Origin of the sequence: Segetibacter sp. 3557_3, assembly GCF_004354985.1 — a bacterium.
Classification (GTDB): Bacteria; Bacteroidota; Bacteroidia; order Chitinophagales; family Chitinophagaceae; genus Segetibacter.
Map to the genome: position 1 here is coordinate 1 of NZ_SMSK01000015.1, position 115,343 is coordinate 115,343.

Sequence of the window (115,343 nt, forward strand, 5' to 3'; positions counted from 1 at the left end):
GATAATAAGTCTTAGTTTATTTGAGAAATCACCTATTAAAGAACTATTTGTGAATCAAGAACCTAAAGAAGTTAGCAATCAGCCGTCATTGTTTGAAAACTTAACGGGACAGTAGTGATGCCCAATCCTTATTCCTCCGCCGGCCACCAAAAAAAATATTTCCGAACTAAACGACATTGATTAATTACAACTGTTCATAAGCTATCGAATTTCTTACTAAACAATAATAATACAAATGCCATGAGCCAGGTGATAACCGGGATTCATCACATAACCGCAATTGCAAGCGCAGCACAAAAGAACCTTGAATTTTACGGAGGTGTGCTGGCCTTGAAATTGATCAAGAAAACCGTGAATTTCGATGCCCCCGAAGTGTACCATTTGTATTACGGCGACGCTGCAGGTAACCCCGGAAGTATCCTGACGTTTTTTCCATATGAAGGCCTTGTTGGTGGCCGGCACGGGAAAGGCATGTTAAATACAACGTCGTTTTCGGTTGCGCTTTCGGCATTGGACTTCTGGCTTAAACGGTTCGATAAATACAACATCAGTTACAAAAAACCACAGCAACGTTTTGATGATGAATTAGTGGTATACTTCGAGGACATGGACGGACTTGGGCTTGAACTCATTTTTAATAGCCGCGATACCCGCCTGGCTGCTAAACCGGGCGTTGTTCCCCCTGAATACGCCATTAAAGGATTTTATAGTGTTGAAATCTGGCTTGAAGGTTATGAGCGCACGGCAGGTTTATTGACTGAACAATTGGACCATAAATTGGTTGCTGAAAAAGGCAACCGGTTCCGCTTTGCGGCCAATGAGCAGCCCGGTAGCTATATCGATCTGCTTTGCTCGCCCGATAGCTTGAAAGGGCTTGCAGGTAGTGGCACAGTTCACCATATTGCTTTTAGCACCCCTAATGCAAATACCCAGGCTGAAGCAAGGTTAAGGATTGTAAAACGTATGCTTAATCCAACCCCGGTATTGGACCGCAATTATTTTACCTCCATATATTTTCGCGAACCCGGCGGGGTGCTGTTTGAAATTGCAACTGCCGGACCCGGGTTTACGATTGATGAAGACTTAGAAACACTTGGTGAAAGGCTGATGTTGCCCGCGCAATTTGAGCCCGACCGGGAGCAACTTGAAAAAGTGCTAGCACCTATTTCCCTTAACAAACACAATTACACCTAATGCATATAAAGAATATTATCTCTGCCGGAAAGCCCTTGCAACAGGGTACAAAAGTGCTCATCATGTTGCATGGTCGTGGCGGAAGCGCCGACGACATTTTATCGATGGCCGATTACCTGAATGTAAAAGACTACACGTTGTTGGCTCCCCAGGCTACAAATAACAGCTGGTATCCTTACTCTTTTTTAGCACCTCAAAAGCAAAATGAGCCATGGTTATCCTCAGCCTTATCGATGATTAAAGATTTACATAATGAGGTAACTTCAATAGGGATTGCACATGAAGACATTTATTTCATGGGCTTTTCGCAGGGCGCATGTTTAACGCTGGAGTATGTTGCACGTAATGCGGCTACTTACGGCGGAATAGCTGCTTTTACCGGAGGCCTGATAGGCGACAAGATTGATCCGGCAAACTACAAGGGCGATTTCAACAAGACACCTGTTTTTATTGGCACCGGGAGTAGCGATCCACATGTACCGGTTGAGCGTGTGTATGCAACTTCAAATATGTTGAAGAATATGAATGCCGTCGTTACCGAAAAAGTTTACACAAACAGGGCGCATACCATTAGCGAAGACGAAATCATCCAGGCTAATATGCTGATCTTTTCTGCCTGATCAGCTAATGGTCATCCTTTGTTAGGAGACAAAATACGAGCGCGTAAGTTTCACTAACGCAAACCCGCGCTCTTCCACCTTTACAGATTCAGCCGTAATGTTTATAGTGCGACTTAAATGACATCAACTCCTGGGGTGTTATATCAACAGGGCATTTCAGATATCCGTTATCGGACAGGGCACAGTTTTTATTAAAGATTAAGTGTATATGAACCTGTATTCATTAGTTAATAGATAAAAACACCCATTATGATAATACCAATTATTGCTGTAATCGTCGTGATCGTTGCCATAGTAGCGTACCTGGTTTCCAACAGCAAAAAAAAGGACCAGGGTAATCCACCAGTGCAATAATTATTGTGGCTTACCAGATTCGAAGTTGATACGCAGCCGTGCTCCGAAGATCAGCCGGCGAAGTTTGCGTGTCGACAGGTGAATATGGCTTCCAATGGCTGCTTACGAATGCCACAACCAACGATTTTACTTATCATACCCGGTAATTAACCCTGTACAACTCACGATTGCATACAAAAGATTTATGGCCAAAAGAAATGATAGTATATGTCCGGTACCAGCGGGTACACTTGTAATTATTGGTGGAAAAGAAAACAAAGGCGAAAACAGCCCTGAAAACAAGGAAAAACCGGACGACTTTATCAGGCTCGAAGTATTGCAAAAATTTGTTGATCTTATTGGAAAGAAGAACGCGGTATTGGAAGTTATTACCACGTCCACCGGCTCACCCGAGGAGTCATTCGAAGAATACCGGAAAGTTTTTACCGAACTGGGATTATCAGCGATCGGTCATATTCATCATAGCGATCGAAAATCCGCGCTACAACCCGAAATATTGGAAAGGGTCAGCAAGGCTGATGCATTTTTCTTTACCGGGGGAGACCAGTTGAAATTAACGTCCATTTACGGCGGTACCCCCTTTCTAACTGAACTAAAACAAAGGTATATCAACGAACCAATCACTGTTGGTGGAACGAGTGCCGGTGCAATGGCGCTTTCCACACCTATGATATATGCAGGCAATGAAGAAGTGCAGGAATTGGGTGGTGAAATAAAAGTTACAACCGGACTGGAATTTCTTAAGGACGTTTGTATCGACACCCACTTTGTACACCGGGGCCGGTTTGTACGAATGGCACAGGTAGTCGTTACTAATCCAACCTGCATCGGTATAGGTATTGAAGAAGATACTGCCTTAATTGTTCGAAACGGACTTGATGTCGAGATCATTGGTACGGGAACCGTTATTATCATCGAAGGCTTCGAGATCGAAGAAGGAAACGTCGACGACTTTACAAGTAAAAAGCCGGTAACGATCCGAAACCTCAGGGTGCACATGCTTGCCAGTGGTAATCACTACCAAATCAGGCAAATTAACCCGCCCCACATTTAAACATTGTAAATAACATAAACTCCTTTTTGCCTGGCGCTTTCGGAAAAAGGGGATTGCTGCTTTTGGCGCACGACATGCCGTAACATTGTTGTAAAGACAATATGACTCGGCTCCCAACTATGTGAAGGCAAGGAACTTGAAACGGCATTATAGTTATGACCAACATACCGTAAATACAACGACCGTTTATAAATAGTAAAACCAGCCTTACAAGCTGGTTTTACTATTTGTGGTTAGCCCGGTTTGCACCGGTTGCTTTTTTTTCCCCTTGTTCATCATCCACTTATAGAACCATGGAAATTGCTGCCGCCATTCACTTTCACTATGCGTGCCCTCGTTTTTTACCACCGTGGTTACATCATATTGCGGGTGTGCTTCCAGCAGCTTGACGATCGGCTGAACATGGTCCACCATTTCAGCTCCTTCTTCTTCGCCATAGTAAAAATAAAACCGCTGCTTGTAATGACCGTTGGCCTTACTTCCGGCATCCTGTGCAAGGTCTGGCGCAATCCAGAAAGCTGGTGAGAATATACCTGCGCCACCAAATACCTCAGGATAGTAAAGACAGGCATAATACGATATCAATGCGCCCAACGAGCTTCCTGCGATATAGGTATGTTCGCGGGTTGGAAGTGTTCTGTAAGTTTGATCGATGTAGGGCTTAAGCGTTTCAACAAGAAAAGACAGGTACTGAGCGCCTTCACCTTTTCCATAACGCTCATGATCGTGAAGTGCATATTCGTTCATCCTTCTCGTACCCGCATTGTCGATGCCGACTACAATACATTTGCCGTTCATCGCATTAAGTGTTTCATCTACCCCCCACTCTTCGCCAAATGCGCTCCACTCCTCGAACAGGTTTTGTCCATCCTGCATATAAATTACAGGATAGCTGTCTTTTGATGTATAATAATCAGGCGGAAGATACAGCCATATCCTTCGGCTGCGATGTAGTTGCGGCATGTAAAAAGCCTTATCAATAATCCAGGTATTTAGCGCGGCCGCTGCTGCAGGCGGCGTATCAACCAGATGTTTTTTATCGCCTGTTGTATACATAGGTCCATTCTTTTAACAGTGACTCGGCATGTTCACTTATTTGTTTGGGTAATAACCTCCAGTTCCAGTTGCCGGATCCGGATGAAGGTGTGTTCATGCGCGCTGTTTCGTCTAACCCAAGCACGTCTTGTAGTGGCAGTATTACCGTATTTGCAACCGAAGCATAAGCCAGTTGTCCCATTACCCGGTGTACGTTTTCGTCTGTCACTTGCTGGCCAACGTACTGCGCAATACGTCTTCGCTCGGGTTCGCCGGCCTCCTGCCTGAACCAACCACGGGTAGTGTTATTATCGTGCGTTCCGGTATAAGCAAAAAAGTTCTCGACGTAATTGTGCGGGATGTAATCAGAAGTTGCAAAGTCTCCGCCAAAAGCAAACTGCAGGATCTTCATGCCTGGAAAATGATACTGGTCGCGTAGTTCAAAAACCGGTTGATCGATCTCGCCCAGGTCTTCTGCAAGAAAGGGCAGCTCGCCTAGTTGCCTGCTTACTTCGTCAAAAAAGTGTGCACCCGGGCCCGGTTTCCATTGGCCATTTCGGGCCGTCTTCTCCCCTGCCGGAACTTCCCAATAATCCGAAAAAGCCCTGAAATGGTCAAGCCTCACCAGGTCGAACATTTCCTTGTTCTTCTGCAGTCTTTTGATCCACCAATCGTAGCCGTTTTCTTTTAGTACATCCCACTTAAAAACAGGCATTCCCCACAGTTGTCCATCATCACTGAAGGCATCAGGTGGTACGCCTGCAATGCCGGTACGTTGCCCTTTATTGTCGATAGCAAATATTTCTTTGTTCGACCACACGTCGGCAGAGTCGTAGCTGATATAAAAAGGAAGGTCTCCAATCAGTTGTATGTTGTGCGAGTTGCAATAATCCCGTAGCGCATGCCATTGCCTGCTAAAAATGAACTGCAACCACTTAACCATCTCGATGCTATCAACGTTTTCTGTAGTGAATGCGTCGAGTGCACCAGGCTCACGTTGCATTAAACCTTCATCCCATTCGTACCATGGTTTACCTGCATTTACCTGTTTGGCTACGGTATATAAGGCAAAGTCGTGCAGCCATTCGTGTTCCACATCACAGAAATCAAGAAAAGCTTGTTGCAGGTGGTGTCCCTCTTCACGCCGGAATACTTTCCAGGCTGTATCAAATATGCGCAGTTTTACCTTTTCTGCTTCAGGGTAGTCGACAAGGCTGCGATGCGGGAGATGGTATTCAGCAAGATCTCTCGCAGGCAATAAACCATCTTTGGCGAGCAGTTCCGGGCTGATCATCCAGGTATTTCCGGCTTTACTCGATGTAGCGCTATATGGCGAATAGCCCTGGCCGGCTTCCACCGGGTTGACCGGTAACAGTTGCCAGTACTTTTGTCTTGTACTATGAAGGAAATCAGCAAAGGTATACGCTTCAGGGCCCAGGTCGCCAATTCCAAATGCCGATGGTAACGAAGTAATGTGCAACAACACGCCCGCGCCGCGTTTGTTTTCAATGCCCTGCATGTGGAGCAGGGCCATCGGAAATGGCTTAAACAATTCTTCAACCGACAGCGCTTTTGTAGCACTGCCCTTGGTTTGCAGCAATTCGTTACGCCACTTACCGGTAACTTCCCGGGGAAGTAAAATTTTCGTGTCCTTCCAATCGAGCCGATGCACCGCTTTCTTTTGATCGGAACACATTTCAGCAACATGTAAAGGCACTGCAACCACTATCCACTCACCATGCTGTCTTCGGGCAAATGCCAACACATTGTCTTTATACGCACCCTCTACTGCCAGTGGAACATAGTCGGATTGATTAAATAGCTCAGGCTGTCGGTTGCGCAGTTTAAGCAAGGTATGCACAAGCCAAAGTTTGATGCGCCCGTCGAAACGATCGCGCCAAAGGTTAGTGATTAGCGAAACTGTATTGTCGGCTTGATCAAGTTCCTCCAATAACTGCTGTAGTTTTTCGAAAGGCACTGGCCGGCGATTGTCCGGGTCTACGAAACTTAGGTCCCACATCTCGCAACCCTGGTACGTGTCTGGTACTCCGGGGCAGGTAAACTTAAGCACTACCTGCACGAGGGAATTCAGTATTCCATAATCAGCAACGGTTTTGTGCAGCTTCGAAAAACTCTTCCAAAAAGCGCCACGCTGGTTAAGCAGCGACATGGCGAAATTTTTACACGCCGACTCATAAGACTCATCGGGAGTGGTCCAGTTTGAATGTCGCTTGGCCTCGCGCAATGCTTTCTGAAGATATTCCTGCAAACGGGTTCCGTAAGCAGGATCTTCATCGCCCGGCATGGGATAGGTACCCATGATCGTCTGGTAAATAAAGTATTCGTCGTTAGGGTCAGGCGCGCCAGTCTCCTTTAATGGAGCATTCAGCTGCTGCCAGCTTTCAACATGTTCAAGCCACTCACCTGGTATAATGGTGAGTACGTTCAATCTTGCACGTGCATCTTCTCCCCTCTTTGTATCGTGTGTTGATGTTGCATTCAGCGATAATGGCCAGCGTTGTTGCCGGTCTTTCATTTTCTCGTGAAAAGTTTCAATACTAAAACCAAACGCATCTGCCGCATCCCCGACTTCGTTGTGCCCGACAAACCGGTTGAAAGTATACATAAGGGTATCTTCTACCCCTTTCGCCATTAAAGGTCCGCTGAACTGCATGCAACGTTTATAAAAGTGCGCTGCACGTTGGTTAATTTCCTCGTTACCATCATGCGGCATATGGAGCCAAATATGCTCAAGCAAGCCTATGGCTGACTCCAATTCAGGCTCCGATTGTTTGATGATGTCCAGGATGTAGCTGATGGCATTGGCTTCCACCGCACCAAATGGAAGACTGTTGCCATAGTACCGGTAAACCGGACAATACACTAGGAATTCGCCAATTGCCTTCTTCAGGTTGCCGACCGGCACCTGTTGCAGCATCTCCGGACTAACCATATTTAAACCCGTAAACAACCGAACGAGGTTTTCGAGTTCACCACCCATATGCTCATACAGTATATGGGCTTTCTTATCGCGCATCTGTTGCGAAACAGTACGCGGTTCCTTAACAAGGCTAAAATAAAATCTTGTAAATGCAGGTGCGCTTTTTTGCTGGGTAAGCACATTATTCACCATCGCCAGGAACTCGTAACCCGACGTACCCTGAACGGGCCAGTTACGCGGAAGGTCTTCTTCGGGAGCAAGTATTTTTTCAACGACCGTATAAGTGTTGTTCCCTGTGGCAGATCGAAGCCGGTGCAGGTATTCAGTTGGATCGTACAATCCATCAATATGATCTATCCTGATGCCCTGGATTACGTCCTCGTCCAATAGCGTTTTTACAAGTTGATGGTGCTGGTGAAAGACCTGTTCATTCTGGATGTTCACACAGATCAATCCATTTACGGTAAAAAACCGGCGGTAATTAATCGCCTGATCCGTTTCCTGCCAGTGGCAAAGCCGGAAATATTGTTCCCCGGCTATCCTGGTAATTATTTCCGGTGAATTATTTATGGCAACCAGGCGTTCCGCGAGCCAGGTTTTTATCTCGCGCTCGCGTTGAATGCTTGCCAGACGAGCCTGCCATTCGCTACACCTTTCTGCAAACAACACAGGGTCTTTCAGCTGATTGAAGTCATGAAATTCACTGATGAGCTCTCTAGCCTTTTCGGGAGCTTCGGCACCTTCCAGGAGAACCAGGTAAGAAGCAGGCTGCAGGGGGTAGGCATTGTCGTAATAACCTATGTGTAGCCGTTGTTTCTTGTAAAGTATTTTTAGTTCCTTGTTCTTGATTACATCGGCAAGTGTGGCGCCTAAAAACGGCACCATTATCTGGCCATGTTGGTCTGAATTATCCCACCCGATATCAAATACAGGCGCGTAAACCGACCGCTGTCCTTTTTCCAGAACATCCATTAACCAATCATTTGTAGGGTCAAACGCCATATGATTGGGTACAATATCCTGTACCCAGTTTATCCCTCTTTCACGTAACTGCCACCTCAACTGTTTCAGTTGTTCAACAACCCCGATTTCGGGGTTGATCATATTGGGGTTTGTCGCATCGTAGCCATGTGTACTGCCCGGAACGGCTTTAAAAACCGGGGACGCATAGATGGTAGATACACCTAATTGATGCAGGTAAGGTATAATGCGTTCAAACCTCGAGAAAGTAAAGCCTGAATGAAACTGAATACGATATGTTGCTTTTGGATCAAACATTAGTTGGTGACATAAATGATGAAAGACTCGGGTTGCAGCAATACGTCAAGCTGCCCGGAGTCCCCGTTAGATTTTGTTTGCCCGGCAGCTCCGGGTCCACCCCATTCTGCATCTGCTGAGTTAAAAACCAGGTTTGCCCTGGTTCCGGGTTTTATTGGCAATTCAATCTGCTGTTGCCGGCCTGAGAAATTCATGCAGCAAACCAGATCATGATTAGAATTGCGCCGATGTAATATGATGATTTGTGTTTTCGTGTCTTCTTTGGCTTCAACACCCTCCCGGTTAAGGTTGTATAGTAGCGGCTGAGATTTTCGTAATTGAATCAACGCTTTATAGAACCTGAACATCGTTTTATGCGGCTCTTGCCCGAGCAATGACCACTGCAGTTTAGACTGCTGAAAAGTATTAACAGAAGCTGGATCAGGAGCTTCGCCCTTGAGATGGAAAGCAGCAAATTCCGCCTTCCGTCCCTTACGCACCGCTTCTACAAGATCCGGGTTTGTGTGGGATATAAAATACAAAAAAGGATTTGGCTCGCTAAACTCCTCACCCATAAATAACATCGGTAGATATGGACTCAACAATACGGCTCCGGCCAGCAACTTTTGAAGCTCAAAACTCAGTAAAGTGCTTGTGCGTTCGCCAAGCATGCGGTTACCCACCTGGTCGTGGTTCTGCGAAAAAACCACGAACTGTTGACCCGCGTTATGTTCAGCCTTGATACCAAATTTCTTTTTACGATGTTCTGAAAATTGACCATCATAAACGTAGGCATCGCGATATGCTTTTGCAAGGTGAGCAATTCCGTTGAAGTCTTCATAGTACCCACTTCTCGGCTCACCTGCAGTTACACGCAGCGCATGGTGGAATTCATCCACCCACTGCCCATCCATTCCGAAACCTCCCTGATCACCCGGGTTTATAAAACGAGTGTCATTCAAGTCAAGTTCGACAATCAAGTAATGTTTTCGCCCGGTAGCTGCCATTAGCTCATCAACACGCTGACGTAATTCATTCAAAATGTGAACAGCACTGAAATCTTTAATGGCATGAACTGCATCAAGACGCAATGCATCAATGTGAAAATCGCGGAACCACATCAAGGCATTCTCGAGGAAATATTCCCGTACCCCATCGCACCAGGCATCGTCGAAGTTTAAGGCCTTTCCCCATGGGGTCTTGTACTTATCAGTGAAGTATGGTCCGTATTCACCTAAGTAGTTTCCTTCAGGTCCAAGGTGATTGTATACCACATCCAGAACCACAGCAATCCCTTTGGCGTGACAGGCATCAACCAGTTTCTGTAAACCATTAACTCCCCCATAAGAGTCCTGAACCGCAAACGGGAAAACTCCGTCATAGCCCCAGTTGCGATCACCTGGAAACTGTGCCACCGGCATAATCTCAATGGCCGTAATGCCAAGATCAACAAGATAGTCCAGCTGATCTTCTATTCCGTTGAAGTTACCGGCCTGCGAAAAGGTGCCGGTATGTAATTCATAAAAGATATAAGAGGATAAATCCGGGTTCTGCCACGTGTTATCGCTCCAGTCGTAGGTGCCGGGGTGAACGGCTTCAGAAGCCCCGTAAACACCTTCTGGTTGCGATAGGGATGCAGGGTCGGGCAACGGGGCTTTCCCATCCAATGAAAAATAGTAACGGTCACCAGGACGTACTTCAGCCGTGGTCAGGGTCCAGTAACCTTCATGAGACCTGGACAACGCTAAGTGTGTATCATTCCGCTGGAGGATGAGTTCAACTGATCCCGACAATGGGGACCAAACCTGAATGTGAGCCTCGCCCGTTTCAATAAAATTAACGCCAATCTTCCGCGGTTCTATCAGAGTAGTTTTCATGTTATTCTTGGGCTTGGAGTACAACAACGGATCGATCTGGCACCATTACCGTGCTCCCGGCATCATACTGCTTACCGTCTACCAGTTGAGGTTCGCTGGTATCCAATACTTTGATCCATCTTTTGCCATATTGCGCCAGGGGCAACTTATAGGGTACCGGTTCATCGTTGGCATTGAAGATGAGGTAGAAATTATCGTCGATGATCAAATCGCCATTGTCGTCTTCCATTCGGATGGCCTTTCCATTCAAGAAGATCCCCAGCGATTTTGCATAATCATGGCTCCAACGCTCCTGTGTCATTTCTATTCCTTCTGGCAGGAACCACGCAATGTCTTCTACATCGTGGCCCCAAATAGGCTTGCCTTTAAACCAACGGCGCCTTGAGAAAACGGGATGTGATTTATAAAAACGAATAAGTGTCTGCGCAAACGTCAGCAAACCCTTGTCGGCCTTTTGCCAATCCAGCCACGATATTTCGTTATCCTGGCAATAGGCGTTATTGTTGCCATGCTGCGTGCGCCCAAACTCATCTCCGGCAACGATCATCGGGACCCCTTGCGAGAGAAACAAGGTTGTCAACATGTTTCTTTTCTGCTTGTCGCGTAACAGTCTAATGCGCACATCGTTGGATGGTCCTTCTACCCCGCAGTTCCATGACCGGTTATGGCTCTCCCCATCGTTGTTGTTTTCACCGTTATCCCAATTGTGTTTTTCGTTGTACGACACAAGGTCATTTAATGTAAATCCATCATGTGCAGTAATAAAATTAATACTGGCAGTTGGCCTGCGGTAATCATTTTTATACAAGTCGGCACTTCCGGTAAAACGCTGGGCAAATTCGCTTAGCATACTGTTTGCGCCACGCCAGTAATCCCGCATACAATCCCGGTATTTACCGTTCCACTCCGCCCAACCTGGCGGAAACTTTCCCACCTGGTAACCACCTTCGCCAATATCCCACGGCTCGGCAATTAGCTTTACCTGCGAGATAACCGGATCCTGGTGAATGATGTCAAAGAATGCACTAAGCCGGTCAACAGCATGCAGTTCACGTGCGAGTGCAGGCGCAAGGTCAAACCTGAACCCATCAACATGCATCTCCAATATCCAGTATCGCAGGCTGTCCATAATCATCCTGAGCACATTGGGCATCCTTGCATTAAGTGTGTTACCGGTACCCGTATAATCCATATAGTACCTGAGGTCAGAAGTAAGCCGGTAGTATGATGCATTGTCTACGCCTTTGTAGGATAACGTCGGACCAAGGTGATTGCCTTCGGCAGTATGATTATAAACCACGTCGAGGATCACTTCTATTCCGGCTTTATGAAGGGCCTTTACCATGTTCTTAAATTCAATCACCTGCTGACCCATGGCGCCAGAGCCCGAATACCTTACGTCAGGTGCAAAAAACCCGATCGTATTATAACCCCAGTAATTCGCAAGACCTTTTTCAACAAGGTTCCTGTCGGACACAAAGTGATGAACCGGCATCAGCTCAATAGTGGTAATGCCAAGTTCTTTCAAATAGTTGATGGTAATGGGGTGACCGATGCCGGCATATGTGCCACGGATGTTTTCAGGCAACTGCGCACTCAAACGGGTAAGCCCTTTTACATGTGCCTCGTAAATGATTGTTTTATGGTAGGGAACACCCGGATGCTGATCGTCCTCCCAGTCGAAGTGTGGATTAATAACTACACTCTTTGGTATAAATGCAGCATTGTCTTCTGTACTATAACTAAGGTCCCCGTCCGGATGGCCGACTTCGTAGCCAAACAGGGTATCGTTCCATTGAATAGTTCCCGAGATTGCTTTAGCATATGGATCAATCAACAGCTTATTAGGATTGAAGCGATGCCCATTCTCAGGTTCATAAGGTCCGAATACCCGGTAGCCATATAATTGGCCGGGCGCAAGACCAGGTACATATACATGCCATATATGGCTGTCCATTTCCTTTACGGGAATTATGGACGACTCTTTTTCGCTATCATTTTCATCAAATAAACACAGATGAATAGATGTTGCATTTTCTGCGTACAAAGCAAAATTTACCCCTTTGCCATCCCAGGTGGCACCAAGGGGAAAGGAAGCTCCAGCTGATACTTTCCTCACTTTATCGGTTGACAGCTCCCGTTTTTGTGGAGCATGTAGCGTCTCACTCATAATTTGAATTTACCCTCGTTTTAAAGTCTCTCTCACCTCATACGAGAGCATATAGTCTTTGTTAAGTTATACTATTATAGTTGTTACCTCAGCCGGCGATGCCTGTCGTTTGTTAGCGTAGGAATTCAGGCGATGTTTTCATTGTCCTGCGAATAGCAGGTGCATCATAGGTGTTTGCATACCGGGCAATGTGACCTTTCACAGTCAGTAGCGGAAACAAAAACCTCCTCAGTAAAAAAACTATTCCAAGGGGGCGGTTGCAGCATTCTAATTCAGCAAGCAAGCAAAACTTCTCCGGCCATAGCTCCGTTATGTTCAATATTCGTAATTGCACGGTCAACCCGTAAAAGGTTGTTTATGCTATGGCAGGCACCCACATCAGGTCACCGCAGCCTTCGCACGCTCCGTTGCCGTTTTTATTTTCGTGTTGTCTATTGCCGCAAGTTCTACAGACTGATGTATTGTGTTGGGGTTGCTCATCAAAAAACTCCCGGTCAAACGCCGGTAATACAGCTAGCCCCGGCTGTGGGTTTTCATCACAAATAAGTGTAAATTCTCTACGGGACTCAAAGTACAGACGCTTAACTTCTCCTAAATGGCGAATACTCTCGCCCCGAAGCTGTGCAAGTAGCCTTTCTACTGTAACGTGTGTCTTCCTCATCTTGCGCCAGTTCATCTTACCGTTTTCAACCAATATTGCATAATCACCCACGGTAAGTTTCTCAAATCTTTGACTTTCATGCGACCATCTTGTAATTGCCCTTCCGATCACAACTACGATTGCCGGAATGATTACTGCGGGAAGCACCCCCGGTCAGGGGTTTGAAAGGGTACACCGATGGCAGCTGCCAGGGAAAATAGTGCAATCAATTCCATCCGGTTTAATTGTCCAGCCATCCTGCGGCCAAGTAATCGCATAGAAACCACCAGGATCAGGAAAATGGCAAACGCACGAATAACGATTTCAATGAGAAATCCGGGAGAAACTTCGCCCAGCACCATCCGGGCCCAGTCTCCCAACCTTATTTCTTCCGGTTTCATTATCTGTCTTGAAATTTTTAATTGTGCCAGGCTTATGCGATAGCCCGGGTAAATTAATCATGACCGCAGTTGCTGCACGCCTTACTATTCTCTGAAGACAATCTTTCAGTTCCACAGTTCACGCATACCTGTTGACTTGTTAAACTGCTCTCCTCTGGAAGCTCAGGGTCATCCGGCGGGTACACCGGCAAGCCGGGTCTGGCATTTTCTTCAGTGTATATACTAAAAACTGCCACATCCTTCGATGTACATTCTTTTAACTTTCCCCAGGTGATAAATGTTCTTCTGACGCAGTACCGAAAACAGCAGCTGTTTGGTGATATTACTACGTTCTAATGTCTTTAACTGCAGCACACTGTCTTTAACCAACAGGGCCACAAACCCCTGCAGCAATCCCCTGTCGGGCGCCTGCATTGGCAAAGCAAGGATGGCGCCCATCGTAACCATTACTGCCAATTCCATGATTGAAATCTGGCCGTTCATGCGCTTGCCAAGCCACTGCATAATTACGATTGCCGCTATGTATATAATCAGGGTTCTGATAAAAACTTCCAGTAAAGACTATGGGGGAGCTTGCCCAAACAATATTCTTTCAATATCCCCAAGGTGAATTCCCTCTTTTTTCATCAACCAGATGTTTCGGATCATCCCGTGCAAATAGCATTCCTCCGCCGTGTCACGTGCTAAGTACAGTTATCATAATATATAAACATTTAATTATATCATTCTCCGATAGTATCAGACCTTTTCTGAGTAATTGTTTGTACGTATTAGATATTTCCACATCTTATTTAAAAGACATCCGCTAGCCTCATATCAGCAATTCAACGTTGTCAACCACCAGGATTGTGTACCCTTGTTGCCTGCATAACACACGTATAGCGCTCAACAGCAGCCGCTGCCTGGCCCTTCTGCGGAAAATGGCACAGATTTAATCTTCCTGTATAAAAGCTTGCATTAAAATTCTCCGGATTAAGGCCCTGCGAGGGCCGAACTACTGGTCAGTAGAAAATCCCCGTTTTGGGGGCAACGTTAGCCGCTTACGTACCCCGGATTAAAATGCCTGCTATCCGGTGTACGTTACGCAACTTTAGGAATACTTCGGTGCTCACCCCAGGCAGAATGAACGAGTATAACTTTGGCGACTTCACGGTGATGGTGGACTATGCCCATAATCCGCTTGGACTAAGCGCACTTGGTGAATATAGTGCTTCGGTACCAGCAACCATGAAGACCGGGGTGATTACGGGTGTCGGCGATCGTAGGGACAAAGACATCGTGGCGTTTGGTGAAGTGGCATCCGGTCTGTTTAACGAAATTGTAACGAATGGACTCCGACCTGCGGGGAAGAACTGAACTGGAGATAGGATCGCTGCTCAAGGAGGGCATACAAAAAGTTGATCCCAGAAAAAAGGTTGACTATGTTGCTAACGAATTCGACGCCGTAGATCGTGTTCTTGCTTCTGCAACAACGAACTCCTTTGCGGTTTTCCTGGTAGACAACGTTTCTGGTATCTGCGACTACCTTGATCAGCGGGTACAGCAATATGAACTTGAAAAAAATCAGATTAAGAAGGCGATGCATTCAAACCTTTTCACCCGGCTGCTTCAGAATAGTCAGTAAAAATCTGATCCTATAGATTATGCTAGTGGGAAATTTTGTGGCATACGTAATGAACCTGGCAGCGGGGTTGATTAACATGAGGTATTATAAAATAAAAACCCGGATGACATTCCGGGGTTTTAATGTTCAAAACAGAATACAACTAGATGGTGGGAGTACCGCCGGTTACCTGTACCGTACTGCCGGTCATATAACTAGAGTCTTCTGACGCAAGCAGTACGTAGATTGGCGCAAGCTCAGCTGGTTGCCCCGCCCTTTTCAACGGCGTATCTTTTCCAAAAGTTGATGACTTTTCAGGTGGAAATGTGGATGGGATGAGTGGTGTCCAGATCGGTCCGGGTGCAACGCAATTCACCCTAATGCCTTTATCTGCTAACATTTGTGCAAGGCTGGATGTGAAATTTTGAATAGCACCTTTTGTTGCGGCATACGCAACCAGTGTAGGATTTGGCTTGTATGCATTTACCGAAGTTGTGTTTACAATCGTGCTGCCTGGCTTCATGTGTGGTTCGGCAGCTTTGCAGAGGTAGAACATAGAATAGATATTAACCCTGAAGGTTTTGTCCCACTCCTCGCTTGGAATGTCCTGAAGGGATTCTCTTGGCATTTGAAAGGCAGCATTATTAACCAGTACGTCGATCTGTCCAAATTCACTTACCGCACGGTCGATAATTTCCTTACAATGTTCCTCATCACTGATATCTCCAGGTACTAACACGGCTTTGCGTCCTTCCTGTTCAACAAGGCGCGCTGATTCCCGGGCATCTTCCTCTTCATTTAAATAAGATATTAATACGTCAGCACCTTCGCGTGCAAAGGCAATTGCAACTGCCCTACCGATACCTGAGTCGCCACCTGTGATGATTGTTTTACGACCGGCCAGCTTCCCTGAGCCACGATAGCTTTCCTCACCGTGATCAGCTTTAGGGGTCATCTGGCTTTCGGTACCCGGCACCTCCTGTTCCTGGTCTGGAAACGGTGGGGCTGGATACTTTTCCTGTGGATTTGTTTGCGAGTAAGTTTCTTTGCTTTCTGAATTTGCCATAAAATACGTTTGAATATGAGAAATATTTAAAATATAACAAAGTCAATTTAAGTGCCAGCTAAACCGGCCAGCTTTCAGTTGATTTAATCCACGCACATCTTCTAACAGTGAGACGAGTGTTGACGAGCATCAACACACTAAAACCGGTATACCCGTCGTTACCTGCGATTTCATGAACCATTAATGCGAGTAGGGCTACTGTTCCTCGTAGTGATAAGTTAAGCCACCATCAACAAAATAGGTTGAACCTGTAACGTAACCTGCATCATCAGACGCCAGGAAGGCAACTACCCCTGCAACATCCTCGGGTTTGCCCATGCGGCGAACGGGAATATTTTTAAGCACATTTTCGAGCAGTTCCGGTGTTTCAAGTAGCTTTTGATTAATAGGAGTCACAATGGCGCCCGGCGCCACATTGTTGATCCTGATATTCAACGGTGCAAGTTCAGTAGCAAGATTTCGCGTAAGCATTTTCAGTCCACCCTTGCTAACGCAGTATGCAGCAAAATGCGGGAAGACAATCTCTTCATGAACAGAACTCATGTTTATGATGATCCCGGGGCGTTTTGCCTGCATGCAATATTTCACAAAGGCTTGTATGCCAAAAAACACACCCTTTAAATTTGTATCCATCACAAAATCGTAGTCTTCTTCTGTTACCTCCCAGAAATTGTGGTTCTTTTCAACACCTGCATTATTTACAAGAATGTCGAGTTGACCAAATGCTTCAGCCCCATCATTGATTAGCCGGGTCACGCTTTCCGCTTTACTTACATCAGCTTCAATGAATACGGCTCTTCTACCAAGTGCCTTTACTTCATCCAGTACCTTTTCTCCACGTTCATCGAGATCGCGCCCGTTTAAGATTACATCGGCCCCTTCCTTTGCAAGCCGCAATGCGCAGGCTGCACCAATTCCCTGGCTGCTCCCGGTTATCAACGCAACTTTTCCTTCAAAACGATTCATTGTTTATGTTTTAGGTGAATAGTATAAGGCTCGATAAAAAAGGTGTACCTGCCGGTTACCAGGTTCAAATGAAATTAAAGACGTTAGTCAATGGGGATAATTATACCTGCAATGACCAAACAAACCCTAAAACTCAAGTTGCCACCAAATAGTCTCTTACCAGTTGCAATTGCTTACCAACCCGGTTACGGAAGTACCGCAACGAGCCCGGTCCAGCCAGTTTGGTGGCCTGCACCAAGACCTTTGCCGGTATCGCCATGAAAGTACTCGTGAAAGGAGATATAATCCCTGAAATGCGGATCATGATTTAGTTTAGGATGACCACCAAAAACCGCCCGTTCACCTTGGTCGTTTTTCAGAAATATGCTCCTTAAGCGTTTGCTTAAGTCATCGGCAATCTCAGCAAGCGAAAAGTAATTGCCTGAGTGTGTTGGATATTCTACACGGAACTCACTGGTATAATAGCCATGAAATGCATGCAGGGACTCAATAAGCAGAAAGTTGATGGGCATCCAGATGGGACCACGCCAATTACTGTTTCCCCCAAACATGTTTGAGTCGCTTTCACCAGGGGTATAGCGGACAGAAAAATCCTGCCCATTGAGCCAGTACTCATAAGGCTTTTCGCTGTAAATTTTCGAAACGGAACGGATGCCATAATCCGACAAAAACTCATCAGGGTCAAGCATCCGCTTAAGAAGGAGTTTCATTCTGTGACCCCTCAGCAGTGATAACAGGTGTTGGTCGTCGCCCTGCGTATCTGTCCAACGGCTAACCAGCTGAGCAAGATCGGGTCGCTCTTTGTTTAACGAGCTTAAACGTTGTTCGAGGTGTGGCAGGTTTGTCCATTTTGCTTCCTCGAAAACAATGGTGGCAAACATCGGGATAAGACCGACAAGTGTGCGCAGCTTCAAGCGGTCGTAACTACAGTCGGGTTTTCGCAAGACGTCGTAATAAAAGCCATCTTCTTCGTCCCACAAACCCAATGCATCTTCCCCGATTGAGGTGATAGAACCCGCGATGTATAAAAAGTGTTCAGCAAACTTTACCGCCATGCTTTCGTAGACAGGATTTTTCAGCGAGAGCTCCATGGATATCTGTACCATGTTCAGCGCATACATAGCCATCCAGCTTGTCCCATCAGCCTGTTCGAGGTGACCGCCACCGGGCACGGGTTCGCTTCGGTTAAAAACTCCGATATTATCAAGTCCCAAAAAGCCGCCTTCAAAAATGTTGTTCCCTTCGCTGTCTTTTCGGTTTACCCACCAGGTAAAGTTGAGCAGCATTTTTTGAAACACCTCTTCAAGAAAGTGATAGTCGGGCTTTCCTTTTAGCTCCCTGTCAATATTAAAAACCCGCCAGGCTGCCAATGCATGCACAGGCGGATTGACGTCGCCAAAATCCCATTCATATGCGGGCAGCTGCCCGCTTGGATGCATGAAATTGGCTTTCACCAGTAACCTTAATTGGTCTTTTGCAAAATCAGGATCAATGGGTGCATACGCAATGCAGTGAAAAGCGAGGTCCCATGCGGCAAACCAGGGATACTCCCACTTATCAGGTACGGATAGAATGTTTTCGCACACAAAGTGCTTCCAGTGATTGTTTCTACTGTGGTCTCGTCTGCTCCCGGCTTCCCCATGCTGATCCGTGTTAAGCCAAACGTTGAGGTTATAGTGGTAATACTGTTTACTCCAGAACATTCCCGCCCATGCCTGCCTCTGTACAAGTTTTTCATCCCCGTTTGTAATATGGCGCTGTTTTGACGCATAAAACTCATCAGCTTCAGCTATCCGGGATTCAAAAACCTGGTCAAACTCTTCGAAGGGTTGCTCCAATTTGCCATTCACAAAGCGGAGCCTCAGAACAGCAGCGCCTTCGGCAGGTACCTCAACCTGGTACCAAACGGCCACCTTTGTTCCTTCCAGTGCCGGGTTTACTGCATCCGTGTGGCCGTGCACAAGCCGGTTGTTGATTGCATCTTTAACGTACGACGAGGGGTTTGCCTGCCGGTATAATCGTTCGTTATTCGTATCATTATTCGTGAATAAAAATTCGGGTTCACCGTCTACGTAGGCGTAGTAATCACCAATTGCTTCTGAGTTAAAAAGCAGGGTATTTTCGCCAGTATAAGTTATTAAGGGCTGCTTATTATTTTTATCGAATGACCATGTATTGCGATACCAGAGTTGCGGCAATACATGAAGATCCGCCTTTTGTTTGCTCCGGTTGTAAATAGTATAACGCACAAGCAGGTCATCCACATCATTTTTGGCATATTCGACAAATACGTCAAAGTACCGGTTGGCATCAAATATCCCGGTGTCAATCAACTCAAATTCCGGCTCTTGTTTGCCGCGCCTTCCATTTTCGGCTATCAATTGCCCGTAAGGAAAAGCGTCCTGCGGGTATTTATACAACATCTTCTGGTAGCTATGTGTCGGGGTACAATCCAGGTAATGATATACCTCTTTCACATCTTCACCATGATTGCCCTCATGATTTGTTAGCCCGTATAAGCGCTCTTTAATAATCGGGTCTTTTCCATTCCATAAGGCAAGGCTAATGCATAAATGCTGTTCATTATCGCTGAAACCCGCGAGCCCATCTTCACCCCATCGGTAAGCCTTACTTCTTGCCATATCGTGGCTGATATAGTTCCATGCGTCTCCGGTTGAACTGTAGTCTTCGCGCACTGTGGCCCATTGCCGTTCCGATAAATAAGGTCCCCACTTCAACCAATTTGTTTTGCATTCGTAGTGGTCACGAAGACGGAGTTCTTCTGCAGTCATATCAGGGTGAGCGGTTTTATTCTGCCCGGTTAAAATTAGGGCAGTAATATCAAAGCGTAGTTGACCATTGAACTAATAGCAAGGATTAGCCCCGTCAAACAACGTGTACTCACGAAAAAGGGGTTTAAAACCGCCGACATGAACCTGAGGGCCAGTTCTGCTTAAATCATCTTCAAATAGAGTAAAGTCAACAGGTTGAATGAACGCCTAAGGCTAGTAAACCCGCCAGAATCAGTGATTGTTCACCTTTGCTGGCATAAACAATGCACGAATTTATCGCGACATGATTTTTGTGTTGACAACTTGTGGCTGCTGCGATCTAAACAATGTTCTTAAGAAGGCTAAACTAGTTTCAGAGCATCAATTTAGTCAGCTCGAAAAGCGGGTAAACATCTTTTTAAGCGTACAATCCGGTTCTACTATAGTGTGGCACGCTGATGGTGTTATAAAGAAAGTAAAAAGATGAAGGTATTTGCGCTGGGACGCGCTTAGAATACAGTTTTTTTCATATATTAACAGTAGGATTTTCGTTCAGTCGAATATGTTTTGTAAGATTGCTTACCGCACAACTTATACTAGCTTTTCACGGATACCACGTATTGTAGTATCTTCACCAACATCTGGTTTTTCAAACATGAAAAATCATCAAAACAAGTAAAAACTTAATCAAAAACCACAATGGGTAAATCACAAGAAACGTTTAACAAAAAAGAAAAAGAAAAGAAAAGATTACAGAAGCGTCAGGAAAAACAGGAAAAGAAAGAAGAGCGCCAGGCAAATTCAAGAAATGGCAACAACCTTGAAACCATGATGGCCTATATCGATGAAAATGGCAACATTTCATCTACACCACCAGATCCGCGGAAGAAAAAAGTTGTCAACGTAGAAGATATTCAGATCGGTGTTGCTAAGCAGGAGCCTGTTGATGCAGCTGAAGCACTCAGAACCGGGGTAGTAACCATGTTTAACGAGTCAAAAGGTTACGGCTTTATCCGTGACAGCAAATCAAACGACAGCCTTTTTGTACACATCAATTCACTTAATGACCGTATCAAAGAAGGTGATAAAGTGAGCTTTGAAGTGGAGATGACGCATAAAGGAAAAAATGCCGTCGACGTAAAGAAGATCGTCTAAGAGATTTCTTGCTATACAGCAAGTACTTCCTTTTTCGTACAGGCACCATTTCTCTAGCGGCTAGGCCGGTACAGTTCAATTGATTGAAAGTCACGCAGGTGTTGATCAGGTTGCAACAGCCCTGACCTTAACTAGGCTTTGTAATCATGCGAACCCTTGGGCCCCAATCCGGTTGTACCTTGCGATAGTTATAGATCGAAAAAAAGACCCATAAAGCACAAGTGTCTGTTTACGGTTACAATAGATCTACGCCGATCACAGCGTTTTATAGAGGTCTCACTATATTTATGACTTGCCCCAAAACGGCAGGTCTTTTTTTTGCTGTAGCCGATTGAGTACCTCAATCCTGAGGAGTGCAGCTTATCTTCAACCTGCTTTCATTTCGGGCTAAAAGTTTCACGTATTTTTAGAGGCTCTCAATCCCAGATCGCCTACTGAATTTACAACAATACCATTGCCTTCGCGTCACCCTTTCTGGTATACCCTTACATAGTCCACTTCGAACCGGTTTGGAAACGGCGTTTTGGATGGGTCGCCACCATTCATTCCGCCAATCGCCAGGTTGAGCAACATATAGTGTGGCTGTTTAAAGGGGTTGAAGCCAGAGTTATCTTTATTAACCAGTTTACTTAATTCCACCTTGTTCAACAGAGTATCATCTACATACAAGGCGATCGCGTTTTCATCCCAGTCCATACGCCAAACGTGAAATTCTGCTGCCCATTTCTTCCCTCCAAGCGAATCGATATTATAGGTTTTACTATACCACTCAGCCTTGTTGGGGGTTGCTGTTCCACAGGCAATGTTGGCAAGTAGCATTTTCTTGTAAAATTCCATAATGTCTATCTCGCCATTTGATGGCCATTGCTTGTTTACCCCCAGGGTCCACCAGGCGGGCCACAATCCATCACCAATGTCTATCTTACCCCGCATAACAAACCTGCCGTAAGTCCAGGCTCGTTTGCCCGAAGTATTGATACTGGAGGCACTGTAGCTTATGTTCGGGCGACTTCTCCTCCAGTCGCGGCTGCCTGCCGTGTAGTTCGGGTTTGGTCTTGCCTCTTTCCTACCCTCAATGATTAATAAACCCTTCTCACACCAGGCATTCTCGCGCTGGTACCACTGCAACTCCTGGTTTCGCACAAACCCGTTTTCAAACTTCCAGACCGATGTGTCTACCTGCCCGGTCTTGTTAAACTCATCCGCCCAAACGAGTTTGTAACCGTCATTGGCAAATGCATTGTGCCGGCCTGGCTTAACAGACTTACATCCTGAAATCGCTACGTATCCGACTAAAAAAATCAGCAGCATTGCCCACTTTCGCGGATCAAGAATTAGGAATTGGTGATGCATAGTACAACTGATAAGGGCAAAGTTTTAAGGTGAAAACGACATGAACAAAACTGGATGGTTATTATACAGGGAACAACCATTCGCAATCAACCAAGCCCTATAACCTAACTACGCATTTTACAGGTTCCCGGCAACTGCACCATCCAGGCTGTATGTAGCAGCGAAAGTATATGAACCTTTTTTTTGGAGCCAGCAGTGACGCCCTGTTTGAACTTTGGTTGCGACGCTCCGTTCCACGGCATATCATTGTTGATCAGTGTTCCCGATACATTGGTATCTACTGCGCGCGAGCAGGCCTAAATCAAGCTTCAACTTTTCCGCGTATTGCTGCCAGGCAGTCAGGGATGATCGTGCGGGGTAAACGAGTCGATGAGGCGCATCACTTCAACTCCGGCTTCAGGCGGACAAGGATTTGTGGTATTCCCTAAGAAGAATTGAACAACCCTTTCAATCATCGGCTGCTGCACATGTTCCAATGGTGCAAACCGGTATTCCTCACTCCTGCCATTCACCGACGTCGTAATCAGCCTGGGATTAAACACGCTAAAACTAAGTTTACCGGTCGAGCCAATGACCTCGCAACGGTCGATTGCATGCTCGGCTGGAACAGTAAAACACCAAACCCCATTAAACAATACTTTGTTCCGGAAGGAGATCCAACCGGTTACGGTATCATCTGCATTATAACAACCGGCCTGGTTTAAACAGGTACCATGGGCGGCTCCTACATCGCCAAAATAATAAACCATAAGGTCAAGTTGGTGTGGAGCAAGGTCGTGGAATAGGCCTCCACCCGATACAGCCGGATCAAGTCGCCAGGGCACATCGGTTTGGGCGATCATGGCTGAGTTATGTGGCTGGAACAACTGCAGGTTTACAAGTTTTACATCACCGATCACTCCTTGCTCAAGCAGTTCTTTTACTTTTAAGAACATAGGCATTTGACGCCGGTAGTGGGCAACAGTAAGCTTCCGGCCCGACTCGGTTGCAGCTTTCTCCATTCGTGAGGCTCCGGCAGCAGACAACGACATTGGCTTCTCTACATATACATCTTTGCCTGCTGCTAAAGCTGCGAGGGTATACGCTTCGTGTTGCAGCGGGGGAGTGGCAATGTATATCGCATTAATGTCGTCGTCTTCAATAAGGGCCTGCGCATTACTGTACCACTTTGGTAGCCCGTGCCTGCTTGCGTAATCTTTGGCTTTCACCGTATCCCGGCGCATAACGGCCACAAGCTTTGAATTTGCTACTTTATTAAATGCCGGACCACTTTTTACTTCGGTAACGTCGCCACAACCTATGATGCCCCAGTTTACTTGTTCCATACTCCTTCGTTTATAATCGGAAGATAGGCATTCAAATGAAACGGAGTGGTTGTGCAGCTTCAACACATAATTGAAGAGCAGCAGGCTCGGGCTTGATTACCGGTTAACGCCTATTTGTAGCATAAAAAAGGGATAACCTGTTGCGTTCAACTGGTTATCCCTTAGCAATGTAAAGTTCATGTGGGGCGAAAATGATTACAGGCTCGATCGTGAGTCTCCATATCGCTTCCCTTAAGCTGTATCCTGTGATCCTTTCACCCGCTTACTAAAATCCAACGATCGAAGCTTTTCATTAAGTTGTTTAAATTGGTACCGCAACTCACTGAACTTCTGAATTGAACAATCTTGCATAGATTTTTCACAAGTTTGCAGATGTTTCAATAGCTCTTCCCTGTTATTCTCCTGCTGTTGCATAAAAACGCTCCTTTCATTTAGTGGGCCGTCACAAAGGCCGAAGTGATGATATATGGTTTATTGGTTTTACAATGTTTACTCATCTTTTCCAAGGCTACTTCCAGCGGCATTGCCCCCAGCATTATCTGACCCCCCGTCTAGCGCACTACTGCCTCGTTTAGATCCATTATCAGCGCCGCCTCCGGTATCTTCTTCCATCACAACCCCGCTCCCGGAATTAGAATGACGATCGGGCTGATTTTTTTCCAAATGCGAGCTTTCATCTATGCCAAGATTTTCTGACTGGCTACCTTTTTTGGTTGTTTCGTTTTTCTCAGACATTTGTTGAAGTTATATGATGAATTTACTAATAAATATTCTAACAGGTATATATCAAATGTTAAAGTTTTATGATATGCGTAAAAACCATTAAAAACATTCTGTCTCCTCATTGTCACTCGTATCCTCCATTTTATCGCCGCTACCGCCTGCCTGGTTATCCCTGCCGCTTAAGGCGCCTGTTTCCTTGATATCGCTGATTTCTTCCGGCTTAACTCCAGCTTGTTCGGCAATGTCACTCCGCTGTTGATCGTTTAACTCAGGTTAGCACTCTTTTGAGCTTCACCTGATTTACCCATATTTTCAGCGCTATCACTACCTTCTACATTTTTGTTATTATCCATTTCCATAATATGTTTTAGCTAACCTACCCCAAGGTTAATGCCAGTAAATGGTCTTTTAGATCCCACTACGCGCGTGTTAAGGCTCACTATCATTGACGTTCGTACTTAAACAAAAAAGAATAAGTAAAAGGGAAGCGTTTGACACCGTTGATCTTCCATTAAAAATCCGGGACTACAAAGGTTATCATACCTAACAGAGGTTCCTCTATTCCGTTGTTTAAGCAGGTTTAAACATTATAGCAACGGTATGCCGTACCTCTCCAGATCGTAACGATGTGCTCAGCAGGAATAATGGGACGGCAAACGGCCTGGGCCAACTGCAACTACGAACAAGAAATGAGTTAAGGCTATGTACCGGGGCGATAAAACTCACATCACATGCTTACTCGTGACCCATGTTGCAGCCGGGAGTTGTACAATTTGTTGCAGTGTATAAGATTCTCCTCAGGTAACGAGCGAGCGATGACGGCTAAACACAAGGGGGGTAAACGGCAAGTACTTTAAGGCATTCAGGAGGGCATCAAAGCCTGTTTCATATGTCACAACCTGGTTGTCCCGGCGAAGGTTAATAGCGGTTTTTGCCTGGTACCGGGAGATCGGATCTTCCAGAGAACGCTTATTCGATGAAGTGTTACCAGCCAAACGCTGGCGAAAAAAAAAGCTTTGCAAGACATAGCGAATGACTTACAAAGCTTAAGATTATAATGGAAAGCCCCGTTGGGGGTACAGTTGCAAAACAAATATGCTCTGCAACAAAACCTTATCCTCGATGCAGTAACGGCATTTGTTAGTAACAAGTACCGCAACTTTCTCCGACAAACAATTGAGTTATGCCTTTACGTGATTGTTCACGATTTTAGCAAGTTCAAACATCGAAACCTGTTCCTTACCGCCAAAAACTTCTTTCAACTTATCGTCTGCATTGATCATTCTTCGGTTGTTCTGATCCTGCAGATCGCTCTTCTTAATATATTCCCAGATTTTCTTGATGATCTCTGTACGAGGAAGCGGTTTCGTACCTACAATTTTGCCCAGTTCAGGACTAACATTTAGCGGAGCCATTAGGCCAACGTTCGCCTTTCCTGATGATGCTTTTGCAGACTTTTTTGCAGCCGCTTTCGGAGCGGCCTTTTTAGGTGCAGGGGCGGATTTTGCCGCGGCTTTTTTGGTTGCTTTTGCCATTTTAGTTATTTACAATTTTAAGGTAAACACCCTTGTACAAATGAGGATTTGTAACTGTTGAAGGATGGATAACAAAAGGTAAATTAATGATTTATATGAATTAAAAGTAAATGTTGAAACGATATAAAAAAAAGCCCGGCGTTAGAAAAGAGAATAAAGCACCCACAAGAACCAAAATCCTGACTACTGACTTACCGCACTATTTAATAATTGTACGGCAAAATGATGCTTCAACCAGGCAAGTGCAAATATTCAGTAGTGAAAATCCAGTTCTGCCAACTTTCATACAACTAATACATAGCTTTGATTTTCAGTTAGTTATGTGTTTAAAAGCGCTTAGATGCCTTATTCTTCATCGCAAATGGGCAACTTGAAAAATAGTGAGGTCTACTTCGAAAATGTTGCTAAAGAACGATACACGAGTTCAATGGCACATCATACGTTACTTAAAACCGCTGTTATCGGTTCTATTTTTTTCTTTTAAGCAAAGCAGATTTATTCGAGAAAACAGGTGAAAAATCTTCATAAAAAGCTGCTCACAGAGTGGGTTGTCCTTATATAAATAATAAAATATCCGTGTTTTCGTCTACGATGGAGCAAAAGAAGACGGCACAAACGCATTTCGCCGACACCCCAAATTAAACGCAATGGAATGCTAAGCCGCTGAAAGATCTGCGGGATCATGGCCCGTTTTGCACATCTGCTCTGGTGTAATGGCCGGTATAGAGAGCGGAATGAATAGCCCTTTGCGGTCTTACAGGCACCCTATAATTGACCTGCCCTGCCGGCGAATAATGGACTCAGGTTAACCAAATAGTCCCCGCTAACATGGTGGCTAATCAACCTCCTGTAATAGGGAACAATTTTGGTCTAACTACCTTGAACAAATTTCGAAGCTTTTTCGATCATCTATCTATGTCAAGAATTCTTATCACTGGTTCAGCAGATGGCCTTGGCCAGATGGCTGCGAAATTACTTGTGCGGCAAGGCAACCAGGTCATTCTTCATGCGCGTAACGAAGCCAGGAGTTTAGCTGCGCAAAAGGCTGTACCCGGCGCGGAAATGGTCATAACTGGTGACCTTTCAAGCATTCGGGAAACCATTGCGGTAGCTGAAGCAGTGAACAAAACAGGTGCGGTTGATTCGATAATCCACAACGCAGGTGTTGGATATCGCGAAGCTAAGCGCGTGAATACTGTTGATGGCTTGCCAGAGGTGTTTGCTGTTAATAGTTTAGCGCCGTATATCCTTACATGTCTTGTCAACCGCTGCAAGCGCCTAGTCTATACCAGCTCCGGCTTACACCACCAGGGCGATGACAGTTTACGGGATCTTGCGTGGACTACCCGGGCCTGGGATGGCTTTGCAGCTTATGCTGACTCGAAGTATCACAATGTTCTGCTTGCCTTTGCTGTCGCAAACCGGTGGTTAAATGTTTTGTCGAATGCAGTTGAGCCAGGCTGGGTAGCTACTAAAATGGGTGGCAAGGGCGCACCAGACTCACTTGAAGAAGGACCAAAAACACAAGCCTGGCTTGCTTCTTCAACCGATAAGGCTGCACTGGTTACGGGAGAGTATTTCTACCATCAAAAACCCCGACCCTGCCTGCCTTCAGCGAAAAATAAGAGCATCCAGGATCAGTTCCTCGCTCTATGCGAGGAATCCTCAGGCATAAGTTTTCCGGGTTAACTGTCTTCGATGGGCATTGCAATAGCCAGCTTACCCGACGACAATAAACCATATCGCTGGCACTTCAGGTAAACACTGGTCGCTGCTTGTCGTATTACGATTCGTGAAAACGCGAAGTACCTGCATCAAGGCTTTGTGTTCACCATTGCCCCATCAGCTTCGCCCTATAATAAACAGGTTGTATATTACCTGGAAAGAATGCTTAAATCCTTTACAGCACGGAGTGTAAGCCCGTAGTTTTGTGTTAACCTTTAGCCTTCCGGTTTTCAAAAGAATCCTGTTTAACATGATCAATCAGGAACAGCAAAAATTAAATAAGCTTTTATAAAATAGTCTAGCAATTCTTGAATAGTTTTGAATAGAAACACCCGGTTGCATTATGCTTAAATTTCACGAGTTCTGTTTGTTAGACGAAGCTGTTAAGTCGGAGTTGGTCCTGAACTATGGTGCCCTTATTGGAGAGAGGTTAAACGAAGGCTTAAAAGTTTACCTATACCAGGTAAATGCATTTTACATTGAGATCTGGCACCGGCCTGATGAAACAAGTACCACTATATTAAAATCATTTGATAATACCCACTCATTAAAGCCATATTTAGACCAAATTTCACTTGACGATTTACCGATCTAGCGGCACGCCGAAGCTGGGTCAGTCGATATGACGATTACTATACGCGGCTTGCTTCTTCATTTCGGTTTCGATCCTTATCTCTGTCTCCTCCCCCAGCCCCTTACGGTACCGAAATCATTGTTCGAAACAGCTAAGCTATCCCCGCCTCCTCAGGAGCAAAAATATGCACGGCGGTTGAGCTTTATAATGGTTAGGTCCCGCAACCGCGTTTACAAAAAGTTACCCGTTCAACCCATACTAACCCGAAACCTGGATCGGCTCTCCTGCTACTATGCTAGAAAGCATATCGCCTCACTCAGAGGCTTTCACAAATACCGGTAAAATCAGCTTATTTTATTAAAGTTTGATGCGTGATACTTTACCTGGATAATACTAGCGGACAAATACATCACGGGATTAGCAACCTGTTTGTATATCAAACGACGATTTGGCTTCCCGGACTACCACAACATGCATGTTCTGCGCACACATGTTATGGCGTTCGCACACCGTCATTGCGACGCCGGAACCAATCCCATGTTTTAGCATCATGAATTATTGTAATGCCGACAGTTCGTAATAAAGTATCTGCTCAGCCCACGTATCTATAACGGAGTTAAGGTCAGCAGTTCCTAATACATCATCAGGCTATCTGCTCTATCGCGCCAGCCATCACCGCACCAAATTATCGGTGTCATACCCTTCCTTTCGTTACTTTCACGATTGAAGCTACCACTTTCAGGAACCCAGCCCTCGCCTGTTGCAGCTTACCTGTGCCTTGGCACATGTCGCTTCTCGCCCTTATTTCCAAATAGCATTATGCTAAATCTTACGGCAGTATCCCTTTTTTGCTACTATTAAAAAAATATTATTAGCCGAATTCTCCTGTTTTTAACACTAAATTTAGCATCACGGATCCTTATTCTTCTAAACCTAAATATTGCCATATGAAACTTCATTCACATTTCGTGAGAAATGTAGTGCTGTCGCAACTTCTGCTTTTTTCTCCCTTTTGCGGATTAGTCTCCGCCCAACAAAAAGATAACCCAGTTACCGTAACACAAAGTGTTCGCATCACCGGTAAGATCACCGATGCTGATGGAAAACCTGTGGCTGGTGTAAGTGTACAAGTAAAGGGTGGTGAGGTAGTCGCCATCTCCAATGATGAGGGATTGTATAGCGCCAATGTACCCGGCAATGCAGTACTTGTTTTTACGTCGCTTGGTTTTGCAGGTAACCAAGTACCGGTAAACAATCAAAGGGTACTAAATACCGTAATGGGTTCTACTCAAAAGTCATTAGAAGAAGTGGTCGTAGTTGGTTATGGTACACAACGAAAAAGAGCAGTTACCGGTTCAGTTGTTTCTGTTGGATACGACCAATTTAAGGACCGCTCTTTTAGTAATGTTGCACAATCACTTGAAGGCACTGTGGCAGGGGTAAATATCACAACTACTCAGGGTGCTCCGGGTTTCGGACCCAGCATCAGGATACGCGGGATCACTTCTATAACTGCCGGCACCACCCCGCTGTATGTTGTCGACGGGATGGCAATGGAAAATTTCGACCTTAACCTGATCAACCCACAGGACATTCAATCCATCGACATTTTAAAAGATGCCGCCTCTTCTGCCATCTATGGTTCGAGGGGAGCAAACGGAGTCATACTGGTTACCACAAAACTTGGTAAAGCAGGCAAAGCACAGGTCAACGTCACTATCGAACATGGCTTACAGGAGGTGACCCGAAGGGTTAAGGTGATGAATGCACAGGAATGGATCCGGTACTATATCGATGCCCGCAATAATGCATGGATCGCGAGGGGTGGAAAAGCAAGTGATCCCAACAGTGCAAGGGTTCAGAGTAAGACCTACCTTATACCACCTGAGTTTCTCACCAACCCCGGACAGTTCGGCAACGGTACCGACTGGCAGGATGTAGTGTTTAGAACTGCACGAACCAACAATGTACAAATGTCGGTAAGCGGCGGCACCGATAAAACACAGTACCTATTCTCAGCCGGGTATCTCGACCAGGATGCCGTAGTAATAGACAACTTTTACAAACGCCTGTCGTTGCGCACCAACATCAGGCAAAAGATTTCCGATAAACTCGCGGTCGGCATGAACTTATCACTGACCGGAACAAATGATCGTACAGATGGTACTACCGGAAAAAGTGATGTGATCAGTCTTGCAATACAAAGCGACCCAATCTTTCCGCTGTACAACGAAAACGGGAACCTTGGCTTTTTGGATCCTAACAGTACCTGGAACAGGTTCTCCAGTTATGGTGTACAACTATGGCACCCTTATTCATTGATCAAGTTTGCCAACAAAATCAATAAGACCTATAATTCAATAGCCAGTGGTTACCTGGAGTACAAACCATTTCAGGACCTAACATTCAGAAGCAGCATCAACGGCACCCTTACCAACAGGAACTACAGTTGGTTTTGGCAAACCAACCAGGGTTATGGCTACTCCAATTTGCTGCCTGCCCAGGCAACTTATAACACCTATACCAACACAAACTGGATGACAGAAAACACGCTTGCGTACGACAAAAAGATAGGTGAACATACTGTAGGCGCTATCGTTGGTTATAGTGCACAGAAACAGCGCGGCGACTCTTCGGTTCAGGGCTCTACGAACTTTCCAAATGACCTTGTAGAAACACTTAATGCCGCAGGCACCTTCACACAAAGCGGTACAACCACAGGACAATGGTCGTTGTTGTCATGGCTGGGCCGGGTAAGCTATAGCTATAAAAACAGGTACTTCGTAAATGGTACCATCAGGCGTGATGGTAGCTCGAGGTTCGGACCAAATACCAGGTGGGGCTACTTTCCTTCGATAGCAGGAGGCTGGCTGATCTCTGATGAGAAGTTTATGGAAAACGCAAGGGTTGTCAACAACCTCAAACTCAGGGTGAGTTACGGCGTAACCGGCAATAACCAGATACCTAATTATGGCCCCGTGAGTTTACTTGGAGGATCGAGGTATGCATATGGCGACAATGTCGTAAATGGGTTAAGGGTTATTACCATACCCAATCCAAACCTCAGGTGGGAGAAAACAAATCAGTTCAACGTTGGTGTGGACCTGGCAATACTCAATAACCGCGTTAATGTTACGGCAGAATACTACAACTCCGTTACACGGGACTTGTTGCTCAACGTACCTGTACCAATTACAACAGGGTTTGGAACCCAGTTAACGAACATTGGTAAAGTAAGGAACAGGGGGGTTGAACTTACGATCTCAACAAAAAACATCCACGGTCCTGCATTCAGGTGGAGCACTGATTTCAATATTTCAGCAAACAGGAACAAAGTTTTACAACTCGGTCCCGGTAATGCACCCGTGATCGCTGAAGACTGGGGTCGTTTTGTAACCGAAGTGGGCCAGCCAATCAGCAACTATGTGGGATACATATTCGACGGAGTTTACAACAATCAAAAGCAAATAGACGAAGGTCCCAGGTATCCATCGGGAATCCTGGTAACCCCGGGTGATCCAATCGTAAGGGATGTAGATGGCAATGGTAAAATCGATGCCAACGACAGGACCTATATTGGGAACGCACAACCGGATTATATTGGCGGATTAACCAACACCTTCTCGTATAAAAACTTCGAGTTTGCTTTTATGTTGCAGGGCACATTTGGCAACGAAATTCTAAACCAACAATCCCGCTTCAGCAAGTTCTGGAACGATAGCCGCAACTCTTATGCGGTGGTAAATAATTATTGGAAGTCGGAGCAGGAACCCGGCGACGGCCAAATATTTAAGCCCAATGCAGAATACAAAGGTCTTCAAACACAATTCTCCAGTTACTGGATAGAAGATGGAAGTTTTGTAAGGATCAAAAACGTCCGTCTGTCGTACGCGATCCCGCAGAAGATCACCGCAAAAACACCGTTTAGAGGGGCAAGGCTTTATGTAAATGCCGAAAATGTTTATGTGTTTAGCGATTACCTGGGCTACGACCCCGAGAACAGTACCTATTCCACAGGAACGGATGCATCTACAAGTAATGGCAGCACCCCCGGGTTGCAGGTGGGAGCGGATTATGGTGGCTATCCCATTCCGTTGACGGTGACCTTTGGTATCAAGCTTGACTTCTAAATTTCTTAACGATCAACGAAAAAAAATGAAACCTTTAAAATATAGCTGTCTCATCTTATTAGCCATAATCGTATCAGCAGGCTGCAAAAAATCCTTCCTCGAACTGGCACCGGTTTCCAACTCAAATGCGAATACGTTCTTCCAGTCCAAAGCCGATTTTGAGCTTGCGGTGAACAATGCTTACAGTACGTTATACACGGTTTACGGTCCAAACGGTATGATGTCTTTTTGCGGGGAATTACTATCAGACAATACCACATTATACCAGGTGGCACAATCGGGCACAATTACCCTGGGAGATAAATGGGCATTCAGGGATTACTCCATCATCTCAAGCAACACTGCGGTAAATCAGTTTTGGAACGACATGTATTCATCGTTATACAGTATAAACATTGTACTCAATAAAATCGATGCGGCGAATGTTGATGCGGGGTTTAAAGCACAGGTTACGGGTGAAATGAAATTCCTGCGAGGACTCTACTACTTTAATATGGTTCAGGCATGGGGCGATGTACCATTAGTGGTAACACCGATACTTGCGGAAGAAGCATTTAAACTTAGCCGCACGCCTAAAGATGAGGTTTACAAGCAGGTTGTAGATGACCTTAGAAGTGCAGCAGCAAGCCTCACCGCTCCAGATAAGGTTCCGGCGCCAGGTAAAGCATCAAACGGCGCAGCAAAAACACTCCTTGGCAAGGTGTATTTGACCATGGGTGATAAAGCAGCCGCAGCACAGGTATTGCGGGAAGTTTATACATCGTATAATGGAACTGCGTACGACCTGTTGCCAAATTACGGTTCTTTATGGGGGCCAACAATTGCCCACAAAAACACCAAAGAGTCGATATTTGAAATTCAATACAAAGCTGGTGCAAACAATCCCAGCAGTACCTACTGGCCTGCATTTTCACCGTTTGAAAATTTCGCGATTACGGCCTATGGTGGAGGCATGAACCTGGTTACAGATGACCTGTATAATGAATATGAGCCAGGCGATAAAAGAAGAGATACGTCGTTTGAACTGGGATACCAGAAAGGCGGACAATTTGTTGCCATCAAGTTCCAGAAAAAATGGAAAGATGCAAATGCGCCATTGGTCAATGCGGCAGAGTCGTGCAACAACAACTTTATGGTTTTGCGTTATGCCGACCTGTTGTTATTATTGACAGAAGCAACTGATGACCCGCAGTATTTAAACCGGGTTAGGTCAAGGGTTGGCTTGCCGCTCTTTGGAACCGCGGGTTATCCAACTGTCAAATACCCTACCCTACAGCTTGCCTTGGAACATGAACGCCGGGTTGAACTGGCGCTTGAGTTTCACCGCTGGTTTGATCTAAAAAGAACAGGAAGGGCGCTACCGGTGTTATCGGCCAAAGGCAAGCCAGTTGACCAAAATAAGCTATTGCTGCCCGTGCCACAAGCTGCCCGTGACCAAAATGCAGCCCTTGCACAAAATCCGGGGTACTAGATTATCGCATTAACGCCAGTCTTTCCCGTCATTGTGGAGGAACGAAGCAATCCCTTGTTGAAGGGCTGTGAACATTTGCTAGTCGAAAAATTTACCAGGCCTTTGTTAAGCAACAGCATCATCCATAGCTGAAATCATAGTCGGAGCACCAAGCGTTCCCGTCATTGCGAGGCACGAAGCAATCCCTTGTTGTAGAGTGGTGAACGTTTGCTAGTCGTGATTTAACTACACGCTTTTTAAGTGAAAGCATCAACCGTAGCTGGAATCATGATCGGCGCACTAAGCGTTCCCGTCATTGCGAGGCACGAAGCAATCCCTTGTTGAAGCGCTGTCATCTCTTTAGAGATCGGAAGTCACCCAAGCATGGTTAAGCATAAGCATCAAGCATAGCTGGAATCATGACCGGCGCACTACGCGTTCCCGTCATTGCGAGGCACGAAGCAATCCCTTGTTGAAGAGTGGTGAACGTTTGCGAGTCGTGAACTACACGATTGTTAAGTGACAGCATCAACCATAGCTGAAATCATGATCGGCGCACTACGCGTTCCCGTCATTGCGAGGCACGAAGCAATCCCTTGTTGAAGCGCTGTCATCTCTTTAGAGATCGGAAGTCACCCAAGCATGGTTAAGCGAAAGCATCAACCATAGCTGAAATCATGATCGATGCACTAAGCGTTCCCGTCATTGCGAGGCACGAAGCAATCCCTTGTTGAAGGGCTGAGATCGCTTAACAGATCGGAAGTCAACCAAGCATGCGTTAAGCGGCAGCATTAACCATAGCTGGAATCATGATCGACGCACTAAGCGTTCCCGTCATTGCGAGGCACGAAGCAATCCCTTGTTGTAGAGTGGTGAACGTTTGCGAGTCGTGAACTACACGATTGTTAAGTGACAGCATCAACCATAGCTGAAATCATGATCGGCGCACTACGCGTTCCCGTCATTGCGAGGCACGAAGCAATCCCTTGTTGAAGCGCTGTCATCTCTTTAGAGATCGGAAGTCACCCAAGCATGGTTAAGCGAAAGCATCAAGCATAGCTGAAATCATGACCGGCGCACTAAGCGTTCCCGTCATTGCGGGTGGTGCTTATTTTCAGGTTACTGCAAGAAAACAGTTCCGATAGCTCTAGAACTCGAGATTGGTCCGACTTCCAAAACATGGGATTGCTTCGTGCATCGCAATGACGGTGGTGCTTGAATAGAGGTTACTGCAAGTAAACAGTTCCGTTGGCATTAGAAGTTAAAACTGGTCCTACTTCCGAAACTTGGGATTGCTTCGTTCCTCGCAATGACGATGGCGCCTAGATTTGCGGGTGGCGCTTATTTGGGGTTTACTCTAGTGAAAAGCTCCCATGACTCCGTAGTGGAACTCGGTTCTACTTTAAACATGGGATTGCTTCGTGCCTCGCAATGACGATAGTGCTTCTTTAGAGGTTAATGCAAGAAAACAATTTCGGTGGCTTTAGAAGTTAAAACTGGTCCTACTTCCGAAACTTGGGATTGCTTCGTTCCTCGCAATGACGGTGGTGCTTCTTTCCAGGTTAATGCAAGGAAACAGTTCCGATAGCTCTAGAACTCGAGATTGGTCCGACTTCCAAAACACGGGATTGCTTCGTGCCTCGCAATGACGATGATGCCTAGGATTGCGGGTCGTGCTTATTTGCAGGTTACTGCAAGTAAACAGTTCCGATAGCTCTAGAACTCGAGATTGGTCCTACTTCCAAAACATGGGATTGCTTCGTGCCTTGCAATGACGGTGGTGCTTCTTTCCAGGTTAATGCAAGGAAACAGTTCCGATAACACTAGAACTCGAGATTGGTCCTACTTCCAAAACATGGGATTGCTTCGTGCCTCGCAATGACGGTGGTGCTTCTTTCCAGGTTAATGCAAGGAAACAGTTCCGATAACACTAGAACTCCATATTGGTCCGACTTCCAAAACATGGGATTGCTTCGTGCCTCGCAATGACGATGGTGCTTATTTAACTTTCAAAACATGGGATTGCTTCGTTCCTCGCAATGACGATGTTTTGCAAGTGGTTTTCTTCTTATTTGAACATCAATTGGATTGCTTCTTTCCGCGAATGACGATGTTATGCAAGTCATTTCGACTTGTCATAAAGCGTTCATCATTCCTACTTCTTCCGTTGATCATGAGCACAGGCCTCCGCTGCTATGAAATACTGGCTTTGAACCGAGCGTGGCAACGATGTCGCCACATTGAACAAATGCCGGCGGCCAAAAAAGAAAACAACATTTCGGGGGTGCATCTTATGTGTAACCAAAACTATCACGTATCAGACCGGTGCTACCAGAAGATGGTATACAATGCAGAAAGTATGCCCACGATGATGATTGAACCAACGACAAACTCGCGGGAGACCCTGAACATTGACGGCTCGATTTCGATAACATGGGTATCGTTCTCCCGTTTGGGCCTGACAAGACTCATTACCACCATAATCACAACAATTAACACGAAGGTTATGCTCATCCTGTCGAGGAACGGGTAATCGGGAAAGGCACCATCTGTCCAATAGGGCAAAAACTTTAAGACAGTTGAGATCGGTATGGTTAACAATGCGCCTGTCATTGCAGCAGCTGCTGTTGTAGGTTTCCAGAATAAACCCAACAGGAATATCGCCAGTACACCCGGTGAGATAAAGCCAACATATTCCTGGATAAATTGGTAGGCCTGGTCGAGAGATCTGAGTGCTGGCGTTACAATAGCTGCGATCAACATAGCAACGATAACTGCCCAGCGTCCAACCTGCACCAACTTTTTTTCTGAAGCTTCGGGGTTGATGTATTTACGATAGATATCAAGCGAGAATATGGTTGAAATACTGTTTGCCTTACCGGCTAATGACGCAACAATCGCTGCAGTTAAGGCCGCAAAAGCAACGCCTTTGAGTCCCGCGGGCAACAGGTTCATCAATGTTGGATAAGCATGGTCGGGCTTAAGTGTACCGGCTGCATCCGTCATTTCCTGTTGGAACAAACCTTTCTGATGCAGCACATACATAGTGATACCGGGCAGCACTGCGATTACCGGTATCAGCAATTTTAGAAAAGCAGCAAACAGGATACCCTTGCGGGCAGTTTTGAGGTCGGCGCCCAATGCCCTTTGAACGATGTACTGGTTACATCCCCAATAGGCCAGGTTGTTGATTAACATGCCCCCGACGAGGACTGACAAACCGGGCAACTCTTTGTAGTATTTATCGGACTTATCAAAGATCATGTGAAAATGGGTGGGCGCTTCCTTACGCAAGACAGATAATCCTTTCCAGATATTGCCACCAAATCCAAATTGTTCTGAAAGAAGGGTGAGCGCAAGATAGGTGGTTACAAGGCCCCCGAGTATCAGCACAAAAACCTGAACAACGTCGGTATAACCAATCACTTTCATACCGCCAAGTGTAACCAACACCGAAAAGAAACTGAGGCCAACGATGCACCATGCAAAACTGATGTTGGAGATGGCTGAGATGGCCAATGCCCCGAGGTATATGATGGAGGTAAGGTTAACAAAGACATATACCAGCAACCAAAACACTGCCATGATCGTGCTCACCTTATCGCTATAGCGTTTGGATAAGAACTGAGGCATTGTATAGATCTTGTTCTTAAGATAGATCGGGATAAAAAAGATGGCCACAATAATGAGTGTTGCAGCTGCCATCCACTCGTAGGTAGATATCGCGAGACCAAGCGCAAAACCTGAGCCCGACATGCCAATGAAGTGTTCGGCGGAAATGTTTGACGCAATGAGTGATGCGCCAATTGCCCACCACGTTAATGAACCTTCCGCCAGGAAGTAGTCGTTTGAACTAAGTGAGGCAGACTTCCTTTTATGATAGATGAAGTATCCATAAGCAGATACACCGATAAAGTAGATGAAGAAGACAATGATGTCTGCCGTTTGCAGTGTATTCATCTGGCAGCGTTATAGATTTTCATATGTTGAAGGAATTGTAAACAGGGTCTTACCCGTAAATAACAACAGGTTTAAACGCTTTAAAGCTACAATCTATGCCTTAAATAAAGAACCCGTGCAATGCGCAAGCTAGACTTTGAAAAACAACCGGTGCTTGTGCAGGAAGTACAACAATGCAAGCTGGATAAATGCCACGGCTGACCATAAAATTACCGGTTGCCATAATTGCGGAGCATACTTTGCAAGACCTCCAACAAGGAACTCAGCGGTAAACATAAAATTGACCATGCCATGCGAGGCGATGTAAATCAGTATGGCATTCATCCCGATCCAAACAAATGGCAGCGACCATTTTTTATAACCGGCAACATCGATAAGCAAATAAAAGACGGCAAAAAGAAGCATGCTTAATCCTCCCGCATAAAGGACAAATGAACTTGTCCAAAGGATTTTATTGATTGGGAATACGGTGTTCCACAACAGTCCGGATAACAACAACGCCAATCCTGCTCCAAGCAAGGTTATGCCTTTTTTTAGGCTGGTGAAATGAATGGCTTGTAATCGCAGGAATTGCCCGGTAAAGATCCCAAGCATGGCAGTGCCAACTGCCGGTATAGTCGACAACAATCCTTCGGGATCATAGATAACCCGGTGTAGTCTTCCGGGCAGCAATAACCTGTCGATATAAGCGGCGAGATTTCCTTCAGGGGTTAGTACACCAGCACCAATACCGGGCACCGGAAAAAGGGTCATAGCCGCCCAATAACCAAACAACAAAACAACAAACCAGACGAGTTGTTTTTTTTGGGAGCAATTGAGGTAGATGAGTGCCGCAAAAAAGCAGGACAATCCTATACGGCCAAGTACACTGGCAAAACGGGTTTGATCATAACCTTTCCAGGCTAACAATCCATTAACCACCATTCCCAACACCATCAAAATAACTGTACGCTGTAACAAGCTCCTATACAATTGGTGTTTAATGCTGTTGCGGCTGATGCCCTTTTCGGCTGACAAACACTTTGCAAAAGAATAAGGCATGGAGACACCGGATATAAATATAAACAGCGGAAAGATGAGGTCGTAAAAGGTAAAGCCATGCCATTTCGAGTGGTGCAGTTGTTCGCTAATGGTGGTAAATGGTTGTGAACCCGTTGCCTTTCCAAGGGCGTGAAATATTCCTTCGCCTGCGATAATCCAGAACATATCAAAACCACGTAGGGCATCGAGTGAGAACAACCGCTCTTGCCTGATCGTATACCCGTTATCCCCAACCGTAGTAGTAGATGGGACTGGCACAACAACCGGCCTTTCTGAAGTGTAGGTACTCATAAGCGAACTACAAGGTATGGTTACTGAACTTATTTTTTGATGCTGGTTCTGTAAAACACCCGCCCGGTGTGGTCGACTACCTGCACCATCATCTCTTTTGCTGTAGCAGAAAATACCATAAACCCATATTGTGAAGCAGCCATCCTGCTATCGTTGACCAATATTGCGGGAGTTTTTTCTGAACCTGCACCAGAGATAAAGTGCTCGGCTTTATTCGTTGGTGTAAGGTGTTGCAGACTGTGCTCATGCCCGGACAAGTAAATATCGACTTTATGCCGGGTTAACAAAGCATCAAGCGACGCATATGTTGCCCTGGTATCATAGCCGTTGGTTCTACTTCCACCTGTATACATCGGGTGATGCCCTACAACAATTTTCCAGGCAATATTTGGCGAGGGATCGCTGAGCGTTTTTTCGAGCCAAAGCTTTTGTGCGGCAGTATCCTGTGTCCGCACGTTTGGACCATATTCAGGGTTGGCATAAAACTGCGGGATGAGGGGATTGGTGTCGATAAAAGCGATCAACACCTGCTTTGTTGTATCCCCGTTGATGGCGAACTTTTTCGCATAATACCTCGCCGGCATCTTCCAACGCCTGCTGATTTTGGAATAAGCTACCTGTGCATCGGGATTGGACTTATAATCGTGGTTGCCTAATATAACGTACCAGTCCCACTGTAGTGAAAATGCAGTGTAGATATCTTCGTAAGAATATTTAAATAGTGGATCATGTTCGCTGATAACTCCGCTTGGGTAGAAGTTATCGCCGGTTGATATGATAAACTGCGCCCCTGTTTCTGCCGCAGTTTTGCCCAGTTGATCTGCCACCTGCCTTTGATGATCTGCGCCGTTCCTACCCCAATCACCAATGGCCAGGAAATTAAGTGAACCGGTTAGCGCTGTCAGCCTGGAGCCTTGTTTTACCACCCGCGAGCTATCGCGGATATATACCTGGGCGGAAAGCTGGGGTATGGTAAACAAGAACAGCAGGATAAGGAAACACTTCATAATGTGATCTGGCAGATAAAGAAAGTACCGGAGTGCAAGGTATGTGTAAACCCTGTTGTGCCGGAAATGAAATCCGTGTGGTTGCGTGTTTAACCGCTAACGTTTTGTGCTCATGTTCAGCAAAGATTTAAGTTCCTTAAACGTAACGAGATTAATGGTAATAAGCAAGTTTCCCCGATTCGAACAACTTACAAACGAAATATCAGGGCGCGCTGGCCCTGATACTTTCGAAATGATACAGTGATTGGTATCCGGGGGTTTTTCGTAACCGATTTGATGTGAGTAATACAGGGACGACATTTGCTCATGCTAACATGAGTTTCTTTAAAGGCCGCTTTATTATGTCGACCATTATACAAACCTGATTACCGTTCATGTTTGGTCTGCCTTAGCTTGTGCTTACAGGATTAAATTACTAAAGCACCTATTCGCGTTAAGGTTAAAATTTCAGCTTCGCAGGCAAATATTTTTTCACTAGGTTTTCGTAATAAGGTTGAAGTGTATTCCAATCCGGTGGTGTCGGGCTTTTTGAGTAGAGATCATATGGATTAAACAACTGAACCCATTTCAGCATATCCCGGTCGTGGCTGTCCAGCAGGTAGTCGTATTGATTTTCCCTGTGCCATGAATAAAACGAGTGATACCGCAACATGTACAATGCCGGTTCCGGTAAGTAATCCTTCATCATCTGGTAAACATATTCGTCGTGTCCCCAAGACATGGTTACGTTTCGCAGACCGCAATTGGGCTCGTAAACTCCCAGCCTGGTGTTGTATTGCGCATTACTGTAATCAGGATTATTGACAAAGTATTCGGGATATACAATTTTTTCGGAATAGGCACATCCAACCGGGAAGGTATCACCCACCACGGCCCATTGCGGCTCCCCAAAAAGGCAAAGTACCTTACCCATATCGTGCATCAAACCTGCAAGTACCATCCAGTCCGGGTGACCATCTGCCCGAAGGGCTTCCGAAGTTTGTAAAAGGTGTTGCATCTGGCTGAGATCGGTATCCGGATCTGAGTCATCGACGAGCTCGTTTAAAAAATCAAACGCTTCCCATATTGTCATCTCCCGTTTATTAAAGCCCAGAAACTCCTCCCTTTTTTCCAGCACGAAATCACGGGTCTGGTATTTATGGTTCAGGCGGTAGAATTCCCTTACAGAGTCTCTTTCAGGGTTGTCGTAATTCCTAAACTCGTCGGTCTTTTTTGCCGTTGCTATCGTTCCTGGCTCGGGGTAACGCTCCAATAAATCATCTTCCCACTCGTCAAGACTTTTCAGTGGGGTTGGATTTTCGGGGTAGGCAGATATCATGATATAGAATTTATTGTTTTGGTAAACTGGTGTCAGTACACAAACAGTTGGCCACTATGAAAAATGAAAAAGCGGTATGGTGAGCAGGTAAGTGAAGGGCAGAAAAAACCATGGCAAACTGTTTAAGCGGAAACAAGCACAATCGTAAGGCTAATTTGGTCTTTTTCGATTGTAAAAGAGAAAAGAAGGCAAACTAAATTCACGAAACCGTTTTCGTTAACTTGCTTTGATTTTACTTTTAAACCTGCTGTCTACAGTAAGCAGTTACCCGGTACCCATGCCTGACGTTAACATTCGATTGCTGGCAAAAGAACTTAATCTTTCCATCGGAACGGTGTCGAAGGCGTTAAAGGACAGCTACGAAATCAGTGCGGGTACCAAAAGCAGGGTTCTTGAACTTGCCAACAAACTTCACTACAAGCCAAACCTCCATGCAAGCAGCCTGCGCCAAAAGAAAAGTAAAACCATTGCAGTGGTGTTGCCAGAAGTTGCAGATAGTTTCTTCGCCGTTGCGATAAACGGAATTGAAGCAATGGCACACCAGGCCGGCTTCCATGTGCTGATCTATTTAACAAACGAGAGTGTTTCCAAGGAAGCTGCCATATTAAAGGACTTTCAAACCGGCAGAGTAGATGGGGTACTGATGTCAATTACTGCAGAAACCTCTGCCGGTGGTCACCTTCAGGAACTTTACGACTCAGGCATGCCAATCGTGTTTTTCGACCGGGTTTGCGAGGAGATTGAAACGGCAAAAATTACGACGGACGATTTTGACGGCGGCTACAAAGCAACCCAACACCTTATTGATTGCGGCTGTAAAAGAATTGCTTTGGTCTCTATTTCTGCAACGTTATCGATTATCAATCACCGGGTAGAGGGTTATAAAAAAGCCTTGGCGGATCAGGGCCTGGATTTTTGCGCCAATTACGTTTTAAGCTGCTCTGACGACATCGATAAAAATACCGCACTGGTGAAAGGGTTGTTGCAGACCCCGGCAGCACCGGATGGGATCATTGCCTCTGTTGAAAAACTAACATCCCCGGTTTACCTGGCTTGCCGCGAACTTGGGCTCGAGATACCAACGGATGTAAAGGTGCTCAGTTTTTCGAACCTGCCGACAGCGGCGATACTTAATCCCTCACTCACCACCATCACCCAACCCGCTTTCGAAATGGGGAAAGTCGCTTCAACCATTTTGCTTAAGGCCTTGAGCAAACCCGGCTATGTGTTGAAAAGGGAAAGCGTGGTTATTCCATCAACCTTAATCGTGCGCGACTCAACACGACGCGGAGGCGGATAGTTTTCTCCAGGGCCATGGTATGTTCAAACCTGTAAGTGATTATCCTTAGGATCCTGCACGACGGCGACAGCTACGGGTGGGCAGTCAGTTTGGCGGAACGGTTTCCCCCCGATCATACGGCAAGGGTCCCTTGAACCCCATCTTTCCGGAAGGTCGAATATCCTTTTAGCCAGGATACTAGCTGGCGACAGACGATCCCTCCTGGTTGAAGTCCATCCAAACTAACCTGCAAACGCTTGTTAAAACCCATATTGTTATGCTCTATTTTACCGTTACTTTTTAGTTTTGCTATTGGTTTGCACGAGGGCTAAAGCAAGGATTCAATACGGGGCTCGTGCTTTTGTTGTTCAATTGGAATAATGCCGCTGAACAGTAGCCAATCCACAAAGCAGCATACCGGATTAGTTTAAGATTGCGGAAAAGGATACTTACAAGTAAAACAGCATGGAAAGAATTGTAAACAGTATTGGCGTTATGTTCGGGATAACCCTTGTCCGGTATTTTCTTGTTGCCGGACTCTTTTTTATTGTGTTTTATAAGCTTTTTGCGTCCCGGATGAAGCGTGCAAAGATCCAGGGCAGGATTGCCGGGAATCCAGACTTTGCCAGGGAGATAAGTTATTCCCTGGTGTCCTGTTTGATTTTCGCGATTATTGGCGCGGTTATCCTTTACACCCCGATTGTCGACCATACCCTCATCTACCAAAGGATTGACGACTACCCTTTGTGGTACTTTCCCGTAAGTGTCGCCCTAAGTCTGGTTATCCATGACACTTATTTTTATTGGATCCACCGTTTGCTGCACCATAAGAGGCTATTCCGCCTGGCTCATCTTGTACATCATAAGTCCGTAAATCCTTCACCATGGACCTCGTACTCCTTTCACTTCGCCGAGTCTGTTCTTGAGGGTGGGATCATGGTGGTGCTCGCGTTTGTTTTACCTATGCACCCGCTGGCAATTTTCCTGTTTGTCCTGATTGGCTTCATCATCAATGTTTATGGCCACCTTGGTTACGAGATCATGCCAAAAGGCCTGAGGCACAGCTGGCTGTTCCAGGTCCTAAATACTTCCGTTCACCATAACCTGCACCACAGCAAATTCAAGGGCAACTACGGACTCTACTTCAGGATTTGGGACCGGGTATGTGGCACCGAACATCCCGATTATGTAAAAGAGTACGACAAAATTCAACAGCAGCGGTTTGGCGAGTTACAGACCTCGGTCCGCAAGATTGACGAAAACAGGATGACAGCATAGCCATACCGGCTTTGCCCTTAATATTCCCTCGCTGACCCTAGATTACCGTTTTACCCACACCTCTAATTGCTTATCAACCGATCACCTCCCCGGCACTACCCAATACCTTAATACCCAACCCCCCTGCACCCTCCTCCATTACTAAGATGTAGTACCCCGGAGCGGCCAACAACTTACCAAACCGGTTAACCTTGACGGCTTTTCGAGTACCCGTTCATTTTTTAAGTTTGCTGTCCGCTGAAGTATATAAAATCAAACTTCAATATGAACGGCGGGGCAAGTTTTAATAAGTTACCCGTTATTATCAAAAACGAACTCAATAAATGCAAAGATTACCACCCATGCTTTAGGCAGTGTGATTGCCAGTAACGTCAGCGAGTATGTTGATTTTACCGCATCGTATTCAGCAAATTTCAACACGGTAGAAGACGAGTTGAGGGCTGCGTTATCCGGACGGTTAGGGAGAACTATATCGAAGATCAGCAGAGCCAGGTGTTGCAACAATATTTCATGTTGATTTTTTCGTACAACCTCAGAAACTTCGGACAACAGCGCAACAAAACAGAAGGCAATAATGAAGGGTTGTGATAAACCGACACCCTCAAACAGTTATTTTACCGTTCGCTAGCAATCACAATTATCGTTGTCAGGTAAGAATTATGAGTCAAATGAGACATGTAATACAGCGTGTTAAACATTGATTGTTCTATAGCGTTAAACTATATTTGACGTGATCATCTTCCAACTCCCAAAATACGGCTCGCCAAGGGGTGACACCTGCGGAGGTTAACTGCATACGTACGCTGCCAATAACCATGAACTCTTTGCAGCAAACCGTGATGATCACCTTAAAATTCAGTCTATGGACATGCTTCAGCAACTGCTAGTGGACATCGAGCTCCATTCCGTTGAAGGACTCAGGCATTGTTTTGTAAATGGTGTTGATCCAAACGAGTCATACAACAACCACCCACTCGTTTTCGAACTGGTTAGCGAATACACCAGGTCGCCCCGATTTAAGGAATGCATGAAAGTTTTTGTTGATTACGGGTTAAGGCTTGACGACCCTGCTCTATTAGCAGTCTTGCTTGATGACGAACAAATGCTCGAAAAATCATTGTCAACAAACCCTGCTGCAATTTACAACACCTATGATTTACGTTGTGCCTATACACCCTTACTCGAAGCTTCTCTCCTGCACATTGCGGCCGAATACAACCACCTGTCTTGCGCTAAATTGCTTGTGCAAGAGGGAGTAAATGTTAATGTCAGGGCGGGAGTTGACCAATACGGCTTCGGTGGACAAACACCGATCTTTCATACGGTAAATCAAAATGGCAATCAGTCGAAGGATGTCATGGAGTTTCTGATTGCCCAAGGGGCCAACCTCGAAATAACGGTAAAAGGTTTGATCTGGGGGGAAGGTTATGAATGGGAAACGTTGATCGCGGCTGTAAACCCGATCAGCTATGCAATGATGGGTCTGCTGCCCCAAATGCATAGAAGTGAAGTAGTAATTGCCGGCGTGGTGTCAACGCTGTTGAAAGCGGCTTACCAGCTTGATTATACCTCTAAAAATGTACCGTGTGCTTACCTGCGAAGATGAATAAAGCAGGGAACAAACACTAAAGTTTAGCTAATGGCTCAATCATCAAACATTTCCAGGAAAACAGGTGACATGCCGTTAATGCTGTTTATAGGTTGCAGTAGATCGCTCAACCCACTTCATACCAACAAGTATAGAAAAACCTGGAAATAAGGTGCAACAGCAAGCCGGATGTTGCATGCCCTACGTCGAATACAGCCATCCTAAAACTTGTATCCGTAACCCATCCGAAATACCTGCGTTTCGTAATAGTCAACAGTCTCATAGCGGAAGCCAGTACCCGTAATTTCCTTCTTTATGTTAAGCGTATTCAAGATATCCGTACCGTTAAAAAACAACTCCCCTCTACCCTTTTGTACCTGCTTTTTTACTCCGATGTCAACAGATGTTCGCGCGCCAATTTTACCCTGCGGTATGATGTCGGGTGCCAGGTAGATTGCGGTAACCTGTAGCTCCACCTGCTTAGAAAAATGGAACATCCCATTGACTTTTATGTTTCCCGAAGTTGCGAGGTCCCGCCCGGATGAATAAACTATAGGAACCGGGTACTTGTTGGTAACTGAAAAAGCGTTTATGGTATTCCGGTAAACATTGCTGCTGATGTTATAGGAAAACACCGGTGACAACTGTTGCTGGAGCACCAGCTCCAAACCGGTATTGTAACTGCGTCCGGCATTTTGAAACACGTTGTAAAGGATGGTACTTCCGGGTACTTGGGTTGCAATCCGGGTTATGGTACCGTTGGTCATCCGGTGATACACGGCTGCATAGAAGGTGCCTTTGCTTCTACCCCTTTTGTATCCGAGTTCAATGCTGTTGGTAAACTGCGGACGCAATGCAGGATTTCCGACCTTCAGTAGCTCTGGTTCATCATACTTCGGGAATATCCGAATGTCCACTTCATTTGGCCGATCGACCCGCCTGTTGAAGAAAACCGAAAATTTGTTATTGTCATTAATCTTATATGCAAATCGAAGGTTTGGAAACGGTTGGTTGTAAGTGTAACCATCACTTTTGTAAGTGTTATGATTTGGGTTTACTTCATAATCTACCCTCACGTGTTCAAGCCTCAGACCTGCTTCCACTTCGATCTTTTTACTTTCATAAATGTAGTTGCCATACAAGGCCGGGATAGTTTCCTTGTAGTTGGCATAGCCACCGGCACTACTGTCAATTGGTGAGTTGATCCCCGGGTAGAATTGCATATTGATCGGGATCGTCCGGTATCGAAGCTTCATACCGGCTTCAAGCCGTCCATGCTTTAACGGCCTTTGATAGTCTAGCGCAAAATCATTCACATGTTCGTCTGAAAGCAGCTTAAATGCATCTTCCCCGGTAAACAACGGCAATATGTTTGTAAAAAAATATTTCTCATCTTCCCGGTGCCAGGTGTAATTATAATTCGCATTTAGCAGATGCCCCGGTCGGCTGAATTTATGCTGGTAGGCGGCCGATGCAGTAGCCGTATACTTGACCTCATCTTCCACGAAAAGCCATAGGCGGTTGCGCTTCGTAAGATCATTGTTGAAATACGGAATATCCCCATGGTCAATGATCTTTTCTCGGTTAAAAAGCCCGGAGATACTCAAAGTATTTTGATTATTGATCGTATAGTCAAATCCTGTTTTAACAGTTGCGTAGCTGGTGTTTCGATTTCGCTTTACCTGCTGTTGGATGATCTCTCCAGTATCGTAAAAACGGGTGGTAAATTCGTTTCGGTTGAGCGTCTCCGTGTAGAGCCAGTCTGCATTGACAAAGGTGTTCACCTTGTTTTTACGGTAGTTTAGCAGTACGGAAGGGTTTATTTTTGGTGTTCCCTGGTATTGTGGTCTAACGTCAGGCAGGTTTGCACGTTTTTGCCAAAGAGCTCCTAGTCCGGTGGTAAGTGCAAGCTTACCGTTTAAGCCCTGCTGCTTATTGGTCTTGTAGATGATGTTAATGATCCCTGCGTTGCCATTGGCATCGTACCTGGCAGAAGGATTGTTGATGATTTCAATTTTTTCAATTGCAGAAGCAGGAATATTGTCCAGGCCTTCCTGGCCGCCAAAACCTGTAAGCGCTGTCTGCTTCCCATCGATTAACACTGAAACTTTATCACTGCCGCGAAGTTGAAGTTTTCCATCCTGCGAAATGGTTACACCAGGCAAATTATTCATCGCCTGCAATACCGAACCACCAGCCTGGCTGATGTTGCCAGCTATGGAAAATGTTTTTTTATCCATTTTGTCCGACACCCCGCTTTGTTGGGTTGCCTTAACCATCACAGAGTCTAAACGGCCGGGGGTTTTAACCAGGTAGATTTCGCCAAGGTCCAGAAAAGCGCTAAGGGTTCCCACGAGGACAGCCTGCTTTTTAGCTTCGAAGCCAACATAAGTGAGCTCCAGGATATAGTTTCCGCTGTTCACATTTCCAAACGAGAATATTCCCTTCTCATTGCTTATCGTCCCAAGAACGAAAGTGCTGTCGGCTGCTTGTTTGAGCACGACATTTACATATGCCAACACCGTTTTTGACTCATCTTTAACCGTACCGGAAACTGTTACTTTGGAAAACTGGGAATAAATATCGACCGGAGAAAATAATAGGATAGCAACGAATGTGCTGAAAATAAAATGGGTCATAACAATATAATACACTAAAATAGCACTAATCGTCTCGTTCGAAACCAACATTCTGTTATAAAGCAATTACATAGTAATTTAACCACTTCATAATTAGCGGGCAAGTCAGATACAGACTTTGGCCCGGAACATGGTAAGTTTGCTGGATCGCCGGCTTTTCACTTCCGCCCCGGAATAAAAGCTGCCAAAAGGTTTGCCGTACAAGTGAGTGACACAACAATGCTAAATCCTTGTACTTCGGCTAAGTACAAAAACTCCTGTGCAAGCACATCATCGGGGGACGACATGCGACTTCCATCGAGTCGCCTTAAACAAGTAATGTATTCAATGCCCAACGGTAGCAGAGGGGTAGTGCGAATATCCGCCTAATTTAAGTTTAAGCCCACCGTAAATCCTGTCCACAATTTTGACTGATAGAGCCATTGCCGTCGATATTGATCAGCCAGGTGATCAATGCCGACAGCAAGACCAAAAGTAAGGTTACCTATACCAATCAAACTCGCAAGCCCTTTTGTGATAACCAACCCATCGTATTCAGGAGCTTGAGGATCTCGCGTAACAAAGGGGTTGATTGCAGTGGAACCGAGCCCACCAAAAAAACCGAGGCTGTATGCAAAATGCGCTATCCTCCTGTCATACATACCCACGGGGTTTCTTTCATAAGAAAATACAGAAAGGTCCCTCCGGTGACCAATATAACCGGCAGCATTAAAGTTTGTGTTTAGCTGGCCGGGAAAACCGGATCTGGACGGACGATATTTGAAAACGATACTGATCACGTCGAGGTCAAGGCTTTTTTGACTAAAAATCGTAGTGCGCTTTGCTGCATTTTGAATAGAAGGAAAGATCATCGCCGGCATAGTATCATTTACTTTTATTATCCCATTACTACTCCGCGACACCGGCTGGAAATTGATGGATGTTTCACCAACAGAAGCATAATAACGTTGCTTGCCTTTCTCCGTGATCTTATACAATCCCCCCTTCAAACGATAATCGGAAGTTTCCTTTACGGCGCTACAAGAAGTCAACATTATTAGGGTAAATAACAGGATTGCGGCAGCTACATTCATAAGAAATTTGAGCTTTGATGTTTATATTTAAACAGCTGGGTACAACAATTGAAAGGATGAACTTATTGGCTGACTTTGTACAACAAAGGTTCTATAGTCACTCACCAGTGGACGTTTGGATTACAAAGTACAAAAGTTAACATTCACAGTTGGCTGGCTTCTATATTTTTGAACCATAACCCTTCTCATGAACAAATTAAAAATCATTGCGCGAGATATCAGCTGGCTAAGTTTTAACGCCAGGGTGTTGCAGGAGGCCAACGACCCCAAAGTTCCGCTAAGGGAAAGGATCCGGTTTCTGGGTATCTTCTCAAATAACCTCGATGAATTTTTCAGGGTTCGCGTAGCTACGTTAAACCGGATGATGCAGCTGGGCGGCAAGAAGAACATGCACCTTGAAAAAAATCCCCAACAGATTTTAGATGATATACAGCTGACCGTACTGCAGCAGCAAAACGAATTCCACCGGATATGGGATGGCATTATGGAAGAGCTGAAAGGTGAAAAGATTTACCTGGTGAACGAAAATGAATTGAATTTCGAACAACAGCAATTTGTAAAAAATTATTTCGATGAAGAGGTAAGAAGCAATGTTATTCCACTGCTGGTCGAAAGCATTCCACAGTTTCCGTACCTGCGCGAAAAATCATTGTATCTCGGGGTGGTTATGCGCAGGAAAGATACGGCATACGATAAAAAATTTGCGCTAATCGAAATCCCTTCAAAAACATTGGGGCGGTTTACCCTGCTTCCATCACAACCCGGCGAACACCACATTATGCTATTGGAAGATGTCATTCGTTTTAACCTGCCGGAAATCTTCTCTTACTTTAGTTATGACCATTTTACTTCAAACGTTTTTAAAGTAACAAAAGATGCGGAAATGGATATTGATAACGACATTTCCACTTCGTTGATACAAAAAATAGAAAAAGGATTAAAGAACAGGCGAAAAGGCAAAACCGTTCGATTTGTTTACGACAAAGACATGGATGCGAGCCTCGTGGAATACCTAACCAGGAAGCTAAATCTATCAAGAAAAGACAATATTATACCAGGGGGACGTATTCACAACTACCGGCACTTTATGGACTTTCCGGATGTATTTCAAAATAAGAGTGAAAGACTAAAGCCGTTTACCCACCCTTCTTTTTTAAACACCCATATGGTTACGGACGTGATCATGGAGAAAGATGTCATGTTGCATTTTCCCTATCATTCTTTTAATCCCATCATCGATCTTTTACGAGAGGCAGCCATGGATCCTGAAGTAACAATGATCAGGATTACAGCTTACCGGCTTGCTTCAAATTCAAAAATCATTAATGCTCTTATTAATGCGGTACGCAATGGTAAAGAAGTAATTGTTATGCTTGAATTAAAGGCCAGGTTCGACGAAGAAGCTAACCTGGAGTGGAAGGAAAGACTGGAGGATGAAGGGGTAAAAGTTCTTGTTGGTGTAGAAAATTTGAAAGTTCATGCAAAGCTTGGAATCATCCGGAAAAAGAAAGGTGAACGGATCATGCAATATGGATTTATCAGCACGGGTAACTTCAATGAAAAAACAGCCAAGATATATAGTGACCATTGCCTGATGACAAGCAACCCCAAGGTAATGGCCGATATCAATCGCGTGTTCAGGTACCTTGAAAATCCTAAGCTCGAAAACAATCCGCTGAAAACCTGCCAAACCCTTTTGGTATGTCCCACCAATATGCGTCGCGAACTAATCGCAATGATTGATAAAGAAATCAGGAATGCAAAAACAAAAAAGAAAGCGGGAATAACGGTAAAGTTAAATTCTTTAAGCGATGGTTTTTTAATTGAGAAACTTTATGAAGCCGCACAGGCTGGGGTAAATGTAAAAATGATTGTAAGGGGCATTTTTTGTGCATTAACCGAACATGATAAATTCAAAAAACCCATTAATGCAATCAGTATTGTTGATGAATATCTTGAACACTCAAGGGTCTTAATATTTAGAAATGATGGCAAACACCGTGTATTTATTTCGTCTGCGGATTGGATGGTGAGAAACCTTGATCACCGGGTGGAAGTTGCCGTACCTATATTCGATAAGAAAATAAAAAGGGAAATTATTGAATTGATCGATATCCAATTACGCGACAATGTAAAAGCCCGTTTGCTCGACAACGAATTATCCAACACGTACGTTGCAGCAAACGGAAATAAAGAAGTAAGATCACAGGTAGAAACGTACCATTTTCTTTTTAAAAAGCAGGCAGAGAAGTTGAGGCCCACAACTGTAGAATAACCAACTGCTACGGCAAAAAAAGCTCCGAGTTAACCATACATAGCTCGTAAACAGAGGGAATTGTTTGGGCGTGCCCCCGCCCAAAAGCGGGGTCGGGCTTTTCGTTCCAAGCCCGGGCGCTTTTGGGGCTTACGCGCTGCCTGGCATCAATCATATCTTTTTTCCCCGGGGCTTTCCACTTCAATCCCTCACGCATTGGTGCGCACCAACAGGTTTACGAATATAATCACGATATGCACGATTGGCGCCAAAACCCCATACCAATTTGGATGTAAGCGGCCAGGTACATAATGATATTGATAAATCGATAGATTCCTGGTTTATGCACTTGCGCAACCGGAAGGTTGCGCTTATATTTGCAACCGAAGAGTTGCTAATCAACTTTGTACTACCATGAGAAGAGATGTGTTCCAGGCGATAGCCGACCCTACCAGGCGGGCTATTTTGAGTTTGATCGCGCTGCAGGCCATGACGCCAAATGCTGTAGCTGAACATTTCGACAGTAGCAGGCAAGCCGTTTCCAAACACATGAAGATACTCACGGAGTGCCAGCTCATACGGCAGGAACAATCCGGCCGCGAAATCTATTATCACTTTAATGCCCAAAAGATGAAAGAAGTTGATGCCTGGCTCACACAATTTCGCATCATGTGGGAAGACAGGTTTAGTCGTTTGGATGAGGTCTTAAAAAACTCGAAAAACAATAAATCATGACAACTATCAAGCAAACTGAAATCACCAAAGATTTAGGTGAAAAAAAACTTACGATCATTAGGGAATTCAATGCACCGGTTGAAGACGTTTGGAATGCATGGACGGATAGCAGTATACTGGATTTATGGTGGGCACCAAAGCCATGGAAAGCCATTACAAAAAAGATGGATTTTCGAGAAGGTGGATTTTGGTTGTATTGCATGGAAGGGCCCGATGGAACACAAACCTGGGCACGTGAAGACTATGAAACCATCAATCCTCATCAAGGCTTTACCGCGTACGACGCCTTCTGCGATGAGGACGGCAACATAGATGAAACATTTCCGCGTATGCATTGGACCAACACCTTTGTTGAAACAGGCTCAGGAACAACAGTCCAAGTAGTAATTACCTTATCAAGTGAGGAGGACCTGGCGAAGATCTTAGAAATGGGCTTTGAGGAAGGCTTTACATCTGCACACAGCAACCTTGATGAAGTGCTTGCAAGCCAGACGATGAATAGTTAATGCGGACTTACTAATCCGTAACCCTGCATGTACGGGAAGTAAGGATTATGTAAGTGATCCTTACTTTCTTTGTTCGTTCATGTGGGGCGTGCAATGCTTAGATCCATTCCCAAGCAAGCCGCTCAGCAATGCCAAGGGGATGGTATTTCTGCAACGGAACGCCGCACCAATACTTAGGGGCAACAACCTGTTTTACTTTCGTATTCAAAAAAGCCCCCCACCACGAAAACGAGCTGTTGGAAATAACGAGGTAGTCAGCGTTCATGATCAATTGTAAATCTACCACGAATGCATTTTGCAGGTATTTCACCTCGTGAGGTATGTCTAAAAATTCTTGTTTTACCAAATTGATATCATCGCTGATTACATATATTTTGTAATTGGACTTTATCGATGCAGTAAGATGGTCTAGCCCTTTGTAGAAGTATTCTTTCGAAAGTGCAACATTGGTTGTATTCAGCTCCTTAAAATAAATGTTGAGGTAATCAGTTCTTCTTACGTGAACCAGGATGGAAGCATAGCCTTGCTCAAAATGAGCAGCCGGGTTGATCCGGAAAGGTTTTTTAATTTGAAACCTTGCAATTATTTCCTGCTCATACTCGCGGAAGAATGTTCTTGATTGAAAAAAGCCTTCGTAAAAAGTATCGTCCTCCACCTGGCCTAACAGCTCTCTGGGATCACCGGCGTCGGGGAAAGTAACTGTTTTAAACCGTTTTTGAAAAGCCCTGAGTATGGCCAATCGTACTTTGTGTCCACCCCTGAATTCAAGTAATTTCAAAAAGCGATTAAACAGTGGTAGCGGTACATCAAAATACCGGTCAATTAGAATTTGCTCCTGCGTATCTAAATAAAACGGGGTATTTAGCTTTTTCGCTATGCTATAGGCAAAGGCGTACTGGAATAATTGATTTCCCAGTCGCCCATTGAGCTTAACACCGATCATATTAACTCACCTTTTTAAGCCAAAAACATCCGCAGCTCCAATACTGGTTCGCGGCCATTTCAAGAGAAGCGCCCTTGTGGTAGGATGCGTCGTCGAGCACAATAGAAAAGTCGATCAATTCGAAATTTGTAAAGTACGAGAGCACCTGTTTTGGCTCGTATATTCTATGTGCGTTATACTGTATTCGTGCCTTACCCACCGGAACAACAATCAACAGGTTCCCGCCTATTGCCGTAACCCTGTTTAACTCCTTAAAAGCTTTGATGTCCCCTGTCGCATCTAGTGGATCGCCATACCTGCCAAGACCTATATGTTCGACAGTATGCATACAGGATAGCGAGGCAATGCTATTGCTTTCAAATGCTATATTCGTCAGGTCGATGGCACCTGTTTTCAGGTTATCCAGGTTGATCTCGGCAGGCCGGTAATCGTAAAATTCGATTGGAATGAATGCTGAAGCAACCGCGTTGAAATTTACGATTGACGAGATGTCAACGTGTTTTTCGGGCCTTGTTTGTGCCAGTATCCTTGCCGCCCATGCGGGGTGGTATAAGTAATGAGGCTCAAAAGGCGTTGTAACGGTTGCGTCGTATAAACAGGGTTGGCGGTCCGACCATTTGATGGTAAACCGTCCGGTGTTATCCAATGCCGAAAACTCCCGGTACTGATCCTTGAACTTTTTATAGAGGCGCCTACGTTCGAATCGCGAAACGATAGCTGTTTTATAACGGTTCAGGCGAAAGTTTATCTTGGTGCTTAGGTCTTTTAACATCAACCGTTTATTTTTTGGTAATTCAAAACCGGGGCAAGTATTCCCGGACGTTTATCGTTCCAGATAATTGAGTCACTTAAACCGCCCCGAATACTAAACCTGATCGCTGCTGCGGTTGGCACCGGATCTATCAGCCAGGAGATAAAATGAAGGCTCACCATTGCTTTCACGGTATATTCCCCTTCATTGAGTACGCGCTCCGGCAGCCATATGACCAACTTGTTTTTGCCTGTTTCGAACTCTACCCAGTTTTCCTGCGGCATATCGGTTTGGTACGACCAGAATAAGAGATCTTCACTGCTTGAGAAAACCGCAATTCCAACACATAGCGACTTATTCAATTCGGTTAATTCAAAGTCAAGCATGATGCCTGCACGATCATTGTTTTTGACCGTACCGGTTTCTATGGGTTTGAGGCTACCATTAACAAGTGCCATTTGTGTAAGCGTAAAAAACGAATTCCGTATGTTGCCTTGCCAAAGAAAGTTAATGGCCAGTTCGCTCGACAGGTATTGTGATATAATGGCATCGGAAGTGCCCATACCCTGAACTTTACCATTACTTAAAAGAATAGCCGTTCTGCACAGGGTTGATATCGAGTTCATGTTGTGGCTCACGAACAGGATTGTTCTCCCTTCACCTTTACTCACCTCTCCCATTTTACCAAGACACTTCTGCTGAAAATCGGCATCGCCAACCGCCAGCACTTCATCGACCACCAGGATTTCCGAATCCAGGTGTGCGGCAACTGCAAAGGCAAGTCGAACATACATCCCGGAAGAGTAGCGTTTAACGGGGGTATCGATATAACGTTCCACACCGGCAAAATCGACGATTTCGTCAAACTTCGAGGCAATTTCCCGCTTGCGCATCCCAAGGATGGCCCCATTCAGAAAAATGTTTTCACGCCCCGTAAGCTCAGGATGAAACCCGGTTCCTACTTCGAGTAAGCTGGCAATTCTCCCTTTAACTTTTATGAATCCGGTAGTTGGGCTTGTTACCCTGCTGAGTACTTTCAATAAGGTGCTTTTACCTGCACCATTCCGGCCGATGATACCAACCGCATCACCCTGCGAAATTTCAAAATCAATATCTTTAAGGCTCCAGACAATGTTGCTTTTCCCTTTGATGGTTCTATCATTGGTCTCTCCAATTTTTAGAAAGGGATCTTCCTTTCCTCGCACCCTGGAAAACCATCTTTCCAGGTCCCTTGATATGGTGCCTGTTCCGAATTCGCCAAGTTGATATGCTTTTGAGAGATTTTCAGCCTTAATAGATACCATCTTATTTGTTATCCTACGGTTTTTAGAATCGCGGTGAACCTGTTTGTTGCACATGCAGTTGCTGGATCCCCAACCTTTCCTGCAGTTCCGGCAACATGAGCATTTAAAGCTTTTCAGCTATAATATTGAATTCACAAGCTTTCTGTGAACAAAGGCCATTGCATGATACGGCCGGATTTTCAGCGTGCGAAGATAGCGGAACTTCTTAATCCATGTTTCAAAATTCAGCTTCAATAACTATAATATGTATAGCTGTTGAAGGTGAAGGAAATAGGCAATGATATTGATCAACCATCCTACGAGAGTACCGAAACGTATCACGGCAGTAACACAGTCCTAAAGTTTAACCAGATAAGCAGACAACTAACCGTCACCCGCTTTGCAGAAGTCGACACCATATCGAAATTGAAAGCAATCTCATGTTCCCGCAAAAATTATTTATGGGCGGTGTTGTGGTTCATAGGAACTCACGGCGAATTGTAGTAGCTTAGTAAGAAAGTAAGGCTGTTGAAAAGACTACTTTTCTCATTGTACCTGGTGTCGATATCCCTTTCCGGCATGTCGCAAATAGCAAACTGCACATTTAAGCCCCCACAGATTACAATCAACTTTGGTAGCGGTTACGTTTCCGACTTTAATACCGCTGAGCTAGCCAGCTACCGGCGTGTATCGAGGTATTGCCCCAGCGATGGTTACTATACCTATACTCCATATACCAGCGATTGCTTTCGTGGAGACTGGCTTACACTATGGGAAGATCACACCCCGGGCGATGACCAGGGTAATATGCTGCTGGTAAATGCATCTCATGAAAGCGGAACATTTTTCAACACCAGCGCAAATGGATTGCATCCCGGGAAAACCTATGAATTTGGGGTTTGGATGATGAATGTTTGCCGGATTAGCGAAAAGTGCCCATTTCCTTTACTCCCGGAAATTACAATCCGGCTGCAAACCGCTTCCGGAAAACTGGTTGCCCAATTTGGAACGGGTGAATTGATTCGCCGGCACACACCGGAATGGACCCAATACAGGGCACAGTTTACTGCTCCAGCCGAGCAGGCTCTTACGATAACCATGATTAACAACTCCCCTGGCGGGTGTGGAAATGATTTTGCACTGGACGACATAACCTTTCGGGAATGTGTCAGACAATCGCCACCACCAGTGATTACACGAGCCAAACCGCCGGTTGTGGTAAAGAAAACACCAGCGCCTGCAAAGCCTTCACCCCGAAAACCAGCACCTGTTGCAGCAACAAGCCGCCCCGTAAAAGCTACTGAGATTCCGAAGCCACCAGTAGATACCATATCCCGGGCAATCCCAACTGCACCTCCAAAGCCCCAGCCTCTTCCGCCACCGCCTGCCGTGCTAACCAGGCGTGCTAATCCATTGATCAAACAATTTGAGATCGAACCAGGTGAAATAAAACTTGAACTGTACGATAATGGAGAGATCGACGGAGATACCGTGACCATCTACCATAATAATAAGCTGCTGGTTTCAAACGCAAGACTCTCTCAACGCCCAATTTCATTTAAGCTTCAGATAGATCCCGACCACCCACATCATGAATTGGTCATGGTCGCTGAAAACCTTGGATCTATTCCGCCAAACACTTCCCTTATGGTGGTTACAACCCCCGAAAAACGATATGAAGTGTTTATTTCTTCCACAGATCAAAAAAATGCCAAGGTTGTATTTAATCTTAAGCAGTAGCGGCAACTCAAGCGTCGCACTAGAACGACACTTACGCCTCTTCTAGACTTTTATAAGTAATAGGATTGTCCCGATCGGTTCAGCCTTAATCAGCGAACCGTTTGTTGTTGGCTATCCGTGTGTGTACGACGGTCGGGCTGTAGGCAGCTTCTGGTCATATCCGGAACAGATCATCCTTCTGCAGGAGAAGTTGCACCAGCCGTGCCGGGAATCTAAATGAAAGTACTGCTATGTGGCCCTGCTTTCACATGGCTACGTAAAATGAAAAAAGGACCACATTGCTGTAGTCCTTTTCGGAGGTCCCGAGCGGATTCGAACCGCTGTACGAGCTTTTGCAGAGCTCTGCCTAGCCACTCGGCCACAGGACCGTTTTGCCGGCTGCGAAAATAGGGCAAACGCGTTAAATCAAAAACTCAAAATTCAAAATTGGTATCTTCACACCCCTAAATACCTTCAAGCGCAGGCAGCATGCAAAGGATTTCCGAAAGCGAACTCATCTTAAATGACCGTGGTGCCATCTACCACCTCGACCTGCTGCCTGAAGAACTTGCACCAACAATCATTACCGTTGACGATCCGAACAGGCTACAGGACGTAACGAAATACCTCAACAGTATCGAACACAAAAGCGCCAACCGCGGTTTTGTTACGACCACCGGCATGTTAGGTAATCAAAGGGTTTCCGTGATTTCTACCGGCATCGGGCCTGATAATATCGACATTGTGCTTAACGAACTCGATGCACTTGCTAACATCGATTTCAAAACCCGAACAGAAAAACAAAGTGTCAAACAACTTACCATTATACGTATTGGAACTGCCATTTCCTTACAGGATGACATCCCTATAGATAGTGCAGTGGTATCTACGCATGGGTTGGGTATGGATAACCTTCTTACCTTTTACCGGACCGAAAACAGTGAATTAGAACAGCAGATCCTACAACAATTTGTTGCGCATACCCAGTTGAACGCCAACTTTTCACCGCCATACATCAACCCGGCAAACACCTCGTTGCTCAAGCATTTTGTTGAAGGTTTCCACCCGGGAATAACCGTAACCTGTCCCGGGTTTTACGGACCGCAGGGTCGGGTGCTTCGGCTCGGGCTTAGCAATCCAGAGCTCATCAACCACTTCAGCAGTTTTCAATTTGGGCAGCATAGAATCGCGAACTTCGAAATGGAAACGAGTGCATTATATGGCCTGGGGAAACTACTGGGCCACCAATGCCTCAGCATTAGCGCCATAGTTGCAAACCGAATACATAAAACCTTTTCAAAAGATAGCAGCAGAGCAGTAGAACTACTCATTCAGAAATGCCTGAACATAATCTCCAAAATATCGTCATGAATATTCCATTTTACAAATACCAGGGCACAGGAAACGACTTTGTAGTTATCGACAATAGAAAAAAGAATTATGCCCTCACCAATGAACAGGTCAGCCGGTTATGCAACCGCCGATTCGGTATCGGGGCAGATGGGCTAATGTTGTTGAACGATGTGGAGGGTTACGATTTCAGGATGGTGTACTATAATGCAGACGGAAAGGAAGGTTCAATGTGTGGCAATGGTGGCCGGTGCCTTGTGCAGTTTGCGTTTGACCTGGGCATCAAAAAGAAGGAATATCACTTTATCGCTGTAGATGGTCCACATTACGCAAGTTTCAGCTCAAAAGGCTGGGTTAAACTCAAGATGAAGGATGTAAGTATTGCAGAAACAGGCGACGACTATGCGGTTCTCGACACGGGGTCGCCCCACTATGTAAAACTCGTACCCGAAGTGATGTCGTTCCCCGTATTCGATAGCGGGCGTGCAATCCGGAATAATGATCAATTTCGAGGCAACGGGATCAATGTAAACTTCGTAGAACAGCGAAACGATCACATTCTTGTACGCACTTATGAACGCGGCGTTGAAGATGAAACGCTGAGCTGTGGCACGGGTGTTACCGCAAGTGCCCTGGTAACAGGACCGAAGCAAACAGGCTTCAACCTGGTAAACGTAACTACCCCAGGTGGGAACCTTGCGGTGGAATTTGAAAGAGTAAATGACCGACAGTTCAAAAATATTTGGCTGTGTGGTCCGGCTACTTTTGTGTTTAAAGGCAAAATTGAAGTTTAGAAGCAGATGCATCATCGGACAACAGCAATGCAGGAATTCTTCGCTGAATGAAGGGATTTTATGACCGCGAAGAACTAATCAAAGTAAAAAGGAACTATATGAAGACAATTGGTTTAATAGGTGGAATAACCTGGCACTCTACCCTGGACTATTATCGGATGATTAACGAAATGATCAATGATAATCTTGGTGGGGTTGCTTCGGCTAAGCTCATATTACATTCGGTAAACTTTGCCGAAATAAAAACATTGACCGAAGACAATCGCTGGGATCTCCTGGCAGAATGCATCACCGATATTGGGTTAGGACTTGAAGAAGCTGGTGCCGACTGTATACTGATCTGCGCCAACACGATGCACAAAGTTGCAGATCAGGTGCAGCAAGCTTTAGCTATCCCGCTAATTAACATCGCAACAGAAACAGCAAAGGCGATTCGAAAACAAGACCAACGTAAAGTAGCACTGCTCGGAACCAAATACGTGATGCAAATGGAATTTTATAGAAACAAGTTAGCTGCGCACGGTATTGAAGCAATTATCCCTGGTGAAGAAGATATCGAATACATCAATAGCGCGATCTATAACGAAATGGGAAAAGGGATTTTCTTGAGAGAAACCGGGGCAAGGCTTTTGGAGATAACGGATGGCCTGGTGGCAAGGGGTGCACAAGGCGTGATATTAGGATGCACAGAAATTCCTATCCTGCTGAAGGACACACCAGCTTCTGTTCCGATGTTCGACACGGCCCGGATTCATGCAATGGCGGCAGTGGAGTTTGCCTTGAGTCATAAATTGAACTAAGCAGAAAAATTTAGGACGAAGTTTTCTTTACCCCTGCCCTGCTGTTGTTCTTTCCATTCAACAGAAAAAATTTGTTTGACCATTTGAAGAATCTGGTCGAAAGTTTCAGGCTTCACGATATAGCCATTTGCCCCATATTGATAACATGCATCAGTATGGCTCTTTATGTCGGAGGTTGAAAATATTAAAACCGGTAAATCACTATACCGCTTATTGGAGCGAATTTCCTTTAGTGTTTCTACCCCATCTTTATGGGGCATATTGAGATCGAGAAATACCAGATCGGGAAGTGGTTCTTTTTCTGAGGATAGTATCTTCATCAGGTCATTTCCATCCTGCGCTTTCGAGATGGTAACGGGAAGGCCTAACTGTTCAATGGCTTCATTAAACAGGTAAGCTTCGTCTGTATCGTCATCTACAAAAAGAACGTGTATATTTTGATTTTCAGGTTTTTCCATCATCATACCGGGGCGAATATTAGAACAAAGAAAAGCTAAAATTCAGATTAAAAAAGCGGAGTATTCAAGGTTAATAATCTTTTGTTGATATTGTGCATAAGCTGAGGACAATAAAAGGCTCAAATGATAGCCCGATGTGTTGCAATACCTAATTCGATTAAATCAGTCCTAGTTTTAAAATTCAACAAACAATTTTATAGAGTATATTACCTGGAGAGTTGGAACTTAAACAAGTAAAACTGACTTCATCTCGTTTACAGTTCGAAAGCTTCAATTATAACCAGGAACTTTGGTGTACTATTCGGAGCAGCCTAGGTTGCCTAAAGCCGGTAAGCAAGAAGAATGTAGCATTTAAACAGGGGTAATCTTTAGTTGTAACCACGTAACAATACGATCAACTGGATGTAAAAAAAGATATTACGGGTTATAATTACAGAGCCTTTACCTTGTCGGCGTTCGGACCGAAAAGTTCTATAATTTACAACTAACCATGATTTCGCAGTCCACCATACAACAGATAACAAGCCGCATCGACATCGTGGAGGTGGTAGGCGAATACGTAAAGCTCAAGAAGCGTGGTGCGAATTACCTTGGCAATTGCCCTTTCCACAACGAAAAAACACCATCTTTCACCGTTTCACCATCCAAGGAAATATATAAATGTTTTGGATGTGGTAAAAGTGGTAATACGATTGGCTTCATCATGGAGCACGAGAAGTTCACCTATGTTGAAGCTTTGAAATGGTTAGCTGCCCGTTATAATATATCGATCGAAGAAACAGCAGTAAGCCCAGAGGTTAAACAACAACAACAAACTTCAGACAGCTTATATGTAATCAACAATTTTGCACAGCAACATTTCAGCAAAAACCTATTTGAAACTGAGGAGGGCAGAGATATCGCGTTGAGTTATTTGAAACAGCGTGGTTTTAGGGAAGAGATCATCCACAAGTTCCAGCTTGGGTACAACCTGGAGCAGAGAGACGATTTTACAAAGGCTGCACTAGCTCACCAATTCAACCCGGAGCTGCTGGTAAAAACAGGTTTGGTAGTATTACGCAACGAACTGCCCGTAGATAACTATAGGGGACGTATTATTTTCCCTATACATAATCCCACAGGCAAGGTCACAGGCTTTGGTGCACGCGTAATTAAGTCTACTGAAAAGGCACCGAAATATATCAATACGCCTGAAAACGAGATTTACGTTAAAAGCCGGCTTTTATACGGAACCTATTTCGCACGCCAGGCCATCGACAAGCTGGATGAGTGCCTGCTTGTTGAAGGTTATACCGATGTTGTTAGCCTCCACCAATCTGGTATAGAGAACGTAGTAGCAAGTGGAGGAACTTCCCTGACCGTAGACCAGCTGAGATTAATACGCAAGTACACCAGCAATCTTACGATCATTTATGATGGTGATAGTGCCGGGGTAAAAGCTGCGCTTCGCGGTTTGGATATGGCGATCGAAGAAAGCCTGAATGTGCGCCTGGTGCTTATCCCCGACAATGAAGACCCGGATAGCTATGTAAATAAAGTTGGTGTTTCGGCTTTTCGAAGTTTTATCGACACAAACAAAAAGGACTTTATTCTCTTTCAACTTGAGGTAATGTTGAAAGATGCTGGGAATGACACGATAAAAAAAGCTGAAGTCGTGAACCAGGTTGCGGAAACTTTAAGTAAAATCCATCGTCCCGAAGACTTTACAAAATTACAGGACTATATAAGGCAATGCTCGGGCATCCTGAAAATTGAAGAAGGTGGCCTCACTACCCTCGTAAATAAACTCAAACGCGATAAGGTAACAAAAGAAGAAAAGAGGAATGCTTCGCATTCTCCGTTGGACGCTCCAACAGATGACCTACAAAATGCAGAGCCGGACATTAACGCACTCCTGAACAATGATGAGGCACAGGAACGCAGCGTTATCCGGGTTTTGCTTGAATATGGGTTAAAGCCGTGGGACGATGAAAAAACAATGGCGGAGTACATCTTTGAAGAGTTGCAGGAGTTCCATTTCGAAAATCCCGGGATGGAAAAGCTCTACGAGATTTATAGGAACCAGTATGAAGAAGGCTTTCAGCCGACAGCTAAAAGCCTGCTGTACCACGACGATGAAGAAGTGAGAAAAATCGTTGTAAATATCAATATTGTTCCCTTTGAACTTAGTTTGAATTGGGATAAGATTATGGAAGGGATGAACATCAACAACCGCGATGTTAGCCGCCAGGATGTCCTAATGAGTGTCAATTATTTTAAATTGAGAAAACTGAAAAAGATGTTTGAAGAAAATCAACGTGACATGGAGAAATCGGTATCGTTTGAAGAACAAATCAACCTGATGAAGATTCATAAGGTGTTGAAAGAAGAAGAACAAAAAATTACCAGCCAACTCGGTACAGTTATATTAAAATAAAAATGCATCCACGTTATCGTGAATGCCTTTTTATAAACTCAGTGTTTAGCGAAAAATTTTACTTTTCAGAAGGGTTCTTTTTTCCTGCAAGTAATTTCTCAACAGTAGCTTCAAGTCTGCGCGCTTTTGTCTCCTCGCGTTTTGCACCTTCAATCCAGCTTACATACTCTTTCTGGTTAGTAATTGAGAGCGCCTGAAATACTTCACGAGCGTTTTTGTGCCTGCTAAAAATCTTCTCAAGATCAGCCAGCGGAACAATCAGATTTTTGTCGAAGTCAATTCCTTTAATGTCGACAGATTTCACTTCCTGGCATTCACTGAGCCTCGCCGTGATTTCTGATGACTTCTTAAAACGGAATGCACTCCACACATGATCTAAAGGTACCTGAACCACTCCTTCAAAACCATTAGCAGTAAGCACTTCCCAACTGCAATCCCTGTTCAGGTCGCTGGAGATTTTACTTGTTGATTTTGGATAGGCGATCCAGAGCTTAGCTTCTGGTTGCAAGGCGGGCAATACTTCGGAGAGAATACCATTAAGCTGGTTAACATTAATGGCAAAAACGAGTGCAAAATCAATTCGTTTTGTGCGAAGAAGCGGTGTTACATTTTTAGAATAAGACAGCTTCACAAACTGTTTTTCAATGGAAGATGGCAACCCTTGAATTAACAGATTTTTTTCATCTTTTAGTAGCAACTTGTCAAACAAACTTTCGTGCGACATACCTCAAACTTGTTTTAAGGGTTATCGAAAATAGGAATGCAAAAGTAAAAAAATTAAGTCGCACTAAAAAATAAGTCTCCCGTTATGAGGAGACTTTTGTGATATAACAGATTCTAATAATGTTACTTACCCATAGGCTGATAGTACTTTAACGCTTCAGGCATTTGCTGCTGGAGCTTCGCTATCCTGCTTTGTTCGCTTGGGTGAGTACTCAAAAACTCCGGTGGCTTAGAACCATTTGCCATAGCTTCCATTCTCTGCCATAAAGGAATTGCTTCACGTGGGTTATAACCGGCAAGCGCGGCGTATATCAATCCAAGTTTATCAGCTTCAAGTTCCTGGCTTCTGCTGTGTGGCAGCATTACACCTACCTGACTGCCGATGCCATATGCTTGCATAAATAAGTTCTGTGTTTCTGCAGGTTTGCTGGACAAAGCAACACTAAGCGCAGTTCCACCCAGTTGTTGCAGTAAACCCTGGCTCATGCGCTCACTACCGTGTTTTGCAACAGCATGTGCAACTTCATGACCAACCACAACTGCAAGCGCAGCTTCATTTTGTGTGACAGGTAGCAACCCGGTATATACAACAATTTTACCCCCGGGCATACACCACGCATTCACATCTTTACTATCCACAAGATTATACTCCCATTGGTAATTCTGTAGCTCATTGGCAAGTCCTTTACCCTTATAATATGTTGTTATGGCAGTAGCAATCCTGCTTCCAACACGTCTTACCATTTCAGCGTCCTTGTTTTGTGAAGAACTGACTACCTTATTCTGCGATAAAAACTGTTGGTATTCCGACTTCGCCATCGACTGCAATTCATTTTCCGGAACAAGCGATAGCTGCCTTCTGCCGGTAATGGCATTTGTAGCACAAGCTATCGCAAGCATTGAAACTGCGATGGTTACAAGTGTTAATGACCTCTTCATAGTTTACATTTTGCTACACATAAACAAGAATGATACCAAGCACCCAGGCCGGCTGGCAGCAGCGAATACTTTAAGAAATCGACAATGCCTATGCTATAATAAGAACACTTGATGATACTAAGCTATGCTTACATAAGATGGAAGATGATCAGCGGGAAGAACGTCTAATCGCTGCCGTTTTTTAATACCAGCTATCATTACATGGGTGATCAAGTTATCTACTATACATGGCACCCTTCAGGGTAATGCAATCAAAAAGATAGTACGATTTACTAGCTGGTGCTCAACGCTGTTTTACTGCTATTTACAGACATGCCAAATTAGACGGGTACATGGTAACTGTAGTTGTTGTTTGCAGTGATGTTCCCATTCTGATGAACATCTTTAGGTTTATCCCGCTGATGCAGGTATTTCCTGCATTCGAACCTGCCTTTTTTGAAACGCTATGTTGAAGAAGATGTCTGTTCTCATCTTTTATGATGGGGATAGTTAAGCTGTTTGTACAGGTGATCTTCAGCTTAGGGGCAAGCTGTTGACCGAAAATAGATCCGGGTGGTTTACCCATTATGCTCAACTAAACAGCAATGCATTAAAGCTGCGTATAGTAACTATAGTACAAGAGTGCGACGCCCGTCCGACTGGCGCAGCCGGGCGGGCAACGATGCTCAATTGAAACACTCCAATTGGGCCCAAAAAAATGTACCTAAATAAACGGTGTCGACTTACAATGGTGATCGCAAGGGAATACCACTTAGATAAACATAGTTCTACCAAAGTATGGATGGTGTTTGTAGTTCCCGAAAAGATGAAGCATTGGTGAACAACCAAAAGAAGAGCTAGTGAATAGAAAGCGGCTAAAACATATTCCTGCGGCGATTGCGCTTGCGATCACGATGTTTTAAAATCGGGATCTTGCTCTCGGTACCTTTTAATAACCTGTTGATGTTTTTCTGGTGAGTAAAGATCACCATGAGGGCTACTGTTACCGCAAATACACGGTAAAGAGTTTCTTTTTCGTTGAAGATAAACAGTATGAATACCGCAAAAGAAATGCTTGCAAGAATAGAGCTTAACGATACAAATCGCGTTAGGAAAAGCACGCTAAGAAAAACGGCGACACAACAAACTGCAACAGTGGGTTGAATGGCTACTACCATTCCAAAGAGCGTTGCTACACCTTTTCCTCCTTTGAACTCTGCCCATATGGGAAAGATATGCCCCAACACCGCCGCTAAGCCAAGACCAACCATAAAGTTTGTTCGGTCCCATTCGTCCTGCATATAATATGGAATGAGCAAAAACAGTGAGGTTGCAAGAATGCCCTTAACCATGTCGGCGATCATCACCAGGGTACCCCACTTTGAACCAAGCACACGATAGCAATTCGTCGCGCCTGCATTACCGCTGCCATAGTCACGGATGTCAACACCAAAGAAGTATCGGCTAACCCATACAGCTGTTGGTATAGACCCAATAAAGTAGGCAAGAATTATTAGTAAAAACTCGTTCATTCAGTACTTGGTTAAAGTCAGGATAACAAATTTAAGGGATATGTATCCAATTTATGAACATTACCTGGTGTACAGAACCTATTTAACTTTCAGCAATAAACTGATCCAGTTGTTCCTGTACAGGACCTTTTCAACAACCAGATCACGTTGCTCGCAAGCTTGTTTTATGTCGGCTTCATCTTGTTGTAACAAGCCACTAAGCAGAAGCGAACCATCTTTTTTTAAGGCTCGCGTCAAGGGTGTAAGGTTATCAAGAATGACGTTCCGGTTAATATTCGCCAGGATAATATCAAAGGTTTCTTCTGTTCGAAAGGCATCAGACTTTACCAGGCTTATCTTGTTGCAATCATTTCTTGCGAAGTTCTCCCTGGCATTTTCAATGCTCCAGTCATCTTCATCTATTGCATAAATAGGACCGGCGCCCATCTTTTCAGCTAATATTGCAAGAATGCCCGTCCCAGTCCCAAAGTCAGCAACCTGCTTATCAATAAAGTTCAACTGCCGCATCTGTGCAATCATCATAAAGGTGGTTGCATGATGACCCGTTCCGAAACTCATCTTAGGGGTAATCACAATATCAAAGTCCACATTGGGAAATGGATCATGAAAGTGTGCCCTTATGCCACAAAAATCTTCTACTAAAACAGGCTCAAAGTTGCTTTCCCAAACTGCATTCCAATTTTGATCTTCAATTGTTGCTGAGGAATATTCTACCTGGTATTGGGTTAGCAATGCCGAGGTAGCTTCGTAGTCGTAATTGGCTTCACCTACTGAACAAATTAATTCTCCATCCCGTTCTTCAAAACCATCAAAGCCAAGATCAGAAAGCCTGGCCACAAGGATATCGTTTACTTCAGCAGAAACCCCAGGTACGGTGATTTGTATAAAGTTCATGGTTATATCAGCATTTATAACATTCGGATAAAAAGGAAAGGCCTGTTTTCACAGGCCTTCCAGGCTAAACTCTTTAACCTGTAACAGGTATTAGTAAGGTTATTGTTGAGGCGCTCTTCCACCTTGTTCAGGGGCACGGCCATCACCTCCGCGAGCATTGGTTAACTCGGGTTTCGGCATCAGTATTTTCCGGCTCAGTTTGAACTTACCGGTTTTTGGATCAAGGCCAATCAATTTCACTTTAACAACATCGCCTTCTTTTAAGACCCCTTCCATTGTCTCCAGTCTCTTCCAGCTGATCTCGCTTATGTGAAGCAAGCCTTGCTTACCTGGCATAAATTCAACGAAAGCACCAAACTCTTTTATGCCTTTTACAGTTGCCTCGTATACGTCGCCTACCTGTGGCACGGCAACAATACTTTTGATCCATGCAACAGCTTTATCAAGACCTTCCCTGGCAGGTGAGAATATGCTCACTTCACCAACGTTCCCGATCTCTTCAAGGTTAATGGTTGTGCCGGTTTCACGTTGGATCTCCTGGATAACTTTACCACCGGGTCCGATAATGGCACCAATAAATTCTTTATCAACAAACAACTTCTCCATGCGCGGCGCATGTGGCTTCACCTCAGGACGCGGAGCAGGAATACATTCGTACATGGCATCAAGAATATGTAAGCGACCTTCTTTTGCCTGGGCTAGTGCCTCGCGCATAACGGTCATGCTTAATCCATCTACTTTGATATCCATCTGTACACCACAGATGCCATCACGTGTTCCGGTCACTTTAAAGTCCATATCACCCAGGTGATCCTCATCACCAAGGATATCAGTAAGAATTGCATGTTTACCATCTTCGGCACGTGTGATCAGACCCATAGCAACTCCACTTACGTGTTTTGGAACAGGAACACCTGCATCCATAAGAGCAAGAGAGCCGGCACATACCGTTGCCATTGACGAAGAACCATTACTTTCCAGGATGTCGCTGACGATACGAACCGTGTAAGCATAGTCTTTACCAGGCATCATTTGCTTAAGGCTGCGCATTGCAAGATTACCATGACCAACCTCACGGCGGCCAACACCACGCATCATCTTAACCTCACCAGTGGAAAAAGGCGGAAAGTTGTAGTGCAGGATGAATTTTGAGTAATCAGACTTCGCAGCACTTTCAATCAACAATTCATCGAGAGGAGTACCAAACGTAACGGTGGTAAGCGATTGGGTTTCGCCACGTGTAAACAACGCTGAACCGTGCGGGGTAGGCAGAGGATCAACTTCCATCTGTAGTGAACGAACTTCAGCAAGTCCGCGACCATCAAGACGGGTGCGATCGTCAATAATCATACTTCTTACCACCTCCCATTTCAGATCCTCGTAATATTTCTTTGCAAGTCTTTTTTGCAGGTCGGTAATTTCTTCGCCAAGGTGAGCGATGACTTCGTCGCGTAAACTTTTATATTGTTCAGAACGGTCGTGTTTCGCGCTGCCGCTTTTCGAAATTGCATATACCCTGTCTTTGGCAAATTCGTAAACACTATTTCTGATGTTGTCGTCGGTTTCCGGTTTGGTATAATCGCGCTTGCCGGTAACACCAGCCTTGTCGCGAAGTTCGCCCTGGGCCTTGATCTGGCGACGTATAGCTTCGTGCGCAATTTCAAGTGCCTCGATAAGGTCTTCTTCCGAACACTCTTTTGCTTCACCTTCTACCATCATCAGATTCTTCTCAGTGGCAGCAATGATGAACTCGTAGTCGCTTTCAGTCAGTTGGCTTCTGGTTGGATTAATAACAATCTCGCCTTTCACGCGGGCAATCCTTACCTCGCTGAGCATTTCCTTAATGGGTATATCAGAAACAGCCAATGCAGCTGAGGCAGCAAGGCATGCAAGTGAATCGGGCATAATCTCAGTATCACTCGAAACCAGCGATATCAATACCTGGACATCGCAAACGTAATCCTCGGGAAATAATGGACGTAATGCGCGGTCAATTAAACGGCTGGTTAGTATCTCGTAATCGTTTAATCTTGCTTCTCTTTTGAAAAATGAACCTGGAATTCTACCAGCTGAAGCAAACTTCTCCTGGTAGTCCACCGAAAGCGGAAAGAAGTCTTGTCCTTCGCGTGGCTCGCGATTGGCAACTACAGTAGCCAGAAGAATACAATTTCCCTGGCGAACAGTAACTGCCCCATCTGCCTGCCGGGCGAGTTTACCGGTTTCGATAGAAACCTCGCGACCATCGCCCTGGTCGAACGTTACACTAATTGGTTGGGCTAACATAAAATCGTTTTTTGTCCCGATAGCTCGGGGTGAAACGGCGTAGATTAAGGAGGGAAAAGAATGTACGCCGTTAAGGTTAATTATTTACCTGGCAATGACACCAAAAAATTATTCCCAACAGACAATGTCGGTTGGGAATAATCAATATCATGGAGGAGAGGTTATTTTCTTAGGCCAAGTTTCTCGATCAGCGCACGGTAACCGGTAAGGTTGTGCTTTTGCAGATAAGTTAAAAGACGCTTACGCTGACCTACCATTTTCATAAGACCACGATGGGTAGAAAAATCTTTTTTGTTGGCTTGCAAATGTTTTGAAATCTGGCTGATCCGCTCAGTAAGAAGGGCTATTTGTCCTTCAATTGAACCTGTATTGCTGGCTTGTCCGCCAAACTCAGTAAATATTGCTGCTCTTTTTTCTGTTGTTAAATACGACATCTCAATTTTTTTAAATAGACACCAAAGGTTTTACATCTTTTTTATCGCGGGCAAAAGTAGGAATAATAATGTTAAGGGTAAAAAAAACAAATTCCTTTTTACATGCTTTACCTGTCCGGTCACGCCTGACCTAAAGTTTGCTCCAAAGCTGCCCACCAGGCATCTTATGCTTTTGCAGGAGACCTGCACAACTATACTAAATTTTCTGCTTTTATAGGTATTGCCTATTTTCCACCATCCTGCAGTCGTAAAAAACGGCCCATCTAATCGCCGGGCATACCATCGCTTACAACAATGAAAGCTTCTAAAATAACCTTAACGGTTACCAACGACCTTACCTACGACCAACGAATGCAGCGTATTTGTAGTAGCCTGTCGAGGTGTGGCTACAGGGTTACACTTGTGGGGAGGGGTATTCGCAGTTCTCAACCGCTGAAGAAAGCTGCCTATGAACAACGCCGGCTTTACATACCATTTACGAAGGGTAAAAGCATGTACCTTTTATTTAATATTCGTTTGCTGATTCACCTGTTCTTGAATCGCACGGATATCATTTGTGCCATTGATCTTGACACCATTTTACCCTGTTACATTGTATCAAGGCTCTACGGCATAAAACGCGTTTACGACGCGCATGAACTTTTTACAGAGCAAAAAGAAATTGTAACACGACCCCTGATACACGCAGCATGGTTGAAAATTGAGCAATTTGCTGTTCCCCGATTTCCGAATGGATATACCGTAAACCAGTTCATCAAAGCCGAACTTGAAAGGCGTTACCAAGTGTACTACAAGGTTGTTCGTAATCTTCCGGTATTGGAGCCATTGACCGCCCCGCAGCAGGATGAACCTTTTATCATTTACCAGGGAGCCGTAAACAAAGGGCGCAGTTTTGAAACGCTGATACCAGCGATGCGGCATGTGCCCGCCAGACTGGTCATCTGTGGTGATGGGAATTTTTTACAGAAAGTAGAGGAACTTGTAAAACTACATAAGGTCGATAATAAGGTAACGTTAAGCGGATCGGTGTTGCCTGCTGAGTTAAGATTACTTACCCCCCGGGCGTTTATCGGGTTAACCCTATTTGAAAATATGGGGCTTAATCAATACCAGTCACTGGCCAACAGATTTTTCGATTATATCATGGCCGGTATTCCGCAGGTTTGTGTTGGATATCCCGAGTACAAACGAATAAACGACGATTATGAGGTGGCCTTGCTCATTGATGATACAAACCCGGTGACGATCGCCGATGCCATCAACAGGCTCTTGAACGATACGGTCCTTTATGCCAGGTTGAAGCATAACTGTTTGCTGGCCAGGAAAGTGTTATGCTGGAACCGAGAAGAAATAACACTGCTGAGCTTTTATAAAAACCTCCTGACTTAAATTAGTTATCAAGCATTCGAAAACTTTAAAGATCAATTGGTTGCGTTGATGAAGCATAAGTGCACTTGTCCCAAACAAAACAGGAGATGTGACTTTAGCTTAAGCAATCGCCCGACAGAGTTGGTAGTTATTGTACGTCAGAAACCATATGTCCAACAATATTGATTGTTGCGGTACGCTCCGGAACAAGATCGTAACACTACAACGGGGTGCCAAAAGGGGATTATGGAATAGCAACCCTTGAAACACTAAATGGTAGAACAGGATTCCCGGTAGCTCTCCGGTTCAGCTGGCCGTTCACAACAAGGAAAAAGTCGCCTGCCTTTGCCATTGTAGTATTAAACAAAAGGTTGGTACCGAACCCATTACCAACAACACCGGCAGTAAAATCTTCGTTTAAGGTCACCGGGAAGATCAGGTTGGTTGCATTACGGGAAACATACAGCTTGGTTCCTTCAATATACAAGCCGTCTCCAGAGTTAACGGGTGTAGTCAGAGTGATTTCGGTAATGGCTTTTGAAGCTTTATCGATGCGGTAAAGCTTACCGGAAGAAGAAACAACAATTATGAGGTATTTATTATCGGGGGTATTCACAATTCCATTGGCGTTTGTGCCCGGACTAATATAGGGAATTTGGGCGTCGGTAAACGTAAGCCATTCTTCAGCATTGCCGGGTATACTTTCTACGGTACTAATCCGGTAGATCTTACGCTGCTGCGAGTCAGTAAAATAGATGTGCGTATCATCGGTAATACAATCATTGATAAACCCGGAGTTGAATAAGGCTTTGGTATCCCAGGTTTTAATCAGGGAACCATCAAGATCGAAAACGTGAATTTTGTTGTCGGCTCCACCACATGCCCACAACCGGTATAGCTGATCGATCTTCAAACCCGTAACAGCCCTTCTACCCTGCAGCGGTCCGGGAGCAAACAGCTTTACCGCACCTGTTTCCACGTCTACCTGGTAAATGTCGCCATTGTTTGTACTGCCGGTGTAAAACAGCCCGGATCGGGAATTGTAAGCTATGCCTTCCGGGTAAAGCGTATCTCCTGGCAGTGCATAGGTTTCTTTCGCAATGTCTATTGCCAAATCATCCTTTTCGCAAGAAACAAGAAAGGTGAACAATACAGCAACCAACAAAATCCTATTAAACATAGCTAGCGTTTAAGAGCAAAACGTCTAAAAACTATGCCATCTGAAAACGCCGTAAATACATATGAACACGTACTCAATTGTAAACCAATGGAAAGACGGATCTCGCTCAGCGAAGGCATTACAAGCACAACTGAGTGACCCCAGTCCCACTGGGGCAGCCGGGCGGGCAACAATGTCGAATAAAGCCATGCTGCTAGTCCCCAAAAAATCGTTGTAATCGAAGTTTATAATAAGCCGGTCGCAAATAGCCATGCAACCGAAATTAAACAAGTACATTACTTCATCATCATTATTAATGTATGCTGATCCTTCTGCAAGGGTAATTAATAATTAATTAAAATATTCACTCTGCCAGCATGTTACGTCTCTGTTCCCATTGACTAGGCTGAAAGCTGCTCTCAGTATCACCGGTTCTGATTTTCGAAAAGGGAAGACGAAGCAGGAATTGCACGGTCAACTCGGTATGATCCAGATAATTTGCTGAACCGGTTACGATGGATTGTTGCGGAACGTTGAGCAAAGCAGTCTTATGCAAACGATCCCAAAATGAAAAGATCACCGAATAGTTACTATCTGCCTGGTGCTTTTCCACCGAATGGTGAATACCGTGCATCCGCGGAGTTACAATCACCTTGTTGAGCCGCTTTTCAAGTTGATAAGTTAACCGCAGGTTGCTGTGATGGAACTGGGTAGCGGTTTCAAACAGGATTTCGTATAGCAAAACGGTGAACGGGCTCGCACCGATCGCGAATACACAAAAGCCGCGGTAAAAAACAGACCCGATCAGCTCGCCAAAATGAAACCTTAATGCGGTGCTTACATCAAGATCCGGATCGGTATGATGAACGAGGTGAAATCGCCAAAGTATTGGCAGTTTATGGTTTAGAATATGCCAGAGATAGTTGGTATAGTCTAGCAATAAAAACGCAATCAACCCCTTTACTGATCGGGGTGCCTGGTAGCGGTGGTTCAAGCCAATACCTGTCCCGGCGCTTTTGCGGGCAAGTTGAACAAGCACGGGTAAGAGGATAAACCGCAATAGCGTAAACGCAGGAACGGAGACAAGTGCATTCACAACAACCCTGGAGGCACGGGATAGTTTTCGTTTTCGGAGTGCTCTGTTGCCCTCCAGTAAAAACAAGGTTACAAAAACAACGGTTAAAACGGGGGTTCCTTTACGGTCAAATATGCGGTGAATAAGTTTCATAGCATTGTTTTACAGACCATGCCAGTAAACAACTGTGCACTTATGGTTCAGGCCAGGGCTGATATTTAACTTGACTACAATATTATTTTCGCAGCTTTTCGCCCTCGCTTTTCCCGGGCTGCAAAGTAACATCCTGGTTAAGGCCTAGCTCCTTCTGCTTTTCGGGGGATGAATTTTCAGGCGTGATGCCAAACCGCAACATCCACGAACGAATACCGGTCTTGGCCTCCTTCCACAAGTTTGTCTTCCGCTTAAAGCCATACGCCCGGTATTTACCGGGGCTTACTTTGCCTTTAGCATTAACAAAATTCGCGAAATCACCTACCCATCTTTCGAACGATTGCATAAATTCCTGTTCGGCAATCATATGTTCTGCCTGGTTTTCGCTGTATTTGCGTCCTTTGCCACTAGTACAATGTTGCCAAAGCTGGTCGGGCACCTCTACCCCACCATAACGGCATTGCCACACGAGTGGTGCGTAGGCATCCCTTTCATTTTCAAACGGTTCCTGCTCTGGAGTAAAATATTGCTTGTGTTTCAGCACCTTCGGCCTGCCCTGCTCATCCATTTCATCCCCACCCTCATCACCATAACAGAAAAAGCCGGCGGTTCTACCTTCAAGGTGATTTACGCTAAGTTCGTTCCAGAGTGCTGTCTTTTCCAGCGCAATCGCTTTCTCTGGATCCTTATGGTCAATAAGGCTTTCATCGGGATTTCCGCCGTTCATACAAACAAGCCGGTCAAACATCAACTTCAGATTGCTGCTTGGTGAATACCAATTGATGGGACCAATGATCGCCCATGCATCGGCCATATCAAGGCGGGCATACAGGTCCATCTCCCACATCAGGTCTTTCTCCATCAGGCTGCCTTTTTCGTAACAATTACACGGCCATACACACAGCGCCATGGAAGTAGACACACAGGCGTTACAACTCCTGATCTGGGCGCGGCTATAAACATTACCAAGATCCTCATAGTCGATTTCCCAATCCTGTGGCAGCATCTCCGCCATCTTCAGCATCAGGGTTCTGGATTTACCATCCACTCCCGGGCAGTTGTATTGCCTTCTTTGCGAGCCGGAAATGATCAGTACCCGGAAGGGTCGTTGTTCGGGTGGAAGTTTCGCATTATCGTCGTTTGGCTTCATGGTTATAGTTTGTGCTTTCGGATAAGTGATTTGTAAACCTTTACAAGGTGTTCCTGGGAATAGCCCAGGTAATACAACAACCATATCCTGAAAAAGATTAGCTGCATATTATAGATCCCGTTATCGTGGTATTTTCGGGCAGAGGTGGTCATCGCTGCATTCATTACCTTGAACCGGCCAAACCGTTTGATGCGACCGATGATCTCCTGGTCTTCCATAACCACGAGTTCTTCGCGGTAACCACCAGCGTTCCCGAATACCTCTTTTGTTACAAAAAGACTCTGATCACCAAACCGCACCGCATCTACATTGAAGCGGGTGAACCAACAATTTGCTTTTAAAAACCAGTGTGCATAGTCGAACTGCAGCCTGAAACAACCGCTAATGGCACCATTCTCCAGCGCCTTGTTAATGTATACCGTAAAATTTGGTGGCGGAATACTATCTGCATGCAAAAAATATAGCACTTCTCCCCTTGCCATAGCCGCACCAGCATTCATTTGTGCTCCCCTGCCCTTTTTATGGCTAATCAGGGTTTTGGCACCGCATCGTTGCGCAATGTCGAAGGTTGCATCGGAACTTCCACCATCCACCACGATTAATTCCAAAGGTTGGTCGCCCTTTTCAGCCAGTACCCTATGGATAGTGGTTGCTATCTGGTCGGCCTCGTTATAAGTTGGTATGATTATGCTGATCATAGGTGGCTAATGCTGATAATAGCAGCTCCTGTAAGTCGTTGAGCGTGCGACATTCATTTATTTGGTTGTTGCTGACAAAAAGGGTTAATGAGTCGTCAGAACGTATGAAAACCGCCGGAAGAGCAACGCCTGAGGTGTTCAGCCGGGCGAACTCATCTTTATGAAGAAAGCTCACCTTTATAGGTAATTGGCTGATAAAGTCTTTCCATTGCTGCTTAACGGTGAAGTTGCCATAAGTCAGGGCACATAAACGGCATTGGTAGGTGGAAGGTGCAATAATCTTGTGAGCGAAGTCGGTAAGGGAGTCAAATAGTCCGCTCCCGGCGTTGTACACAAATATGAGCTCAGATCTGGACATGTTCTTTCTTTTGGCGACCAGCCCCGGTGCTTCGGGGAACATCGTTGCCCGCCCGGCTGCGCCAGTCGGACGGGTGCCACTCACTTATACTTTCTGTTCGCTATGGAGCAGGTTGGGTTTTGATGAATGTAAAAGTTTAGGTTCAGACTAAAAATTATATGTTCAACACTAACCTAAATTAATTGATAATGAACAGCGTAGGCATAAAATAAAGTATCTTGACTCCCCTGAATTTTCGTTTAACCATTGATAGTCACCAATCGATTTATATCCGCTTGAGGTCATTTTCTTCATCTATATCGTTCAGCACAGGCAAAAGAAAATACGAAAGATCCAGTTCCGTGATGGCGTTGATAGTTGAACTAAAAACGGAACTACTACTCCATTGCACATTTTCAAACAGGGGTTCCCAGAGACGCTTCATACCAAGCAAGTAATAGCCGCCGTCATTTGCCGGACCAATTACCACATCATGACTGTCCAATTGATCGAATGCAGCCCCGATGATTTCTGGAGTAATCTCCAAACAATCGCTGCCTATGATCACAGCCTTAGCATACCCAGACTGAAACGCATGACGGAAAGCATGCTTCATTTTCTCGCCCAGGTCTCCCTTTGTTTGCAGTAGCTTCTGGTACCCGCTCCACTGATCCTCCTGTTCAATATAATCTGAATAGCATATGATCTTTTCGCTCGCGACGCTTTTCGCCACCAGGCTGGTATAATTCAGCAGGGCACTGTAAATACGAAATGCGGCTTCATCGCCCATGGTTGCGGCAAGCCGTGTTTTTACCTTGCCATACACCGGGTTGCGAATAAAAACGAGCAAAACATCTTTGCTCATCATATGGCCAGGATAACTTGTTCAAACAGTTTACTTAGTTTCCCATCAGCCTTACCTGCAACCTCAATGATCTCGCTGATGTTTACCGGCTTTAAATTGTCAGGGTCACATTCATCTGTAACCACTGAAATTGCCGCACAGGGCAACTGCATGTGATTGGCCGCAATTACCTCCGGAACAGTCGACATGCCAACCAGGTCGGCACCAATTACCTTAAGATATCGATATTCGGCACGGGTTTCCAGGTTCGGCCCGTTTACGGCAGCATAAACCCCTTTTTGTAAGGTGATACCCATCGTTTGGGCGTTCGACAAAAGCAAATCATTGAGTACAGGACTGTATGGCGCACTCATATCCGGGAAACGTTCACCCAATTGATCCAGGTTTTTACCCGTGAGCGGGTTACCTGATTGCAGGTTGATGTGATCATCGATCAGGACCAGGTCACCTTGCTTATAATTAAGATTTATTCCACCGGCTGCATTCGATAACAGCAGGTACTGTACACCCAATAATTTCATCACCCGCACCGGGAATACAATCTCAGGCATTGAGTAGCCTTCATATGCATGAAAACGTCCCTGCATGATCAACACCGACTTGTTCCCTATGGTGCCATACACCAGGTTACCCTTATGAAACTCTACCGTGGCAACGGGAAAACCCGGAATATCCGCATAAGGGATGGTCTGTTGAATATTTACGTAGTTAAGCAAATGGTGTAAACCGGTTCCTAAAACAATTCCGATGTCAGCAAGGGTAACTTGGTGTTCTACTAAATATTGATGCGCCGTTGTAATTGCTTGCATATCGATGTGGTTCGGAGATTTAATCTGAAAGGTATTTTCGGCAGATAATCCATCCGGCTTTTTGATTTATTAATCGGTACCGGTGTTTAACCCTTTTGCCGCTGCGAGCTCAACTATGACCAGGATCATACAACAGCTCCACCACAACTTGAGCCTGCACCGGCCGTACATCCATAACAATGTTGCCCGATGATGATGTTGCGGTCGTTTAGCATGCCGGTATCGAAGTCCGAGATGTGCTGCGATGAACAACTCACTTTTAGATCCAGCATCTGGTTGAAATCGCAATCATACAGATACCCATCCCAACCAATGGAGATGGTGTTCCTGCACATTACATTAGCTGCAGCAGCGGGATTATAAGCTGCGACGAGCTTTTCCATGTACCGCTCATAGTTTCCACTCTGTAACAGGTAATCGAGAAATCTGCTTATTGGCAAATTGGTAATTGCAAACAGATTATTGAACCGAATACCGAAGTCTTTCATCAGCGCCTGTTTGTACTCACTTTCCAATGCTTCCTGTGCTGCAGGTAAAAACGAACCTGCCGGGTTATAAACCAGGTTTAGGATCAAATTCGTACCATCCATACCATAGCCTGCCTGGTTTAGCCACCTGAGCGCCTGGATGCTATCATCAAATACCCCATCACCACGCTGCCGGTCTGTTCTATCGCGGGTATAAAAGGGAAGCGAGGATACAACTTCAACCCGGTGCATTTTGTAAAAATCCGGCAGATCGTGGTACTTTTTATTGGCAAGCAAGATAGTAAGGTTGCAACGAACAATGATGTGCTTTCCTAAGTCGCTGATTTCTTCAACAAACCACCGGAAATCGGGGTTCATCTCGGGTGCACCACCAGTCAGGTCAACAGTGGTCAACTGCGGGTGTGCTCGGAGGACTTCCAGGCACTGCTGCATGGTAGACCTAGTCATGATCTCTTTGCGATCGGGACCAGCATCTACATGACAGTGTTTGCAAACCTGGTTACACATCTTGCCCAGGTTCACCTGGAATACTTGTAGGTCGGTAGGCCTCAGTGGAAACAGCCCGCTTTGCTCAAGTTTTTGTTGAAATGGAACTAATGGAAATTCATTACGCTGCCGGTCTTCCAGTATGTGTATTTGTTCCGAAACATCTGCCAGTACACTTTTACGCGCTTTTAAAGACTTGATCATGCTCACATTGCTATTTCTTTTACCTTATTCATCATCTGTACCCCGTGCACAAGTGAGGCGCCACCACGGATTGCACACGCAACGTGTACGGCTTCCATCATCTGGGCCTCACTCCACCCTTTTTCATAAGCATCACTGCTGTAAGCATCAATACAGTAGGGACATTGTACCGCATGGGAAACGGCTAATGCAATCAACGACTTTTCACGTGCCGTAAGCGCACTGTCTTTAAAGACTTCGCCATAGTAACTGAAGAACTTCTCTCCCATTTCCTTCTGAAAATCGGCTACGTTTCCAAACTTCTTTAAATCATCCGAATTGTAATAGCTGTTCATAGTTTTCAATTATAAATTTCATGCCCTTCTGCGGGCAAAACAATCAGGATACCTTTTCATAAACATGACTCAACGGTGGCAGAATTACCATTATCCTGCTGGCTGGCCCTATCATCATTGAACTTAACAATTTCGTTTGGTTTTGGTTAACCATCATCTAAAAAAGTCGAATTGGTTGGGGTAGGTAAACTGAGCCTGTTCATTCCATGCATAAAGCGCTGACCGGACCGTTATCGAGGTGAACACATGCAGGCTACATGGCGTTCGCCCGAAAGTCATTGGTTTGAAAAGACCACTGCCGGTTCACTTTCACCTACCCCAACCTTTTGTCTATCTTCGCCGCGGTTATTGCTGAAAGCTTTCAACACGCTTAGCCAGCTTGAATGTAAGCACCCGGTGAAATCAAGCGACGCATCGCAGTCCTACGGCAATTGCTTAAGTGCTCTGAGGTGTTCAAGCTGGTGACGGAGACCTGAACAAAGACATGTAAATGACAAATGAACAGAAAGCGATTAAGGCAACCTACTTCAGCATAGTGGGAAACACCATTATGGCAATTGTAAAAGCACTTGCCGGGTTTTTCGGCAGTTCTTATGCATTGATCGCAGATGCTATTGAGTCTACCACTGATATTCTAGCCTCTTTCCTGGTGTTGTTCGGAATTAAATATGCGAGTCGGCCCGCAGACAAAAATCATCCTTATGGTCATGGCCGCATAGAACCACTCATTACTTTCCTTGTTGTTGGCTTTCTGATCACCTCTGCGATAGTCATTGCCTACGAAAGTATCCAGAACATCCGTACGGTGCATGAACTTCCAAAATCGTGGACCTTGTTGGTGCTTGGGGTCATTATCATATGGAAAGAAACTTCTTTTCGCCTTGTTATGAAGCGAAGCATCGAAACAAACAGTTCTTCGCTAAAGGCTGATGCCTGGCACCACCGCAGCGATGCACTTACCTCCGTTGCTGCATTTATCGGGATCTCCATTGCCTTATTGTGTGGTAAGGGTTATGAAACAGCCGATGATTGGGCGGCGCTCTTTGCTTCGGGTTTCATACTCTATAATAGCTACCTGATATTCAGACCAGCTTTGGCTGAAATCATGGATGAACATCGTTATGATGACCTGATTGTCCTGATCCGGGATATTTCACTAAAGGTTGATGGTGTAATTGGTACTGAGAAATGTTTCATCCGAAAGACAGGGATGAAATACCAGGTAGATTTACACGCGACCGTTGACGCAGATATCAGTGTTAAGCATGGTCATGAGATTGCGCATGACCTCCAGGATACGTTGAAAAAGCAGCTCCCCGAGTTGGGCAATGTGCTCATCCATATCGAACCCAGTTCCTAAAACTGGAAGGTCGGGGTTTCCCTTATTGTTATCAACAAGGGCTGAACCTGATGGGACCGGGGCTGATACTACTCCCGAAGAATTACAGGGATTGCAGGTGGCAACACCCGCAATGGCAGCAGTGCGATGGTGCAGGTGACAACACCTGCACGGGCAGTGCGATGAATGCAGGTGACAACACCTGCACAGGCAGTGCTATGGTGGCAAGTGACAACACCTGCACAGGCAGTGCTATGCTAGCAAGTGACAACACCTGCACAGGCAGTGCTATGGTGGCAAGTGACAACACCTGCAATGGCGAAAAGTGCGATTGGTGCAGGTGACAACACCTGGACGGGCAGTGCTATGATGGCAAGTGACAATACCTGCAACGGCGACCAGTGCGATGATTGCAGGTGACATCACGTGGACGGGCAGTGCTATGGTGGCAAGTGACAACACCTGCACGGGCGAATGCAAAAAAGGTGAAATAAATTTTGCAAAACCAAATTAATGTCGATATTTGTACTGTACTATTAAAGTAGTACACTAAAACACTCGACATGATCAAGATCAAAAACCTTCATTTTGCTTACAAAAAAAGGAAAATCTTCAACGGCTTAAGCCTGTCGTTAAAAGCTGGCCACATCTATGGCCTGCTTGGAAAAAACGGAACGGGTAAGTCCACCTTATTACGCTGCATTATTGGCTTATTATTTCCTGACGAAGGAACCATCGAGGTCATGGGTATGACTCCCGGTAAAAGACATCCTGATTTTTTACATAATGTATTCATCGTTGCGGAAGAGTTTTACCTGCCGGATGTTTCGGTTGAACGCTTTGTAAAGCTAAATGCCCCTTTTTATCCCAACTTTAGCCAGGAACAATTCATGCAATACCTGGATGAATTTGAAATACCCCAGGAAAACACGCTCCAAAACATGAGTTATGGTCAAAAGAAAAAAGTATTGATCAGCTTTGGCCTTGCTTGTAACACTGCACTCCTGCTGATGGATGAACCAACCAACGGGCTGGACATTATGAGTAAAAGCAAGTTCAGGAAAGTCATCGCCGGAGCCGTTGATGAAAACAAATGTATTGTCATCAGCACCCACCAGGTAAAAGACCTGGAGAGCCTAATTGACCGGATCACCATCATCGATGAAGGAAAGATATTGTTTGATCAAACCATCGACTCTATAAACAGGCAAATTCAATTCAAAATATCCTTTGATCAGCAGGAAATAGCTGAGTCGTTGTATAAAGAGCCTTCACTTCAGGGACTTGCAATAGTCACCGCCAATACCGAAGTCGAGGATACCCGCCTGGATCTTGAGTTGCTATACAAAGCCGTAGTGACGAATGGCGATGCGGTACGAGCAGTATTCAATCATCAATACGCCGGTCAGTAAACCCCTATTAACACGCTTAAAAACTTTCTTATGTCCGATACTTTCAGCTTTTCCAGGCTTGGCAAACTCATCAACAAGCAGTTTTTTGAAAATGCCCGGCTCTACGCCTTTTCCACTCTCGCCATCGTTGGTCTTCTTGCAATAAGTTTTGCTTTTTGGTTTGAAATGGCCGGACCTAATTACAATGAGGATGGTACTTATATGATGTTTTTCCTGGGATTATTTCTTGGGGGAGGGGTATTTGCAGCAATGTCGTTTAACATGCTTGGCAACCGGGATAAGGGCATTTACTGGTTAACACTTCCGGCAACCCACCTTGAAAAACTTGTTTGCACGATACTATTTACAACAGTTGCGTTTACAATCATTTATTGCCTTAGTTTTTTCCTGGTGAAATCCGTAACTATTATGTTGTTAACCGAGTATATTAAAAGTAATCCCGGCAGTTCATACGTTAAGGCCAATAACCTAGGCAATGAGGGCTCCTTAGTGATGAGGTACTTCATGTGTGCATTTATTGCTATCCAGGCATTTTACATCCTCGGTTCAGTTTACTTTTCCCGCTACGCTTTTGTAATAACCAGCGTTGTTACTGCAGCATTAATCTTTTCCTTTGCTTACTATGTGCACCTATTAGAGGACATCTTGCCAGACAATTCATCCTGGAACTTGGTATCATTAAGGGAGTATAACGAAAATCGTGAAGATGGTTATCGGCTATATTCGATCTCACCCGCAATAACCAGTTTCCTTAAATACCTGCTTCAATTTGCGTGGGCCCCTATATTCTGGTTTATTACATGGGTTCGACTAAGGGAAAAGGAAATCTAGTAAAGGCCCGAAATCAAACCCCATTAGTCACACACAACAAGTAATCATGCAATTTCAAAATAACGGGCCGGCGATTTACCTGCAGATAGCTGATTATATCTGCGAGAAAATCCTGCTCAAAGAATGGAAAACTGAAGATAAGGTGCCCAGTGTACGGGAATTGGCCATTCAGCTTGAAGTAAACCCGAATACGGTGATGCGTACTTACGAGTTCTTGAAGCAACAGGAAATCATCAACGATAAAAGAGGAGTTGGATATTTTATTACTCCCCTGGCTTATAAAAATGCCGTCGCATACCGAAAAACGGAATTCCTCGAAAAGGAACTACCATCCGTATTTCGCACGATGAATATGCTCGGACTTGAAACCGAGGACCTTGCCATCAGATTTGAAAAATTTAAAAAGCAATACACTGCTGCCACCAACTAATACTACCGTCATGAAAACCAGTAATAAATTACTTCTCGGTGTCATTGCAACTTGTTTTATCGTACCCCTGGTGCTAGCCATGTCGCTAAAGCACAAAGTGGATAAAAACGAGTTTACACAGCATAAGAGCAACAGCAACGCAGCCGGCAGCATACGAACCGGAACATTCAGCGCTTTCAAGGTGGTAAAGGTCACCGCGCCTCACCCTGAATTGCTGCGTTGCAACCTAAAGCTTTCAGAAACCATGCAGTATAAATACCATAAAGGAGGAAGCAAGGATAGCGTTGCGGTATTTACCACCAACGATACTTTGTTTGTCAACTATATCGTGCACAACAACGGCAGTACCGGAAATACAAACAACGACGGCGAAAATTTCCAGGTTACCGTAAGTGTGCCATCCGTAAGTAGCATTGTGATCGACGGAGCTGTTGTAATCCTTGACTCACTGCCCGTAACTGCAGAACCGTTGTCAATAAGCGTCAGAAACAATGGCATTCTCCGTGATGGCACGAAAGTAAAAAAGGACCATGCTAAAGTAGTAGCGCCAACGCCGCAACAACAAGTAAAGAACATCCAGGTAGCTCAATATACTACCATGACCACTAATGCAAATACCTCTGCTAACAAAGCCGTTCAAAAGACACAAGGTAGCAGCCAGGAGATAAGTATGAAGTATTTTGTAATCTCAGGCATCGTTTTGTAAAACCAATTGGTCCCGGTCTGAAAACTTAGGATTTACTAATAATAACCAACAACCCATCCGCATACCTGGCACACATGCGGATGGCAATCATCCGGGGTAAGTCGCTACAGATAATACCGTGAAAACTGGTTGTGTCGGTAAGCTTTGATGATTAGACACCACGGTGCCCGTTCCCTTCCCATACATTAGCTCAGCCCTCGCTGGTAAATCTTCATGTAACCGGCGTTTGGTATCACCAAATATTGAGATTACTTCTTCCGTTTTACCGACTTATCGTAAAACTCAGGCTCCTTTTTCGCGACCCACCTGATAAACTTTTGTATTTCCTCATGCTCTTTTATCAGGGCAATTGTAGCATAATGTCGCTTTAGTTCCATTTCGGAAAATACAGCGTGTATCTTATCATGACAGATCTTATGCAGCAAAATGGTAGGTGTGTTTTTCCCGCCCTTACTTAAAGGCACAAGATGATGCCGGTTGCACAGTCCGGCCAGTTCGCGCCCGCATAGCGGACATACATTTTCTAATTCCGTTGGCATCATCAAAAAAGTTCGACTTTCCACTACTGCAAAGGTTTTGCCGGCCTTGTGCTGCCCACCTGCGTTTATTTATCTTAGAACAATCATCCCTTCTTCCTGCGGCTTAACGCCTACACTATTGCACCTGATGGTAAAACATATCCTTGGCTCGGCAAAAATACCCAACGCATCGTTGCAACAGCACTGGCCTATTCAGGATGGTATTGTTAAGTTAAAAGTGGAAAGAGAAAAGCTGATTTACATATTTTTGACGCATCAGTAAATCACTGCAGTTACTAACCCGGATTTCCCAAGTGCTATGAAAATATTAATATCCGCTTTTGCTATGCTGGCCTTTATCTCCTCAAGTGGCCAATATGCCTATACTGCGGTGTCCCCAACTGAAAGCGGGGTATCTGTGACACCTGATTACATTCACAACTTTCCCGCGCCTTTAAAAAGAAAAACCTTGTATCAGCGCAATGTCGGGGTCATACTTGGTCTGCAGAAAGGTCGATATACCGCTATCGAACTTGGTGGCGAGGCACATTGGCGAAAGATCAGCATTTTACGAAAGCCACACATCATTGGAGCCACTGCAAACATGTCGTACAACTTCTCTAATCACGTTGTAGGTTACCATGCAGGCATGTGGATGAAACGTGGAAGGATAAACTTCACCTATGGCGGAAACTTAAGCTACTTCACCGACTTCAAAGATGGCAATAGGTTTGGTTTTGGTCCTGCCATTGGATTCCGGTTACTCGGCTTTCACCTGGTTAACGGATATACTTTCGTAACCAAAGACAAAAAGGCTACGACAAAAACTCCTATGGAGGTTAACAAACTATATATGTCGCTCCGCTATTACTTTCCTGTGGAGAATAAGTTTACCTGGGACAGGCAAACCATGAAGAAAAAGCGGGAACGCCGACGGGAGAAAGAAGACCGCAAAGAAGAACGGCAGGAACGACGTGAAAACAACAAAGGGAAAGGTATCAATGGATTCTTTAACAACTTATTCCCTCCAAAAAAAGTACGTAGCTAACTGTTGCACTGCGCGTGAGACAATAGGCTTAGTTTAAAGATAACTGGTATTACCACAATTGGCCCTGACGGATTCTTTTTTGGGACGCGCCAGGAGAATCCCCATTAACATCGTTCCCTTCCGGATGCACTCCAATCAGCCGGGTGCCAATCACTTGAACGGCACATTGCTTAGTAACAATTTTTGATTGTCAACCTGGTACAAACCGCCGATTATGTGCCGACCCCCGTGGCACTAAGTGCCTGCCTGAATATAGGGTACCTTTTCAAATAATTTTCGTTCTTCACCACGGGGATCTTTTTCCAAACGGCTTGGCACATCAAAGACCATTGTCTCGCGGTCCCGCAAGGTGTAGGGCCGCCACTTTGGTATAAGCTTATTATCAGGTTTTCCGTTTTTTGCAAAGGCGATAAAGGTTTCGCTCATGATGTCCGCCATTGCCTGGGCCTGCTCACCAATTGCTGTTGCTCCAGGCTTATCAATATTATCGAATACCATTTGAATATCGGAGGCATGAGGTGCACCTAATCTCCCGTTGTCTTTTGGTGTTGCCCAATTCAGTTGGTAAGCATACGAAGGCGATCCTGATTTTGCCCGCTCTTCTGCTTCGATAATTGCCCCCCGCCACGACCTTGAGGCAGTCGTAATTTTAAAAAGCAGGTCACTTGCAGAAAGATTGGGGTACAATTTCCGGTAATGCGCAATAACAACTTCCGGCTGAATATCCACCCGCATGTTCGGTATCAACTTATCCGGCAACTCTTCCCAACCAACAGTGAAGTTTGTGGGATCACCACCAAGGAAAGCCCTTGTTTCATCATGCGTGTTGCCGATAATCATCGGGATATCCGCAGACTGAGCTGGTGCATCCGGGTAAAAAGGATGGCGGGTCAAAGAGCGCTCATCCAGTACCGGCCCGAAGTAAACACTACCAAACGGCAGCACCGGGTCCTTTGTACCAAGTGCCTCCATAATCCTTTGATAAGGAATAGTTCTAACCTCGCCAGCCCGCTCAGGCGAAATTTTCAATGCCTCCAGCATTGCGCGGGTACGCAGTGTTGCATTCAAGGGTCCACTTGCTGTTACCTGTTGACCGCTCATGGTTGCAGCCTTATGGAACAAACCTTTGGCGGCGGGCATTGCCATCATGGTGGCAATTTTAGCTCCCCCACCCGACTGACCGAAGACCAAAACGTTTGCCGGATCACCGCCAAATTCAGCGATGTTTACCCGTACCCATTTAAGTGCAAGCAGTATATCCAGCTGCCCGGCATTACCTGAATCGGCGAACTCTGTTCCGCCGAATCGTGCCAGGTACAGGTAACCAAAAGCATTGAGCCGGTGATTAATTGAAACCACGATAACGTTTCCACGCTTACAAAGCCGGACACCATCATACAATGGGCTCGACCCGGATCCGCCGGAATAGGCGCCGCCGTGAATGTAAAACATAACAGGTCGTTTTCCCTGGTCGCGCAGTGCCGGTGTGAACACGTTAAGGAATAAACAATCTTCACTCATATTGTCGCCGCCACGTGATCCCTGTGGTGACGACGCGCCATATGCTGTCGCCTCATGTATCCCCGTCCAACTTTCCGGAGGCAGCGGCGCCATGAACCTGCGCGCTGCAGTGTCGGCCCCATATCGAACACCCTTAAATACATTTATGCCGTCATCAACATAACCACGAACCTGCCCGTGTATGGTGCTAGCAACAGGCGATGCTTTCTTCGGCGCCGACCCAAAAACAGGTTGGTTTAGCAAAGCCGATAAGGTGACTCCCGAAGCAATAGCTGCTGATTGTTTAAGAAACTTGCGACGTTGAAGGTTCGACATGTTGTTATTTTGTAAGAGGTGATCGTTGGTTTTGATCCCCCAAGATGATTAAAGTAAGGGCAGGCCTACCCTGGTCGGGTTGTACGCAGCCGCTACGATTAAAACGCTACTCCTCTTCCACCCTTATTCTTGCTTGCGTTGAAGATTGATTTTCATCGGGGGTCACTTTCACCCGTGGGCCGATGATTGAAGATGTAAAACAGGTAGCCCCCGGCTGCATAACAAAGAACATCCCTCCAGTCTGCAGTAAAACGATTGGAAACCGATGGAAAAACAACTTCAGAAATGATGATGATATAAGTGGTTGCCCCAACAACATCCATCCTGCTCAATTTGAACGCTTGCGACTTACGAAACAACCCAATTCGTTCTGCCTGCAGAAGTGGTAAAATCACGGGCATTGCTACAAGGTTATCCAGATAATTATCTACGAGAGAAAATTGCAAACCCCATAACTTCTGAGCGCATTGATGCAGTAAAAAAAGTATCAGGCTTACCAGGAAAAGGGGTGAACGTAAGACTACCATAGTTAAGATTAGAAAGCAGCGGCAAAAGCCAGAAAAAGAACAAACAGGATCACAGGAGAAAAAGCAACAAGCAGGATAACCGCTATGGCTTTGTAAATCATTTTTAAGGATTGAACAAGCAAACTATCTACCGGATTTGGTTTAAGCCATTCCCTTAACTGCTTAAGCCGGTTTACCAGTAACTCTGAAAAGGTTTCGCCTTCGAGCTCTTCCATAACAATTGTTTAGTTGCAGGCAGTGCAACAGTATTGTGACAGTCAGCATTACTGGTGCGTGAATGCTCCATATCAAGGCGAACATTCACATGCCTTTTAAGGCAATCAAGATAATACAATTGAACAATTACAGAATGAGCCTTTCACATTTTTGACTGATGTTGTACCGGCATTACCCGCCGGCAAATGCCACCAGCTAAATATGATGTTCGGATCAGTACAATAAGTTCGGAAGTTAGTTTCGTGATCGCAACCTGCGGATTACCGTGCAGATCCCTCCTAAACACGTTTCGAGCTCTTGTCGGATGCAATTCCGCTCATCGCAACTGCCCAGAGCTGTTCTGGTTTGCAACCTTCAAGTCCCGTACACGGGTTATGAACTGAAGGCCAAAAAAAAGATAGTCAACAGAACCTGGTGACTATCTTTTTCAATGAATTCAAGCCCTTTACTTATTGAAAGCCGTAGCCATTTTTTATCAACCCATTCGACTTGGCAATTGTTTCAGACGATAATGGCAACAAGTATCTTGGCGGAACACCCGCTGCGTAATATGCGTCACTATAGCCCTTAAAAACATTGGTGGTAAATTGGCCTTCATAAGTAACGATATTAATTCCCCAGTTTGTTTTTTTGTAACCCTGCGCAACCAGTGCTGCTGCTTCAGCACCATTAGGATCGATATAATTGAACAGTCCTTTAATTGCAAGATTGCGGTTGCCGGAGGTTGGTGTATAGGCCGACCAAACATCGGCATTCCCACGCCAGCTTGGAAATCGTACAGGGTAAGACGGATCGGTCTCCGGAACGGTGTTTTGCGTAGTCAGCATCTTCGTCATACCAAATTCTGACACGTTTACTGCTTTGGTATAGATGTAATTCGATATGGTGTTCCCGTTTGGAAAGGTATAATAACCCCTTGCCTTGAGGCCCGCAACCATAGCCATTTGTGCGTCGCGAAGCTCCTTGATTTTGGCTGGCAACTTCCCGGTTCTGATCAGGTCATCACGGCGAAAGCCCTCACCAGCTAATTCAAGTTTGCGCTCCTGCTGTATGGCTTCTTTAAGCGCATCTCCGGCTAAGTTGTTTATGTAGTTGGTTACTTTTTCTGTTTGATCCGCAGCGGCAAAAGCCCGGCTCCGAACTTTTCTTAATTCAACCTTGGCGGCACCCTCGTCGCCGAGTTCCGCATATGCTTCGGCAAGCATTAGTATAACGTCGGCCATGCGCATTTGCACCCAGTTAACACCAGCCTGGCGTTGAGATGCAATGAATGGGTTTGGCATACGGCTTTCATCCCATTTATTGTTGGCCAGACCACCTGAAGAGCGCGAACCCGGTATAAAGTCGATGAGGGTTTCCGATGCAGTTCCTGAGTTGGCGCTAACTGTTACAGTCACATCCCTACGCAGATCTTTCGGATCATAATCACCATAATAAAAAGCAGGGTGCATACGACTTTGTCCATATGCCTTATTAGGGTAAGAATTTGCACTACCGCCATTTGATGGCCGTCCAAAAGCATAAGGGCGTTCAGAACTCGTTCCTTTACTGTCTCCCGTTTCATATAACGACTCGGGACTTGTAATAAGGTTCATGTTATGTTGAAAGTTCAGTTGAAAAGGATTGCCAAAGCCGGCACCGCGGGGATCGGCGGTAATCAGGTAAGCGGAACCCTGGTTCTCTAGGCAGGCTTTAAAGTTTGCTTTTGCAATATCATAATACTTTTTGTAGTCGGATCGACGAACATATTTAGCGTTCCATTTCTCGCTTCCCAGCTGCGTAAAGGTGACATTGCCATAATCAAAATCAGTACGACGGGTACTGTAACCGCCCGCATACATGGCCATCTTTCCGGCAAGTCCGAGCGCAAACGTCCTGGAAAATCGCTCTGCATTGATGCCACCCTCGCCCAAACGATACATCAGCGCCTGTACTTTGGAAAGGTTTTCGATTTCGCCATCGTAGATCACATCGCGTGAAATAAGTTTTGCACTATCGGTTTGACTCGTTTTAAATATCGTAGTCTGGAAGTATGGCACATCGCCAAAATAGCGCACCAGGTTGTGATAGCTGAAAGCCCGGAATATTGCAGCTTCACCGTAGAGTTGACTCCATTCGTTTGGCTTACCGGCAGTAATTGCAGCCTGGTATTCAGGTTTTGCAGCTATGGCTTCCATAATAATGTTCGCCCTGTTGGCCACACGATAAAGGTTCGCCCACACGCCTACTGCATCTGCAAAGTCAATCGAAATTTCGCTTGCATAAAGGCCTTCCGGAACATGCCTGAGCTGGGCATCATAGCTCTCAGGATGTGTTTCCGCATCTGATCCTACTACATCAATGTCGTAATACAGGGAGCCATAAGCTCCACGCCACTGATCGTAACAACCTGCCAGCACTTTAAATGTTTCACTGGGGGAAGAGAACACAAAATCCTGGTCAACTGAAGAAGGTGATTGCACATCCAAAAAACCTTTTTTGCAGGAGATCCCGGAAAGTATCAATGCGACTAATGTGGTATATAAAAGCTTTTTCATTTTGATAGTTTGAAGTGTTTTAAAATTCAACATTTACCCCAACGGTGAATGATCTTGCACGTGGATATGCACCCCAGTCGAGGCCGGTTGTAGGGTATTGAGCGCCACCCTGGCTGGTATTGGTGTTTACTTCAGGATCGAGGCCGGCGTAATTAGTTATGGTTAACGCGTTATAGATCGAACCAAACAAACGTAACCGGGTTATGTGTACAAGTTTAGTTAGGTTTTCAGGTAAGCTGTAACCGAGTGTAACTGTGTTCAACCGTAAGAATGATCCATCCTGTATGCCCAGTGTTGACACTATCGGGTTTTCATGAAAAGGCAGAAAGGTTGTGGCATTGGCATTTAATTTATTCAACTCTGCGGGGTCGGTAACCTTAACCACGTTGTCGTTTACGATATCGTAGATCTTATAAGATGTGGTCAGGTAATCCAGCCTGTTTTTGTATAAACCATCTTCTTTACTGCCGTAGAAAGCCGCGAGATAATTGGCATTGTAAACTTTATTGCCGTAACTCCAGTTGAAGTTTGCGGCAAAGTCGATGTTTTTGTAAGACGCGTTCAGGCTAAAGCCACCGGTGTGTTTCGGGTTCATGTCGCCGATGACAGATACGTCTTTTTCATCGATCACCCCGTCGCCATTGAGATCTTTGAATTTGATGACACCCGGATAGGCCACCTGTCCCGCAGGCTTATTGGCCGTGGTACCGAATACCGTACCGATGATGCCTGAGCCAATATCGGGAATCCCCTTAGCCTTATTCAACGTATATATGCCATTGGCATAACTGAAATCATCCGTAGTATACCAGCCGTCATAGGTGTATCCGCGAACCTGGCCAACCGGTTTACCCACCTGCAATATGTAGTCACCGGTATTGGGTTGTGTGCCCGTAGATCCCCAGTTTGACCGATACAATCCATTTACACCGGGCGCTAGTTCGTTGATCTTACCCCTGTTGAAATTGATATTAAAATTTGCACCCAGGTTAAAGTCTTTGCCACGAACGATGTCTCCACCGAGCGAAAATTCAATACCCTTGTTACTGGTACTGCCCACATTTTCATAGGTGGAAGAGAACCCGCTGATTGCAGAGATGGATGTTAACATCAGGAGGTCTTTCGTGGTGTTTTTGTATACATCTATGGTACCGGAAAGTCTCTTATCAAACAGGGAGAAGTCCAGTCCGAGGTTACGGGTTACGGTAGTTTCCCATTTCAGGTTAGGGTTAGCAATTGTGCCGGCGGGTGAATATGCACCCTGCCGAACTTCATTTATAGAGTATCCGGTTAAGCCTGTTGAGGTCCATTGTGTTTTCCACACATTGGCGCTAATACCATCATTACCAACTGCGCCATACGAGAAGCGAAGCTTGAGGTTATCAACCAGGGTTACGTTTTTCATAAAGCTTTCGTCGGTAATTCTCCAGCCGATTGCTGCTGCAGGAAAATACGCCCAACGATTGGAAGGCGCAAACCGCGAAGAACCATCTGCTCTTAAGGTTGCGGTGAAAAGGTACCTGTCGAACAACGTATAATTGGCGCGACCAAAATAAGAGTTTAACCTGTTGGGTGTACCTGCCTCTGAACTTATGCTAAAGTAGTTTACGCGCGAAGTATCGGTGAAATACTGGTTCATCATTCCAAATGCGCGCTCCTTACTAAAAGAAACAGGATACTGCCTGCCAGACATGCTTGAACTTTCCGAATTGGAATTGTTGACTTCCTGCCCGGCTACGAAACTGAGGTTGTGATTTTTATTCAGCCCGGCTACCTGGTAATTGAGGGTATTAACCCACCGGTACTGCCAACCTTCACTACTGGAAACGGAGGCGTTACCGGAGAAAGTTTTATTACCGGCAGCATCCAGGAAATTATTGTAAACTGCTCCTGACCAGGTTCTACCCCTGTTGAAAAACATGTTGTAACCAAACTCCGACCTTGCCGTAAGTCCTTTGATGATGTTCCACGATAATGAAGCATTGGAACGCAATGATCTTTCTTTTGCTAACGGATAAAAATCTTTCATGAGTTCTACCGGGTTGTAGATATCCTGTAATACATTATCGTACAAACCAAGTTGAGTATTCTTGCGATCGTCCAATACGCCCAGTACATCGGCGGTTGCAATCGGTCTGAATTGATAAGCAGAAGACAAAATGGAGCCTCTGCCGTTGGTAGTGCCCTCGTTACTCATACGCTGGATATCGGTATACCGGGTATCGAAGGAAAAGTTCAGTTTATCGGTTAGTTTCTGATCTAGTTTAAAAGATGCATTGGCGCGCTTAAACCAGGAATTTATTTTCATGCCCTGGTTGTCGGTAAGGCTTGCAGAAAACATGTACTTGGTTTTTGCGTTGCCATTACTAATGCTCACATTATGGTTATGCGAAACCGAACTTCCATAAGCTTCTTTTGAATAATTGGTTGCAGCCACATTTTTATAATGGTTTATCCCATCAGGATTGTTTGACGTTGCAGCAAAGCTGCCGATACCCCAAAGCATTGCCCAGGCATTCGCATAGTTGTCACTGATGGCTTTTGCATAGGTCCAGTTGTAAGCCACATAGTCGTAAGCACTCATTGTTTCCAGGTACTTTGTCGGCTGGTTAAACTGTACGTAGTTGTCATAACTCACGGTCAACTTGCCGCTTTTTCCGCTTTTGGTAGTAACGATGATAACTCCATTGGCACCGCGGGCACCATATATTGCAGTTGATGAGGCATCTTTTAAAACGTCAATACTTTCGATCTGGTTTGGGGGAACATCATTGAGGTTACCGACCGGAAATCCATCAACAATATAAAGGGGTTCATTGCTCTGGGAAATGGATCCGCCACCCCGGACACGAACGGAAACCGAAGCGTCCGGGCGACCATCCTGGGTAGTTACATTTACACCCGGAATCTTGCCCTGCAGCGCCTGCGCTGCATTTGCTACAGGAACTGCAGCCAACTGTTTGCCGGACACAGAAGCGACGGAACCCGTAAGGTCTTTTCGACGCGATGTACCATACCCAATAACGACAACTTCATCCAGTTTGGACGTATTTTCTTTTAAAGTAAAAGCGATGGCTCTCTGGTCCTGTATACTTACTTCGTGTGTTTCGTAACCCGCGAAAGAAATTACCAGCACGTCGCCCTTTTTTGCACGGATGACAAACTCGCCATTTGCCCCGGTTTTTGTACCTGTGCCGCTGCCTTTAATCACAACATTTACGTCCGGCATCGGCGTATTGGTTCGGCCATCGGTTATCGTACCCGTAATCGGAGATAGTGCTTGTGCGAATATGGTGTTTGTGTTTAGTAGCAGGATTGCCAAAAGCAATCCCAAAGTTGTGCGCAGGAAGGCGCGCGCACGCGAAGGAGCGTCAATTTTCATACAGCTTGCAAAATTTAAATCGTGAGAGAGACTGGAGTAATTGAATACAAGCTAACAAATCCTTAACAATACTTTACTTAAAGCCGAATTAAACCTACGCAATCGTTCCCGATGATCTCGTGTAAAAATGCCTAAAGCCATGAGGGATGTGGTATTCGGGTATCCATTATTTGACAAAGACTCATTAATGGATCATCATTGGGAAACCCGGATGTACTGCACAGTAGCAGTATTTCGAAGGATACGTTTAGAGACAATAATGAAGTGAACTGCTACTGCATGATTACTGAAACCGGAATGATTACAGCAAAGGCAACCCCTTCGTGAAGCCAACCAGTCTAACCCAATATAACTTGCCCTGGCAGCCAAATCGACATCTACCATGCAATACAAGTGTCAGCCTTAGTACCAGGGAAGACATTCGAATTGGTGTATTGTTCAACAAAGAACAAAAAGACAAACGGAGCGTCGCAAGCGAAGCTTCATCAGGGTACAACAGCCGGCGACCAAAAAATTGAAGTAGCTCGAAACTTTCGTCGATCTAATTACCACCCCTGTAAAGCCATTTGATCAAGGGCAGCGGGATGAAAACGAATTTCTTTGAGTTGCCCTTTAAACCAGTTCACTTTATTTAACCGGACACCAAGCGCAAGCCTTCCCACCAACATCGGCACAAGTTCTACTTCTCCTTCCAGTTCTTTTTGTCCATTTACATAACTGGTCATTTTTCTTCCGTCGTAAACCATGGCGGCCCAATACCACTTGCCGGCTGGGTGCAGAATGGTGGAGTCAATCAAGGTAAGTCCCTTGTTCAATTTGCCGTTTTTCAAAAAAGCATCGAGGTACCATTCGCCCATTGGCGTGATGCGAAGTTCAAACGTTCCCCTGTTCCCGTCGGCGTCTTCGAAATGCATAAAGCGTGGAGCAGAAGGCCCATCTACATCAGGTTTAAACAACACTTCAATCGTAAAACGAGTCCAACCGGTAATGGGTATCGTTGGCACAACAAGCCCATCATTGATCCCGTTAAAAGCAACGGTAGAACCTGTTTTATCCTTTATTACTACAGGCTTACCAATAACCTCAGGTTTAAATTCACCAATTTGTCGGGTGCTGTTTATTTTCCAGGTGATTGTTTGTGCGGGTTCAGGAATGTGTTTACCGGAGATAAACAGGACTGCCAAAATGCAAACCGTTAGCAGGAAAATACACCTGGTTAAATACCCTTTTAAGTTTAATTGCATCGGCAGGTTCATGTAGTACTATTAATTGTAAAAAAGATCACATAAAAATGTAAGTAAAATCCGACGAGCCTGGATCGTAGTGACTGGCCGGATCAACGTTTAGGTTAACGGATTGCACCTATGATTTACATTAACCAAATAGGGGTTGTCGTCAGCCAACGTGCACAGCAAACCATTAGCTATTGAAACCACCGAGGCAAATGTTGCCGGCCTTCCTTTGCAGCACTACATTCACCTGGTAAATACAACCTGCAATCCCGCCATTGAAAGCAGTAGTTTTCACCCGCAACTTACCGCTCAACCCGAGGCTGTGAACAACGACAGCACCGCATTTACTTGGCCGTTTGCTGCTGGCGTGCAGAACGAATATAAGCTGCAAGTATCCGCATATTTTTAATGTATTCCGGTGTCGATAAGTATAACTGATCCGATGCATCAGGATAAGGCGACGTATCGGTGATATCCCCGACCCTGGTAGATGCAAATGCGTCGGTCGCCTCCTTATTTTTGCCATCACCAACATAAGGATTACTGATCATGGCGTGTTTAACCAACCAGCGGTTATCGCTGAGCTGGCTGATCACCTGCGCCACCTTTTCAGCTGAAGGCGACTCATTTTCAGCAGCCCCGTTTTGACTGATTGTCGCGTACCTCTGCAATACCTGGTCGCGATTGAACTCCGATATTTTTAGTGGCGAGTTTTTCGTGGCCTCTTCAGGTGACAACTTACTTACCCTGGTATATTCGTCTTTGAGCCGTTGAATATTGATGTTACCCTTACCTTGCATATGTCCCAACAGTTTGCCATCGTTATAGTCTACATAATAACGACCATATGTTACGTTCGAGCCTCTCCGATGTACAAAAATGGGTTTGTCGGTTCCAACCTCAACAAAAAGTGAGTGGGTGTAATAACCGTTTTGCGACATGCTATCGGGTAGCCTCACTTTTTCAAGCCATGCAATTGCATCAGGAACACGGGTAAGGTATTTACGATCGCCGGTATATTGATAAAATTTAAGTAACAACATGGCGTTGGCAAATGTTGCACGGGGCAGGTAAGCCGCGGGTTCATAGGTGCGGGCGCCTGCAGGTTCCAGTTTCATATTATACTGCTGGCCCCATGCACCATTCGCTTGCTGCGACAACAGGTAGAAGTTCATTCCCCGTTCAATTGGCTCACGCAATTTTTGGTCGCCCAGTGTATAGTAACATTGAATAAGAAAATTGACGTTTTCCCAGATTACGTCATCGTTAAAAGTATAGTAACCCGTGTAGTCCGGGTGGCCGGCCTTGCTGAAATCGTTTTTAAGCGGAAACCGCTGGGGCCAGCCACCGGCAGGATACTGGCTGCTCAACAAAAACCTGATTGCTTTATCGAGTGCAACTTTATACTTCGGATTAAATCTCTCGATATACATCCTCAGCATAAATCTGGCTGCACTGGAGGTTACGTCGTCATCATAGGTATCGTTGCCATAGTAATGTTGAAACTCTTCCAGGCGCCATCCATTTTTACCAATGGTATTGTACCACTTTTTCAGTGACTGCTCGCCGGCAAAATCAATCATATAGTTCCATCCGCCGGCTTTGCTCTGCCCGCGGATCATTGCACCTGCAGCCTTCTCAGCCGCTTCGTAAAGATATTCGTTACCTGTTGCATGATAAGCATCAAGCAACATCTGGCCAACCGTCACTGTTCCACCATCCTGCACCCACACCATGGATTTATACGCTTCCATTTCTCCCCATCTGCGTGAAAGGTCAGGAAGGTAATACCATACATATCCGCCATTGGTGCTTACGTTTTCAACCATGTACCGGGTTGCTTTCAGCATTGTTTCCTCTGCCTGTGCTTCAAGGGTTGGAGTTTGCGCGCAAAGCTTTTCCGCGCTGAGCAGGTAGCAAAAAACAACAGCATAAAGTAGTTTTGAAAGGTGCATTGTTGCCGTTGATAAAGGGTGAATAAGGAGATTTGCAAATCAGCGTTGGTCATGCAAGAGGTATCCACAACACTCAGGTTGGGCATGAGCTGGAACAACAAGGTAAGTATACTCAGCAGGTTGGTAATCGCACAGGAGTACGTTTGCAGCAATGTGCGTTTTTGCATTTGGCAAGCAGGTTTTCATGCAATCGTTTTACGGGAAGGAAGGTAAAGAAAGCCAGCGAAATTGGTTAAACTAATCTGGGTTATTCGGACCAGGCAACGTGCACCAGCATGCAGTTCTTCTTAAACGAATTGGTTTAGGTTAGTTGACCGGATGGTGATCAATCGATTCGTTCATCATGTGCCATTACGGAAAAGCGCCTGCGTGCACAATAACCTGTTTGCAGCCAGCCATGTAAAAAAGTGAGCAGGAACAGCTGGTATTCAACATAGCTTATTCCTTCCTATCTTTATTATTCTTCAAATCCTGCATTATGAAAATGTATGTAAAATGCTTGTCGGCTTGCATTGCAATAGCGCTTGTTTTTGGTTTGTCTGCGTTTAGGGGAAAACCAATCGATACAAAAGATATGCTGGGAGCCTGGGGGTTTGGCTCGCCTGAAAACCGAACGGTAATGATTATGACCGATAAAGTTTTTTCGGTTGCAACTTACGACCTGCCCGGTAAAAAGTTCATCAGCTCGTACGGTGGCAGCTACCGCATCAATGGAAATAAGCTGGTCAAAATAATTGAATGGAATTCTAAAGACAGCAGCCAGGTGGGAAAAGAAATGAGTGAAGACATACAAATTAGCGGGAATAAGTTGTCTGCGAAAACAAGTGGTGAAACCTGGGATCGCCTGGATAATGGCAAGCCTGGCGAACTGATGGGTGCCTGGATCATCACGGGCAACTTTACTGATGACAAGGCGGTTAAAAGAGCAAACCCGTTTTATCCAAGGCGAACCATGAAGATCCTTTCAGGAAAGTACTTCCAGTGGATCGCATACAACGTAGGTACCAAATCTTTTATGAACGCAGGTGGTGGCACCTATACGACTGCTAACGGCAAGTACACTGAAAACGTCGAATTCTTTACGAAGACTGCAGAAAGCGTTGGTAAAACCCTCCAGTTCGATTACTCCTTTGTGAACGGCGACTGGCGTCATCGGGGTCAAAAGTCGACCGGCGGCGCGATGGATGAGTGCTGGTCGAAAAGGGAGACATTGGAGAAGTGAAACAATTAGCGGATTACGGATTAGCGGATTACGGATTGGGGTATGTTAGAATGATATCGGGTATTGAGAAAGAAAGTTGATTGTTTGATAAGTGGTTTGGTTGGGGTGGTGTGTATTGGGTTGTTTGTTTGCGGTAACACGGTTAGCGCTAAGCTTTGCAGGTTTACCGTTACCTGAAGCTGACCGTAGCAGATCCAAGCCTGGTGAACTGATGGTGCGTGCACCAGTTCGCAGCGGTAGTTTGGTGCTAGCCAAATTCAGGCAGCCATGCAAGAGGTCTTATGCGGAAAGCTCACACGGAATGCAAATCTGGGGCAGGCTTGCTATACCAAAACAATGGCCCGGAAAACGAGGTCAGAGCTGGAATATCTTATCCATTAACACCCATTTTTCACCGGGTTTTCCGGATGGCAATGCCTGCTGAAATTTCCACATCAGTGCTTCCCATTGCTGCACCTTTGGATTGGCTGCGTCCATAGCGCCTTTAGTTTCGAAACTAAAATCATCGGTGGTTTGCATGATCATAAACAGCCGGTTACCGGTATGGTAAATTTCCATGTTGGTGATTCCACAATCGGTGATGCTCCTTTTTATCTCGGGCCAAACGTGTTCACTTTTATGCCAATGAATGTATTCCGCAATCAATGCAGGATCATCAACCAGGTCAAGTGCTAAGCAGTACTGTTTCATGTGTATCAGGTGAGGTTTCGTGGAATAAGCAAATCAGCCCTGAAGATCGGTTTTAATCTTTGTCCAGGTGCAAACATTACCTCATTTTAAAGCCGCATTATGTTGTTAAGTTCAGCGGTAAGTCTTTCGCAAAACAGGTTATATTTTCTCTTATCGATCACCTGATAAAGTTTAGGCTGATTGCCGGTGACAGAATCATCTGCTCACCAATTCAATGCTGTGCAACAACGAACGTTTTTTGGTGACCAGCAATGGATCAATGGGCAACTTAGGTTGTGTCACTCACTTTTACCACATCTTTTCATGGCAGCAATCCGCGTACCCGAAAATGAAAACGATGGATGTATGCTGCAGTGAATGCAACTCATCTGCTCTCTCCTTTCTGCGTGCATCTCTTGCTGCCTTAAAGTATGCTCCTGAAGTGTGTGCCCCCAACCACGTTTATTATCGCACCATGTTGAGGGTTAAGGTACCGAATTTAAAAGCTGCCACAACCGACGAAAACTGAAGCCCAGGAAAGTTCAACAGCTTTAGCGTACCGCACAAGCGAGTTTCAGGAAGTTGTGGTTGCTAAGATTGCTCAAATGGTTGTGTGCCTTACAAAGTACAAGCATGCGTTAACGTTGTACCCGCACGCAGGATTATGCTGCAGACAAAAATGGTCGGCTTGCAGAGCAGCACACCCACCGAATCCAATCCTAATTAATGCATTTTATTCCTTTGAATTTTACCAATAAAGGTTCAGCAAATAAGGCCCAATTAAATCGAAACTGCTATTGTAAGATTAAAAGAACTTCTGTACATTAGATGAAATTCGACGTCTATTCAAACGTTAACCATAAACAAGCGGGCGTCAGCGAACCATCCTGGTTTCGAATTTCCATTTCTTAAGCAAGTTTCCTCATTATTATTTACAAGCCGGCAAGTTACCGGGTTACATAAAGCGTGTGTCAAATATGCGATGTGGTTAAATATTTTATTAGTAGGTTGGTTTAAATACAAGCGCCTGGCTATTGCAATTAAAAGAATGAAGTCGCTGGCTAAGATGAAGGATGCCTATCGTGGTGAAAACAAGCTAATCAAATATTCGCTTGCGGGCAACCGGTATTACTTTAGCTACAATGCACCCGGCTGGCCCTCCAAATCTTTCAACCGGTATATCCAATATCAATTAGCGCAATTTGACCTAAACAAGCCTGTTGCAATACACACCCTGATATTCGGAATAACAAAGAAGTGTGGTTATAAATGTGAGCATTGCTTTGAGTGGGAAAACCTGAACAAACCTGAAACACTGACCAAAGAAGACATCACTGAAGTAATTGCCAGTTTCCGGTCGCTGGGCGCTACAACCGTGCAGGTTAGTGGCGGCGAACCACTTAATCGTTTGGCGGATATCAATGCAATCGTTCCGAAATTCAAAGACGTGGATTTCTGGATTTATACATCAGGCTACCAATTGACCGATGAAAAAGCAAAACAATTCAAGAAGGCCGGGGTAACAGGAATTACGGTCAGCCTTGATCATTGGACCCCATCACTGCACGACACATTCAGGGGTAAAAACGGTGCATTTGATTGGGTTGAAAAAGCTGCAGTAAACACCGTAAATAACGGACTTGTTCTGTGCCTGTCACTATGCGCTACAAACGACTTTATTTCTGATGAAAACCTGGATGGTTATATCAGGCTTGCAAAAAAGCTCAAAGCTTCATTCGTGCAGATATTAGAGCCAAAAGCAGTTGGGCACTATGCCGGCAAAGGTGTTTTGTTGTCACAAGAAAATATTGCCCTGCTGGAAGCATTTTATAAACGGGTAAACTTTGATCCGCTATATAAACACTACCCTTCTGTTATGTACCATGGCTTTTATAGCCGGCTGCTGGGTTGTTCAGGAGCTGGAAAAGACTATCTCTATGTTGATATGGATGGCAATGTGCACGATTGCCCCTTTTGCCAGCGGAAAGTTTTTAACGTGCTTACTGATGACATTGCAGCAAATGTTGAAAACATGAAAACCGGAACATGTACATTTTATAATTGATAACCTGATGAACCCCTATCGCTACCTGATATTACTGCTTGTACCGGCTACAGTAATCGCAGGTTACTGGGGTGGCGGTTATTTCAATTTTCTTACCCCAATTATCTGCTTTGTATTTCTTCCGGTTATTGATCTGATCCCTTTTTCAAGGCGGGAAAAAACAGGTAACAGGGCAGCAAAAGAAAACAAGGCTTTTAGAACAGTTCCTTTGCTATTTGTACCGGTAATTCTCTGTCTTGTATTTGGAGGAAGTGCGCTCGTTACCCAACAGTACTTACCCTTGCATGCCTTTATAGGTTTTATGATTTCAGTTGGTGTGGTTAACGGAACAATGGGTTTTGCCCTGGCGCACGAATTCATTCATAAGTTTTCACCCCGGGAAAAGCTTGCGGGTTACCTTTTGTTGTCGTGCTCCGGCTACCTGCACTATAGCATAGAACATGTGCACGGCCACCATGTATATGCCTGCACACCCCTCGACCCCAACTCCGCACAAAAAGGCGAGTCGTTTTACGCCTTTCTTGGGAGGAGCATTCCTGGAAGCTTCCTTAATGCATGGAAGATTGAAAGAAAGCTGCTGCAAAAAGAACATCATGCCTTTTTAACGATACACAACCGGATGCTGGTATTTTCTTTCATTCAACTATTGGTATTGAGTGTAGTTTATTTTAGTTGTGGCAGCCTTGCTTTATTGTTTTTTGTTGGCCAGGGTATGGTAGCGGTGATCCTTCATCAACAGGTAAATTACCTGCAACACTATGGCTTAATACGATCAGGGGATCCCGACTGCCGGGAGAAAATGCATGCACACCATACCTGGGAAATCCCCGGAAACTGCAGGATCATCGACCTTTTCCAGGTGCATAATCATGCAGATCATCACCTGCATGCTGCGACGCCATACGAGAAGCTGGTAACAACCGGGGAGTCGCCTCGTTTACCGGCAAATTACGCAACAATGATGTTGGTTTCACTGCTTCCGCCGTTGTGGTTTAGCCTTATTCATAAACGCTTACCGGTTACCCCCTAAACTAACCCAATGCTCATGACACCATTTCAATTTACCCGCAGGGATTTGTTTACCATTCTGTTCGCTCCGGTTCTCTTTTTATTTATCAAAGGAAAAAGGTTGAAAGGATTGATCATTCTTTTAGCAATAGGAATAATATTTACCGGGTGTTTTAAAAACTACTACCGGGTAGTCTCAAGACCCATTACGGACACAACAAACCTTCCGGCCTTAAAAAACAGTGATAAGTATTTTATCGTGCACCTGCGCAATGGATTTTACCACCTGAAAAATATAAGGGTCAACGGGTCGAACCTTGAAGCGGATATGCAAACGCTTCCACCCGAAAGAGAAACGTTTATTATGGCAAGCCAGGCACCATCTAAAACGTATAAAAGCCGTCAACGGTCATTGCTGTTTTCCGAAGTTCATTTATATGCCCAGGATGTAAGTATCATTGATACAACACATCTTTCCATACCTATGTCTTCCATCAGTAAAGTAAACATCTATGAAAAAGACTCCGGCAAAACAATCGGTTCTTACGCGCTGGGATTCCTGGGCGTATACCTGGGCGCTAATCTCCTGCTTGGCCTTATTATTCTAGCAACGTGTAATTGCCCGCAGGTTTACACTTATGATGGCAACCAGTACAATTTTAAGAGTGGTGTGTTTAGTGGTGCCATCTATTCTTCGCTGGAGAAAACGGATTACCTGCCCCTGGATGGCTTACAAAGCGTAAACAACAAATACCTTTTTAAGCTTGCGAACAATCAAAAAGAGGAGCAATTTATCAACCAGGTACAATTGATTAAGGTAGCGCATGGAGCAGGTAAAAAAGTTCTGCTCGACCGGCACGGCACCCCACATACTTATACTAAGCCAATAAATGCAACAGCAGTTGACAACCTTTCCCGTGAAGTCGCAGGATCGCTCGGGAACACTGATGGAAACGTTTACCTGTTTGATCAGCAAAGCGATTTAAGGTCGAAGTTTGGCAGTGTAGTTCTAACGTTCGACATGGCGGGTAGCAAGACTGATGGCAAACTGGTGATCCATGCTAAAAACAGTTTATGGTCGGGTTATGTATTTGAAGAATTTTCTTCCTTATTTGGTAGCAATTATAGTAGCTGGGTTGCAAAACAAGACAAAGCCGACCGGAGGACAATTGAGCAATGGCAGCAGGACCAGGCGCTGCCCCTAATGGTTTATGTAGAGACGGATAAGGGCTGGGTCTTCGCCGACTATTTTCCTTTCACGGGAAATACTGCGGGACGGGATATGATCATGAAGCTAGACCTACCTGCCAACAAAACCAACGTAAGGATCAAAATAGAAAGCGCCTATATGTTTTGGGAACTTGACTATGCAGGGCTTGACCTTTCACCCGACGAGCCTGTTACCTTAAGCTACCTCGACGCCTCGGCCGTTACCCGCGAAAACTATGAGCCAATGCCAGGCAAGGTATCTGCCAGGGATGATGCCTATGTACAGTTGAAGGAAGATCAGTGGGTAAATGTGGTATTTGAAGAGACCAGCACCGACAAAAACAAAACACATTCACTGTTTCTATCAACTACCGGCTACTACCATAATACCCGAAGATACACGGGAAAAACGCAGACAGCGGCTTTATACAAGTTTAGAAAAGAAGGCACCTTCAACAACTTTTCGAAATCGAAGTACAAAACTGCACGTGAAGCGCTGGCAAAAGGCATCACTTTCCCGTATTAAATAACTACAATTAACTTATCCTACTCCGCTGAACCAGTTCAAGCCGCCTGGCTAAATACTCCCCTGGCGGATACCCAAGCCGACTCCTTTTTTCTGAACGATTCGCCTTTAGCAATTACCTTTTCGCAGGACGTAAGCAAACATTTTGTATCATGCCCCCTGTTGTGCTAAAAGCCATTAAGGAGGTAAACCATGAAGATCATCGTTGCGCCCGACAAGTTTAAGGAAAACCTTACTTCGTTTGAACTGTGCGCTGCTATTGCAGAAGGCATCTCCATCGTGGATGATACCATTGACATTGTGCAATTGCCGCTGGCCGACGGTGGTGATGGCTTTGTAAACGTACTTGGCCATTATCTGAAAACAACCTCGGTTGGGTGCGACACCGTTGACGCACTTGGCAGGCCGATCGTTGTCCACTATGGATGGTCGGCCAGCGCGAAAACGGCCCTTATCGAATTGGCTTCGGCCTCAGGACTAGCAGGAATTCAACCACACGAAAGAAATCCAATGCTAACGTCCACTTATGGTACCGGTCTGCTTATGAAAGATGCGATTGCGCGTGGTGCTAAGGAGATCATCATTGGTATAGGCGGAAGTGCTACCAACGACGGAGGTACCGGTTTACTGGCGGCATTGGGTTATACGTTCAGAAATCACCGGCAAGAAGTGGTTCCACCTATGGGTAAGAACCTCGGCGAAATTGCCGAAATCATTGCCCCGGATCAGGCTGTTGCTATCCCGATTATTGTTGCCTGTGATGTTGACAACCCGCTCCTGGGTGTCAACGGTGCAACCCATACTTATGGTGCACAAAAAGGGGCAGATCGCTTGCAGATAGATGAACTGGAAAAAGGAATGAAGCAGTTCGCGGAATTACTGGAGACCTTTATGGGGAAACCGGTTTCCGAAATGCCGGGTGCGGGTGCCGCGGGTGGAACAGGTGCAGGGCTGATGTTGCTTGCCGATGTAAGCCTGCAAAAAGGTATCGAGATCGTATTTAAACATTCAGATATTAGAACCCACTTGAAGAACACCGATCTTGTAATTACTGCAGAGGGCACATTCGACAAACAGACAATGCATGGCAAGGCGCTGCATGCCTTGGCAAACGAAGCAGCTAAAATGGATGTTCCTGTAATGGCGGTATGCGGGGCTGTTGCCATTGAACCCGCCTGCTATACCAGTTCAGGATTTTCTTTCGTAGCAAGTATAACTGACGGACCAATGAGCCTTGAAGAAAGTAAAGCAAGAGCCTATGAATTGGTCAGGAATAAAGTAATCGCCCTGGTTTACTTGTTCAAGACAATGAAGCAAGTCTAACCTGCCTCTGAAATTATTGACTCAATTTTGTTTAAGTGGCGTTTGACGCAGCTCTGCATTATGTGTTTTCAGCTCCCGTTCAAGAAAATAGTTGAGTGCGGTTCTTAATACCGCAATTGCAGCCAGCTTACCGATGTCGTCCCATGTTGGCGCAATTGCAGTTGCGAGAATATCTGCGGCGAGCAACAACTCCAAAGCAACCGTAAGTGCACTTCCAAAGTGTATCCGGATTTCCTGGTTATTTGAGCCGTCACCGGGTACAAAAAGGTGGCGAAAGTACCTGTATAAAAACTTAAGCAATGCTACGCCAATTACAAAAGCTGCAACAACTTCCACCGCACTGCTCAGGTATTTTGTAAGTATTTCAGCTAGTTCTTTCATAAGCTTTGTTGAAAGTAAACTTATCGGTATACAATAGTTATACCTACACTTAAAATAACTAACCGGAACAGATTTGACCCCTCGCTTACTGGTGGCAACACAACGTGCCGCTTCCAAGCCGCGAAGCTGTTGGACAGAAGACCCCTGTGTTGGCTGATTTTTTAGTTCTAATCTTCCCCCAGTCATCGTTGATTTAAGCAGGTTGTGTTTCGCGCTCCGTCCTCTTCCAACCCTATGCTACGGCGGGCAAAGGTCGGCCAGCAGAAGAGATTGCTTCCAGGAAAACTTTGATTACCAGGGGAATGCTTCAGAGGAAAGAAAAGCTTGTTTAAGTCTGCAAACAAAACCGGATTGGTGATTAATTTAGCCGGACGATTCAACAGACATCACAAGATTTTTAATTTGAAAACCTTGCTGAATGCTTCCGGTTCCTGCATATATCATTATCACGTTTGTTTTAACCACGTTACTAACGGTAATAATATTTGCTATTGCAAGCTCAAATGCCAGAATAACCCTGTTCATCCTTACCGGTTGGGTAGTCCTCCAGGCAATTGCAGGTTTTTCCGGTTTTTACCTAACAACGGATACCCTACCTCCAAGATTTGTTCTACTTGTTTTTCCCCCTTTGCTGCTCATCAGCCTGCTTTTTGTAACCCCGGGTGGCAAAAGGTTTATCGACAAAATGGATCCGGGATTGCTAACCTTGCTTCATAGTTGCCGGATACCGGTAGAGCTGGTGCTGTTCTGGCTATCTCTGCAAAAGGCTGTTCCGGGGTTGATGACGTTTGAGGGCAGGAACTTTGATATCGTCTCGGGGCTGACGGCACCAGCGGTTTACTATTTTGGCTACGTAAAAAAGCTGATGAGCAGTAAGATCCTTATCGTATGGCATTTAGCCTGTCTCGTGTTGTTGTTTAACATCGTAATACATGCGATACTTTCCGCGCCTTCGCCATTGCAACAATTTGCTTTTGAACAGCCGAATATTGCCGTGTTGTACTTTCCTTTTGTGTGGCTACCCTGTTGCGTTGTTCCACTTGTTTTATTGTCGCACCTTGCTGTATTGCGGCAGCTGAAAACGGCCAACAAAAGCGTGCAGAAAACAGGGAAGTCGGGCAACAATTACTGAATGGTAACCGGCATTGTAAAAAACATCTTCCAAGCAGCATGATAAATGAATTGGATAACATGGAACAAGGTCATAAATCCGGGTTTGATGATTCGCCTATTGTTGATGAAGTCACACCTGCAACTATGCAAGTACAGAGGAAATTGATCGTTTACATCGCGGCAAGCGTAGACGGCTATATCGCGAAACCAAACGACGACTTAAGTTTTTTAGCTCCTGTTGAAAGGGAGGGTGAAGACTACGGGTACCTTGACTTCATATCAACAGTAGACACCGTGCTTGTAGGCAGAAAAACTTATGAATGGGTGATGAAACAAGTAAGCGAGTTTCCCCATTCAGGGAAGCAAACGTTTGTTATTACACGGACTGCACGAGCAAAGGAGGGCAACATCGAATTTTATACCGGCGACATAAGAGAGCTTGTAACCAAACTCAAGCATGCACCGGGTAACAATATCTTCTGCGACGGCGGTGCGGATTTGGTGAATAGCCTGTTGCAAGATGATCTGGTGGATGAATTTATTCTCTCAATTATACCTGTACTCGTTGGTGCTGGAACCCGGCTTTTCGGAGACGATCGCCCGGAACACACTTTAAAGCTTGTTTCCATCAAACAGTTTGAAAGCGGACTGGTACAAATACATTATAAGCGTGCGACCAATTGAAACCGGTTTTGGTCTTCTCACTTTATGGTCAGCTAAACCAAAGGGTTCGTTGAAGGAAAAACTTATCATGTAGCAGCGCAAAACCAACAACGCTCAATCTAAAGGCTTAGCGGAAACAATAACCATCATCCGCATCGAGCCTGCAGAGCCGGCTCCTTCCCCCATTGGTTGCGAACCTTTTTGCTCCACAACTGTAATGTGTGCGCTTGCAGCCGCCACGTTGCCTCTAAATGGCTCTGTGGAAAGCCGCAAAAAATCAGCACAGCATACCATGGGCAGCATTTTAAACACGCAACATACAAGCACCACCATTGGCGCCGGCAAAACAATTACCCTCGCGGGTGCCACCGGGGAACTCGGGCGCCGGATAGCAACGCACTTACGGAACAACGGTGCCACGGTAAGAGCGTTGGTCCGGAAAGGCAGCAATGGGGCCAACATAGAAGTGCTCCGGTCGATTGGAGCGTCAATAATTGAAGTTGATTACAACAATACCGGGGAACTTATCAATGCTTGTATGGGCAGCACCTGTGTTGTTTCAGCATTGTCTGGATTGAGGGAAGTGATTGTTGACACACAAACACGCTTGCTGGATGCTGCGGTAAAAGCAAAAGTGCCCAGGTTTATTCCTTCGGACTACTCAATTGACTTCACCCGGTTAAAGCCCGGATCAAACCGCAACCTGGATCTTCGGCGGGAGTTCGCGCAAAGACTTGATGCGGCACCTATTGCTGCCACCTCAATCCTAAATGGCATGTTTACCGACCTGCTTAGTGGGGACGCTCCTTTGGTACTTTCAAAGATCAGCCGTGTGCTTTATTGGGGTAATCCCAACCAGTTGCTTGACTTCACTACCACCGATGATACCGCCGCATTTACTGCTGCAGCAGCCTTGGACAATGAAACCCCACGTTATCTTCGGATTGCCGGCGAAGTTGCCAGTATAAGGGGTTTGCAACGGGCTGCAAGCGCAGCTTTGGGTAAACCATTTAAGTTGTTCCGGGCCGGAGGACTAGGGCTCCTGGGTGCAATGATCAAAATCACACGAACGGTAGCGCCCAACAAAGACGATGTTTTTCCACCATGGCAGGGCATGCAGTACATGCACAATATGTTTACCGGGCTGCCTAAGCTTAACCCGCTTGATAATGACCGTTACCCGCACATTCAATGGGTTACCATTCAGCAGGTGCTGGAGCGGGAAAGCAAGAGCTAGTGCTGACTGGTAATAGGATTGCGGCCGCTTGGTTATGCAGCTTGTATGGGCCAGGTTGATTTCGCATAATCTAAGATCCTTACCCGCCAGCTGGACTGGCCGGAGTGCAGAACCAATCTTATCCAGCTGGCACTTTTAGAAAGGCGAGTTTGTTGCTAACGTTAACTGAACGTCATAAGTCAAACTATACTGAACGGAACAAGAAATTGAACGTCACAAATGTTGAGCAACCAGTTTGAATGAATATTGGGTTACAACTAAGTGCTGCGTAGTATTGCTTTCTTTTAGAGAGATGCGAAAGACATTAAGCATTGTAAGGGTTAGATGTCTAGCTTAGCATAGGAGCACACAAGCATATCAACAACATCTTATGCCATCCATTCCCGAACGTTTCAGCTGGGCGGCAGCCCAATTACATATCAACCCTGATGATCATATCGTGGAAATCGGCTGCGGTGCCGGTCTCTTTGCTGAAGTTATCGCGGCGCAGCTCCACGGGGGCAGCTTGCTCGCCATTGACAAGTCTCCGGCAATGTTGGAGAAAGCGCGTAAACGAAACCAGGCATTTATAAACAGCGGTGTGTCGGCGTTTGTAAGTGCAGAATTTGCCAAGGCCAACTTACCCGCGGCTTATTTTGATTGTATCCTTGCCTTCAACGTAAACTTCTTTTGGAAAGATCCGGTGGTTGAGTTGGCAAGTATCCGGAGCGCACTAAAACCACGGGGCAAACTATCTATCTTTCTTCAGGCACCTTATGAAATTACGTTAGATGCAGCAGAGCCGGTAAAGCACAGGCTAAGGGAAAATGGTTTTAAAGTTTTGGATGTGGTATTACAACCAATGCAGCCCACAGCCGTATTGTGCATTGTTGCGCAACCCAACGGTTAACTAAAACAAGGGGCAGGACACCTGCAAAGCATACTTCGTTTCGGCAGAATTTTACTCTTAATTGTTCGGCCAAATGACTGTTTGAGGAGCCAGTTATTGGCCTAAAGCATTTGGATCTGCAGGTTTCTATGCATTTGCTGTGGGTGGACCTGGTTACCCGGTCGTGAGCCCGCGTGAGGGATTGCGTGGAAAGCCCGCAACCCCGCCGTAGGTGGGGTGAGGACTTGGAACAAAAGCCCGACCCCCAACCCAAGTTGGGGGGCACGCCCAAAAAATCTCATACACGGCATTTGGCGATTCGCCGCATCCATTTCTTATTCTTCTGTAAATACCTGGAGTGAAAAGCCCGCAATACGTCCACATCTTTAAGTTAGTGTAAGTTATGCCGCGAAATGGAGCCCTTCAAGGCGGCGTCATTTTTTTGTAGATAGGGCTATGATCTTAAACCATCAAACATGAGAATAGCAACCTATAACGTTAACGGCATAAACGGTCGACTACCTGTTTTACTTCGTTGGCTCAGTGAAACAACCCCTGATATTGTCTGCCTGCAGGAACTTAAGGCGCCGCAGGAAAAGTTTCCTGAACAGGCCATTGCCGACCTGGGTTACGAGGCACTATGGCATGGTCAAAAGAGCTGGAACGGGGTTGCCATCCTCTCACGTGTAGGTTCGATTAGTGAAGTTCGGCGCGGATTGCCCGGAGATCCCGAAGATGAGCATAGTCGTTACCTGGAGGCCGACGTTGCCGGCATCCGCGTCTGCTGCCTGTACCTGCCCAATGGAAATCCCGCCCCGGGACCAAAATTCGAATATAAGTTGCGATGGTTTGACCGGCTGAATGATCATGCGGCTGAATTGCTAAGAATAGACATGCCGGTAATACTTGCAGGGGATTTTAATGTAATGCCTACCGATAAAGATGTTTACAAACCCGAGCGATGGCAGGAAGATGCCCTGTTCAGGCCCGAAGTTCGCGAGGCATTTAAATCGCTTGTTGAACAAGGTTGGACAGACGCGATACGGACTTTTTATCCCGACGAAATCATTTACACCTTCTGGGATTATTTTAGAAACGCATACGGCCGCAATGCAGGTTTGCGTATCGACCATTTTCTGCTGAGTCCGCAATTTGATGGACGCCTCGTTGCTGCAGGAGTAGACCGCGAGGTACGTGGGTGGGAAAAAACGAGCGATCATGCGCCGGTGTGGATTGATGTACTGGATAATCTTTAATATATTTTGCACCTGGCACCCGACAATTCCGACCCATAACCGGGGCTGTATTTACCGCTAAAACCTGACCGTATATGGAGCCTCATTTTACCGGCGGAGTGAACATAGCCATCAAGATCCCGAAAGCAAAATATGAGCAAACGGTAGCATTTTACCGCGACATCTTGAAACTATCGGTAGCCGAAAAGCCGATCAGCAATCCTACGGTGAGCAGAACAAATGAAGTAAAATTTGGGAGCAATATCGTGTGGCTCGACTGTGTTGATAATTATACTCATTCGGAAGTATGGCTGGACCTGAAGACAAATGATGTAGAAGCAGCGACTGAATACCTGAAAGCAAAAGGGGTTGAGACCTGTGATGAATTAGAGGAGATTCCTGCCGGTATGCATTGGATAATGGATCCATCGGGAACCCCGTTTATTTTAAACCAGCAAGATTGAAAACGACACATACAACAAACTACTACAACACCTTTATTGCTGTTGCCGAAGATTGCCCGGCAACAATGGGAGAAGTTCCTCAATTAAAGGCAGGTACCAAATCGATCGCCAATCTTGAATTTGAGCTGATGAGTCGTCATCCCTATGCATTTACCTCGGATGATATTTTGTTCCAGGTGTTTGCAGAACGTAATCAGTTGGATCAAGCAGGGTTTACAGAAGCAAGAGCGGTGCTATTTTCCAAAGGGCAGGCATGTTTGCGTTCATCAGCGTTGGGTAAAAGGTATGGTTGGGGTATCCACTTTAATGAAGAAGGTAAGGTTGCTTTGTTTGGCAGGGAGCAGCCTGAATATCAACAACTGGCCAGGGATACGAACCTCAAACAATTGAAAGCTATGCGTTCGAAGCGCAGCAAGTAATTCTAAGCAAACAGCGGATGTAAATCGTACAAAGCATCTAACTGAAACAGGGTGTTCTGTGCAGATCTGAACGAGGGTGTGTGCATATAAATACTCGGCGGCTAACATTCAAACGGATTCTGCAGAAGAGCTATTTTCGGACATGAGAATGTTGAAAATAGCCGGCCGTGTTTTCCTTTTATTGTTTGTGGTATTGAATATTGTTGCCGCATTTCATGCCTACCGCTTCACCCATTTTTCGGATACCAACAGCAAGAAGACGAACGCATCAAAACTTAGCCCTGTGGCAAAGTTAAAGACCATTGTATTTGGGATATCAAACCCGCGGCCCGTAAATGGCAGGTTGCCAACGCAGAACTATCGGGTCCTTCACCTCCAGAGCAATAAGAAAATAAGTTGCTGGTACATGACACAGCATAACAGCAGGGGTACGGTCATCCTCTTTCATGGTTATGGCGGCAATAAATCTTCGATGCTTGACAAGTCAGACGTGTTTTATGCAATGGGTTATAATACTTTGTTGGTTGACTTTATGGGTAGCGGTGACTCCGAAGGTAACCAAACCACAATAGGGTTTAAGGAAGCGGAGCAGGTGAAGACATGCTTTGATTTTATCACCAGAATGGGCGAAAACCACATCTTCTTATTTGGAACTTCCCTGGGTGCGGTCGCGATATTAAAAGCAGTGAAGGACCATAACATACAGCCTGGCGGCATCATGCTCGAATGCCCGTTTGGCACCATGTATGAGACAACTGTGGCGAGGTTTCGCACAATGAATATTCCCCCTTTTCCTATGGCTGGTTTATTGGTTTTTTGGGGTGGACTTGAAAACGGCTTTTGGGGTTTTGGGCACAACCCTATTGATTACGCAAAAGCGGTTAAATGCCCTACCCTGCTGCTTTATGGTGAGCAAGATGAAAAGGTAAGCCGGGCAGAAATCGACAATATCTACAAAAACCTAGATGGCAGCAAGCAGTTGAAGACATACCCGCTTGCCGGGCATGAAAATTATCTTGTGCAATATCGCACGGAATGGATAGCCGACGTGCAGGCGTTTACGGGCGGAACAAATGGTAAATAGTTGAAGCGCTGCCCTGCTTATGCGGTAAGTAGCCGCACCACCTAACTGTTGCGGAATGCTCCAGTTGGAACACATTTTTAGATATACCATGAAGGAGGAGTAGTGCAACATTCGCGTATAGTTCATCACCTGTTTGGCGGGAAAACATGTTCTGTTGTATGCGGAATACTGCTAATAAGCCTGTTTGTTGTAAATGACTGCAGGTTGATTGATGTCATTCTTGAAGGCCGGAACGAGCGACCCATGCTCGTGGTATTCGCCTATGCTGCAGCATTTTGCTCGATTATAACTATGATGTTGAACAGGAACATCTGGGTAAAAAAATTTGCCGAGGTATTGGTGTTTTCTGCGATTTACACCGACCTTCTTTACCTGATGCTCAGCGGCTACCCGTTTTCATACCCCGATGCAATCAACCTCTTTAATAATCCGGAATACGCCTCAGCTGCCTTTGCGACCTTTAAAATACCTTTTCTGCTTGCCTTCGTTGGTACCGGGATCGCTTTTGCACTGTTACAGTTTTCGCTAAAACCTGTTCAGCGCAGGTTTGCACCGGGTTGGCTTATGCTTTTTCTTGTCATTCAGGGAATACTTTATTTATCGTCTGCAAGAGCTGCGGGTTGGCCTGACCTGATGCCTGCTGTTTACCGGGTTTCTGGCAACCTGCTTACGTCGAATATTGTGCGACCCGAAACACGGTGGCGACGGGATAAGGTAAGGGCTATACCTCTCGGCAACAAAGTTGATCATGTATTTATCATCGTGGATGAAAGTGTAACCGCAACTGCCCTAAGCATCAACGGTTCACGCTTTTCCACAACACCTTTTCTGCAGGCAAATACAAACAGGCTTATCAATTTTGGTGTTGCCACTTCATTCACCAACTTTAGTGCGGGTTCCAATCTTTCTCTTATGGCAGGAATGCAAATGCGCGAGTTGCCTGATACCGGCTATGAGGCCTTTGCAAAGCCAGGCATTTTCCGGTATGCCAGGCAAGCGGGTTATCAAACCTATTTACTTGACGCGCAAACCCCGGGTGACAAATTGCAGAACTACACGACCAGTCAGGACCTGGCGTTTATTGATAGTATTTATAAGCCTTCACATTCCGAAGATGTTCCATTATTTCACCGGGACTCGTTGATTGCCGAAAAAATTGCAGCTATCGCCAGCTTAAACGTTCCCACGTTTACCTATGTCAACAAGTTTGGTGCACACTGGCCTTACAACACCAACTATCCACCAACGGCCCTGGCAAAAACATTCAGTTCGGTTGAGCAAAAAAGAGAGACAGCAAAACATTATTTCAGGTCGCTGCAATGGAACGTTGACCAGTTCTGGCACACCTTAATGAACAGGCTGCCTGCAAACAGCAAACTGCTGATACTTTACACCGCCGACCATGGCGAACACTTTAATGCAAAACCGCTGAACATTAAACATGCATCAATTTACCGGGCAAACTCAATTGAAGGTCTCGTTCCTTTGCTTGCAGTTGACCGGGCAGGATTCTTTCCCCCTGGTTACGCTCCGGAACGGGATCGCTATTCGCATGAATACATCTTCCCAACCCTGCTTGTTGCTATGGGGTATGACCCAGGCTTTGTTGCAGCGCAATACGGACGTACATTATTGCAGCCGGCTTGTGAAAAGCCACGCTGGTTTCAAACGGGGGATCTCTTTGGAAGAGGAACCAACAAGCGGGTTGTTGTAGATACGGGTCGCTTACGCCATCCTTAAGCCGCAATATGGGATCAACGTCATCAGCAAGAGCAATAGTAATAACCTAGGTGTATACATCATCCGACCCGGAGGACCCTATCCCAAAATCAACAAAAAGTATAAGCGGCCGGTCAAACGGCTGCACGCCCGCAGTTCGCAAAAAAGATTTAGGTGTTATGCCGTCTGCATGCAAGTGACCGCCCTTAAACGGGTTTATTTTGCTTATTAACAAATGAATGTGGTTAAATGCATTGCTGCCCCGGTTAATAGTGATACTTTTATCGAATATTAATATCAACGTTATGACAGAAAAAGGAACCGTAAAGTTTTTCAACGTATTGAAAGGCTTTGGCTTTATCACCAGCAATGAAGGAAAAGATTATTTTATACATACTTCAGGGCTTAATGGTGGCTCACTGAAAGATGGTGCCAGTGTTGAGTTTGAAACAAGACAGGGACAGAAAGGCCTCGAGGCTTACAATGTTGAAGTACTTGATTAAGTTTGCTAAACATCTTGCAAAAATGCCACCCCAGCGGGTGGCATTTTCATTTACGCTATATTAATATCGGAAGGTCACATTATGCTGCTGATGACTTTGCAACCATGAACGCTGTGGGAGCAAATGCCTGGCTTGATCCTGCGCCAATATAGCCCGGTTTCGAACTACTCGAACTCTCCCGGAGCCAGGCATACCTGCCAATATTCAATTATTTTCCTGATGGTGTTTTCGATGTCGTTAAACGATGTTGGTTTTACAAAAAATCCCTGGACCGATAATGAATAGGCATCAAGGACGGCTTTTTTTGTTGCGCCGGTTGTAAAAAACAGGTAGGGAATACACTTTCTCTGCAG

94 protein-coding genes and 1 tRNA gene (1 of these 95 running past the window's edge) are annotated in these 115,343 nt (G+C 45.3%); 44 read left to right on the forward strand and 51 right to left on the reverse strand.

All coding sequences use genetic code 11. The annotated features are described in order from the left end of the window. The first annotated feature begins 240 nt into the window (after nt 1-240). The 3 genes from EXU57_RS18790 to EXU57_RS18800 all read left to right on the forward strand — a co-directional run bounded on the left by EXU57_RS18790 (nt 241) and on the right by EXU57_RS18800 (nt 3,222). A complete protein-coding gene (locus EXU57_RS18790) occupies nt 241-1,194 on the forward strand; it encodes a ring-cleaving dioxygenase (protein WP_133269794.1) in 954 nt (317 codons plus the stop codon). After that, complete coding sequence (locus EXU57_RS18795; RefSeq protein WP_133269795.1) at nt 1,194-1,814, forward strand: alpha/beta hydrolase; 621 nt, start codon at nt 1,194-1,196, stop codon at nt 1,812-1,814. The genes EXU57_RS18790 and EXU57_RS18795 overlap by 1 nt, the downstream gene beginning before the upstream one ends. A gap of 448 nt (nt 1,815-2,262) precedes the next feature. Beyond that, nucleotides 2,263-3,222 (forward strand): cyanophycinase, encoded by a 960-nt coding sequence (locus EXU57_RS18800; RefSeq protein ID WP_133269796.1) that lies wholly within the window; start codon nt 2,263-2,265, stop codon nt 3,220-3,222. Nucleotides 3,223-3,429: 207 nt separating this feature from the next. Here EXU57_RS18800 and EXU57_RS18805 read toward each other — a convergent pair whose 3' ends face one another. From EXU57_RS18805 to EXU57_RS18835, 7 genes are all read right to left on the reverse strand, one after another. Then, nucleotides 3,430-4,278 (reverse strand): alpha/beta hydrolase, encoded by an 849-nt coding sequence (locus EXU57_RS18805; protein ID WP_133269797.1) that lies wholly within the window; start codon nt 4,276-4,278, stop codon nt 3,430-3,432. Next, nucleotides 4,259-8,476 carry a malto-oligosyltrehalose synthase gene (gene treY / locus EXU57_RS25680; protein WP_133269798.1) on the reverse strand — a complete coding sequence of 1,406 codons (4,218 nt, stop codon included), beginning with the start codon at nt 8,474-8,476 and terminating at the stop codon, nt 4,259-4,261. The genes EXU57_RS18805 and treY overlap by 20 nt, the downstream gene beginning before the upstream one ends. Further along, complete coding sequence (treZ, locus tag EXU57_RS18815; RefSeq protein ID WP_133269799.1) at nt 8,476-10,332, reverse strand: malto-oligosyltrehalose trehalohydrolase; 1,857 nt, start codon at nt 10,330-10,332, stop codon at nt 8,476-8,478. The genes treY and treZ overlap by 1 nt, the downstream gene beginning before the upstream one ends. Before the next feature lies 1 nt (nt 10,333). Continuing rightward, the gene (glgX, locus tag EXU57_RS18820; protein ID WP_133269800.1) at nt 10,334-12,502 is read right to left on the reverse strand and encodes a glycogen debranching protein GlgX; all 2,169 of its coding nucleotides are present in this window, start codon (nt 12,500-12,502) and stop codon (nt 10,334-10,336) included. A 355-nt stretch (nt 12,503-12,857) separates the two neighbouring features. Further along, the gene (locus EXU57_RS25935; protein WP_133269801.1) at nt 12,858-13,310 is read right to left on the reverse strand and encodes a YetF domain-containing protein; all 453 of its coding nucleotides are present in this window, start codon (nt 13,308-13,310) and stop codon (nt 12,858-12,860) included. Further along, nucleotides 13,295-13,543, reverse strand: a complete 249-nt coding sequence (locus tag EXU57_RS18830) for a hypothetical protein (RefSeq protein ID WP_133269802.1) — start codon at nt 13,541-13,543, stop codon at nt 13,295-13,297. Before EXU57_RS18830 ends, EXU57_RS25935 begins: the two co-directional genes overlap by 16 nt. 222 nt (nt 13,544-13,765) lie before the next feature. Then, complete coding sequence (locus EXU57_RS18835; protein ID WP_133269803.1) at nt 13,766-14,047, reverse strand: YetF domain-containing protein; 282 nt, start codon at nt 14,045-14,047, stop codon at nt 13,766-13,768. Between the two features lie 516 nt (nt 14,048-14,563). Between EXU57_RS18835 and EXU57_RS18840 the strand changes: the two genes are divergently transcribed. Next, the gene (locus EXU57_RS18840) at nt 14,564-14,899 is read left to right on the forward strand and encodes a glutamate ligase domain-containing protein (RefSeq protein WP_133269804.1); all 336 of its coding nucleotides are present in this window, start codon (nt 14,564-14,566) and stop codon (nt 14,897-14,899) included. Further along, nucleotides 14,871-15,167 carry a hypothetical protein gene (locus tag EXU57_RS18845; RefSeq protein ID WP_133269805.1) on the forward strand — a complete coding sequence of 99 codons (297 nt, stop codon included), beginning with the start codon at nt 14,871-14,873 and terminating at the stop codon, nt 15,165-15,167. The genes EXU57_RS18840 and EXU57_RS18845 overlap by 29 nt, the downstream gene beginning before the upstream one ends. A 142-nt stretch (nt 15,168-15,309) precedes the next feature. On the opposite strand, the gene EXU57_RS18850 is transcribed toward EXU57_RS18845, so the two are convergent. The 3 genes from EXU57_RS18850 to EXU57_RS18860 all read right to left on the reverse strand — a co-directional run bounded on the left by EXU57_RS18850 (nt 15,310) and on the right by EXU57_RS18860 (nt 19,970). Next, on the reverse strand, nt 15,310-16,212 hold the full coding sequence (locus tag EXU57_RS18850; protein ID WP_133269806.1) for an SDR family oxidoreductase: 903 nt from the start codon (nt 16,210-16,212) through the stop codon (nt 15,310-15,312). Between the two features lie 195 nt (nt 16,213-16,407). Then, a complete protein-coding gene (locus tag EXU57_RS18855; RefSeq protein WP_133269807.1) occupies nt 16,408-17,178 on the reverse strand; it encodes an SDR family NAD(P)-dependent oxidoreductase in 771 nt (256 codons plus the stop codon). A gap of 185 nt (nt 17,179-17,363) precedes the next feature. After that, a complete protein-coding gene (locus EXU57_RS18860; RefSeq protein WP_133269808.1) occupies nt 17,364-19,970 on the reverse strand; it encodes an MGH1-like glycoside hydrolase domain-containing protein in 2,607 nt (868 codons plus the stop codon). A gap of 678 nt (nt 19,971-20,648) precedes the next feature. Between EXU57_RS18860 and EXU57_RS18865 the strand changes: the two genes are divergently transcribed. Next, a complete protein-coding gene (locus EXU57_RS18865; protein WP_133269809.1) occupies nt 20,649-21,104 on the forward strand; it encodes a cold-shock protein in 456 nt (151 codons plus the stop codon). A 465-nt stretch (nt 21,105-21,569) separates the two neighbouring features. Here EXU57_RS18865 and EXU57_RS18870 read toward each other — a convergent pair whose 3' ends face one another. The 4 genes from EXU57_RS18870 to EXU57_RS18885 form a co-directional block, all read right to left on the reverse strand. Further along, nucleotides 21,570-22,457: a family 16 glycosylhydrolase gene (locus tag EXU57_RS18870; RefSeq protein WP_243745659.1), complete on the reverse strand. Its 888-nt coding sequence runs from the start codon at nt 22,455-22,457 to the stop codon at nt 21,570-21,572. 338 nt (nt 22,458-22,795) lie between these two features. Continuing rightward, on the reverse strand, nt 22,796-23,782 hold the full coding sequence (locus tag EXU57_RS18875) for a Gfo/Idh/MocA family protein (RefSeq protein WP_133269810.1): 987 nt from the start codon (nt 23,780-23,782) through the stop codon (nt 22,796-22,798). A gap of 489 nt (nt 23,783-24,271) precedes the next feature. Then, the gene (locus EXU57_RS18880) at nt 24,272-24,517 is read right to left on the reverse strand and encodes a hypothetical protein (protein WP_133269811.1); all 246 of its coding nucleotides are present in this window, start codon (nt 24,515-24,517) and stop codon (nt 24,272-24,274) included. Between the two features lie 1,169 nt (nt 24,518-25,686). Continuing rightward, nucleotides 25,687-26,040, reverse strand: a complete 354-nt coding sequence (locus EXU57_RS18885) for an SWIB/MDM2 domain-containing protein (protein WP_133269812.1) — start codon at nt 26,038-26,040, stop codon at nt 25,687-25,689. A gap of 915 nt (nt 26,041-26,955) precedes the next feature. On the opposite strand from EXU57_RS18885, the gene EXU57_RS18890 reads away from it, so the two are divergent. From EXU57_RS18890 to EXU57_RS18905, 4 genes are all read left to right on the forward strand, one after another. Then, nucleotides 26,956-27,729, forward strand: a complete 774-nt coding sequence (locus EXU57_RS18890) for an SDR family NAD(P)-dependent oxidoreductase (protein WP_133269813.1) — start codon at nt 26,956-26,958, stop codon at nt 27,727-27,729. A gap of 379 nt (nt 27,730-28,108) precedes the next feature. Continuing rightward, on the forward strand, nt 28,109-28,360 hold the full coding sequence (locus tag EXU57_RS18895; RefSeq protein WP_133269814.1) for a hypothetical protein: 252 nt from the start codon (nt 28,109-28,111) through the stop codon (nt 28,358-28,360). A gap of 926 nt (nt 28,361-29,286) precedes the next feature. After that, the gene (locus EXU57_RS18900; RefSeq protein WP_133269815.1) at nt 29,287-32,469 is read left to right on the forward strand and encodes a SusC/RagA family TonB-linked outer membrane protein; all 3,183 of its coding nucleotides are present in this window, start codon (nt 29,287-29,289) and stop codon (nt 32,467-32,469) included. A 25-nt stretch (nt 32,470-32,494) separates the two neighbouring features. Beyond that, a complete protein-coding gene (locus EXU57_RS18905; RefSeq protein WP_133269816.1) occupies nt 32,495-33,940 on the forward strand; it encodes a RagB/SusD family nutrient uptake outer membrane protein in 1,446 nt (481 codons plus the stop codon). Between the two features lie 2,307 nt (nt 33,941-36,247). Here the strand turns inward: EXU57_RS18905 and EXU57_RS18910 are convergent. The 4 genes from EXU57_RS18910 to EXU57_RS18925 form a co-directional block, all read right to left on the reverse strand. Beyond that, entirely contained in the window at nt 36,248-37,879 is a 1,632-nt protein-coding gene (locus tag EXU57_RS18910; protein ID WP_133269817.1) for a sodium/sugar symporter, read from the reverse strand. A gap of 129 nt (nt 37,880-38,008) precedes the next feature. Beyond that, the gene (locus EXU57_RS18915; RefSeq protein ID WP_133269818.1) at nt 38,009-39,211 is read right to left on the reverse strand and encodes an acyltransferase family protein; all 1,203 of its coding nucleotides are present in this window, start codon (nt 39,209-39,211) and stop codon (nt 38,009-38,011) included. A 29-nt stretch (nt 39,212-39,240) separates the two neighbouring features. Further along, nucleotides 39,241-40,218 (reverse strand): purple acid phosphatase family protein, encoded by a 978-nt coding sequence (locus EXU57_RS18920; RefSeq protein WP_133269819.1) that lies wholly within the window; start codon nt 40,216-40,218, stop codon nt 39,241-39,243. Between the two features lie 439 nt (nt 40,219-40,657). Next, nucleotides 40,658-41,536: an inositol oxygenase family protein gene (locus tag EXU57_RS18925; protein ID WP_133269820.1), complete on the reverse strand. Its 879-nt coding sequence runs from the start codon at nt 41,534-41,536 to the stop codon at nt 40,658-40,660. Between the two features lie 226 nt (nt 41,537-41,762). Between EXU57_RS18925 and EXU57_RS18930 the strand changes: the two genes are divergently transcribed. From EXU57_RS18930 to EXU57_RS18940, 3 genes are all read left to right on the forward strand, one after another. After that, nucleotides 41,763-42,836, forward strand: coding sequence for a LacI family DNA-binding transcriptional regulator (locus tag EXU57_RS18930; RefSeq protein WP_243745660.1), 1,074 nt, complete (start codon nt 41,763-41,765; stop codon nt 42,834-42,836). Between the two features lie 444 nt (nt 42,837-43,280). Next, a complete protein-coding gene (locus EXU57_RS18935; protein ID WP_207955533.1) occupies nt 43,281-44,093 on the forward strand; it encodes a sterol desaturase family protein in 813 nt (270 codons plus the stop codon). 862 nt (nt 44,094-44,955) lie between these two features. After that, nucleotides 44,956-45,699, forward strand: a complete 744-nt coding sequence (locus EXU57_RS18940) for an ankyrin repeat domain-containing protein (protein ID WP_133269821.1) — start codon at nt 44,956-44,958, stop codon at nt 45,697-45,699. A gap of 203 nt (nt 45,700-45,902) precedes the next feature. On the opposite strand, the gene EXU57_RS18945 is transcribed toward EXU57_RS18940, so the two are convergent. Together EXU57_RS18945 and EXU57_RS18950 are read right to left on the reverse strand one after the other, a co-directional pair. After that, nucleotides 45,903-48,320 carry a TonB-dependent receptor domain-containing protein gene (locus tag EXU57_RS18945; RefSeq protein ID WP_133269822.1) on the reverse strand — a complete coding sequence of 806 codons (2,418 nt, stop codon included), beginning with the start codon at nt 48,318-48,320 and terminating at the stop codon, nt 45,903-45,905. A 365-nt stretch (nt 48,321-48,685) separates the two neighbouring features. Continuing rightward, entirely contained in the window at nt 48,686-49,393 is a 708-nt protein-coding gene (locus tag EXU57_RS18950) for a hypothetical protein (RefSeq protein ID WP_133269823.1), read from the reverse strand. 187 nt (nt 49,394-49,580) lie between these two features. Between EXU57_RS18950 and ppk1 the strand changes: the two genes are divergently transcribed. From ppk1 to EXU57_RS18965, 3 genes are all read left to right on the forward strand, one after another. Continuing rightward, on the forward strand, nt 49,581-51,668 hold the full coding sequence (gene ppk1, locus EXU57_RS18955) for a polyphosphate kinase 1 (RefSeq protein WP_133269824.1): 2,088 nt from the start codon (nt 49,581-49,583) through the stop codon (nt 51,666-51,668). A gap of 393 nt (nt 51,669-52,061) precedes the next feature. Next, complete coding sequence (locus tag EXU57_RS18960) at nt 52,062-52,382, forward strand: ArsR/SmtB family transcription factor (RefSeq protein ID WP_133269825.1); 321 nt, start codon at nt 52,062-52,064, stop codon at nt 52,380-52,382. Then, entirely contained in the window at nt 52,379-52,888 is a 510-nt protein-coding gene (locus EXU57_RS18965) for an SRPBCC domain-containing protein (RefSeq protein ID WP_133269826.1), read from the forward strand. Before EXU57_RS18960 ends, EXU57_RS18965 begins: the two co-directional genes overlap by 4 nt. A 97-nt stretch (nt 52,889-52,985) precedes the next feature. Here the strand turns inward: EXU57_RS18965 and EXU57_RS18970 are convergent, their stop codons facing one another. Genes EXU57_RS18970 through EXU57_RS25685 form a run of 3 tightly spaced genes read right to left on the reverse strand, consistent with a single transcriptional unit; the run spans nt 52,986 to nt 55,886 of the window. Further along, nucleotides 52,986-53,831, reverse strand: coding sequence for an alpha-1,2-fucosyltransferase (locus EXU57_RS18970; protein WP_133269827.1), 846 nt, complete (start codon nt 53,829-53,831; stop codon nt 52,986-52,988). A gap of 1 nt (nt 53,832) precedes the next feature. Then, on the reverse strand, nt 53,833-54,603 hold the full coding sequence (locus tag EXU57_RS18975; protein WP_133269828.1) for a DUF268 domain-containing protein: 771 nt from the start codon (nt 54,601-54,603) through the stop codon (nt 53,833-53,835). Beyond that, nucleotides 54,603-55,886: an ABC transporter ATP-binding protein gene (locus EXU57_RS25685; RefSeq protein ID WP_165958203.1), complete on the reverse strand. Its 1,284-nt coding sequence runs from the start codon at nt 55,884-55,886 to the stop codon at nt 54,603-54,605. The genes EXU57_RS18975 and EXU57_RS25685 overlap by 1 nt, the downstream gene beginning before the upstream one ends. Nucleotides 55,887-56,393: 507 nt before the next feature. On the opposite strand from EXU57_RS25685, the gene EXU57_RS18985 reads away from it, so the two are divergent. Next, entirely contained in the window at nt 56,394-57,605 is a 1,212-nt protein-coding gene (locus tag EXU57_RS18985) for a hypothetical protein (protein WP_133269830.1), read from the forward strand. A 297-nt stretch (nt 57,606-57,902) separates the two neighbouring features. On the opposite strand, the gene EXU57_RS18990 is transcribed toward EXU57_RS18985, so the two are convergent. Continuing rightward, nucleotides 57,903-57,973 (reverse strand) — tRNA-Cys (locus tag EXU57_RS18990). 100 nt (nt 57,974-58,073) lie between these two features. Here EXU57_RS18990 and EXU57_RS18995 point away from each other — a divergent pair. The 3 genes from EXU57_RS18995 to EXU57_RS19005 are packed head-to-tail and all read left to right on the forward strand — an operon-like array spanning nt 58,074 to nt 60,528. Beyond that, nucleotides 58,074-58,955 carry a nucleoside phosphorylase gene (locus tag EXU57_RS18995; protein WP_133269831.1) on the forward strand — a complete coding sequence of 294 codons (882 nt, stop codon included), beginning with the start codon at nt 58,074-58,076 and terminating at the stop codon, nt 58,953-58,955. Further along, a complete protein-coding gene (gene dapF / locus EXU57_RS19000) occupies nt 58,952-59,728 on the forward strand; it encodes a diaminopimelate epimerase (protein WP_133269832.1) in 777 nt (258 codons plus the stop codon). The genes EXU57_RS18995 and dapF overlap by 4 nt, the downstream gene beginning before the upstream one ends. 47 nt (nt 59,729-59,775) lie before the next feature. Continuing rightward, the gene (locus EXU57_RS19005; RefSeq protein ID WP_243745661.1) at nt 59,776-60,528 is read left to right on the forward strand and encodes an aspartate/glutamate racemase family protein; all 753 of its coding nucleotides are present in this window, start codon (nt 59,776-59,778) and stop codon (nt 60,526-60,528) included. On the opposite strand, the gene EXU57_RS19010 is transcribed toward EXU57_RS19005, so the two are convergent. Beyond that, nucleotides 60,525-60,992: a response regulator gene (locus tag EXU57_RS19010; protein ID WP_133269833.1), complete on the reverse strand. Its 468-nt coding sequence runs from the start codon at nt 60,990-60,992 to the stop codon at nt 60,525-60,527. The genes EXU57_RS19005 and EXU57_RS19010 overlap by 4 nt on opposite strands. Before the next feature lie 484 nt (nt 60,993-61,476). Between EXU57_RS19010 and dnaG the strand changes: the two genes are divergently transcribed. After that, nucleotides 61,477-63,402, forward strand: a complete 1,926-nt coding sequence (gene dnaG / locus EXU57_RS19015) for a DNA primase (protein ID WP_133269834.1) — start codon at nt 61,477-61,479, stop codon at nt 63,400-63,402. A gap of 58 nt (nt 63,403-63,460) precedes the next feature. Here the strand turns inward: dnaG and EXU57_RS19020 are convergent, their stop codons facing one another. The 6 genes from EXU57_RS19020 to rpsO form a co-directional block, all read right to left on the reverse strand. Then, complete coding sequence (locus tag EXU57_RS19020) at nt 63,461-64,126, reverse strand: YdeI/OmpD-associated family protein (RefSeq protein WP_133269835.1); 666 nt, start codon at nt 64,124-64,126, stop codon at nt 63,461-63,463. Nucleotides 64,127-64,248: 122 nt separating this feature from the next. After that, complete coding sequence (locus EXU57_RS19025; RefSeq protein WP_133269836.1) at nt 64,249-65,064, reverse strand: M48 family metallopeptidase; 816 nt, start codon at nt 65,062-65,064, stop codon at nt 64,249-64,251. Nucleotides 65,065-65,918: 854 nt separating this feature from the next. Then, nucleotides 65,919-66,575: a glycerol-3-phosphate 1-O-acyltransferase PlsY gene (gene plsY, locus EXU57_RS19030; protein ID WP_133269837.1), complete on the reverse strand. Its 657-nt coding sequence runs from the start codon at nt 66,573-66,575 to the stop codon at nt 65,919-65,921. Nucleotides 66,576-66,653: 78 nt separating this feature from the next. Continuing rightward, nucleotides 66,654-67,469, reverse strand: coding sequence for a 50S ribosomal protein L11 methyltransferase (gene prmA / locus EXU57_RS19035; RefSeq protein ID WP_133269838.1), 816 nt, complete (start codon nt 67,467-67,469; stop codon nt 66,654-66,656). A 99-nt stretch (nt 67,470-67,568) separates the two neighbouring features. After that, nucleotides 67,569-69,752, reverse strand: coding sequence for a polyribonucleotide nucleotidyltransferase (locus EXU57_RS19040; RefSeq protein WP_133269839.1), 2,184 nt, complete (start codon nt 69,750-69,752; stop codon nt 67,569-67,571). 161 nt (nt 69,753-69,913) lie between these two features. Further along, on the reverse strand, nt 69,914-70,186 hold the full coding sequence (gene rpsO / locus EXU57_RS19045) for a 30S ribosomal protein S15 (RefSeq protein ID WP_133269840.1): 273 nt from the start codon (nt 70,184-70,186) through the stop codon (nt 69,914-69,916). A gap of 294 nt (nt 70,187-70,480) precedes the next feature. Between rpsO and EXU57_RS19050 the strand changes: the two genes are divergently transcribed. Further along, nucleotides 70,481-71,575, forward strand: coding sequence for a glycosyltransferase (locus EXU57_RS19050; protein ID WP_243745662.1), 1,095 nt, complete (start codon nt 70,481-70,483; stop codon nt 71,573-71,575). A 223-nt stretch (nt 71,576-71,798) separates the two neighbouring features. Here the strand turns inward: EXU57_RS19050 and EXU57_RS19055 are convergent, their stop codons facing one another. From EXU57_RS19055 to EXU57_RS19095, 9 genes are all read right to left on the reverse strand, one after another. Continuing rightward, nucleotides 71,799-72,734, reverse strand: a complete 936-nt coding sequence (locus EXU57_RS19055) for a hypothetical protein (protein WP_133269841.1) — start codon at nt 72,732-72,734, stop codon at nt 71,799-71,801. Nucleotides 72,735-73,077: 343 nt separating this feature from the next. Then, nucleotides 73,078-73,941 (reverse strand): sterol desaturase family protein, encoded by an 864-nt coding sequence (locus EXU57_RS19060; RefSeq protein ID WP_133269842.1) that lies wholly within the window; start codon nt 73,939-73,941, stop codon nt 73,078-73,080. Between the two features lie 82 nt (nt 73,942-74,023). Further along, nucleotides 74,024-75,091 (reverse strand): NAD(P)H-dependent oxidoreductase, encoded by a 1,068-nt coding sequence (locus EXU57_RS19065; protein ID WP_207955534.1) that lies wholly within the window; start codon nt 75,089-75,091, stop codon nt 74,024-74,026. A 2-nt stretch (nt 75,092-75,093) separates the two neighbouring features. Beyond that, nucleotides 75,094-75,789 carry a TIGR04283 family arsenosugar biosynthesis glycosyltransferase gene (locus EXU57_RS19070; protein ID WP_133269844.1) on the reverse strand — a complete coding sequence of 232 codons (696 nt, stop codon included), beginning with the start codon at nt 75,787-75,789 and terminating at the stop codon, nt 75,094-75,096. Beyond that, complete coding sequence (locus EXU57_RS19075) at nt 75,761-76,147, reverse strand: hypothetical protein (protein WP_133269845.1); 387 nt, start codon at nt 76,145-76,147, stop codon at nt 75,761-75,763. Before EXU57_RS19075 ends, EXU57_RS19070 begins: the two co-directional genes overlap by 29 nt. A 265-nt stretch (nt 76,148-76,412) precedes the next feature. Then, entirely contained in the window at nt 76,413-76,994 is a 582-nt protein-coding gene (locus EXU57_RS19080; protein WP_133269846.1) for a TIGR04282 family arsenosugar biosynthesis glycosyltransferase, read from the reverse strand. Then, nucleotides 76,991-77,800, reverse strand: a complete 810-nt coding sequence (locus tag EXU57_RS19085; RefSeq protein WP_133269847.1) for a purine-nucleoside phosphorylase — start codon at nt 77,798-77,800, stop codon at nt 76,991-76,993. Before EXU57_RS19085 ends, EXU57_RS19080 begins: the two co-directional genes overlap by 4 nt. Before the next feature lie 125 nt (nt 77,801-77,925). After that, a complete protein-coding gene (gene arsS / locus EXU57_RS19090) occupies nt 77,926-78,978 on the reverse strand; it encodes an arsenosugar biosynthesis radical SAM (seleno)protein ArsS (protein WP_207955535.1) in 1,053 nt (350 codons plus the stop codon). Nucleotides 78,979-78,980: 2 nt separating this feature from the next. Further along, a complete protein-coding gene (locus EXU57_RS19095; RefSeq protein WP_133269848.1) occupies nt 78,981-79,313 on the reverse strand; it encodes an arsenosugar biosynthesis-associated peroxidase-like protein in 333 nt (110 codons plus the stop codon). Nucleotides 79,314-79,803: 490 nt separating this feature from the next. On the opposite strand from EXU57_RS19095, the gene EXU57_RS19100 reads away from it, so the two are divergent. The 5 genes from EXU57_RS19100 (at nt 79,804) to EXU57_RS19120 (ending at nt 84,031) form a co-directional block, all read left to right on the forward strand. Next, nucleotides 79,804-80,673, forward strand: a complete 870-nt coding sequence (locus EXU57_RS19100) for a cation diffusion facilitator family transporter (protein WP_133269849.1) — start codon at nt 79,804-79,806, stop codon at nt 80,671-80,673. A gap of 542 nt (nt 80,674-81,215) precedes the next feature. After that, complete coding sequence (locus EXU57_RS19105; protein ID WP_133269850.1) at nt 81,216-82,064, forward strand: ATP-binding cassette domain-containing protein; 849 nt, start codon at nt 81,216-81,218, stop codon at nt 82,062-82,064. 30 nt (nt 82,065-82,094) lie between these two features. After that, nucleotides 82,095-82,895, forward strand: a complete 801-nt coding sequence (locus tag EXU57_RS19110) for a hypothetical protein (RefSeq protein ID WP_133269851.1) — start codon at nt 82,095-82,097, stop codon at nt 82,893-82,895. A gap of 46 nt (nt 82,896-82,941) precedes the next feature. Beyond that, the gene (locus tag EXU57_RS19115) at nt 82,942-83,325 is read left to right on the forward strand and encodes a GntR family transcriptional regulator (RefSeq protein WP_133269852.1); all 384 of its coding nucleotides are present in this window, start codon (nt 82,942-82,944) and stop codon (nt 83,323-83,325) included. Between the two features lie 10 nt (nt 83,326-83,335). Beyond that, nucleotides 83,336-84,031, forward strand: a complete 696-nt coding sequence (locus EXU57_RS19120) for a hypothetical protein (RefSeq protein ID WP_133269853.1) — start codon at nt 83,336-83,338, stop codon at nt 84,029-84,031. Between the two features lie 248 nt (nt 84,032-84,279). Here the strand turns inward: EXU57_RS19120 and EXU57_RS19125 are convergent, their stop codons facing one another. After that, nucleotides 84,280-84,573 carry an HNH endonuclease gene (locus EXU57_RS19125; protein WP_243745663.1) on the reverse strand — a complete coding sequence of 98 codons (294 nt, stop codon included), beginning with the start codon at nt 84,571-84,573 and terminating at the stop codon, nt 84,280-84,282. Between the two features lie 295 nt (nt 84,574-84,868). Between EXU57_RS19125 and EXU57_RS19130 the strand changes: the two genes are divergently transcribed. Then, a complete protein-coding gene (locus EXU57_RS19130; RefSeq protein ID WP_133269854.1) occupies nt 84,869-85,597 on the forward strand; it encodes a hypothetical protein in 729 nt (242 codons plus the stop codon). A gap of 234 nt (nt 85,598-85,831) precedes the next feature. Here the strand turns inward: EXU57_RS19130 and EXU57_RS19135 are convergent, their stop codons facing one another. From EXU57_RS19135 to EXU57_RS19165, 7 genes are all read right to left on the reverse strand, one after another. After that, nucleotides 85,832-87,433, reverse strand: coding sequence for a carboxylesterase/lipase family protein (locus EXU57_RS19135; RefSeq protein WP_133269855.1), 1,602 nt, complete (start codon nt 87,431-87,433; stop codon nt 85,832-85,834). Nucleotides 87,434-87,585: 152 nt separating this feature from the next. Further along, nucleotides 87,586-87,960, reverse strand: coding sequence for a hypothetical protein (locus EXU57_RS19140; RefSeq protein WP_133269856.1), 375 nt, complete (start codon nt 87,958-87,960; stop codon nt 87,586-87,588). An 8-nt stretch (nt 87,961-87,968) separates the two neighbouring features. Beyond that, nucleotides 87,969-88,175, reverse strand: a complete 207-nt coding sequence (locus EXU57_RS19145; protein ID WP_133269857.1) for a hypothetical protein — start codon at nt 88,173-88,175, stop codon at nt 87,969-87,971. A gap of 450 nt (nt 88,176-88,625) precedes the next feature. Further along, entirely contained in the window at nt 88,626-90,713 is a 2,088-nt protein-coding gene (locus EXU57_RS19150) for a RagB/SusD family nutrient uptake outer membrane protein (RefSeq protein ID WP_165958204.1), read from the reverse strand. A gap of 19 nt (nt 90,714-90,732) precedes the next feature. Beyond that, nucleotides 90,733-94,095, reverse strand: a complete 3,363-nt coding sequence (locus EXU57_RS19155; RefSeq protein ID WP_133269859.1) for a SusC/RagA family TonB-linked outer membrane protein — start codon at nt 94,093-94,095, stop codon at nt 90,733-90,735. A gap of 545 nt (nt 94,096-94,640) precedes the next feature. Beyond that, a complete protein-coding gene (locus EXU57_RS19160; RefSeq protein WP_133269860.1) occupies nt 94,641-95,351 on the reverse strand; it encodes a LamG domain-containing protein in 711 nt (236 codons plus the stop codon). Between the two features lie 320 nt (nt 95,352-95,671). Then, nucleotides 95,672-97,282, reverse strand: a complete 1,611-nt coding sequence (locus EXU57_RS19165; protein WP_133269861.1) for a pectate lyase — start codon at nt 97,280-97,282, stop codon at nt 95,672-95,674. A gap of 51 nt (nt 97,283-97,333) precedes the next feature. Here EXU57_RS19165 and EXU57_RS25210 point away from each other — a divergent pair, with 51 nt between their 5' ends. Next, nucleotides 97,334-97,495, forward strand: coding sequence for a hypothetical protein (locus EXU57_RS25210; protein WP_165958205.1), 162 nt, complete (start codon nt 97,334-97,336; stop codon nt 97,493-97,495). Nucleotides 97,496-97,760: 265 nt separating this feature from the next. After that, complete coding sequence (locus tag EXU57_RS19170; protein WP_133269862.1) at nt 97,761-98,504, forward strand: membrane or secreted protein; 744 nt, start codon at nt 97,761-97,763, stop codon at nt 98,502-98,504. A 354-nt stretch (nt 98,505-98,858) separates the two neighbouring features. Here the strand turns inward: EXU57_RS19170 and EXU57_RS19175 are convergent, their stop codons facing one another. Further along, nucleotides 98,859-99,194: an L-rhamnose mutarotase gene (locus tag EXU57_RS19175; RefSeq protein ID WP_133269863.1), complete on the reverse strand. Its 336-nt coding sequence runs from the start codon at nt 99,192-99,194 to the stop codon at nt 98,859-98,861. Nucleotides 99,195-100,155: 961 nt separating this feature from the next. Between EXU57_RS19175 and EXU57_RS19180 the strand changes: the two genes are divergently transcribed. From EXU57_RS19180 to EXU57_RS19195, 4 genes are all read left to right on the forward strand, one after another. Further along, a complete protein-coding gene (locus tag EXU57_RS19180; protein WP_133269864.1) occupies nt 100,156-101,238 on the forward strand; it encodes a radical SAM protein in 1,083 nt (360 codons plus the stop codon). 7 nt (nt 101,239-101,245) lie between these two features. Continuing rightward, entirely contained in the window at nt 101,246-102,268 is a 1,023-nt protein-coding gene (locus tag EXU57_RS19185) for an alkane 1-monooxygenase (protein ID WP_133269865.1), read from the forward strand. Between the two features lie 15 nt (nt 102,269-102,283). Further along, a complete protein-coding gene (locus EXU57_RS19190) occupies nt 102,284-103,981 on the forward strand; it encodes a hypothetical protein (RefSeq protein WP_133269866.1) in 1,698 nt (565 codons plus the stop codon). A 192-nt stretch (nt 103,982-104,173) separates the two neighbouring features. Further along, nucleotides 104,174-105,304, forward strand: a complete 1,131-nt coding sequence (locus EXU57_RS19195; protein ID WP_133269867.1) for a glycerate kinase — start codon at nt 104,174-104,176, stop codon at nt 105,302-105,304. A 21-nt stretch (nt 105,305-105,325) separates the two neighbouring features. Here the strand turns inward: EXU57_RS19195 and EXU57_RS19200 are convergent, their stop codons facing one another. Further along, nucleotides 105,326-105,685: a DUF1622 domain-containing protein gene (locus EXU57_RS19200; protein ID WP_133269868.1), complete on the reverse strand. Its 360-nt coding sequence runs from the start codon at nt 105,683-105,685 to the stop codon at nt 105,326-105,328. A gap of 418 nt (nt 105,686-106,103) precedes the next feature. Between EXU57_RS19200 and EXU57_RS19205 the strand changes: the two genes are divergently transcribed. The 10 genes from EXU57_RS19205 to EXU57_RS19250 all read left to right on the forward strand — a co-directional run bounded on the left by EXU57_RS19205 (nt 106,104) and on the right by EXU57_RS19250 (nt 114,990). After that, the gene (locus EXU57_RS19205) at nt 106,104-106,817 is read left to right on the forward strand and encodes a hypothetical protein (protein WP_133269869.1); all 714 of its coding nucleotides are present in this window, start codon (nt 106,104-106,106) and stop codon (nt 106,815-106,817) included. Between the two features lie 38 nt (nt 106,818-106,855). Beyond that, entirely contained in the window at nt 106,856-107,482 is a 627-nt protein-coding gene (locus tag EXU57_RS19210; RefSeq protein WP_243745664.1) for a dihydrofolate reductase family protein, read from the forward strand. 271 nt (nt 107,483-107,753) lie between these two features. Then, nucleotides 107,754-108,698: an NmrA family NAD(P)-binding protein gene (locus EXU57_RS19215; RefSeq protein ID WP_133269870.1), complete on the forward strand. Its 945-nt coding sequence runs from the start codon at nt 107,754-107,756 to the stop codon at nt 108,696-108,698. Between the two features lie 370 nt (nt 108,699-109,068). Then, entirely contained in the window at nt 109,069-109,587 is a 519-nt protein-coding gene (locus EXU57_RS19220; RefSeq protein ID WP_133269871.1) for a class I SAM-dependent methyltransferase, read from the forward strand. A 455-nt stretch (nt 109,588-110,042) separates the two neighbouring features. Continuing rightward, entirely contained in the window at nt 110,043-110,822 is a 780-nt protein-coding gene (gene xth / locus EXU57_RS19225) for an exodeoxyribonuclease III (protein WP_133269872.1), read from the forward strand. 74 nt (nt 110,823-110,896) lie between these two features. Next, the gene (locus EXU57_RS19230; protein ID WP_133269873.1) at nt 110,897-111,265 is read left to right on the forward strand and encodes a VOC family protein; all 369 of its coding nucleotides are present in this window, start codon (nt 110,897-110,899) and stop codon (nt 111,263-111,265) included. Further along, entirely contained in the window at nt 111,262-111,684 is a 423-nt protein-coding gene (locus EXU57_RS19235; protein ID WP_133269874.1) for a DUF6157 family protein, read from the forward strand. The genes EXU57_RS19230 and EXU57_RS19235 overlap by 4 nt, the downstream gene beginning before the upstream one ends. Nucleotides 111,685-111,826: 142 nt before the next feature. Then, complete coding sequence (locus EXU57_RS19240) at nt 111,827-112,768, forward strand: alpha/beta hydrolase (RefSeq protein ID WP_133269875.1); 942 nt, start codon at nt 111,827-111,829, stop codon at nt 112,766-112,768. A gap of 204 nt (nt 112,769-112,972) precedes the next feature. Further along, nucleotides 112,973-114,508: a sulfatase-like hydrolase/transferase gene (locus EXU57_RS19245; protein WP_133269876.1), complete on the forward strand. Its 1,536-nt coding sequence runs from the start codon at nt 112,973-112,975 to the stop codon at nt 114,506-114,508. Nucleotides 114,509-114,792: 284 nt separating this feature from the next. Further along, entirely contained in the window at nt 114,793-114,990 is a 198-nt protein-coding gene (locus EXU57_RS19250; protein WP_133269877.1) for a cold-shock protein, read from the forward strand. 164 nt (nt 114,991-115,154) lie between these two features. Here the strand turns inward: EXU57_RS19250 and EXU57_RS19255 are convergent, their stop codons facing one another. Further along, nucleotides 115,155-115,343 carry the end of a response regulator gene (locus tag EXU57_RS19255; RefSeq protein WP_133269878.1) on the reverse strand. The gene runs 237 nt beyond the window's last position, so the window shows 189 of its 426 coding nt (coding positions 238-426); its start codon lies beyond the right edge, outside the window; its stop codon occupies nt 115,155-115,157.

Excerpts from the sequence above, each read along its gene's own strand:
- EXU57_RS19155 (WP_133269859.1), bottom strand. The coding sequence starts at position 94,095 with ATGAAAATTGACGCTCCTTCGCGTGCGCGCGCCTTCCTGCGCACAACT.
- EXU57_RS18915 (WP_133269818.1), bottom strand. The coding sequence starts at position 39,211 with ATGAGTACCTACACTTCAGAAAGGCCGGTTGTTGTGCCAGTCCCATCT.
- arsS (WP_207955535.1), bottom strand. The coding sequence starts at position 78,978 with ATGATCAAGTCTTTAAAAGCGCGTAAAAGTGTACTGGCAGATGTTTCG.
- EXU57_RS19005 (WP_243745661.1), top strand. The coding sequence starts at position 59,776 with ATGAAGGGATTTTATGACCGCGAAGAACTAATCAAAGTAAAAAGGAAC.
- EXU57_RS19100 (WP_133269849.1), top strand. The coding sequence starts at position 79,804 with ATGACAAATGAACAGAAAGCGATTAAGGCAACCTACTTCAGCATAGTG.
- EXU57_RS19025 (WP_133269836.1), bottom strand. The coding sequence starts at position 65,064 with ATGAAGAGGTCATTAACACTTGTAACCATCGCAGTTTCAATGCTTGCG.
- EXU57_RS19240 (WP_133269875.1), top strand. The coding sequence starts at position 111,827 with ATGAGAATGTTGAAAATAGCCGGCCGTGTTTTCCTTTTATTGTTTGTG.
- EXU57_RS18890 (WP_133269813.1), top strand. The coding sequence starts at position 26,956 with ATGTCAAGAATTCTTATCACTGGTTCAGCAGATGGCCTTGGCCAGATG.
- EXU57_RS19060 (WP_133269842.1), bottom strand. The coding sequence starts at position 73,941 with ATGAAACTTATTCACCGCATATTTGACCGTAAAGGAACCCCCGTTTTA.
- EXU57_RS18865 (WP_133269809.1), top strand. The coding sequence starts at position 20,649 with ATGGGTAAATCACAAGAAACGTTTAACAAAAAAGAAAAAGAAAAGAAA.
- EXU57_RS18800 (WP_133269796.1), top strand. The coding sequence starts at position 2,263 with ATGGCTGCTTACGAATGCCACAACCAACGATTTTACTTATCATACCCG.
- treZ (WP_133269799.1), bottom strand. The coding sequence starts at position 10,332 with ATGAAAACTACTCTGATAGAACCGCGGAAGATTGGCGTTAATTTTATT.
- EXU57_RS18925 (WP_133269820.1), bottom strand. The coding sequence starts at position 41,536 with ATGATATCTGCCTACCCCGAAAATCCAACCCCACTGAAAAGTCTTGAC.
- EXU57_RS18895 (WP_133269814.1), top strand. The coding sequence starts at position 28,109 with ATGCTTAAATTTCACGAGTTCTGTTTGTTAGACGAAGCTGTTAAGTCG.
- EXU57_RS18920 (WP_133269819.1), bottom strand. The coding sequence starts at position 40,218 with ATGAAGTGTTTCCTTATCCTGCTGTTCTTGTTTACCATACCCCAGCTT.
- EXU57_RS19200 (WP_133269868.1), bottom strand. The coding sequence starts at position 105,685 with ATGAAAGAACTAGCTGAAATACTTACAAAATACCTGAGCAGTGCGGTG.
- EXU57_RS19085 (WP_133269847.1), bottom strand. The coding sequence starts at position 77,800 with ATGCAAGCAATTACAACGGCGCATCAATATTTAGTAGAACACCAAGTT.
- EXU57_RS18790 (WP_133269794.1), top strand. The coding sequence starts at position 241 with ATGAGCCAGGTGATAACCGGGATTCATCACATAACCGCAATTGCAAGC.
- EXU57_RS18835 (WP_133269803.1), bottom strand. The coding sequence starts at position 14,047 with ATGCAGTGGCTTGGCAAGCGCATGAACGGCCAGATTTCAATCATGGAA.
- EXU57_RS19250 (WP_133269877.1), top strand. The coding sequence starts at position 114,793 with ATGACAGAAAAAGGAACCGTAAAGTTTTTCAACGTATTGAAAGGCTTT.
- EXU57_RS19180 (WP_133269864.1), top strand. The coding sequence starts at position 100,156 with ATGTGGTTAAATATTTTATTAGTAGGTTGGTTTAAATACAAGCGCCTG.
- EXU57_RS18910 (WP_133269817.1), bottom strand. The coding sequence starts at position 37,879 with ATGAATACACTGCAAACGGCAGACATCATTGTCTTCTTCATCTACTTT.
- EXU57_RS18905 (WP_133269816.1), top strand. The coding sequence starts at position 32,495 with ATGAAACCTTTAAAATATAGCTGTCTCATCTTATTAGCCATAATCGTA.
- EXU57_RS25210 (WP_165958205.1), top strand. The coding sequence starts at position 97,334 with ATGCAAGAGGTATCCACAACACTCAGGTTGGGCATGAGCTGGAACAAC.
- EXU57_RS18940 (WP_133269821.1), top strand. The coding sequence starts at position 44,956 with ATGGACATGCTTCAGCAACTGCTAGTGGACATCGAGCTCCATTCCGTT.
- EXU57_RS19160 (WP_133269860.1), bottom strand. The coding sequence starts at position 95,351 with ATGAACCTGCCGATGCAATTAAACTTAAAAGGGTATTTAACCAGGTGT.
- EXU57_RS19080 (WP_133269846.1), bottom strand. The coding sequence starts at position 76,994 with ATGATGAGCAAAGATGTTTTGCTCGTTTTTATTCGCAACCCGGTGTAT.
- EXU57_RS18900 (WP_133269815.1), top strand. The coding sequence starts at position 29,287 with ATGAAACTTCATTCACATTTCGTGAGAAATGTAGTGCTGTCGCAACTT.
- EXU57_RS19115 (WP_133269852.1), top strand. The coding sequence starts at position 82,942 with ATGCAATTTCAAAATAACGGGCCGGCGATTTACCTGCAGATAGCTGAT.
- EXU57_RS19230 (WP_133269873.1), top strand. The coding sequence starts at position 110,897 with ATGGAGCCTCATTTTACCGGCGGAGTGAACATAGCCATCAAGATCCCG.
- EXU57_RS19125 (WP_243745663.1), bottom strand. The coding sequence starts at position 84,573 with ATGATGCCAACGGAATTAGAAAATGTATGTCCGCTATGCGGGCGCGAA.
- EXU57_RS19135 (WP_133269855.1), bottom strand. The coding sequence starts at position 87,433 with ATGTCGAACCTTCAACGTCGCAAGTTTCTTAAACAATCAGCAGCTATT.
- EXU57_RS19165 (WP_133269861.1), bottom strand. The coding sequence starts at position 97,282 with ATGCACCTTTCAAAACTACTTTATGCTGTTGTTTTTTGCTACCTGCTC.
- EXU57_RS19070 (WP_133269844.1), bottom strand. The coding sequence starts at position 75,789 with ATGATCAGCATAATCATACCAACTTATAACGAGGCCGACCAGATAGCA.
- EXU57_RS18970 (WP_133269827.1), bottom strand. The coding sequence starts at position 53,831 with ATGATCGGTGTTAAGCTCAATGGGCGACTGGGAAATCAATTATTCCAG.
- EXU57_RS18870 (WP_243745659.1), bottom strand. The coding sequence starts at position 22,457 with ATGCATCACCAATTCCTAATTCTTGATCCGCGAAAGTGGGCAATGCTG.
- EXU57_RS25685 (WP_165958203.1), bottom strand. The coding sequence starts at position 55,886 with ATGGTATCTATTAAGGCTGAAAATCTCTCAAAAGCATATCAACTTGGC.
- EXU57_RS18975 (WP_133269828.1), bottom strand. The coding sequence starts at position 54,603 with ATGTTAAAAGACCTAAGCACCAAGATAAACTTTCGCCTGAACCGTTAT.
- plsY (WP_133269837.1), bottom strand. The coding sequence starts at position 66,575 with ATGAACGAGTTTTTACTAATAATTCTTGCCTACTTTATTGGGTCTATA.
- EXU57_RS19175 (WP_133269863.1), bottom strand. The coding sequence starts at position 99,194 with ATGAAACAGTACTGCTTAGCACTTGACCTGGTTGATGATCCTGCATTG.
- EXU57_RS19095 (WP_133269848.1), bottom strand. The coding sequence starts at position 79,313 with ATGAACAGCTATTACAATTCGGATGATTTAAAGAAGTTTGGAAACGTA.
- EXU57_RS19020 (WP_133269835.1), bottom strand. The coding sequence starts at position 64,126 with ATGTCGCACGAAAGTTTGTTTGACAAGTTGCTACTAAAAGATGAAAAA.
- prmA (WP_133269838.1), bottom strand. The coding sequence starts at position 67,469 with ATGAACTTTATACAAATCACCGTACCTGGGGTTTCTGCTGAAGTAAAC.
- EXU57_RS18860 (WP_133269808.1), bottom strand. The coding sequence starts at position 19,970 with ATGACTGCAGAAGAACTCCGTCTTCGTGACCACTACGAATGCAAAACA.
- EXU57_RS19150 (WP_165958204.1), bottom strand. The coding sequence starts at position 90,713 with ATGAAAAAGCTTTTATATACCACATTAGTCGCATTGATACTTTCCGGG.
- EXU57_RS19055 (WP_133269841.1), bottom strand. The coding sequence starts at position 72,734 with ATGTTTAATAGGATTTTGTTGGTTGCTGTATTGTTCACCTTTCTTGTT.
- EXU57_RS18830 (WP_133269802.1), bottom strand. The coding sequence starts at position 13,543 with ATGAAACCGGAAGAAATAAGGTTGGGAGACTGGGCCCGGATGGTGCTG.
- EXU57_RS18850 (WP_133269806.1), bottom strand. The coding sequence starts at position 16,212 with ATGGCAAATTCAGAAAGCAAAGAAACTTACTCGCAAACAAATCCACAG.
- treY (WP_133269798.1), bottom strand. The coding sequence starts at position 8,476 with ATGTTTGATCCAAAAGCAACATATCGTATTCAGTTTCATTCAGGCTTT.
- dapF (WP_133269832.1), top strand. The coding sequence starts at position 58,952 with ATGAATATTCCATTTTACAAATACCAGGGCACAGGAAACGACTTTGTA.
- EXU57_RS19105 (WP_133269850.1), top strand. The coding sequence starts at position 81,216 with ATGATCAAGATCAAAAACCTTCATTTTGCTTACAAAAAAAGGAAAATC.
- EXU57_RS18855 (WP_133269807.1), bottom strand. The coding sequence starts at position 17,178 with ATGAATCGTTTTGAAGGAAAAGTTGCGTTGATAACCGGGAGCAGCCAG.
- EXU57_RS18875 (WP_133269810.1), bottom strand. The coding sequence starts at position 23,782 with ATGGAACAAGTAAACTGGGGCATCATAGGTTGTGGCGACGTTACCGAA.
- EXU57_RS19190 (WP_133269866.1), top strand. The coding sequence starts at position 102,284 with ATGACACCATTTCAATTTACCCGCAGGGATTTGTTTACCATTCTGTTC.
- EXU57_RS19215 (WP_133269870.1), top strand. The coding sequence starts at position 107,754 with ATGGGCAGCATTTTAAACACGCAACATACAAGCACCACCATTGGCGCC.
- EXU57_RS19040 (WP_133269839.1), bottom strand. The coding sequence starts at position 69,752 with ATGTTAGCCCAACCAATTAGTGTAACGTTCGACCAGGGCGATGGTCGC.
- EXU57_RS18880 (WP_133269811.1), bottom strand. The coding sequence starts at position 24,517 with ATGTCTGAGAAAAACGAAACAACCAAAAAAGGTAGCCAGTCAGAAAAT.
- EXU57_RS19010 (WP_133269833.1), bottom strand. The coding sequence starts at position 60,992 with ATGATGATGGAAAAACCTGAAAATCAAAATATACACGTTCTTTTTGTA.
- EXU57_RS19050 (WP_243745662.1), top strand. The coding sequence starts at position 70,481 with ATGAAAGCTTCTAAAATAACCTTAACGGTTACCAACGACCTTACCTAC.
- EXU57_RS19145 (WP_133269857.1), bottom strand. The coding sequence starts at position 88,175 with ATGGAAGAGCTCGAAGGCGAAACCTTTTCAGAGTTACTGGTAAACCGG.
- dnaG (WP_133269834.1), top strand. The coding sequence starts at position 61,477 with ATGATTTCGCAGTCCACCATACAACAGATAACAAGCCGCATCGACATC.
- ppk1 (WP_133269824.1), top strand. The coding sequence starts at position 49,581 with ATGAACAAATTAAAAATCATTGCGCGAGATATCAGCTGGCTAAGTTTT.
- EXU57_RS19140 (WP_133269856.1), bottom strand. The coding sequence starts at position 87,960 with ATGGTAGTCTTACGTTCACCCCTTTTCCTGGTAAGCCTGATACTTTTT.
- EXU57_RS18885 (WP_133269812.1), bottom strand. The coding sequence starts at position 26,040 with ATGGCAAAAGCAACCAAAAAAGCCGCGGCAAAATCCGCCCCTGCACCT.
- EXU57_RS19210 (WP_243745664.1), top strand. The coding sequence starts at position 106,856 with ATGATAAATGAATTGGATAACATGGAACAAGGTCATAAATCCGGGTTT.
- EXU57_RS19130 (WP_133269854.1), top strand. The coding sequence starts at position 84,869 with ATGAAAATATTAATATCCGCTTTTGCTATGCTGGCCTTTATCTCCTCA.
- EXU57_RS18805 (WP_133269797.1), bottom strand. The coding sequence starts at position 4,278 with ATGTATACAACAGGCGATAAAAAACATCTGGTTGATACGCCGCCTGCA.
- EXU57_RS19185 (WP_133269865.1), top strand. The coding sequence starts at position 101,246 with ATGAACCCCTATCGCTACCTGATATTACTGCTTGTACCGGCTACAGTA.
- rpsO (WP_133269840.1), bottom strand. The coding sequence starts at position 70,186 with ATGTCGTATTTAACAACAGAAAAAAGAGCAGCAATATTTACTGAGTTT.
- EXU57_RS19220 (WP_133269871.1), top strand. The coding sequence starts at position 109,069 with ATGCCATCCATTCCCGAACGTTTCAGCTGGGCGGCAGCCCAATTACAT.
- glgX (WP_133269800.1), bottom strand. The coding sequence starts at position 12,502 with ATGAGTGAGACGCTACATGCTCCACAAAAACGGGAGCTGTCAACCGAT.
- EXU57_RS18995 (WP_133269831.1), top strand. The coding sequence starts at position 58,074 with ATGCAAAGGATTTCCGAAAGCGAACTCATCTTAAATGACCGTGGTGCC.
- EXU57_RS18965 (WP_133269826.1), top strand. The coding sequence starts at position 52,379 with ATGACAACTATCAAGCAAACTGAAATCACCAAAGATTTAGGTGAAAAA.
- EXU57_RS19170 (WP_133269862.1), top strand. The coding sequence starts at position 97,761 with ATGAAAATGTATGTAAAATGCTTGTCGGCTTGCATTGCAATAGCGCTT.
- EXU57_RS19065 (WP_207955534.1), bottom strand. The coding sequence starts at position 75,091 with ATGAAGCCAAACGACGATAATGCGAAACTTCCACCCGAACAACGACCC.
- EXU57_RS18950 (WP_133269823.1), bottom strand. The coding sequence starts at position 49,393 with ATGAATGTAGCTGCCGCAATCCTGTTATTTACCCTAATAATGTTGACT.
- EXU57_RS19120 (WP_133269853.1), top strand. The coding sequence starts at position 83,336 with ATGAAAACCAGTAATAAATTACTTCTCGGTGTCATTGCAACTTGTTTT.
- xth (WP_133269872.1), top strand. The coding sequence starts at position 110,043 with ATGAGAATAGCAACCTATAACGTTAACGGCATAAACGGTCGACTACCT.
- EXU57_RS18945 (WP_133269822.1), bottom strand. The coding sequence starts at position 48,320 with ATGACCCATTTTATTTTCAGCACATTCGTTGCTATCCTATTATTTTCT.
- EXU57_RS19195 (WP_133269867.1), top strand. The coding sequence starts at position 104,174 with ATGAAGATCATCGTTGCGCCCGACAAGTTTAAGGAAAACCTTACTTCG.
- EXU57_RS18935 (WP_207955533.1), top strand. The coding sequence starts at position 43,281 with ATGGAAAGAATTGTAAACAGTATTGGCGTTATGTTCGGGATAACCCTT.
- EXU57_RS18795 (WP_133269795.1), top strand. The coding sequence starts at position 1,194 with ATGCATATAAAGAATATTATCTCTGCCGGAAAGCCCTTGCAACAGGGT.
- EXU57_RS18960 (WP_133269825.1), top strand. The coding sequence starts at position 52,062 with ATGAGAAGAGATGTGTTCCAGGCGATAGCCGACCCTACCAGGCGGGCT.
- EXU57_RS19110 (WP_133269851.1), top strand. The coding sequence starts at position 82,095 with ATGTCCGATACTTTCAGCTTTTCCAGGCTTGGCAAACTCATCAACAAG.
- EXU57_RS19205 (WP_133269869.1), top strand. The coding sequence starts at position 106,104 with ATGCTTCCGGTTCCTGCATATATCATTATCACGTTTGTTTTAACCACG.
- EXU57_RS19075 (WP_133269845.1), bottom strand. The coding sequence starts at position 76,147 with ATGTCCAGATCTGAGCTCATATTTGTGTACAACGCCGGGAGCGGACTA.
- EXU57_RS18845 (WP_133269805.1), top strand. The coding sequence starts at position 14,871 with ATGGACTCCGACCTGCGGGGAAGAACTGAACTGGAGATAGGATCGCTG.